Genomic DNA, 112,949 nt, shown 5'->3' on the forward strand with positions numbered 1-112,949 from the left:
GCTGCCGCGGCTGGCGAGCAGCATGGCGTATGATCAATGATCGAGGATGTATGAAAGGAGTACCTATGCGTATGCATGCGGCGGCCTTGCTTGTGGCCGCTACTTTCGGTTTATCGTTCTGGGGCGTGCCAGCGGCTGCGCAGCAGGCGGATCAGCAGCCTGTCCAGGCCGGGGCTGCGGAGGGCAACGGCGCTGCCACGGCGGCTCAGGCGCAGTCCGACAAAACTGCGTCCTCACATGCCGACGCCCTCAAGGGTGCTGTGGACGCCGCACAGCCGGGCGCCGCGAAGCCGGAGCAAGCTGGCGATGCGCGGGCCGCACCCGCCCAATCCGCACAGTCAGGTCAGGCTGTGCCCTCGGGCATCTCTGTACCCGAGCGCGCCGCGCCGGCACAGGCAGACAGCCAGGTGGCGTTGGACGGCGTCAAGAAAGCATTCGAGAAGCGTTTTCCAGAAGTGGACGTGGGCGGTGTCGCCGGGACGCCGTTCGCTGGCCTGTATGAAATCCGGCTGGGTAATGATCTGGTCTACGTCGACCGTGATGTCAACTACATTATGCAGGGCACACTTATCGACGCCCAGCGTCGCCTCGACCTGACGGCCGAACGGCTTGAGGCGCTGTCCAAGGTGCCTTTCGCGTCGCTGCCTTTTGAGCTTGCAGTCAAAATTGTGAAGGGCGACGGATCGCGCAAGATGGCGATTTTCGAGGACCCGAACTGCCCCTACTGCAAGCGCCTGCACGAGACGCTGAAGGGCGTGGACAACATTACGATCTATTCTTTCATGTTCCCGATTCTGTCGCCGGATTCGACGGAGAAGGTGCGCAATGTATGGTGCGCGAAGGATAAGGCCGGTACGTGGATGGCGTGGATGGTGGATGGCAAGGTGCCGGCCAAGGCTGAGTGCGATGCACCTATCGAGCAGATGCTGGCGCTGGGGCGCAAGCTGATGGTGCAGGGCACGCCAGCGATTTTCTTCAGTGACGGTTCGCGGATTAATGGTGCCGTGCCACTAGAGACGCTCACCAAGAAGCTGGATGCGCAGAAGGGTTGAACTGCGGTTTATGTTGTAGACGCGGGGCTGGCTAGCCCCGCGCAGCATTCCGTGTGACGGGAGCCCCTATGGGGCGAGCGATCGAAGCAACCAGCTTGCCTCACCACGGCCTTCGGCTAAAAAACCCAAACTACCGTCAAGCCATGCCTTGACGGTCAGATTAATGACTGTGGCGGAAACAGGCCATCGAGCAGTTTGCGCACCGGCGCGGGCAAGGCGACCTCGGGGAGCTGGGCAATCGGGATCCACGATTGGCGGATACCGGGTGACATCACCATCAACGGCGCATCGCTGTGCAGATACCAGGGCTCGATATGCAGCCGGAAGTGTGTGAACACGTGCGTAAACGCCGCCATGCGGCAAGGCTGATCGTGCTCGAAGCCGAGCAGCGCGCAGTCTGCCTGCAGGGCCGGAGCGTCGTCATAGCGCGGCAGGCTCCATAGGCCGCCCCAGATGCCAGGCGAGCGCTGCTGCTCCAGCAGGATGCGGCCCTGGTGGTTCAGCACCAGCATCGCACAGGTGCGCTCGGGCACGGCCTTTCTCTCGCGCGGCGTGGGGAGCTCGTGCTGCCGGTTGTGCAGGCGAGCGTGGCAGCCCACCTGCAGTGGACAGGCATCGCAGCAGGGCCGCGAGCGCGTGCAGCGCTGTGCGCCCAGGTCCATCAAGCCTTGCGTGTAGGCAGTCATGTCCAGCGTGGCGGGAGCCGCCGCGACCATTTCCTCGGCCAGCGCCCACAGGCGGTTTTCTACCGCGCGTTCATTGGTTTGACCCTCGACGCCGAAACACCGTGCGAACACGCGCCTTACGTTGCCGTCCATGATGGGGCTGCGTTCGCCGTAGGCGAATGCAGCAATGGCGGCGGCGGTGGAGCGGCCTATACCTGGCAGTGTGGCGATTTGCGCAGCCGTGGGCGGAAACTTGCCGCCCCATTCGGCGCAGACGACCTGCGCGCAGCGGTGCAGATTGCGGGCGCGGGCATAGTAGCCCAAGCCCGCCCAGTATGGCATCACATCTTCCTGGGCGGCGGCCGCCAGCGACTGCACATCTGGAAAACGCTGCAGAAAGCGCTCGTAGTAGCCGATGACGGTCGCCACCTGTGTCTGCTGCAGCATGATCTCGGACAGCCAGATGCGGTATGGGTCGCGCGTATGCTGCCAGGGCAGGCTGTTGCGCCCGTGCGCCTTTTGCCACGCCGTGACCGCATGTGCGAACCGCATTGGCGCGCCGTCGAAAACAGGGGCGGTGGTGCGGCTGTTGTCAGCGCCTGTCGCCTGGGCGGGCGTGCTATCCATCACATCCATAAACAGAGGCAAAGAAAAAGGTGTGCCGGGCACTTGCCCGGCGTACGACCGGAAGAGCATATCCATTGCATCCAGTGCGCAATCAGAAGCGAGTGGTGCGATTGACTGACCAGCGCGCCGACAGCGCGCCCAGGATGGCCACCAGAATCGTGGCCAGCAATAGGCTGGCGGGATCGGGTAGGCGCACCGCGAACTCGGCGCCATAGCTGCTGGCCAACCGGGCCAGCGCCGTGTTCAGCGGCGCCAGCGCCAACGCAGCCAGCCCAATGGCAATAAGGCTCGCGATTATGCCACTGATGGCGCCCAGGTAGAGAAAAGGCCGGCGCACGAAGGATTCGGTTGCGCCCACCAGGCGCGCCACGCCGATCTCTTCGCGTTGGGTAAGCGCCTGCAGGCGCACGGTATTGAACACGGTGGCCAGCACCATGAGGGCGACAGCCCCGGCCAGCAAAGCCAGCCCGATGCGGGCAAAGCCCAGCAGCGCCTCTAGACGGCGCACCCAGTCGCTGTCCAGTTGCACCGCATCGACGTTGTCCAACTTGCGCCATTGCTGGGCGAGCTCGGCCGCCACCCCTGACGAGTCAGCGGTGTCGGCCAGCGTGACGACGACCGCGTCCGGCAAAGGGTTGCCGGGCAGCACCGCCAGGGCATCCCGCCATGCGGGGTTGTCCTTGAGCCTGCCCAACGCCTGCGCGCGCGTGACTACGCGGGCACTGCCCACCACGCTGGCATGATCGGTGCGCAATTGGGCGGCAAGCTTATCAGCCTGGCTGGCGGGTGCCTGTGGATCCAGGAACAGCGTGATCTCGGGATTGACCGGGATGGCGCGCGCCAGCGGCTCGACGGAAATGAGCACTGACGCCGCCAGGATAGGGATGGCCAGCGCCAAGCTGATGACCATGATATTGGACAACGATGAGAACGGCTGCGCCAGAAGCCGGCGCAGTGCCACCCGGATCGCGTATCGATGCTGCCTTACCCAGCGCTTCATGCGACCCCCTTGATGTCCGAGAATCGCCCCGCATCGATATGCAGCGTGCGCGAAGCGTAGTTGGTCATGAGCTCGGTGTCGTGCGAAGCGATCAGCGTGGTGACGCCCACGCGGTTGAAATCGCGGAATACTTCCATGATGCGTCGGCCTGTTTCATGGTCGAGATTGGCTGTGGGCTCGTCGGCAATCAGGATGGCGGGACGATTGACAATGGCACGAGCGATGGCCAGGCGCTGCTGCTCGCCGCCGGACAGCTCGACCGGGGTGAGGTCTTCTTTGCCTGCCAGGCCGACTTTTTCCATGGCTGCCCGTACACGGGTGACTGCCTGGCCGGCGCCCAGCCCGATGACATCGAGCGGCAGCATGACGTTGTCGAGCGCGCTGCGATCATACAGCAGGTGGGTATCCTGCAGGATCACACCCACCGCGCGACGCAGGTAGGGCCGCGCCCGCTGCGGCATGCGATCGATGCGGTTGCCGTTGACGTGCACCGAACCGCGGCTGGGCGGCTCCAGGCCACTGATCAATTTGAGCAGCGTGGATTTGCCCGCACCCGATGGGCCCGATACGAACACGAACTCGCCGGGCTCGATGCGGAAGTTGAGATCGGCCAGGATATTGCGCCCGCGTCCGTATGATTTGAAAACGTGCTGGAATTCGATCATGGTTCGAAAAAGATTAAGCCGTAATCATAAACGGCCCGCAAGGGATATCCCTCATGTTTTTGGCCTTGGGCTGCGGCTACGATGAAAATTGTTACGACAGGGGCTCCGGCGACGGCACTATACGCCCATCGCTGGCGCACAAAGTTCGATTCCGGACATCATACTTAGTCAGCACAGGAACTCCATATGAAACTAATAAAAGTTGCAGCATTGGGCGCATCCTTGTTATTTCTGGCGGGTGCCGCGCATGCGGGTGAAACATTTGATGCGGTCAAGAAGAAAGGTTTTGTGCAGTGTGGTGTGCACACGGGCCTGCCAGGGTTTTCCATTGCCGACAGCAAGGGGCAATGGACAGGCATCGACGTGGATGTGTGCCGGGGTATCGCCGCCATGGTGTTCGGCGACGCCACCAAGCACAAAATGACACCGGTTACCACGCAGCAGCGCTTTACCGCCCTGCAGTCTGGCGAGATCGATGTGCTGACGCGCAACACCACGGCCACCATGACGCGTGGTACGACGCTGGGCCTGATGAGCACCAACATCAATTACTACGACAGCCAAGGCGTGATGGTGCCCAAGTCGCTGGGCGTCAAGAGTGCCAAAGAACTGGGCGGCGCGGCCATCTGCGTGCAGCCAGGCACGACGACGGAGTTGAACCTTGCCGACTGGTTCCGTACCAACAAGCTCGAGTTCAAGCCAGTGGTGATCAACAGCCCTGACGAAGCCATGCGTTCATACGCCGCAGGCCGTTGCGACGCCTACACCACCGACAAATCCGGCTTGGCAACCATCCGCACCACGCTCGCCAACCCCGACGATCACGTCATTCTGCCCGAAGACTTCTCCAAAGAACCGCTGGGCCCGATGGTGCGCCAGGGCGACGACCCGTGGTTCATGGTGGTGCGCTGGGTGCTCAACACTATGCTCGAGGCTGAAGAGTACGGCATCACCTCCAAGAACGTCGATGAAATGCTCAAGAGTCCCAACCCCAACGTGCAACGCATCCTGGGCGTGACAGGCGAGATGGGCAAAGGCTTGGGCCTGGACAAGAAATGGGGCTATAACCTCATCAAACAGGTGGGCAACTACGGTGAATCGTTCGCCCGCAACCTTGGCCCCAACTCGCCCATGAAGCTAGAACGCGGTCTGAACGCTCAGTGGCGTGATGGCGGGCTGATGTACGGTTGGCCGGTACGCTGACCTCAATACGTGCCTGCAGTGCGCCCGTCGCCGGCTCCCCGCCCGGCGCGGGGGCCTGCGCGGGCGCGTGACGCTTATCCGGCCAGTTGGTGGTATCTATGGCAAACAGACTTCCCCAGGCGCGTCCCAAGCGGCAGCTTTCCTGGAACGACCCTGGCGTACGCGCTTTTATATACCAAGTGCTGGTTCTCGGCATTGTGGGTTTCATCGTCTGGTATCTGGTTTCCAACACGCTGCACAATCTACAGATACGCAACATCTCGACCGGCTTCGCTTTCCTTGACCGCGAAGCCGGCTTTGCGATTGGCGAAAGCGTGATTGAGTATTCGCCGGCCGACACCTATGGGCGAGCAATCTGGGTGGGTATTCTCAACACCCTGCGGGTATCGATCATCGGCATCGTCGCCGCCACGCTTTTCGGCACGCTGCTGGGCATTGCCAGGCTGTCCAAAAACTGGCTTATCTCCAGTGTCGCCACCGTCTATATCGAGGTGATGCGCAACATACCCCTGCTGCTGCAGTTGTTCTTCTGGTATGCCGTCATCACCGAAATCATGCCCAGCCCCAGGCAGGCGCTGCATCCCCTGCCGGGTGTATTCATTTCCAACCGCGGGCTAAAGCTGCCGACACTGGCCGGAGATGGGGTCGACTGGATACTGGGCGGGCTGTTGCTGGCTATCGTGGCGATTGTGCTGTTGGCCCATTGGGGCAAAAAACGTCAGGAAGCCACCGGAAAGATTTTTCCGCTCGGCCGGACAGGCGCGGCAATGATTGTGCTGTTTCCTGTGGCGGGCTGGCTGCTGGGCGGTGCGCCCATCGAACTGAACATGCCCCAACTCACGGGGTTCAACTTCAGCGGCGGGCTGTCGTTGTCGCCCGAATTCGCCGCCTTGCTGGCCGGGCTGGTCATTTATACGTCTGCCTTCGTGGCCGAGGTGGTGCGTTCGGGTATCCAGGCGGTCAACAAAGGCCAATGGGAGGCTGCCGACGCGCTCGGGCTGCGGCCTGCCCGTGTACTGCGGTTGGTCATTCTGCCTCAGGCACTGCGGGTGATCGTGCCGCCCATGACCAGTCAGTATCTCAACCTCACCAAGAACAGCTCTCTGGCGGTGGCCATCGGCTACCCTGATGTGGTGTCCGTGGTCAACACGACGCTCAACCAGACGGGCCAGGCAATCGAGGGCATCCTGATCATCATGGCCGCCTACCTCACGGTAAGTCTGTCGATCTCTGTATTCATGAACTGGTATAACAAGCGCATCGCGCTGGTGGAGCGATGATGGCCGATCCGCTTACCGCTGTTGCGCCGGACGGCCCGCCGCCGAGCCGCGAAACGCTGCTGGGCAAACTGCGCAGCGGCCTGTTCTCGTCGCCGCTCAGTGCCGTGCTCACCATTCTGATCGTATGGCTGCTGGCGATGGGCATACCCGCGCTCATCGACTGGCTGTTCATCAAACCCGATTTCGGTGCCACAACGTCGCAAGCATGCCGTGCCGCTGGCGGCGCCTGCTGGGCCTTCATTGCCGAAAAGCACCGCCTCATTCTTTTCGGCGTCTACCCTTACGACGAGCAATGGCGGCCGCTCGTGGCCAGTATTATTCTGGTGGCGATCGTGGCCTGCAGCTGCATGCGGCGCTTTTGGCGCCCTTGGCTCGCTGCGTTGTGGCTGTTGGCGCTGGCAGCGGTGGCCGTTCTGATGTGGGGCGGGGTGTTCGGCCTGCGCTACGTTGAGAACGAACGATGGGGCGGGTTGCCGCTCACACTCATTCTGTCCACATTCGGCATCGGCTTTGCTTTTCCCTTCGGGCTGCTGCTGGCGCTCGGGCGGCGTTCCGACATGCCGGCAGTCAAGGCCATCTGCGTGGTGTATATCGAGCTGATTCGAGGCGTGCCGTTGATCAGCCTGCTGTTCATGTCATCGGTGATGCTGCCCTTGTTTCTGCCCGAGGGCTTCAGCATCGACAAACTGCTTCGCGCGCAGATCGCAATCATCCTGTTCGCGGCTGCATATATTGCGGAAACCGTGCGCGGCGGGCTGCAGTCCATCCCCAAAGGGCAGTACGAAGGCGCCGACTCGTTGGGCCTGAGCTACTGGCAACAGATGCGCAAGATCATATTGCCGCAGGCGCTCAAGGTGGTGATTCCGCCGCTGGTGGGTATTTTCATTTCACTGTTCAAGGACACGTCGCTGGTTGTCATTATCGGGATTTTCGACCTGACGCTTGCGGCCAAGACGGCGGTGTCCGATGCGGCCTGGCGCGGCTACAGCACCGAAGCCTACTTGTTCATCGGTGTCATCTACTTTGTTTTCTGCTATTCCATTTCTCGCTACAGCCGGCATCTCGAACGCCAGCTGAAGACGGGGTATGAGCGTTGACCGCCAGTCATGGCAAGGAGTACTCGCATGGCCGATGCCATTATCCGCATGCAGCATGTCAATAAGTGGTACGGGCAATTCCATGTGCTGCGCGACATCAATCTTGATGTGGCGCGCGGAGAGCGCATCGTGATCTGTGGGCCGTCGGGGTCGGGCAAATCCACCCTGATTCGCTGCATCAACCGGCTCGAAGAGCACCAGCAGGGCGAGATCTTTGTCGATGGCACTGAGCTTACCAACAATCTCAAGCAGATCGAAGCCATCCGTCGCGACGTGGGGATGGTGTTCCAGCACTTCAACCTGTTTCCGCACCTCACCGTGCTTGAAAACCTCACCTTGGGCCCGATGTGGGTGCTCAAGTTGCCCAAGGCGCAGGCCGAGGCCGCGGCTATGAAGTATCTGGAGCGGGTCCGTATTCCAGACCAGGCCGCCAAGTATCCGGGCCAGTTGTCCGGCGGACAGCAGCAACGCGTAGCCATTGCACGTTCGCTGTGCATGAGCCCCAAGATCATGTTGTTCGACGAGCCAACCTCCGCGCTCGATCCCGAGATGGTAAAGGAGGTGCTGGACGTGATGGTGGGCCTGGCCGAGGAAAGCGGCATGACTATGCTGTGCGTCACGCACGAAATGGGGTTTGCGCGCAAAGTGGCCGACCGAGTCATTTTCATGGACCAGGGCGAAATCATTGAGCAGAACACGCCCGACGAATTCTTCGACCACCCGCAAAACGAGCGTACTCGCTTGTTCCTCAGCCAGATTCTGCACTGAGTGACTGTATGGCGATGCCGCTGTGGTGCAGCTGCTATGCCTGCAAACCCATAGGTGGCGGGCGTGTGCAAAAAACAGCATGGGCTCGTAGCGCGTGTTGACGCTGGCGTGGTTTGTGCCCCAGGTTGGATTTGGTGTAGCGTTATACCTTTGCAATTTTCAATTACATACAAGGCATTACATATGTTTTCCCGTTTGAAGCCCTTTGCCGTGGCGGCCATCATGACGGCCGCTGTACTTGCCCCTTCACTGTCGTCTGCGCAAAATGACGCGGCCAGCTACCCGTCCAAACCGATACAGTTCATCGTGCCTTATGCCGCAGGCGGCCCGCTGGACGGTATGGCGCGGTTGCTGGCCGAAAAGGTCAAGGCAGATCTGGGCACCGTCATTGTGGAAAACAAACCCGGCGCGGGTGGCAATATCGGCGCCGCCTACGTGGCCAAAACTGCGCCCGACGGCTACACGCTCATGATGGGGGCTGTCGCTATCAACGCGATCAACCCCTGGCTCTACGAGAAGCCGGGCTTTGATCCTGTCAAAAGCTTCGCGCCCGTGGCGTTGGTGGCATCGGTGCCCAACGTGCTGATCGTGAATAAAGAGTTCGCGGCAAAGAATGGCATCGATAGCGTCAAAGCGCTGATTGATTATGCCGGCAAGCACAAGGGCGAACTGAACTTTGCGTCGGGCGGAAACGGCAGCGCGGGCCATTTGGCGGGTGAACTGCTGAACCGCCGCGCCGGCATCAGCACGGTGCACGTCCCCTACGCGGGCGCGGCGCCAGCCAAGTTAGCGCTGCTGGCCGGGCAGGTCAGTTTTATGTTCGACAACCTTGCATCGGCGTCGGGCCTGATCAAGGATGGCAAGGTGCTGGCGCTGGCTGTCACCACCAAAGAGCGTTCGTCTATCTACCCCGACCTGCCCACTATGGAGCAGGCAGGCGTGCAGAAGTTCGATTTGGGTACCTGGTTCGGCGTGTTCGCCACGGGTGGCACCCCGCCCGCTATCATCGCCAAACTGAATGCTGCCTATGTCAAGGCGCTGAAAGATGCCGACGTGCGCAAGAACCTGCTGACGATGGGCTCCACCGCCGAGCCGGGCACGCCTGAACAGTTGGCCGAACTGGTGAAGGACGACTTGGCCAAATACAAGGAAATCGTGGAGGTGTCGGGCGCGAAGCTGTATTGATGGCGGCTGACCGATGATTTTCGCGATGGGGTGGCGCGTGCGGCACCCCATTTTTTTTTGGGCCTTGCATCGCTTCATGCGCACCCCCGTTGCAACGATCGTCAATGAACGTAAACAAATTGCCCAATGGAATAACAATGTAACAGTGTGGCGGCATACAGCTTGCTAGGATTGCTCTTGGGCAGACGTCTGTCTGGCCGTTTGAGAAAAAGGAGAATTACATGAAAGTATCCATGCGAGCAGGTCGCATAGCCACTGGCATTTGCGCGGTTGCCCTGATGGCCGGTTGTGCCCAGATGAACGAAATGGGCACGGGCGGAAAAACGGCGGTAGGTGCCGGCGCTGGCGCAGCGGTAGGCGCCGGGCTGGGCGCGCTCATCGGTGACAGCAGCAAGGCGGCCATGATTGGCGCCGGCATCGGCGCCGTGGCGGGCGGCATCGCCGGCTACAACTGGTCCAAGGTCAAGAACGACGTGGAACAGTCAGGTGCGAGGAACCTGGGCGTCGATGTCACCGAAATGCCCGACGGTACGCTCCGCGTCAACATTCCCAGCAATGTCTCCTTCGATACCGGCAAATACCAGCTCAAGCCTGCCCTGCTGCCGGTACTCGACAGTGTGGCCCGTGCTCTGGTGCAAAATCCCGAGCTGCGCGCGAAATCCATTGGCTATACCGACAGCACGGGTAGCGCGGCAACAAACCAGACACTGTCCGTTAACCGCGCGACGGCGGTCACCAATTACATCGCGGCACAGGGTGTAACCCAGGGGCGCCTGACGGCGGAGGGTCGCGGCCCCAGCAACCCGGTTGGCGACAACGCCACAGCGGAAGGTCGTGCACTGAATCGCCGCGTCGAGCTGTATCTGTACGCTGTGCAGCAGCCTGCCAAGTAATTACTTTCACGCAGCAAACTTCCAGGCGGCCTTCAGGCCGCCTTTTTGTTGCATTTTTGCCCCTGTCAGATGATGCAGGCTGTTAATTCACCAAGGCCAGCAGCCTGTAAAGACGTCCGGGCGAGTATCGTGGCGGACGATAACTGCCTATTTGCGTCGAAACGAGCGCAGCAGGCTCAGTACCGTGTCTTCAATAACTGCGCGCTCTTGCGGCGCAAGGGTTGTGAAATCGTGCGGCGAAATACGCGGAAACGGCCAGTATGCGCCAACGGCCGAATCCGCCAGCGTATGTGCTTGGGCCGCGCCCGGTGGCGGCGGCAACACATTGACGGGGCGCTCCATGGGGCCGGCGCCCGTCGCAAGCCAGGTGGGGTTTACGCGCAATGCATCAGCCAGTTCGAATATGTCCTGGGCTTTGCGCCTGCTGCCGCTTTCATAGTTCGAAATCGCGCCTTGCGATAGCCTGCAGGCCCGCGCCAGCGCCGATTGACTCATACCGCGTAATTGGCGGGCGTGTTTGAGACGTTCAGAAAAGAGTTTCACGTTTGTGATTGGACGCCGACTAACAATCACAGTGGTAATATTGAAATCACAAACGTAATGTTTTATTGTTAACTAAAGTAAAAAAAGTAATCATAAAAATACGTCATTTCTTGTTGCGGTCGTCCTATCCGGCGCCGTTGTCCGTGTCCGCGCCTTATCGGGTGCCGGCATCGTTTTGAGTAGAGGCCAGCTTGATCATCACAGCCCATTACCCCGCTATGGCAGCACTACCCGCCATCCTGCTTTTTTCTCCGCCCACCACAGCCCAGAATCGCGAAGCATGGCGTCGCCGCCTGACTGAACTCGAATCGCAGGGTCTGAAAATCTCCCATTGCACCGATCTGCCCCAACTCTATGGGTCCGTACGGCGGCATGCCGAAACCGGCGCAAGCGTGGCGGCGGTGCTGGCGTCGGCCTGCGCTGATAACTGCGCCGCGGCCGCGCATCTCAGGGCGCTATACCCGGGTCTGGGCATCGTCATGCTCACTGAAACCAGCACAGAAAGCATGGCGCTCCAGGCACTGCAAAGCGGCGTTGATACCTATTGCCCGATCGAGGCTTCGCCGCAGTTGCTGGCTGCTATCCTGTTTCGCTTGTTATGGCGCCTGGATGTCACAGCGGCGGCCCGCGCAGCCGCCGCACCCCGGCTGGTCTGGGTGCTGGCCGAGCAGGCTTGGATACTTTGCAGTCCGTGCGGCAAACGCATCCCGCTCACCACGGCAGAGCGCGCCTTTCTTATGGCACTGGTCAACGCGCCCAACCAGCGCGCCGCGCATGCCGATCTCATCCAGGCTGTCGGCCAGGCACATGCGCTCGATACCGTGGTTGGCCAGCAGGGGCGGCTGAGCGTGCTGGTCAGCCGCCTGCGGCGCAAATGCACCGAGCAAGACGTGGCATTGCCGCTCAAGTCGGTGCACAACTGGGGGTATATGTTTACCGGTGCGCTTTAGCGCCTTGCTGCATATACGCCGCGGCAGTGTGCAACGAGTACCGCGTCGTGGCGGTGCGCGGTGGGCAGCACCGCCGCGTTCAGGCTCCGTAGCGGCTGATGCCCAGGTCGTCGTGGCGAATCGCCGGGGGTTGGCCTGAAACAATATCGGCCAGCAATTGCCCGCTGCCGCAAGCCATGGTCCAGCCCAAGGTGCCATGCCCAGTGTTCAGATACAGCTTGGGTACGGGCGTGGCGCCGATAACAGGGGTGCTGTCCGGCGTCTTGGGGCGCAGGCCAGTCCAGAACTCAACCTGGCCATGCCGCCGCGCACCCGGAAAGAGATCATCCACCACCATCTCAAGCGTGGCCTGGCGCCGTGGGTTCAGGCTTTTGTCGAAACCCTTGATTTCTGCCATGCCACCCACGCGTATGCGCCGGTCGAAGCGGGTGACAGCGATCTTGTATGTTTCGTCGAGCAGGGTAGAAACCGGTGCGCATCGGTCATCCGCAATGGGCACAGTGATGGAATAGCCCTTCATCGGATATACCGGCAGGCGCATGAAAGGTTCAAGCAGGCGGGTAGACCAAGCGCCGAATGCAACCACATAAGCGTCTCCCGACAAGATGTGCTCGCCGCATCGTATGCCGGATACACCGCTGCTGTTGGCCAGTATCGCGTCCACTGCCACGCCGTATCGAAACTTCACCCCCAGTGCCTGCGCCATGGCGGCAAGGCGCTGGGTAAACAAGTGGCAGTCGCCGGTTTCATCGTCTGGCAGCCGTAATCCGCCCGTCAGCTTGTGTGCGGTGTCGGCCAAGCCCGGTTCCGCATCCGACAACTGATCCCGCGTAAGCAGCTCGTAGTTGATACCAGCGTCGCGGAGCACGGCAATGTCTTTGCCCACCTGGTCGAGTTGGGCCTGCGTGCGAAATACCTGCAGGGTGCCGCGTTGGCGGCCTTCGTACTGTATGCCTGTATCGTTGCGCAGGGCGGCCAGACAGGTGCGGCTGTACTCGGCGATCCGGATCATCCGTTCTTTGTTGACGGCGTAGCGGGCAGCACTGCAGTTGCGCCACATCTGAAACATCCAGCGTAGCTGGAACAATGTGCCATCGGGCCGGAAGGATAGCGGCGGGTGCTCGGCAAACAGCCATTTGATGGCCTTGAGCGGGATGCCTGGCGCGGCCCAGGGCGATGAATACCCGAACGATACCTGGCCCGCATTGGCGTAGCTGGTTTCGAGTGCCGGGCCCGCCAGCGTATCGAGCACGGTGACGTCATGCCCCGCCTTGGCCAGATAATAGGCGCTGGTCACACCAATGACCCCGGCGCCCAGAACGATGACTTTCATGTTGTCTGCGCAGTGATGGATATGTCTTTTCTGGATGATAGGCCAGTTGAGCGATAAAATTCTGCTGAAAAATCGTGCTTTTCAGTAAATTCGCCTACCAATGCGGCTTCAAGGCGCCGGCAGCGCATATCGCTGTGTATGCGGCATGCCCGGCCTGTCGCAGGGCGTCATCTACCACCACAAGGAACTGTCTTGCGCATACAACGCAGCCCGGTCGCGACGCTGGACAAGCTCGACCGGCACATTCTTGACGTGCTCCAGCGCGATGGCCGTATTTCGATGACAGACCTTGCCGATCAGGTGGGGCTTACTGTCACGCCCTGTATCGACCGCGTCCGGCGTATGGAGCGCGAGGGCATTATCCTGGGCTATCACGCACGGGTGTCCCCGGCGGCGCTCGATGCCGGCCTGCTGGTATTTGTGGAGATCTCGATCACCAGCAAGTCTGATCGCAGCTTTGAGGATTTCCGGCGTGAAGTGCTGGGTATCCCGTACGTGCTCGAATGCCATTTGGTGTCTGGCGATTTCGATTACATGGTGAAGGCGCGCATCAAAGAAATTGGCCAATACCGCACCTTGCTGGGTGACATCCTGTTGCGCCTGCCGGGGGTAACGCAAACGAAGAGCTGCATCGTTATGGAAGAGCTCAAGGAAACGATGTTCATCCCTGCTCGGATGTGAGCGGCTTGCGTGTGAACACCATGTTGTCCCGGTGCATGAGCTCGGGATCGGTCATGGTGCCCAGCAGGTCGGCGATATCTGCGCTGGCGTGGCCCATGATGCGGCGCGTATCGCCGGCAGAGTAGTTGATCAGGCCGCGGCCGTATTCAACGCCGTCCGGGCCGACGCAGGCGACCACATCGCCGCGTTCGAAGTCACCGTCCACACCGGTGACGCCGACCGCCAGCAGGCTTTTGTGCCCTTGCAGCAAGGCGCGCACGGCGCCGGCGTCCAGGCGTACGCGCCCTCGCAGGCGCAACTGGTTGACCAGCCAACGCTGCCGCGCAGAGCGCTTGGGCAGCAGGGCGCGCAGCTCGGTGCCGATGGCCTCGCCCGCGGCCAAACGCAGCAAGACATCGGGCTCGCGGCCCGAGGCAATGACCGTGTGGCCGCCGCTGTTGGCGGCGCGCTTGGCGGCGAGGATCTTGGTGAGCATGCCGCCGGTGCCGATATTGGTGCCGGAGCCGCCTGCCATCGCCTCGAGCGCCGGGTCACCGGCGGTGGCAGTAGACACAAAGCGTGCATGTGGGTTCTTGCGTGGATCGGCCTCGTACAGGCCAGTCTGGTCTGTCAGGATGATCAACGCGTCGGCTTCGATCAGATTGGTGACCAGAGCGCCCAATGTGTCGTTGTCGCCGAGGCGGATTTCATCGGTGACGACGGTGTCGTTTTCGTTGACGATGGGCACAACGCCCAAGCCGAGCAGTGTATAGAGCGTGCTGCGGGCATTAAGGTAACGGCGTCGGTCGGAAAGATCTTCGTGTGTGAGCAGAATTTGCGCCGTCCGCACGCCATGGCGGGCGAAGGCGACTTCATATGCCTGCACCAGGCCCATCTGGCCCACCGCGGCTGCCGCCTGCAGTTCGTGCATGGCGCTGGGGCGGCGCGGCCACCCCAGACGCGCCATCCCCTCTGCAATGGCGCCGCTGGATACCAGCACCATCTGCCTGCCGCGTGCATGCAGGTCGGCGATCTGGGCGGCCCACTGCTCGACGGCACGCAAGTCCAGGCCGCGGCCATCGTTTGTGACCAGTGATGAACCTACTTTGACAACCAGCCGGCCGGCCTGGGACACGGCGGACGATTCAGATGCAGCCATGGGAAGCGAGTGAGTGTATGTGTGTGTATGAAAAAAGTGGAGCGGAAGCGACAAGCGTTGAGCGGGCGGTGCACAAGGCACCGCCCTCTGGCGTGTCAGTCGGGGCGGCCCGGCGGGGTGTCGGGCGTATCCGGGGTGTGCAGGCCGGCATCGGCCGGCTCGGTGGTGGCGCGATGGGGCGTTGGTGGCAAGTCGCCGCGCGTTTCGTCGAAACGCGGGTCTTCCGCCAGATAGGTGCCCGCAGCTTTGTCTTGCGCCACGTTGGCCCGCTCGCGCTCCGCGTCAAGCCACGCTTGCAGTTTGAGAACCAGCTCTTGCGTGCCCTCGCCGGTCAGGGCGGAAATCGCGAAGACCGGACCCGTCCAGCCCAGCGCGTCGACCAGGCGCCGCCGTACGCTTTGCGGATCGGCCACCATGTCGAGCTTGTTGAGCACCAGCCAGCGCGGTTTTTCGTACAGGCCCTGATCGTACAGGCGCAGCTCTTCGACGATGGCGCGCGCGTCTTGCGCGGCCTGCTCGACCGGGTCGATATCGGGGTCGGGTGAGGAGACATCAACCAGGTGCAGCAGCACCCGGGTGCGCGACAGGTGGCGCAGGAACAGATGGCCCAGGCCCGCGCCCTCTGAGGCGCCTTCTATCAGGCCCGGGATGTCGGCAATGACGAAGCTGTGGGAAGCGGACGTGCGCACCACACCCAAGTTGGGGTGCAGCGTGGTGAAGGGATAGTCGGCCACCTTGGGACGTGCGTTGGACACTTTGCTGATCAGTGTGGACTTGCCCGCGTTGGGCAGGCCCAGCAACCCGACATCGGCGAGTACCTTGAGTTCGAGCCTGAGCTTGCGGTGCTCGCCTTCTTTGCCATAGGTGAATTGGCGCGGCGCGCGGTTGACGCTGGACTTGAAGTGCAGGTTACCCATGCCGCCTTCGCCGCCCGCCGCCAAGGTAACCTTTTGGTTGTGGCGATCGAGGTCGAAAAGCTGTTCGTTGGTCTCGGCGTCGAAAATCGTGGTGCCGACAGGAACGCGCAGGGTGATGTCGGGGGCGCCGGCACCGTACTGGTCGGAGCCTCGGCCGTTTTCGCCGTTTTTGGCGCGGTGCATGCGGGAAAAACGGAAGTCGACCAAGGTGTTGATATTGCGGTCGGCGACTGCATAAATGCTGCCGCCGCGCCCGCCATCGCCGCCGTCAGGGCCGCCCTTGGGGATGAATTTTTCGCGGCGAAAGCTCGCCACGCCATTGCCGCCCTTGCCCGCAATGACTTCGATGGTTGCTTCGTCTACGAATTTCATGGGTATCTGCTTGAAAAGCCGGTGCGCCGCATGTGGCGCCGCCGATGGCTGGAAACCGCGCTACGCGGGCCTGAGCCGGTTTGCACGCGGGCGTACGTCTTGCACCGCCGGTGTGCTGCGTACGAAGAAGTGATTATTCTAAAACACAAAAAGCCCTGCCGGGCTCGGCAGGGCTTTTGCAGTGAAGCGCCGTGGATTACTCGGCGGCGATCACCGAGACGGTGCGCTTGTTGAGCGCGCCCTTGATCTGGAACTTGACGGTGCCGTCGACCAGCGAGAACAGCGTGTGGTCTTTGCCGATGCCGACATTGACGCCCGGATGGAACTGGGTGCCACGCTGGCGAACGATGATGGAACCGGCCGGGATCATCTGGCCGCCGAAGGCCTTGACGCCAAGTCGTTTCGATTCTGAGTCGCGGCCGTTCCGTGTAGAGCCGCCGCCCTTTTTCTGTGCCATGTTTAGCTCCTGCTATGCAATACCGTTAACCGATCAGGCCGAGATGGCTTCGATGCGGACTTCGGTGTAATTTTGACGATGGCCCTGGCGCTTCTGGTAGTGCTTGCGACGGCGCATCTTGAAAATCTTTACCTTGTCGTGGCGGCCTTGCGCAAGAACGGTTGCCTTGACCACGGCGCCGGAGACCAAAGGCGCGCCGATCTGGATCTGGTCGCCTTCGCCCACCGACAAAACCTGGTCGAGCGTGATTTCTTGCCCAATGTCTGCCGGTATCTGTTCTATCTTCAGTTTTTGACCAGGGGCAACGCGATACTGCTTGCCGCCGGTTTTTATGACCGCGTACATGTGGGATCCTAAATAAAAAAACCTTGGCACAAACGCCAAGCTCTCAATTCTACTGTGGATTCAAGGAGATAGTCAACCTGGTATAGGCCGGAGCGCAGGCCCGCGCCAGGTTGCGGTGAGCTGCGCAAGGCACTTGCCGGCTCGGTTGCGACGGGGTTGCACTGGCCCGCCGCGTGCTGCTATTGCGATCACGAACGGTAATCGGCGTTGATGCTCACGTATTCGTGCGAGAAGTCGCAGGTATAGACAGTTTCGGATATGTCGCCGCGACCCAGCGCCACGCGCACCAGGATTTCGGGTTCTTTCATGACGCGCTGGCCGTCCGCCTCGAGGTAGGCGGGATGGCGCTCACCTTGGCTGGCCACGAGGACATCGCCCAGCCATAAGCGGGTGCCGCGCACGTCGAGGTCGTCGATACCGGCATAACCGACGGCGCACAGGATGCGGCCCAGGTTGGGATCGGAGGCAAAGAAGGCGGTTTTGACCAAGGGTGATTGGGCGATGGCGTACGCGACTTTAAGGGCTTCTTCCTGGGAGGCCGCTTCTTCGACGCGCACGGTAATGAATTTGGTGGCGCCTTCAGCGTCGCGTACGATCTTTTGGGCGAGTTCACATGCGGCGTCGGCCAGGGCCTGGAACAACTGGGTGTAGCGTGGATCGGCCATCGATTCGATGGGAGTGCCGCTGCGGCCGGTGGCAATGATGATGAAGGAATCATTGGTGGAGGTATCGCCATCCACCGTGATGCGATTGAAGGACAAGTCGGCAATGGCGCGCACCATGTCTTTGAGCAGGCCGGGGGCGATCCCGGCGTCAGTGGCGAGAAAGCCCAGCATGGTCGCCATATTGGGCCGTATCATGCCCGCACCCTTGCTGATGCCGGTGATGGTGACCGCTTTGCCGTCGAGTGTGATGCGGCGCGACACCAACTTGGGCTGGGTGTCGGTGGTCATGATGCTGTGGGCGGCGTTGAACCAGTTGCCGTCGGCCAGATCGGCCACGGCTGCGGGCAGCGCGGCCACCAGGCGTTCGACCGGCAAGGGTTCGAGGATGACGCCAGTGGAGAAGGGCAGCACCTGCTGCGGCTTGATGTTCAGCGCTTTGGCCACGGCCAGGCAGGTTTGGCGGGCGGCGTCCAGGCCGCTTTCGCCTGTGCCGGCGTTGGCATTGCCGGTATTAATGACCAGCGCCTCAATGTCCATGCCGCCGGTGAGCAGGTGATCTTCGCAAACCTGCACGGGTGCGGCGCGGAAGCGGTTGCGGGTGAACACGCCGGCGACACTGGCGCCCTTGGACAGGCGAAATACGGTGAGGTCGCGGCGGCCCGCTTTGCGGATGCCGGCTTCGGCGATGCCGATTTGCACCCCCGGCACGGGAAGAATGTCGGATTCTGGCGGGATGATGAGGTTGACAGCCATGGCGCGATCCAGAAAGAAGTGGCGAAAGCCCTGATTTTAGCCCAGGGCATCGCCTGCGCGGCAGCGCCGCCCGCGCCGCGGCGGCTGCTGCGCACCCCGCGCGCGTGGTGCATAGGGCTTGATGACGTAGCCGGCAAAGTCCACGCCTCCTGCGCACCCCGTGCGCGGGGTGCATAGGGGCAACGCCGCGTTTCACGCGCGGGCCGCTTTGGCCCCCACCGCCATGGTTATTGCAGTGGCGTGCCTTCGCGCAGCGCGGACATGCGGCGCAGCATCTTGAGCTCACCCAACGTCTTGAACAGGCTCTCGCGGCTGCTGTCGCTCATGCCGGCGAACATGGACTGGATCCATTGCTCATGTGCCTGTGCCATCTTGGTGAACACGCGCTTGCCCTTGACGGTCAGCTTGATCAGCGAGCTGCGGCGGTCGTTCGCATTGCGGATGCGTTGCACCAAGCCTTCTTTTTCGAGCTGGTCGGTGATGCCAGTGATGTTGCCGTTGGTGACCATCATGTGGCGCGAAAGCTCGCTCATTTTCATGCCTTCGGGCTCGCGCAGCAGTTGAGCCATCAGATCGAAACGCGGCAGCGTGGTGTCGAACTCGGTGCGCAACCGGCTACGGATTTCGCCTTCGATCAGGTTGCAGCAAGTAAGTAGGCGCAACCACAGGCGCAGGTCCTGGTGATCTTCGGGCACCGTTCTGCTTTCCAGATCGGGAACGTCGGGCAACACGGCGCGTGAAGATAGATCACTCATGGCGGGATATCGGTCAGTATGGAGGCCCATATATTTTAATCTTCAAATAGATTGACGGGTATAACGTGGCGCGGCGCCACAGCCTCGGGCAAACCCAGCAAGGCCGCCTTCGAGGTAATGATGCGGCCGGGAACTTGGTCTGTCCTTGATCTATGCATAATTCATCCATAAAAAATCTGGAGAAATGCACAAACATTTGCGTTACTTCAAACTTTCAGTCCGGAAGTTGTAGCCGTGTCGCGCCTGCTCCAGCCCTCCATCCCGGGTTTGATCAAGGACACGCCGGCCTTGTGGCGCCATAATGGCCAGCCGCCCGCGCACGATTTTTGCCGTGTGCCTGCGCAGGCGTGGCCTGCGACGAGCGGTGCATGAGGCATCTTGCACATCGCGCGCCGCGTAGCCCGCCCCATTGCTTCTTGAGGCATCAGGAGATATAGTTGAAGCCTAAAATAAATAGAATGGATTGTGTTGAACGCCAAGGCGCGTTGCAACCCGGAGGCAGGCCATGAACATCGTGTGCATAGGCGGCGGCCCGGCAGGCCTGTATTTTGGCCTGCTGATGAAATTGGCTGATCCGGGCAACAACGTCACCATCATCGAGCGCAACCGGCCATACGATACCTTCGGCTGGGGCGTGGTGTTTTCAGATGCCACGCTCGCAAACCTGCGCCAGGCCGACCCGGTCTCAGCCGCCCGGATCATAGAGGCCTTCAACCACTGGGACGATATCGATATCCATTTCAAGGGCCGTACGCTGCGCAGCGGCGGCCATGGTTTTATCGGCATTGGTCGCAAGAAACTGCTCAATATTTTGCAGGAGCGCTGTGAAGCGCTGGGGGTGGCGCTGGTATTCAATACTGAGGTTGTGGACGATCAGGACGTAGCCCGTGCCTATGCGGCAGACCTCGTCGTCGCGTCGGACGGCCTGAACAGTCGTGTACGCAAGCGCTATGCGGATACCTTCCGGCCGGATATTGACGTGCGCGCGTGCCGCTATGTATGGCTGGGGACGGCACAAACCTTCGACGCCTTCACCTTTGCCTTTGTGCAGACTGCCCATGGCTGGTTCCAGGCCCATGCGTATCAGTTTGAACCGGGCCTGTCGGCTTTTATCGTGGAAACCCGCGACGAAACCTGGCGGGCAGCGGGGCTGGACGCCATGACGCAGGAGGAAGGCATCGCTTATTGCGAACGCTTGTTTGCGCATTGGCTGGGCGGCAAGCCGCTGCGTTCCAATGCCAGACATTTGAGCGGCGCCGCCATCTGGCAGCGTTTTCCGCGTGTGATCTGCGAGACCTGGATCCATTGGCCGTCGGCAGATCAACAACATGCCGCTCCCGTGGTGCTGATGGGCGACGCCGCCCATACTGCGCATTTTTCGGTCGGCTCCGGCACCAAACTCGCGCTGGAAGACGCCATTGGGCTGCACCACGCGTTGCGCGCGCATCCGGAAGATATGAAAGCGGCTCTGAGTGACTACCAGGCGGCGCGCAGCCTCGAAGTGCTCAAGATACAGAATGCGGCGCGCAATTCCACGGAATGGTTCGAGCATGTGGATCGCTACGCGGGTTTTGAGCCGGAACAGTTCGCTTATTCCTTGCTGACACGCTCGCAGCGCATTTCACACGAGAACCTGCGCGTGCGCGATGCGGCGTGGCTGGCCGGATATGAGCGTTGGCTGGCGCAGCGTGCGGGCGTGGCCGCGTCGGAAGGGACAGCGCCGCCGCCGATGCTTACTCCCTTTCATGTGCGCGGCCTGACGCTCAAGAATCGCGTGGTGGTGTCGCCCATGGCGATGTATTCCTGTGTGGATGGGGTGCCTGGGGATTTCCATCTGGTTCATTTGGGCGGGCGGGCGCTGGGTGGCGCGGGCCTGGTGATGGTGGAAATGACGTGCGTATCGCCTGAAGCGCGCATCACGCCCGGCTGCCCAGGGCTCTGGAACGATGCGCAGCAGTTGGCCTTCGCCCGCATCGTCGACTTTGTGCACGAGAATACCGACGCCATGATTGGCATTCAACTGGGGCACGCGGGCCGCAAGGGTTCTACGTGCGTGCCCTGGGAGGGCGCCGACCAGCCCTTGCCGCAGGGCAATTGGCCGTTGATGTCAGCGTCTGCATTGCCTTATTTGCAGGGTATATCCGCAGTGCCGCAGGCCATGACGCGGGCGCAAATGGAAATGGTGTGCGGACAGTTCGCCGCAGCGGCGCAACGGGCGGCACTGGCCGGCTTTGACTGGTTGGAGCTGCATTGCGCGCATGGCTACTTGCTTTCCAGCTTTATTTCCCCGCTGACCAATCAGCGTGATGACGCGTACGGCGGTTCGCTGGCGAATCGGCTGCGCTATCCGCTGGAGGTATTCTGTGCGGTGCGCGAGGCTTGGCCCGATGCTCGGCCGATGTCGGTGCGGATTTCCGCCCACGATTGGGTGGACGGCGGCATTACGCCCGACGACGCAGTGCGTATCGCGGCAGCCTTCAAGGCAGCGGGGGCCGATGTGGTGGATTGCTCGTCGGGCCAGGTAAGCGCGGATCAGGACCCGGTGTACGGGCGCATGTACCAGACGCCATTCTCGGATCGTGTGCGCAATGAGGCGGGTGTGCCGACCATCGCTGTGGGCGCCATCTTCGAGGCGGATCATGTAAACAGCATTATTGCGTCGGGGCGCGCCGACTTGTGTGCGCTGGCCCGCCCCCATCTGGCCGATGCCGCCTGGACCTTGCGCGAATCAGCCCGCATCGGATTTGCGGACATTGCCTGGCCGCGCCAGTACTTGGCGGGCAAGCGTCAGCTTGAAACCAATTTTGCACGCGCCGCGGCGTATGCCCAGGGGGTAGATCCATGACAGCCATGGAACATCTTGCATTGCAGGGCCGGCATGCCTTGGTCACGGGCGGTTCGCGCGGCATAGGGTGGGCGGTGGCGGCGCGGCTATTGGCTTGCGGTGCGCGCGTCACGCTGATGGGGCGCGACGCGGCCGCCTTGCGCGAGGCGGCTGAGCGGCTGATGCGAGAGCGGGCCGCGCAGCCGGATCATGTCGCCTGGGTGGCCGGTGATGTGGCTCGCCGTGGCAGCGTCGAGGCCGCATTCGACCAGGCCCGCAGCCGCGCCGGTGGCATCAATATACTGGTCAACAATGCTGGGCAGGCCGTCAGTGAGCGTTTCGACCGGCTCGATGAGGCGGGGTGGCAGCGCATGCTGGAGGTCAATCTGTCGGGAGTGTTTCACTGCACGCAGGCGGCGCTGCCGCATATGCAGGCGGCAGGCTGGGGGCGCATTGTGAATGTGGCCAGTACAGCTGGCCTGATGGGCTATGCCTATGCAAGCGCCTATTGTGCTGCCAAACATGGCGTAATTGGCCTGACGCGTGCGCTGGCGCTGGAGTTGGCGGGTAAAGGGATCACCGTCAATGCGGTGTGCCCAGGGTATACAGAAACCGCCATTGTGCAGGACGCGATCCGGAACATCAGCGGGAAGACAGGTGTCGATGCCGTACAGGCGCGCGCCATGCTCACCGCGCGCAATCCGCAGCGGCGATTGGTGCTGCCCGAAGAAGTTGCCGAGGCGGTGACCTGGCTGTGCCTGCCGGCGTCCTCGTCCGTCAACGGCCAGGCCATTGCCGTGGATGGCGGGGAAACGGCGGGCTGAAGCCATGCGCGGTCGCGCCCCGAAGGGCAGGGTTGGTCGGGCGCGCAGATGACTATGCAGGCGTATCGGGCCGGGGAAAACGCGATGTGTGTAGGGCTAAAGCCGCTCAGGGTGCAGTAATTGTCCGTGGCGGCAAGCTGCATAAGGCAAACGTAAGTATGGAGAGTGAGAGGTGTGGCAATGAATACAGACAACGAGGCAGCCGCCAACGGCGCGATGGAAGGGCAGGCGAACCTGGCGCAGGGGGCAATGGCCCACCACAAGCGCCCCTTTGCCAACGATGCGGCCACGCATTTCCGCTGGGCAGTCTCGCCTGACAGCAAGGTGGCCACCATTACTCTGAACCGGCCCGAGCGCAAGAATCCGCTCACTTTCGATTCTTATGCCGAACTGCGCGACTTGTTTCGCGGTTTGGTGTACGCCAGCGACGTAAAGGCCGTGGTGATTACCGGCGAGGGTGAAAATTTCTGTTCGGGTGGCGATGTGCACGAAATCATCGGCCCGCTCACGCGCATGAGCATGCCGCAGTTGCTGGACTTCACGCGCATGACGGGGGATTTGGTCAAGGCGATGCGGGCGTGCCCCCAACCCATTGTGGCCGCGGTCGATGGCATCTGCGCGGGCGCGGGTGCAATGATTGCGCTGGCGTCCGACATGCGGCTGGGCACGGACCGCGCCAGGACGGCCTTTCTGTTTACACGGGTAGGCTTGGCAGGTGCTGACATGGGCGCGTGTGCGCTGCTGCCGCGCATGATCGGCCATGGCCGCGCGTCGGAGCTGCTGTACACGGGGCGTGCCATGACGGCGCGGGAAGGGCTGGCTTGGGGTTTCTTCAACAGCCTGCACGAGCCGCAGGATGTACTGGCTGCCGCTGCGGCCCTGGCACATAGCTTGGCCGACGGCCCGACATTTGCGCATGGGATGACCAAGAAGCTGCTGCACGAAGAATGGAGCATGAGCCTGGACCAAGCCATCGACGCCGAGGCGCATGCCCAGGCCATTTGCATGCAGACGGGCGACTTCCGCAGGGCATATGAAGCCTTCGCGGCTCGCCGCAGTCCGGCCTTCGAAGGGGATTGAGCGTATGTCATCGACTCGCGGCGCCACAGACAGCATCAAGGCGCACACCGCACGAATACTCAGGAGTTGACCATGGAACCCTCAGCCTATGTTGACAGCTTTGCGCGCGACCATCTGCCGCCGCCGCAGGCCTGGCCCGATCTGCTGCTGGACGGCAACCCCGACGTCGCCTACCCGCGGCGCCTGAACTGCGCGGTGGCGCTGGTGGACGAGGCCGTGCGTGCAGGGCGAGGCGAGCGTATCGCCCTGCGCTGGCGCGCCGCGGATGGCTTGCACGCCATGAGCTATCGCGAACTCATGGCCTTGACCAACCGCATCGCGCATGTGCTGGCTGAGGACTTGGGCCTGAAACCCGGCAACCGTGTGCTGCTGCGCGGCCCCAACAATGTCATGATGGCGGCATCGTGGTTGGCGGCCATGAAGGCTGGCCTGGTTACTGTGCCCACCATGCCGTTGCTGCGGGCGGGCGAACTGAAAAAGGTGCTCGACAAGGCGAAGGTAGGCGCCGTGATCTGCGACCATCGCCTGGCCGAGGAAATCGCATATTGCATGGACCCGGCCCATGCCGCATACAGCTCCGCGCTGGCACAGGCTTGCCATTACGGCGACGGCAGCCCCCAAAGCCTGGAAGCGCGTGCTGCGGGCAAGCCGGACACCTTTGATGCCGTGGACACGGCAGTGGACGACATCTGCCTGATTGCGTTCACCAGCGGCACCACGGGCAAGCCCAAGGGCTGCATGCATTTTCACCGCGACGTGCTGGCCATGTGCGACACCTTTTCACGTCATATCCTGCGTATGTCTGAAGACGACGTGACCTGCGGCACGCCACCGCTAGCCTTTACCTTTGGGCTGGGTGGCCTGCTGTGCTTTCCACTCAGGGTGGGCGCGGCGGCCGTGCTGTCGGAGAAACTCTCGCCCGATGGCATGCTGGCCGAGATCCAGGACTTTCATGCCACGATTACCTTCACCTCGCCTACGTTCTATCGGCAGATGGCGGCACTGGTGGGCAAGTACAACCTATTGTCGCTGCGCGCCTGCGTGTCGGCGGGCGAGGCGCTTCCAGACCCAACCCGCCAGCTCTGGAAGGCCGCGACTGGTATAGAAATGATCGATGGCATAGGCGGGACCGAACTGATACACGTATATGTATCCTGCCTGCCCGAAGCGGTGCGGCGAGGAGCCATCGGAAAGGCCGTGCCCGGTTATGTGGCGCGGGTAGTGGACGACAACCTCCGCGAAGTAGCGCCGGGCGTGCCCGGCCGGCTGGCAGTGAAGGGGCCGACAGGCTGCCGCTACCTCGACGACGAACGCCAGTACGAGTTCGTGCAACAGGGGTGGAACTTGCCGGGCGACACTTTCATCATGGACGCGGACGGCTACTTCTTTTACCAGGCGCGCAACGACGACATGATTATCTCGCGCGGCTACAGCATTGCGGGGCCGGAGGTGGAGGCGGCGCTGTTGAGCCACGAGGCGGTGGCCGAATGCGGGGTGGTCGGCAAGGCCGACCAGGATGGTGGCACCGTCATCAAGGCCTTTGTGGTGCTTAAGCCGGGGTTCGAGGGCGACGCGGCCATGGTACAAGCGCTGCAGGCGCATGTGAAGGCCACCATTGCCCCGTATAAATACCCGCGTGAAATTTGCTTCGCCAACAGCCTGCCCCATACCGAGACCGGAAAGCTGCAGCGATTCGTGCTGCGCCGGATGGCGGCTGGGCAATGAGGGCGGAGGCGCATATGAAAATACTGCAACCCCCGTTTTGGCCGGCGCCGCGTGGTTATGCCAATGGCATCATGGCGGAGATGGCCCCCGGTAGCCGTTTGCTGTTTATTGGCGGGCAAGTGGGCTGGAACGCTCGGCAGCAGTTCGAGTCTGATAATTTTGCCGAGCAAGTGGGCCAGGCGCTGCGTAATGTGCTTGCTGTACTTAATGAGGGTGGCGCGGGGCCCGAGCATATCACCCGCATGACGTGGTATGTATGCGACAAGGATGAGTACCTGGGCAGCCTGCAGGACGTGGGCCGCCATTATCGCGATGTCATCGGCCGCCACTACCCGCCGATGACGGCGATCGCGGTGGGGGCGTTGATGGAAGACCGGGCGCGGGTGGAGATAGAAGTGACAGCCGTTGTGCCGCCCCTGGAAGTGGGTGCCGGCGCTTGATCAGGTGCGTCATGAGCGGGCGCGCCGTGCCGCATCCGAGGCGCCATGCAAGCCTTGCCGCCGGCGCCAGATTTATGTCGCAATAAGGCGCCGGCCAACGGCGATGCGCCGGTGGCCTGCGCCCATGGATCAGTGCTTGGCGAACACTTCTTCGGCGGCATCCAGGGTGGCCTGGATGACGGCATCGTCGTGCGCGCCGGACACAAAGCCCGCCTCGAACGCGGACGGAGCGAAATATACGCCACGGATCAGCATGCCGTGGAAGAATTTCTTGAAGCGTTCGACATCGCAGCGCTGCATGTCTTCGAACGTGGTAGGGATGCTGTCGGTGAAGTACAGGCCGAACATGCCGCCCACGGCATCGGCTGTCATGGCCACGCCGGCCGCGCGTGCGCGTTCGGCCAGGCCATCGGCCAGCTTGCGGGTTTGGGCGCCAAGGCGTTCGTAGAAGCCCGGTTCGGCCAGCAGTTTCAGGGTGACCAGGCCTGCGGCCACAGCCACCGGATTACCCGACAGGGTGCCGGCCTGATATACCGGCCCCAGTGGTGCAATGTGTTCCATGATGTCGGCGCGGCCGCCGAAGGCACCCACCGGCATGCCGCCGCCGATCACCTTGGCCAGCGTGGTGAGGTCGGGCGTGATGCCCGTAAGGCCCTGCACGCCCTGCGGGCCGGCCCGAAAGCCCGTCATGACCTCGTCGAAGATCAGCAGCGCACCGTGCTGCGTGCATAGCGCCCGCAGGCCTTCGAGAAAGCCCGGGACGGGCTTGACCAGATTCATGTTGCCGGCGATGGGTTCGACAATCACGCAGGCAATGTCTTTGCCGTATTTCTTGAAAGCTTCCTCGACCGCCTCGATGCGGTTGTAGTCGAGCACCAGCGTGTGCTGGATGAATTCGGCCGGAACGCCAGCGGAGGTGGGATTGCCAAAGGTGAGCATGCCCGAGCCGGCCTTGACCAGCAGGCTGTCGGCGTGCCCGTGGTAGCAGCCTTCGAACTTGATGATCTTGTTGCGGCCGGTGGCGCCGCGCGCCAAGCGGATGGCCGACATGGTGGCTTCGGTGCCTGAACTGACCAGCCGCACTTTTTCGATGGATGGGATGCGTGCCGAAATGGCTTCTGCGATTTCGATTTCGGCCTCGGTGGGGGCGCCAAACGAGAGCCCGCCCTCGGCGGCCTGCTGGACCGCCTTGATGACCTCCGGGTGGGCGTGGCCGAGGATGGCCGGGCCCCACGAGCCGACGTAATCGATGTAGCGGGTGTCGTCCGCATCCCATACATAGGGGCCTTGGGCGCGGCGGATGAAACGGGGCGCGCCGCCCACTGAGCGAAAGGCCCTGACGGGCGAGTTGACGCCGCCGGGTATGGTCTGGCAGGCGCGTTCGAACAACTGGGCGTTGCGGGACATGACGGGTGGCTCCATGGAAGACGATATTGGGAAAGGCCCAAGGATAGCAGTTTGCGGCCCGCTGGGCTTACTGGAACAGGGCGCTGATACGCTCGGCCTCGGCGCGGATGTTGGCCGCGCCGAACAGGGCAGTGATAACGGCCACACTGTCGGCGCCAGCGTGGATGACGGGGGCGGCATTATCGGCTGTGATGCCGCCGATGGCGACCACGGCTGGGCGCGGCTGGGCGCTGACGCTTTCGACCATCATGCGGCCTTGCTCCACATGTTCGAGCGTGGCGTGTACGGCATCGGGCTTGACGGATGATGGGTAGAGTGCACCGAAGGCAATGTAGTCGGCCCCGGCATCCAGTGCCTGTGCGGCCAGTGTGGGCAGGTTGTAGCACGAACGGCCGATGAGCTTGTCGTCGCCCAGCGCCGTCCGGGCCTCGTCCATATTGCCGTCGTCACGACCCAGGTGCACGCCATCGGCGTCGACCAAGGCGGCCAAGCGCCAGTCATCGTTGATAATGCTGACCACGCCCAGTGCGCGGCACCGGGCCACCACCTCGCGAGCCTGGGCAATGCGCGCGGGCTCCGGGATGGTTTTGCGCCGCCATTGCAGCGCGGTCATGCCGCCTGCGGCGGCCTGGGTGATGGCTTCCAGCAGACGGTCAGTGTTGTCCCATTCGGGGGTGATGCCGTAAAGGCCGCGCGGAAAGCGCAGAGCAGTCTTCATGGTGCGCACCGGTTGATGAGGCGCTGGCCCATGCCAGGCCGAAATTGGCGGGAGGTAATCGATACGGCGGCCTCGGCGGCCGCGCGCACCGCGTCGGGCACTTGCAGACCGCGCGCGAGGCCAGTGGTGATGGCGCAGGCTAGCGGGCCGTCGGCATCGGTGGGCCGGGCGGGCAAGGCGGGCCATTGCAAGCTGACGGTTTCGCCCTGTTGGCCCTGTAGCAGCAGCCCATTTTGGCCAGAATGATGTGTGATGCCGGTGGCGAGTGTCCAGCCAGCGCCGTACTCCAGCAGGGCCTGGATTGGGTCTGCGGCATCGCTGGCGGCGAGCAGGCCCTGCGAGTGCCATTGTTCGAGCAGGAGCCGGTCGACCATGACGATGTCTGTTTGGGGCAGCAACAACTCGAAGGTGGCCAGCAGCAGGTCTTCTGTGTCAGTGTCTTCGAGCAGGGTTTCGTCGGGTAGACGGGTAAGGTGCAGCAATAGCGGAACGTGGCTGTAATCGGCCGCTATTTGGGCCAGTACGCTGATCGCTTCCGTGGTATACAGTGTGCCGGCCTTGATGGCCTGCACAGTCATGTCTTCGAGCACGCAGCGCGCCTGGTCGTCGATGAGCTCGGGCGATACCGGCTGGATGCTTTCTGTTGTGGCTGTATCGCGCACTTGCAGCCCGGTGACGGCTGACAGCGCGTGGCAGCCCAGTTGGGCGCAGGTAACCACGTCGGCCGGCAGGCTGCTCGAGCCGCTAGGATCAAAAGGCCCGAAAATCAGGGCAAGGGGCGGGGGTGATGCGTGCACGATATGAGGTGTAACGAAGAAACCGGCAACTTTTGGTTAACATTGAGGGGAAGGTGTTGGGTTTATGCCCACTGACCCCATTCTAATTGATGCACGGGTGTCCCGTTGGAGCCCGTGGACTGGTAAATTTCAGAGAGTAAGGAAACATGCGTACGTGGATGTGTTTGATCTGTGGCTGGATCTATGATGAAGAGGCCGGTCTGCCTGAAGAGGGTATCCCTCCAGGTACGCGCTGGGAGGACGTGCCTCCCAACTGGGTTTGCCCCGAATGCGGCGCCCGCAAGGAAGACTTCGAGCTGATCGAGGTATGAGCCTGGCGGTATCCGCACCCTCATTACTCAAGGAGGACAAGTCATGACGACAACGACAAAGCGGGCCGAATCCGTCGCAGCGAACTTGTCCCGGCAACTGCTGGTGGCCATGCCCGGGCGGGTATCGGGCGAGCTGGCCAATACAGTGATCTATGTCTGTGAACACACGGGCGACGGTGCATTGGGCCTGGTCATCAATCGACCCACAGACATCACCGTGGAAGATCTGCTCAAGCGCATAGACCTCGACGTTTCCAGCGAGCACACCACTGCGCAGAGCGCGCCGGTGTTCTTTGGCGGCCCGGTGCAGACAGACCGCGGCTTCGTGCTTCACGCGCCGCCGGGGGGCTACAGCTCAAGCATCCAGCTCGGCGATATCGCTCTCACCACTTCGCGTGATGTGCTGCAGGATGTCGCCCAGGGCAAGGGCCCCGAGCGGGTGTTGGTAACGCTGGGCTATGCAGGTTGGGGCGCCGGCCAGCTCGAAAACGAGATGTCCCAGAACGCCTGGATTAACGTCGATTCCAGTCCCGAGATTCTGTTCGACACGCCTGCCGAGCAGCGCTACGAGCTGGCCTTGGCAAAACTAGGCATCAACCCCATCATGCTGGCTGGTGACGCGGGGCATGCCTGACGCAGCCGAGCAGACACTGCTGGCCTTCGATTACGGCCTGCGCAAGATTGGTGTCGCCATCGGCAACACGCTCACCCGGCAGGCCAGGCCGCTGGAGATCCTCGAGCCTGTCACGCGGGTGCGCCGCTTCGCTGAAATCGAACGCCTGCTCCGCGAATGGCAGCCCGACCGCGTCGTGGTGGGCCTGCCGCTCACCACAGAAGGCGGCGAGCAGTACGCCAGCCTGCGCAGCCGGCGGTTTGCCAACCAACTGCACGGCCGCTATGGCGTGGACGTGGTGCTGGTCGACGAGCGCGGCTCCAGCATCGAGGCCCAGCAGATTCTGGGCACCCATGCGCCCGATGATGCCGTGGCCGCCGCAGTCATCCTGCAGCGATATTTCGATGCGTTGCCTCCTGCCGCCTGATCCACGCAGTGATGGCGTAGTGCACAATAGCGAGTTGCGTCGCAGTGTGCGCTACCGCAAGGTGCCGCGCAGCGGGGCCGTGAACAATAGCATCATGCACAAAAACGTGTTGCGCTCTACGCGACACGGCCACAACAATCATTAGGTATCAATCCTTGGCTCTGCTGCTTTTTCCGCCGCGATTTCTGTTGGTGTCCGTCTGGATTGCGCTGGGTCTGGTCAGCGTGATCGCCATCTTCCCGTTTATTGGCCCACGCGCGCGCGCCTGCATGAACTGGCGCTGGTCCCGCGTGCTTATGGCTTTGTGCGGCGTGCGCACGCACATCAAGGGCGAGCCCCGGCTCGACGGCCCGGTGATGTGGGTGGCCAACCATGTGTCATGGGTCGATATCTTCGTGCTCAATTGTGTGCGTCCGACAGCCTTTGTGGCCAAGAGCGAGATTCGAGCCTGGCCGATCATAGGCTGGCTGGTGGCTGGCGCTGGTACGGTGTTCATCGAACGCGGCAGGCGTCATGCGGTGCGGGCCGTCAGCGAACAAATGGAGGCGCGCTTCAGGCATGGCGAGGCGGTTGGCTTGTTCCCCGAGGGCACGACATCGCCGGGCGACGATGTACGGCCGTTCCACTCCAGCCTTTTCGAGGCTGCACTGCACCTGGGCGTGGATATCCAGCCCGTGGCGCTGCGCTTCTTTCATCGTGGGAAGCGCAGCGATTATTTCGCCTTTGTGGGCGAACAAAATTTGGTACAGAACCTATGGTATCTGCTGGGCACCACCGGCGCCTGTGTGGAGTTGGTGTTTCTACCGGTATTGCCCGGCGAACAATGCCGCGAAGATGGCCGCGCCCGCGTAGCCGCCCATGCGCACCGCGTAGTGCGCCATGCGGTGATTGCCCAGGCGTGAAAACGTCAGCCGTTGTCGCCGGGCCTGCGAGTTTGCGCGCAATGCACCTGTGCCAGGGCGCGATCGGCGATCCGCATAGCAGTAAGGTGGCGGCCCCAAATGCAGCCCGTATCCAGGCAGACCACATCGGGGCGCATCAGCAGGCCCAGCGTGGACCAGTGGCCGAACACCACCGTGTCGCCGCCTGAGGCGCGCCCGGGCAGGTCGAACCACGGCATCAACCCTTCTGGCGCTTCGTCTGGTGGGCCTTTATGTGAGAAATCCAGCCGCCCGTCGGGGTGGCACATGCGTATGCGCGTCAGGATATTGATAATGGCGCGCAGGCGATCGCTGCCAGCGAGGCGGTCGTCCCACTGATCGGGTTTGTTGCCGTACATTTGCGCCAGGTTTGTGCGCCAGTCGGGTGCGCGCAGCGCGGCATGCACTTCGCTCGCCAAGGCCATGGTCTTGCGTACGTCCCATTGCGGGTGGATGCCCGCATGCACCAGCAAATGGCCGTGCTCGTAATGTGCCACCGGACGATGGCGCAGCCAGTCGATCAGCTCGGTTGCGTCAGGGGCCTCTAGTACGCTGGCAACCGTATCGCCCTTTTTGACCTTGCCGATACCGGCGGCGACGGCAAGCAGGTGCAGGTCGTGATTGCCCAGCACCATGATTGCGCGTTCGCCCAAGGCCATGACGCGCCGCAATGCGCCGAGCGAGTCGGGGCCACGGTTGACAATATCGCCCGCAAACCAGAAACGTGCCTCTGGGCTGCCGGCGATCCGAGGGTCGTCGAACAGAGTATCCAACGGCGCACTGCAGCCTTGCAGGTCACCGACGATCCAAGTGTCTGGCACGGGCGGTGTCATGGGGAGGAGGGGCTCCAGGGGAATTCCGCGCGGCTGATGCGGCGCACGTGATGCTGGTTCTCCATGAGTGTGAGCGCCGTCAGGCTGATTGCGAGCGCGATCAGGCTGGGCAGCAGCGCTGTGACCCACGGCGCCCATTTGCTTAGCATGCCAACGTTTAGGGCAAGCTGGTTGAGCATGAAGAAACCAACCCCCAGCAGAATGCCGATGAATACCTTGCTGCCCACGCCGCCGCGCCGCGTTTGCATGAAGCCGATGGGGGCGGCGATGGTGATCATGACCAGCAGCGTGAAGGGATACGCCATCTTGCGCCACAGCGCCACCACCTGCCGGTCGGTTTGCAGATGGTTGGCGTGCAGGTAGGAAATGTAGTCGGTGAGGTCGAGCAGTGACATGCGCTCGGGTGTAAGAATGCGTGCGATCAGACGCTCAGGTGTTAGTGTGGTGGGTAGCACTCGCTGAGGCAGCGATGTGACCCGCGTAATGGGCTCTGTGGGGCGCTTGCCGTCGTTCAGGGCGGAGACGGCGCTCGCGTCGATAGTGGTTTGCTTGACGTCGTGCAGTTCGAGTGTGCCCTTGCCAAACCGGCCGCTGGCCGCTTGCGAGAATGCGGCCAGGCGCTGCCCGGCCGCGAATTCGTACAGCGTGACGCCTTCTACGCCGCCGGCTGCGCCCAGCCCCGCAATATTGATGATGCGTGTACCGCCGTCTTCGCTGGATTCTTTGAACCAATAGCCGCTGGCCAGCCTGCCACCGTCGCTGTCGCCCGTGATCGCCAGGCGCGTTTCGCTGGCCTTGATTTCAGCGGCGGGTGTGACGACCTCGGACAGGAAAAAGGCCATGACAACCAGTGGTACGGTGACCAGCCACAGCATGCCCAGCAGCTTCATGCCGCTGACGCCCGAGACGCGCAGGATGACCAGTTCGTTGCGTTGTGCCAGCCCGGCCAGCGCCAGAATGGCGCCGATCAACAAGCCGATGGGCAGCAGGTCGTACAGCCGAGTGGGCAACTCGAGTGCCTGGATGTAGAAAAGGTTGAGCAGCGAGATCTTGGTGCCCACGTCATCCAAAGCGTCGATCAGCGCAAAAAACGTGAACAGGCCCAGCAGTGCAACCAGCACGACGGCGCTGGAACGGTAGATTTCGCGGGCGAGATAACGGCGGGCGGTACGCATGGGGGTGATCAGGTTGCGGCAAAGTCGGGGCAGCCCCCGAAAGTGCAAGGTTACCATTGTTGCCCCGGGCCGGGACCACGCGGGACAGCGCCTGTGTCAGGGTATGTCTACCAGACGCATGCGGCGCTGGATGATGGCGGTGCGCCGGGCAAGATACGCGCTGCCGCGGTGGGTGTCGTAGTAGGCCGGGTTGGGCAGCATTGAGGCCAGCCGGGCGGCCTGAGCCGCCCCAAGGCGTGCGGCGGACGTCTTGTAATAATGTTCAGCCGCCGCCTGTGCGCCAAAGACGTTGCCACCCCATTGCGCCACGTTCAGGTACAGCTCGAGAATGCGCTTTTTGCTCATCACCAGTTCGATCATATAGGTCAGGATCAGCTCCTGGCCTTTGCGCAGATAGCTGCGCTCGCTGGACAGAAACATGTTCTTCGCAAGCTGCTGCGTAATGGTGGAACCGCCGCGCCGCTTGCTCTTGCCGAGGCTGGCCTGCCGGCGGTTGTACTCCCAGGCCTTGCGGATATTGTCCCATTCCACGCCGTCGTGATCCGTGAATTGCGCATCTTCAGACGCTATCACCGCTCGCTTGAGCTGGTCGCTGATCCGGTCGTAGGGCATCCATTCGTGGCGGATCGCGGCGTCGGGATTTTTGGCGCGCAGCTCAGTGAGTGTCTGGTTCATGAATGCGCTGCTCGAAGGGTTGCGCACGCTCAGCCACAACACCATCAGGAACAGGCCGAACTGGTACAGCAGCAGCGCCGCGAACGCCAGCAGCAGGGCCGCCAGCGCCACTTTGCCCTTGTTGATGCGACGCGCAGCCATGCGCTTCAGGCGCCGCCAAGCTGGCTGCGCAGGGCGGCCAGGACGGGCGCTACATCGGGGGTGACGCCGTGCCAGATCGTGAAGCTGGCGGCCGCCTGGCCTACTAACATACCCAGCCCGTCCGCCGTGTGCGCTGCGCCGTCGGCGTTCGCTTGCACCATGAAGGGGGTGGGTTGTGCCCCGTAGACCATGTCGTAGGCCAGCGCGCCCGGCGCGTACAGGCCCGCGGGCAAGGCCGGCGCCTGGCCGGAGAGGCCAGTGGAGGTGGCATTGATCACTACATCCCATTGGGACTCGGCATCTTCCAGCCCGCCAGCGTCGAGCCGGGCCGCTTGGGCTGGCAGTTGACTGTTCAGATGAGCGAGCAGTTGATGCGCGCGTTCCGCATTTCGGTTGACGATGCGCAGCTGCGCACAGCCGGCTTGCAGCAGCGGCAGCACGACGCCGCGCGCGGCACCGCCGGCGCCCACCAGCAGGATGCGCCGCCCTTCTGGAGCGTGACCCAGGCGGATCAGGTCGTCGAGCAGCCCCACACCGTCAGTATTACAGCCGTATAGGACGCCCTCGCGCAGCCACAGCGTATTGACCGCGCCCGCGATGCGGGCGCGATCGCTGAGGTGGCCGGCCGCTAGCGCAAAGGCTTCTTCCTTGAAGGGGACAGTGACATTGAGCCCGCCGCCATTCTGCTCGAAGAAGCCGCGCACGGTGTCGGCAAAGCCGTCCAGCGGGGCCAGGATACGTTCGTACGTCAGATGTATACCCGTCTGGCGGGCGAACTGTTCGTGGATGAAAGGCGAACGGCTGTGGGCAATCGGGTTGCCAATTACGCCGTAGCGAGCGGGGGCGTCCGCAGCAGTGGCTTGTATGGCGGCGTTCGGAGTATACGTTGCGGTCACGGCGCGTCGGTTTCCAGTTGCTGATGGGTGAAATGCCAGGTACGGGTAATGGCAAGAATATCGGTTTCTCGGGCGATGGCGGGCGGCAGGGGGGCAAAAGGGGCGGCCAATTGCACGATGCGCAGCGCCGCCTGGTTCAACACTGCCTCGCTGGAGGGCTGGTTGATTTCGGCGTGCTCCAGGGAGCCGTCGCGCCGGATATGCACCGTAAGCTGCAGGCTGCCATAGACTTTGCCGCGCGCCTGCGGCGGGTAGTGCTGTGTGCCCAGCAGTTCGATTTTCTTGCGCCATGCCTCGACATATTCGGCGTACTCGGCGCGCTGCGCCGATGGCCCCGTGAAATGCCGGCGAGGTTGTTGATTGTAGCGGTCGATGCGCTCTTTGATGGCGCTGATCTGGGCGTTGAGCACCAGGCTTTCCTGCTCGCGCGTGTCTTCGCCCGGGTCGGTGGACTGCTCGAACAGATCGGGCTGTTTACGTTCCGGCAATACCTTCTGCGTGGCCACCAGCGCGGTGAACAGACGCTGTTGTTCAGCTTCGAGCTCAGCCTGACGTCGACGCAGCGCTTCGAGCACAATCTGGTCGGGCGACTGGGCGGCAGTGCGCGGCAAGGGGGATGACGCATAGACGTCTGCCTGCGATTCGCCGCCGCCGTCCAGCGCGTGCTGCGCGAGCACCTGGGGCTTGAGAGGCGTGGTATCCCCGCGAGTGTTCAGGAGGGTGACGGACAGCGAGCGTGGCGTCGGTGCGGGAGGCGCCTCGGGTGCGGCGAAACGCCAGGCCAGCAGCGCGCCATGTACGGCCAGCGAGAGTGCGATCCCGATCGCAAGGTAATCATTGCGCGCGACGCGAGCCCCGGGCAAGGACGCAAAGCGAAGGTTGGCAGCCATGGTCGCGCCCAGGTCGCGGCCTCAGGCCGGCAGAGGCAGGGTTTCGCGCAGCCGGCAATCCACGTCCAGCGCCAGCTCGTCAAAACCGAGAATATCCAGCACAACTGGCTGGCCGCGTTCGAGTAGGGGCAGCGCGGGCACGCGCACAACCATGGGCACGTCGTCCAACCGGACGAGGTCGTCGCGGATCACCGCGCCCTGGACTGTATGCATATTGTGCTGCTGCAGCCAGCGCAGGCACCAGTAGCGCTCGATGGCTGATTGGAAATCGCCCCACGCGGCGTATTGCGCATCGAAGGCGCCAATGATGGCGTACATGTCAGCGTCCTTGGGCTTGAACGGCGCCACCAGCCGGGCCGATACGCCATGCTGCGCGGTGGCGATGATCTGCTGCTGGTTGATCAGGTCGACATAGCGGCGCAGCGGCGAGGTGGCCCAGGCGTACTGTGGCACCCCAATGGCCTCGTGCGGCAGGGCGTGGGTGGACATGCGCACCCTGCCGGCCTGCTGGGACCGGTAGATGCCCGGCACGCCATGTTGCGCCAGCAGCCCGCCCCACAGGTTGTTGGTGAGGATCATGTATTCGGCCACTAGTCGGTCCAGCGGCGCATTGCGACGGCGCGGGATCAGCCGCACCGGCGTTTCCGGGTCGTCGTAGGGGCCGGTAAGCTCGAAGCTGTATTCCACCCGCGTGTTGTTCTCGGGTTTGCCGCGTATTTGCTCGCGCTGCGCCAGCAGGTGCTTGGCAAAGCGCCACAGTGGCCGCAGCCAGTCGCCGTACGGTAGTTCTGCGGTGGGGTCCTCCAGCGCGGCTTCGGTGACGAATTCATCCAGGTAGTTGTGGCGCAGGTTTTCGGCCACCTGTATGCATTCGATGCGGGTTTCGGATCCAAGAATTTCGCCTGTGGCCAGGTTGGCGTGCACATACAGCGAGACGGCGGGGCGCGGTACACCGGCATCGAGTGAGAACTGGTTGATGATCTCTGCCGGCAGCATGGGTATTTTCAGGCCGGGAATATACACCGTGGACATGCGCGAACGCGCCAGCTTGTCGATCTCGTTGCCGCGCATCACGGCCAGTCCCGGTGCGGCGATGTGGATACCGATCCGGGCGTGGTCGTCGTCGAGCAGGGTGACTGACAATGCATCGTCCACCTCGATGGTGCTGCTGTCGTCCACCGAATACGCGACCACGTCGGCCATAGGCAGCTCGCCCTGCAATGGCACCGCATCGATGGCGGGCAGTTGCGTGCCCTTGGGGAAATGCGTGCGCATGAAGCGATGCAGGTGCAGCGCCAGCGGGTTGGGTAGCGCACCGCACGAGAGCAGCAGCCGCTCGGGTGTGGTTTGCAGTTGCTGCACGGCGGCGTCGAATGCCTTCCATTCGAGCGAGTTCTTGTCGGGTTTGGTGAGCAGGGTGTCGGCTACTGCTGCAATTTCATCCGGCAGTTGGCCGGCCACCAGCGCGTCGGCCCAGGCCTGCTGCTGCTCGGCCTGCTTGCGCTTCTTTTCGATGGCGGCCAGCGCGGCGGTCAGGATATCCGGTGGCGCCGGACGGTAGCGGCCCTTGCCGCGGCGGTGAAAATACGCGGGGGCGCTGTTCAACGCGAAAATCAGGGCTGCCCGCTCGACCGCGCTGGGCGGATGGCCGAAATACTCCTCGGCGAACTCGGACGCTTCGAACTCTTCCTGTGGCGTGCACTCCCACAGGAAGTCGATCTCGAAAGTGGCGGCCAGGGCCTGGGCCTGTTCCATGAGCGCGGCCGGCGCGGGCTGCTCGAAGTTGAACAGGACGTTGGCCTTTTTGATTTTGCTGCGCTTGCCCGTGGCGGATTCGACCTGTAGGGTCGAGTCGCTTTCGGAGAAGATTTTCTCTGCTTTGAAGGTGCCGCTGTCTTCGTAAAGAACGTACATGAAAGTTCCGGTGTGATGCGTCGGGTGCTGCAGGAGGGGTCAGGGATACGGGCGCAGGGCGAAGTCGAGTACTTCGGGCAGCCAGTGGCTGAAGTCCGACAAGCCGTGGTCGCCGCCTTCGATGATGTGGCCATGGCTGCCGGCGTACCAATCGGCCATTTCGCGCCAGTCTAGTACTTCGTCGCCTTTGGCGGCCAGCAGGTAATAAAGGCCAGGGTGCGCCGGACGCGTGAACGCCAGTTCCGCTAGTTCATCGACGTATTCGGGCAAGAATTCGAACGGTGCGCCGTCGTGGTACATGGTGTGCTTGCCGACTTGCGTGGCCAGATCGCGCGCCGCGTAAATGACGGGGTTGAGCAGGACGGCGCGGCATTTCCAGTGTTCGGCCAGGTGGCCGGCATAGTAGCCGCCCAGCGATGAGCCAATCACCACGAGGTCGGTGGCTGGTTCCATGCCGTGCTCGTCACGCGCTTGTTCGATCAGCCGTTCGCACAGTGCCATGGCCTGCGCCGGGCTGGCGGGCAACTGCGGGCACAGCCACTGGCCGGCCAGGCCGCGTTCGCGCATGGCCTGCGCCAGCAGCGTGGCCTTGGAAGACTGCGGCGATGAACGAAACCCGTGTAGATAGAGGATCATGATAAGCCTGGGAGGTGCATGCGGCGGCGCATTATTGGCCGCTGGCCGCGGCGCGGTCGCGCGCTAGCGCGTCGAGGAGCTTCTGGTGCACGCCGCCGAAGCTGCCGTTGCTCATGATGACGATGGCATCGCCGGTTTGCGCCACGCTGCGAATCGCATCCACCATTTTATCCAGATCGGTCCAAGCCGTGGCGCGTTTGCCAAGCGGCGCCAGTATTTGCGCAGGGTCCCAGCCCAGGGCGTGCTTGCCCTGCGTTTCGCCGTAGCAGAAGACCAAGTCGGCGGTGTCCAACGCGCCGGGCAGGCGGGCGGCCATGGCGCCCAGCTTCATGGTGTTGGACCGCGGCTCGAGTACGGCGATGATGCGGCGCCCGGCGCCGTCCCGCGCGCGCAGTCCGCGCAGGGTGGTGTCGATGGCGGTGGGGTGGTGGGCGAAGTCGTCGTAGACCATGATGCCGTCGACCGTTCCGCGCACTTCCATGCGGCGTTTCACGCCGCTGAAGCTGGACAGGGCCTCGATTGCCAGTGCGGCGGGCACCCCTGCATGCACGGCGGCCGCCACGGCGGCCAGGCCGTTCATGCGGTTGTGTTCGCCGGTGAGCTGCCAGCGCACCGTGCCCAGTGTTGTGGCCGGTGCTTTGTTTGTGTCGGTTGCTTTTGGGGCGACAGGGGCATGCGGTGTATCACTGTTGGCCCGCAATACCTCGAAATGGTCTCCTGTCGCGCTGCGCATGCGCCAGTCGCCGTCGTCGCCAAAGGTTTGCACGGGTGTCCAGCACCCGCGTGCCAATACGCGATCCAGTGCCTCGCATTGGCTGGGGCGCAGCACCAGGCCCGATGCGGGGACGGTGCGCACCAGGTGGTGGAATTGGGTTTCGATGGCGGCCAAGTCGGGGAATATGTCGGCGTGGTCGTATTCGAGGTTGTTGAGAATGGCGGTACGCGGGCGGTAATGGACGAACTTGGAGCGTTTGTCGAAGAAGGCTGTGTCGTATTCGTCGGCCTCGATCACGAAGAGTTTGCTGGCAGGTGTGTAGCGTGCTGATACTTTCAGGCCGGGCGCAACGCCGCCGATCAAGAAGTTTGGCGCGTGGCCGGCGTAGTCGAGGATCCATGCCAGCATCGAGCTGGTGGTGGTTTTGCCATGGGTGCCGGCGACGGCGAGCACGTGCTGGCCGCGCAGGACTTGTTCGCCCAGCCATTGGGGGCCGGATACGTATGGCAGGCCTTGGTCCAGGATGGCTTCCATGAGTGGGTTGCCGCGGGTAACGACGTTGCCGATGATGAACAGGTCGGGCTTGAGGGCAAGCTGGTCGGCGCCGTAGCCTTCGACAAGGCGTATGCCTTGTTCTTCGAGCTGTGTACTCATCGGGGGGTAGACGCCTGCGTCGCAGCCGGTGACGGTGTGGCCCGCGGAGCGGGCGATCAGCGCCAGGCCACCCATGAAGGTGCCGCAGATGCCAAGTATATGTAGGTGCATGGTGATCCTCCGGTCAACATTTTAGCCAGACTCGCTGAGGCTGCCGCAGCGGCGGGCTCAAGGCGCGCCCAACCTGCCCCGCCACAGCATCCCTGACGTGGAATGCTGCTGGTGGAACGGAGCTCACGCAGGCGCTGTGAGCGGTTTTAGGTTCTTTAGCCGGCGCGCCGTGGCGGGACAGGCTGGTCGCTTCGATCGCTCGCCCCTTCGGGGTTCCCGTCAAATTCACGCGCTTTCAGCGGCGTGTGCGAACTCGCCCTTTTGCCCCTGCGGGGCAACGGAGCTCAAACAGGCGCTCACGCTTTTTCGCTGAAAGCACGCGAATTTGACGGCGAGCTCAAGGCGCGCCCAACCTGCCCCGCCACAGCGCCCCTCACATGGAATGCTGTTGTTAGCCAGTCTACCTGTTACGTAGCTGCCCATGGATATTGCTGCTGGAGCCTGCACCAGAGTCTGGTGATTCGTATGTTGTGTCTGCGGCGGATTAAGTAGCGGGATTCTTGGCGGTGCTATGATGAGTGTTTATCGCCAAACAGTTCTAAGCTATTGTTTTGACTACACTTCCCATGAATCGGCGACATTTCCTGCAGCACAGCGCCGCCGCCGCGGCTGTCTTGATTGTGCCCGCCACGGGCCTCATGGTGGCGTCACGACCGGCGCGGGCTGCTGCCCCGCATCCTTTTTATGGCCGTGCGTTTGCCAATCTTGCCGACAAGCAGGTACCGATTACTGAATACTTGGGCAAGCCCCTGGTGCTTAACTTCTGGGCCACCTGGTGCCCGCCCTGTGTCAAAGAAATGCCCGATCTCGATACCCTGCACAGCAAATATCCCGGTGTTAACATCGTCGGCTTGGCGGTCGACACTGCGGCCAATGTGCGTAAGTTTGGCGACAAGGTGCAGGTCAGCTACCCCTTGCTCATCGCCGGCCATGGCGGTATCGCTATCATGCGCGAGCTGGGCAACAGCAAAGGCGGGCTGCCGTTTACAGTGGTATTCGATGCACAGGGGCAGCCGGCCAAAGAATATCTTGGGCAGGTCAAGCCCGAAGTGCTCGACGCATTGTTGGCCGGCATGGTCTGAGGGCCAGTTTCCGTGCGTGCATCACTGTTTTTGCGTACGTGGATTTTGTAACCAGATTAAATATTTTTCATTCTGTGCAATGCGGTGAACCGCTTTTATGGACAAATACGGTCATTTAGCGTAAAAAGGCGGTCTGTCTTCATAACACGTTCGCAATGGCGCAACACATCCTGGTCTTGCACGGCCCCAACCTCAATCTGCTCGGTACTCGCGAACCGGGCATTTATGGCAGCCAGACACTGGCCGACATCAATGCTCGCTTGCAGGCGCTGGCCCAAGATTCCGGGGCTCACTGCGAGGCGTTCCAGAGCAACCACGAAGGTGCTCTGGTCGATCGCATCCAAGCCGCGGGCCGCGATGGCACCGATTTCATCATCATCAACGCCGCCGCCTATACGCACACCAGCGTGGCCATTGCCGACGCGCTGTCAGCAGTCGATATTCCCTTTATCGAAGTTCATCTCTCTAACGTCTACAAGCGGGAAACCTTCCGTCATCACTCCTTCCTGTCCGCCAAGGCACAGGGTGTGGTGGCGGGGCTGGGCGGCTACGGCTACGAAGCCGCCCTGCGTTACGTCCTGGCCACGTAAGGCCGGCCTTACTTCGACACCCGCATTTTTTACGATCAACCCCCTGCGCCGCGAAGACGCCGCGTTGCAGTACATGGGAAGCTGGTATGGACCTACGAAAACTCAAAACCCTGATTGATCTTGTTGCCGATTCCGGCATCGCCGAGCTTGAAATCACCGAAGGCGACGGCAAGGTACGCATCGTCAAATTTTCGCAAGTGGCGCAACCTGTCGCCTATGCGGCAGACCCGGCACCTGTGGCTGTCCAGGCGCCTGCGTCGGCCGCCGCACCTGCCGCCGCGGCGGCTGAGCCGGCCAAGCCAGCTGGCCATGTCATCAAGTCGCCCATGGTCGGCACGTTCTACCGCGCGCCCAACCCCGGCGCGGCGCCCTTTGTCGAAGTGGGCCAGTCGGTCAAAGAAGGCGACGCACTGTGTATCATCGAAGCCATGAAGCTGCTCAATGAGATTGAAGCTGACAAGGGCGGCGTCATCAAGGAAATCCTGGTCGAGAACGGCGAGCCCGTCGAATACGGCCAACCCCTGTTTGTGATCGGCTAAACCATGTTCGAGAAAATTCTCATAGCCAACCGGGGCGAGATCGCGCTGCGCGTGCAGCGTGCCTGCCGCGAAATGGGCATCAAGACAGTGGTTGTGCACTCCGAGGCCGATCGCGATGCCAAGTACGTACGCCTGGCCGATGAGTCGGTATGTATCGGGCCTGCGCCGGCACGCGATAGCTACCTGAACATGCCCGCTATTATTTCCGCCGCCGAAGTCACCGACGCCGAAGCCATACATCCGGGCTACGGCTTCCTGGCTGAAAACGCCGACTTCGCCGAACGCGTCGAGAAAAGCGGTTTTGTGTTCATCGGGCCACGCCCGGAATCCATCCGCGTCATGGGCGATAAGGTCAGTGCCAAGCACGCCATGATAGAGGCAGGCGTGCCGGTTGTGCCGGGCTCCGAAGGTGCGCTGCCTGAGGATCCTCAGGAAGTCCTGCGCATTGCCCGCGAAGTCGGTTATCCGGTGATCATCAAGGCGGCAGGCGGCGGCGGCGGGCGCGGCATGCGTGTGGTGTACACCGAAGCAGCATTGATTACCGCCGTTGCCATGACACGCAACGAGGCTGGCGCGGCATTCAACAACCCCGAGGTCTACCTCGAAAAATTCCTCGAAAACCCGCGCCACATCGAGATACAGATATTGGCCGATGGCGGGCGCAACGCGATTTGGCTGGGTGAGCGCGACTGCTCCATGCAGCGCCGTCACCAGAAAGTGATCGAAGAGGCACCGGCGCCGGGCATCCCGCGCCGCCTGATCGAGCGTATTGGCGAACGCTGTGCCGAGGCCTGCCGCAAAATGCAGTACCGGGGTGCCGGCACGTTCGAGTTCCTGTATGAAAACGGTGAGTTCTTTTTCATTGAAATGAACACCCGCATTCAGGTCGAACATACCATCACCGAAATGATCACGGGCATCGACCTGGTGCAACAGCAGATTCTGGTTGCCGCCGGCGAAAAGTTCACACTGCGTCAGCGCGATATCGAACTGCACGGCCATTCGATCGAATGCCGCATCAACGCCGAAGACCCGTTCAATTTTATGCCCAGCCCGGGGCGCATCACCAACTGGCACACCCCCGGCGGCCCAGGGGTGCGGGTCGAGTCCCATGTGTTCACCGGCTATACCGTGCCGCCCAACTACGACTCGATGATCGCCAAGGTAATCACCTACGGCGATACGCGTCAGCAGGCCATTGCCCGCATGGACATCGCCTTGTCCGAAATGGTCGTCGAGGGTGTCAAGACGAACATTCCGCTGCACCGCGAACTGCTGCAGGATGCGCGCTTTGTCGAAGGCGGCACAAGCATTCATTACCTCGAGCACAAGCTGTCGCAACGCCCCAGTTAAGGTGCGCGGCAGCCCGCGCCGCACGCGGGAGGGGGGCAGCCCCCCACAAAAAAGGGGGCCTGGCCCCCTTTGTTTTCTTGATGGAGCCACCATGCGCGAACTCGTGCTGATTTGTCCCGAAGCCGATGCCGAGGCGTTGTCCGACGCCTTGATGGACGCGGGCGCCCTGTCTGTGTCGGTTGAAGATGCAGACAGTGACACGGATGCCGAGCAGGCCTTGTTCGGCGAGCCCGGCCTGGAACCGGAAGTGCACGCGTGGCAGAACAACCGCGTCGTGGCGCTGCTGCCCGATGGGCAAGATCCCGCCCAACTGATCGAACTGGTATGTGCCAGTGGTTTCAGCGCCTACGGCAGTGGCAACTGGTTGGTGCGTGAAGTGCCTGACGCCGATTGGGTGCGCCTGACGCAGTCGCAGTTTCAGCCTATCAAGATCGGGCAGCGTATCTGGATTGTGCCCAGCTGGCACCGCGATAATCCTGATGTGCCACCGATACATGATGCCGGCGCTGGGCAATTGCGGATTGAGCTTGATCCGGGCCTTGCCTTCGGCACCGGCAGCCATCCCACGACACATCTTTGCCTGGAGTGGCTTGAGCAGAACCTGGGCGACGCTGAAACCGTGCTCGACTATGGCTGTGGCTCGGGCATTCTGGCAATCGCAGCCAGCCTGCTTGGCGCGGGCGATACCCAGGCTGTGGATATCGACGAACAAGCGGTGTTGTCTACCCGTTACAATGCAGAGGTAAATCGGGCCCGGGTACAGGCTATGCTGCCGGATCAACTGACCGACGGGCAGTTCCAGGTCGTGGTGGCAAATATTCTTTCCAACCCGCTGAAGGTGTTGGCACCGATGCTTTCGAACCGCGTTGCGCCTGGTGGCCGCCTGGTATTGTCGGGCGTACTGGAGCGCCAGGCGCACGAAGTTGCGCAGGCGTACGCGCCCTGGCTAGCCCTTGAAGTCTGGCAGGCCCGCGATGGTTGGGTGTGCCTGCACGGCCGGCGGGGGTGAGGCCCTGTAACTGCTGAACACTATGGATCTGACTACGCGCTGCCCCAATTGCGGCACAACGTTTCCCGCAAGCCTTGAGCAGCTTCAATTGCGCAAAGGCTATATTCGATGCATAAACTGTGCATCGATTTTCGACGGCTATGAATCCGTAGTGTCAGGGGAAGATGGCAGCGATGCGGCACCCGACGCACCCACCTCCGGTGGTCGGGAGCCGGCTGCTTGGCAGGAAGCGGCGGCACCGGGCTTCACCGCCGACGGGCCTTCGCCCCGTGTCGTGCGCCAGCGCAGCCGGGGCGAAGGCGGCCCATTTGTCAGCATTCCGTCCGAGCCTGCGGCGCCCATGGACGAACCGGATTTCCATGTTGGCAGCCCAATTCATGCGCGACCCGAACCCGTATTCAGCGCGGCCCCTGTGTCCGGCGAGCGGGGGTTTTACATGGAACCCAAGGCGCCCGACGTCAACGCGGGGTTCGATACTCCGCATTACCGCCGCTCCAGTGGCCTGATGCAGCTTGTATGGCAACTGTTGGTGCTGCTTGCCGCGCTGCTGCTTGCCGCGCAGTTGGTGTATGTATATCGCGCGCAGTTGGCCAATAGCGTGCCCATGCTGCGGCCCACACTCGAACGGGCCTGCGACGCGCTGTCATGCGCCGTGCCATACAGCCGCGACATCACGGCCATCTCGATCACCAGCTCTTCACTGCGCGCCGGTTTGGTCGACGGCACTGTGCCCCAGGCCGGTGAAGCCGCCCCAGGCGGCGACATGTTGCTGACGTTCACGTTGCGCAATACGCTGCGCAAACCACAAGAGTGGCCCACTATTGTGCTGACGCTCACCGATGCGGCGGGTGCCATGGTTGTGCGCAAGAACCTGGCATCCGATGCCTATTTGCCGCCAGAGATGCAGGATCAGCCTTTCGGCGCATCCAGCGAGATCACTGTGCGGCTGCCGCTGCTACTCAACGGCCGCAAGGTCAATGGCTATCAGCTCGAAAAATTCTTCCAGTAGACGCGGGCCAGGCAAGCTTGCTTGCCGGCGCGGCCGGCTACGTTTCTTGTTTCAGGACAATCACTCCAAGGGATGACATGACAGACCGGGTTCTGATTTGCGGCTCTATTGCCTTCGACACCATTGCCGTCTTCGAAGGGCGCTTCAAGGAGCATTTCCTTCCCGACAGCATACAGTCGCTCAGCGTGTCGTTTTTTGTGCCCACGCTGCGCAAAGAATATGGCGGCTGCGCAGGCAACATTGCCTACAACCTGCGGTTGCTGGGCGGGAACCCAGTGCCGGTTGGCATGGTGGGCGCCGATGCGGCCGACTACCTGGAGCGTATGCGCAGCATGGGGATAGACACCAGCATGGTGCGTATGCTGGACGACATGTATACGCCTCAATGCTTCATCACGACGGACCTGGACGACAACCAGATCGCCTCATTTCACCCAGGTGCCATGATACGGTCGGCCGAAAATGATCTGACGGGACAGAAGGCCGTATGGGGCATTGTGGCGCCCGACGCCAAGGACGGTATGTTTGCGCATGCGCGGCGGCTCAAGGCCCAGGGAATCCCGTTTGTCTTTGATCTGGGGCAGGCCATGCCTTTGTTCAACGGCGATGAGCTGAATGAAATGCTGGGTATGGCGGACGTATTCACGGCCAACAACTACGAAGCCAGCGTGGTCGAGAAACGCACGGGTCGATCCATCCAGCAGATCGCTGACACGCTGCGCGCGGCGGTTGTGACGCAGGGGGCCAAGGGTGCTACGCTGTACGCGCACGGCAAGGTCACCCATGTGCCTCCGGTGTTGCCCGAGCAGGTGCTGGACCCTACCGGTTGCGGCGATGCCCATCGCGCGGGGCTGCTGTATGGCCTCACGCAGAACTGGAGTATGCTGGACGCATGCCGCTTGGCGAACCTGATGGGCAGTTTTAAAATCGCCGCGAAAGGGCCGCAGAACCACAATCCTTCGCGCGCAGACATCAACACCGCACTGCAGCAGCATTACGGCATCAGTCTTGCCGGGTTTTAAGGAGTCACACATGAGCACCACTTATTCGCGTCTACCTGGCAGCCGTGTGGGCAGGGCAATGGCGCTGGCCGCCTTGGCCTCAACGCTCGTCATCATGGCGGGCTGCGCCAATCAAAGCGCATCGTCATCCGTGTATTCATTCGACCAGGCGCAGCGCGAGCAGATCGTGCGTCAGGGTACGGTGGAATCCGTGCGGCCTGTCACCATCCAGAATGACAAACCGAGTGGCTTCGGCGGGCTCGCGGGTGGCGCTCTGGGCGGTGTGGCCGGCAGCTATATTGGCAGCGGCCGTGGCAGTGTGTTGGGCGCTATCGGCGGCAGCGTTTTGGGCGCGGTAGCTGGCAACGCAGTCGAAAACCGCACAGGCCAACGGCAAGGGCTTGAAATCACCGTGCGCCTCGACAACGGTGAAACCCGCGTTGTTGCCCAAGAGGCTGATGTGCAGATTGCGCCCGGCCAGCGCGTGCGTTTGGTTAGCGGTAACGGCCCTACGCGTGTCGTGCCAATGTAAACCTTGTCCGCATCAGCCCATAGCAAAAGCAGCCCGGTAACGGGCTGCTTTTTTTTGCGGATGATCTACTCAGAAGGCCACCAGCGAATACGTTATGCGCTGCAGTACCATCATGGCCACCTGCGCCAGCACCAGTAGCACCAATGGCGAAAGGTCGATGCCACCGAGGTTGGGCATGATGCGGCGTATGGGGTCGAGCAGCGGGGCGGTAAGCGTATGCAGCACAGGCATTACCGGCGCCAGTGGGTTTACCCACGACAGCACTGCCTGGATCAGCACCACCCACAGCAGCACATTGAAGGCCCATTTGGCCATGGTAACCAGGGCGGCGATGCTCGTGGGCAACAACAGATGGAGGGCTGCCGGTGGCCCGAATACCAATGCGGCCTCGATCAGCAATGAGAGCAACGCCACAAGCCAACAGCACACCAGGCTGGGCCAATCTATTTTGTTGCTGGTGGGGATGACGCGGCGCGCGGGTTGCACGATCCAGTCGGTGATGCGAAGCACTGTTTGCGAATACGGATTGAACGGATGCAGGCGTATGGCATACAGCCAGGCACGCAGGATCAGCGCGATACCGAACAGTGAAAAAATGATCTGGGTGAGAAATTGCGTGACGTCTCGGAACATGGCAAGGCGTGGAGAGTGTCTAACGGATCATTGTCGCATGCATGGCCCGACAGAGAAATCGGCGGCGACAATAAAAATGCCCGGCGTTGGGCCGGGCAAGCGGGTGCTGCGCGATGCGGCGTGTGACAAGGCGCGCGACATGCAGGTTGCGCGCCTTGTGTTTCGGCCGATCAGGGGCGGCCACCTGTAGGGAAGGGCCACGATGCAGCGGGGTTGATGGTTTGCTTGGCTTCGGGCGCGGGCGTTGCTTCTTTGCTGGCCTGGGCTGCTGCCTTGACGCTTGCCTTCTTTGGCGCACGCTTGGCGGGTGCTTTCTTGGCTGCCGATGCTGCCTTGGCCGGCGCCTTTGTGGCTACCGCTTTCTTTGCGGCGGCCTTTTTGGCCGGTGCCTTCTTGGCGACTGCCTTCTTGGCAGCAGCTTTCTTGGCCGGTGCTTTCTTGGCGACTGCCTTCTTTGCTGGCGCCTTCTTGGCTACGGCTTTTTTGGCGACCGTTTTCTTGGCGGCTGCTGCCTTGGTAGCGGTTTTCTTGACTGCCACTTTCTTGGCCGGTGCCTTCTTTGCTACCGCTTTTTTTGCAACTGCCTTCTTGGCGACTGCTTTCTTTGCGACGGCTTTTTTGGCGACTGCTTTTTTGGCGACAGCTTTCTTGGCAGCGACTTTCTTGACCGTTGCCTTCTTGGCTACGGCTGCTTTCTTGGCGGGAGATTTGGTCGCGGTGGTTTTCTTGGCGGCCGCTTTCTTCGCTACTGCTGTCGTTTTCTTTGCGGGTGCTGCCTTCTTGGCGGCTACGGTTTTTTTGACGACGGCTTTTTTGGCGGGTGTTGCTTTCTTGGCGGTTGCAGCTTTCTTGGTTGCCGCTTTCTTCACGGCCTTCTTGGCTGTTGCCATAGTAATGCTCCTTGAGATCGAGTCGAAGAGTACGTCCACCCATTTGATATGGCCCCCACTACAGGATGCGACCCATCTCAAATGGCGCAAGGCGTGCAACGCACTTGCTGTGCGTTGCACGCCTAGAGTCTAACGTAGCTTCGCTTGTCAACCAAGCATTATTCCCAGCTAAGTGCCCCACCGGTCTGATATTCGATGACGCGTGTCTCAAAAAAGTTGCGTTCTTTCTTCAGATCGATCATCTCAGCCATCCATGGGAATGGATTTTCTTCTTGGCCGAAGAGCGGTTCAATGCCGATTTGTTGGCAACGGCGATTGGCGATGAAGCGCAGATAAGACTTGAACATCGACGCGTTCAAACCGAGCACGCCGCGCGGCATGGTGTCTTCAGCGTAAGCATATTCAAGGTCTACAGCGGTTTTGAAGAGCGCGCGGATCTCTTCGCGGAACGCTGGCGTCCATAGATGCGGGTTCTCCAGTTTGATCGTGTTGATGAGATCAATGCCGAAATTGCAGTGCATGGATTCATCGCGCAGGATATACATGTACTGCTCGGCGGCACCCGTCATTTTGTTCTGTCGGCCCAGCGCAAGGATTTGCGTAAAACCAACATAGAAGAACAAACCTTCCATCAGGCATGCGAAAACAATCAGCGAACGCAGCAATGCCTGGTCGGCTTCCAGCGTGCCTGTCTTGAATTCCGGGTCGGCGATGGCATCGATGAACGGGATCAGGAATTCATCCTTGGCGCGGATGGACGGGACCTCGTTGTAGGCGTTGAAGATCTCGCCTTCGTCGAGGTCGAGACTCTCGACGATGTATTGATAGGCGTGTGTATGGATGGCCTCTTCGAACGCCTGCCGCAACAGGAACTGGCGCGCTTCGGGGGCGGTGATGTGGCGGTACGTGCCGAGCACGATGTTGTTGGCGGCCAGCGAATCGGCCGTCACGAAGAAGCCGAGGTTGCGCTTGACGATGCGGCGCTCGTCTTCGGTGAGCCCGTTGGGGTTCTTCCATAGCGCGATGTCGCGCGACATGTTGATCTCTTGCGGCATCCAGTGGTTGGCGCACGTGGCGAGATATTTTTCCCAGGCCCATTTGTACTTGAACGGTACGAGTTGGTTGACGTCGGTCGTGCCGTTGATGATGCGCTTGTCGGCGGCGCGGACGCGGCTGGGCTTGTCTGCGCCAGCGGTGTTATCGGACTCGTGCGAGGAGGGCGCGGCAATGGCTGTATCCAGGCCGGGCAGGCCGCCTTGGCTGGCCGCGGGTGCGGCGGGTTGGGTGGCGGGGGTGTCGTCCCAATTCAACATAATTCTTTCCTGTGGCAATGAGGCCGCGCGCCTTGCGGCACGCGGTGTGCTGGCATGATGAGCACTGTGCGCTGGCTGGCCTGCGTCGTGCTCTTATTAAGAGCTGTTTGCTGGCCGGCCGGTTTCGCACGATGTCTGTACGCGACTTATTGGCAGGCCTCGCATTCTTCGAAGCCTTCGTCGCCGGGGCGCATGGTGCACACTGCGCCAACGACTTCAGGTTCGGGCAGCGTAGGCGCGAGCGCAGCACCGGCGGCAAAGCCGGCGGCGCCGTTGCCGGTGGGCACGGCATTGAGTTCGCCGCCGCGGCCTGTGGACTTCTCGGCATTGGTGGCGCCCATTGAGCGCAGGTAGTAAGTGGTTTTGAGGCCGCGCACCCACGCCAGTTTGTAGATGTCGTCCAGCTTCTTGCCCGATACGCCGGCCATGAAGATGTTGAGCGATTGTGCCTGGTCGATCCACTTGGAGCGGCGAGCGGCGCACTCGACCACCCAGGTCGGGTCGATCTCGAAGGCCGTTGCATACAGACGGCGCAGGTCTTCGGGGATACGGTCGATGCGGGCCAGGCTGCCGTCGAAGTACTTCAGGTCGGCGACCATGACTTCATCCCAGAGATTGCGGGCCTTGAGATCGCGTACCAGGTAGTCGTTGACGACGGTGAATTCGCCCGACAGGTTGGACTTGACGTATAGGTTGCGGTAGTTGGGCTCGATGCAAGGCGCCACCCCGATGATGTTCGAGATGGTGGCCGTGGGCGCGATGGCTACGCAGTTGGAGTTGCGCATGCCGTGCTGGGCGATGTGGGCGCGCAGGGCGTCCCAGTCCATCGTGCTGCTGCTGTCAACGTCCAGATAGCCGCCGCGCGCTTCGCGCACCATGGCCAAGGTGTCTTGCGGAAGGATGCCGCGATCCCACAGCGAACCCTTGAAGCTTTCGTAGGTGCCGCGCTCGGCCGCGAGCTTGCTGGAGGCCAGATAGGCGTAATAGCACAGCGCTTCCATCGAGGTGTCGGAGAACGCGACCGCCTCTTGGGAGGCAAACGGAACACGCATCATCAGCAGGCAATCCTGGAAGCCCATGACGCCCATGCCGACGGGGCGGTGGCGCATATTGGCGTTGCGGGCTTTCTCGACGGCGTAGTAGTTGATGTCGATCACGTTATCGAGCATGCGCATGGCTGTGGAAACCGTGCGCTCGAGCTTGGCGTGATCCAGTTCGTAGCTGCCGTCCGCGTTCTGCTTCAGGTGCGCCGCCAGGTTGACCGAACCCAGGTTGCACACCGCGATCTCGGACTCGTTCGTGTTCAGCGTGATCTCGGTGCAGAGGTTGGAGCTGTGCACCACGCCCACGTGCTGTTGTGGAGAGCGGATGTTGCAGGCGTCCTTGAACGTGATCCAGGGGTGGCCGGTTTCGAACAGCATGGACAGCATCTTGCGCCACAACTGGATGGCGGGGAGCCTCTTGAACAGAGTGAGTTCGCCGCTGGCGACCTTGGCTTCGTAGCCGGTGTAGGCCTCTTCGAAAGCCTTGCCGTATTTGTCGTGCAGGTCGGGGCAGTCGGACGGCGAGAACAGCGTCCACTCGCCGTTTTCCATGACGCGTTTCATGAACAGGTCGGGAATCCAGTTGGCGGTGTTCATGTCGTGCGTGCGGCGGCGCTCGTCGCCGGTATTTTTGCGCAGCTCGAGAAACTCTTCGATGTCCAGGTGCCAGGTTTCGAGGTAGGCGCAGACGGCGCCTTTGCGCTTGCCGCCCTGGTTCACCGCCACGGCAGTGTCGTTCACCACCTTGAGGAAAGGCACGACGCCCTGGCTTTCGCCGTTGGTGCCCTTGATGTGGCTGCGCAGTGCGCGAACGGGTGTCCAGTCGTTGCCCAGGCCGCCGGCATATTTGGCCAGCAGTGCGTTTTCTTTGATGGCGTCGTAGATGCCGGCCAGGTCGTCGGAAACCGTGGTGAGGTAGCACGACGACAGTTGCGAATGCAGGGTGCCAGAGTTGAACAGCGTGGGCGTGGAGCTCATGAAGTCGAACGAGGACAGGATCTCGTAGAACTCGATGGCACGCGCTTCGCGGTCGGTTTCATTCAGCGCCAGGCCCATGGCCACGCGCATGAAGAACACTTGCGGCAGCTCGATGCGGCGGCCCCGCACATGCAGGAAATAGCGGTCGTACAGGGTTTGCAGGCCTAGGTAATTGAACTGCTGGTCGCGGTCGGCCTTCAGGGCGGCGCCGAGGCGGGCCAGGTCGAAGTCGGCCAGCTTGCTGTCGAGCAGTTCGTTCTCGATGCCGGTCTGGATGAAGACAGGGAAGTATTCTGCGTAGCGGGTAGTCATCTGCGACTGCTCGACTTCCTCGCCCAGCACTTCTTTGCGGATCGTGTGCAGCAGCAGGCGCGCGGTGACCTGACTGTAGGATGGGTCAGTCTCGACCAGTGCGCGGGCGGCCAGAATGGCCGACTTGAACACCTCTTCGGCCGGAACGCCGTCGTACAGGTTCTTGATGGTTTCGTCCATGATGCCCTGGACGTCGATGTCGTGGGGCAGATTGGCTGCCGCTTCGGTGACCGTGGTGCGCAGGCGGCCAAGGTCGAGCGGGCGGCGCACGCCGTTTTCGACGACATTGAGCGTGGGGTGAGGCTCGGCGGGCTGGGTTGCGGGGGCGGCGGCCGCGCGCTCCTGGGAGCGCTTTTCGCGGTACAGCACATAGGCGCGCGCCACGTCGTGCTCACCCGAGCGCATCAGAGCCAGTTCGACTTGATCCTGCACGTCTTCGATATGGAAGGTGCCGCCGCCGGGCCGGTTGCGCACCAGCGCGTTGACGACCTGCGCCGTCAGCGATTCGACGAGTTCGCGCACACGCGCGGAGGCTGCGCCCTGGCCGCCGTTGACGGCGAGAAAGGCTTTAGTTACGGCCACGGTGATTTTGCCGGGAGCAAAGCCGACCACGGCGCCGTTGCGGCGGATGATATTGAAATTGGCCCACTGATTGCCGGTGGCCGCGGAGGGACCGCCGTTGGCGGACGATACGGGCGCGGACTGAGGCAGGATCTCGGTCGAGGTGGTTTGCATGCAGGCTCCTGGAGCGATCGGTGGCGCGCGGGGCGCCGGGAGTTTCTGGTTGGCGGAATCAGGCAGAATGCGTACTGCTGACTGGGTGATAGACGTAGAACTGCTTGCCTACACCACTATATATTGTGGTTTTTGTGGTTTTGAACACTAATTGTAGTGACAGGATTGAGGTCAGGCAAGTGCATTTCAGGCTTGATTTTTTCACGTGTCTATGGCCTGGGTTTGAATAAAAAAGCGGCCTCCCACCGGGAAGCCGCTTGTGCCAAGCATCCGCGCCCATTCGTGCAAGGATGAGCCGAGAGGCTGGCGTTGAATTGCCTAATTGTAAATTATTGTTACGTCATTGCCGCGCTTATTACGTTTCTCTACCATCATCCCCTCACGCCGTGCAGGCCGCTCGGGCAGCCCGCACAACCGGCGCCCGCCAAGGGCTGCGCAACTCACAAGGTTGTTCCGGTCTGCCGCACCGTTGTCAGCGCTTGTTCGATCTCCCGGCCGGCTTGCAGAATGCGGGCATCGGCCATGGCCGGCCCAGCCACCATCAGGCCCACAGGCGCTTCGTCGGAGGCGTGGCAGGGCAGCGACAGGGCACAGCCGTCCAGGAAGTTGATCAGCGTGGGGTTGCGCAATATCAGGCCATTGGCGGCGAAATAGGCTTCGTCGGTTGCCTTCAGCGTGGCGATGGCGGGCGCCACCACGGGCACAGTGGGCAGCAGCATTGCATCAAAGCGGGTCAGCCGGTGGGCAACGCTGGCTGCCCAGCGGGGGCGCACCTGCATCACTTCGATGTAGTCGGCGGCGGTCATGTCGCGCCCACGCAGGATGCGCGAGGCCACACGCGGATCGTATTCGCCTTCCGCGCGTGCCAGCAGCCTCTGGTGCCAGGCCCATGCTTCGGCGCAAACCAGGCCGCCTTTGCGGTTGATGTCGGCAAGTTCATCGAACTCCGGGATGGTGACGTATTCGATCTGCGCACCGTGGTCGCGCAATACCTGCAGCGCCCGGTCGAAGGCGGCACGGACGGCGTCATCAGCCCCGTCGAGCACGACATTCTTGGGCACGGCCAGGCGCAGCCCGCCGGCCCCGGGGGATTCGACTGCAGGCGCGGTGGAGCCCGGCCATGGCTGGCCCGCCAGAATGGCATCGGTGATGGCGCAGCAGTCTACCGATGCACCCAGTGGGCCAATGGAATCCAGCGAGAACGACAGCGGCACCGCGCCTTGTGACGGCACCCGGCGAGCCGTCGGCTTGAAGCCGGTCAGGCCGCAAAAGGCCGACGGGATGCGCACTGAGCCGCCCGTGTCGGTGCCGATAGACACGACAGACATGCCGTCAGCCACCGCGACGCCCGCGCCTGAGGATGAGCCGCCGGGTATGCGCCCGGTGGCGCGGTCCCAGGGCGAGCTGGGCGTGCCATAGTGCGGGTTAATGCCCAGGCCGGAGAAAGCGAACTCCGTCATGTTGGTCTTGCCCACAACGATGGCGCCGGCCGCGAGCAGGCGCTGCACGATGGGGGCGTTGCTGGCGGCGGGTGCTGACCCGCGCAGCACGGTGGAGCCCGACCAGGTTTCCTGGCCCGCGACGTCAAAGAGGTCTTTCACCGAGACGGGCAACCCTTCCAGCGGCGATCGCGCCAAGCCGGCCGCGCGCAGCGTATCGGAGGCGCGTGCGGCAGCCAGCGCCTGTTCGCGATACACCTGGGTAAAGGCGCGGGCGCCTTCGCCAGCCGTGTCTTCGATACGCCTCAGGGCTGACTCGGTGAGGGTGGTGGCGCTTGTTTCGCCATTGTTCAGCGATGTTTGCAGGGCTTGGATCGTGGGAAGCATAAGAACTGGCTCTCCGGTTGGTTGTCGGATTCGTTCGGATACGGTGAGCGGGCCGGACTCGGCCCGCTCACTCTATATAGAAGACACGCGTTCGGCGCGGCAGTGTTGCATGGTCCCGCCTTGCGACCTTGGGCGACAGGGCGCGTGATCACCAGGGGCGCGATACGACCCGATAGGCTCATGCAATTTCGGGCAGGATTTCCTGTGTGTAGCGATGGCGGATGCTGCGGCCCAGAACGGGGTCGTGCAGTTCCATCGTGAAGACCGCCGCAGGACGGATGCCGCCTTGCACGGTGACAGTGCCGCACGTCATGCCGTGGCCCTCGGGCAGGACGTCGCTGCCAAAGCGGGCGCGGATCAGCTCCAGAGGAGGGCGCAACTGCGACATCGGCCCTTCCTGGTACAGCACCTGTTTGCCACCTTCTTCGATCCACGCGCGCAGGATAAGTTGGTCCCAATGGTCGGCAACGCTGTCCAGCGTCCAGGCTTCGGTTGCCACGGGCTTGATGCACAACTGCTTGGACAGCGCCACACTGTGCGCTTCGAGTTTGCGATCTGTATGGTCGGACGCAAGGCTCACATACATATGCCCGCTATGGGTAAATACAAATGCCTCGGCCTCGCCAGAGGACTCGGCGCCCACCACCTGTACCTGTTCGCTCTGGATGAGCTGATTGGCAGCCACCTGGTAGAACAGGGGCACTGCGCTGGGGCGCGGCACGCCCAGTTCGGCCAGTTCCTGGATGTGGTGTTCGATGGCATCCCGGTCGCGGCCGGCCCAGCCTGCGATGATCAGGGTATCGATGTCGACATTGATCGTACTGGCGGCCGCGTCGTTGGCGGGCACCTGAAACTGCAGTTTCATCTTAAAGACTCCAAAAAGACGGCGCCGCGCGGTGCGTCACGCGGCCGGAAAACAGAATGCCTCGGTTACAGCGTCACCACGGTGGGCAGCCACAGCGCCAAGCCGGGAACGAGTGCCAAAATCAGCACCATCAGCAGCATCATCACTACAAAAGGCAGGGCGCCTTTCATGACGGCGTTCATGCTGCCGCTGGTGCGCAGGCTCTGCACCACGAACAGGTTCAGGCCCACGGGCGGGGTGATCAGCGCTGCCTCGACCATGATGATGATGACAATCCCCAGCCAGATGGGATCGAACCCCAGGGCCACCATGATCGGGGTAACGATGGGGATGGTGGTGATCATCATCGACAGCGTTTCCATGAAGCAGCCGAGCACCAGGTAGAACACCACCATGATGAGCAGCATAGTCATGGGCGAGACGTTCAGCCCGGTGATCGAGTTGGTGATCGCTGTGGTCAGGCCGGTGGCGGACATGATGAAGTTCAGGAAGGCCGCGCCGATCACGATCAACATAATCATGGCAGTGGCTTTCATCGTACCTTCGAATACCTCGCGCAGCATGCGCAGCGTGAGGCGCCGGGCAAAGGCGGCCAGGATCAGCGCACCAGACACGCCCAGTGCGGCCGCTTCGGTCGGCGTTGCGAGGCCGGCGTAGATCGACCCCACTACCAGCAGAAAAATAAACAACGGTGGCAAGAGGTGCACCAGGCTGGCGATGCGTTCGCCCCAGCTTGCGCGGGTGCGTTCGCCGCCCCATGCGGGCTTGGCGACGCAGGCGATGGCGATGGCGGCCATGAATAGCGCTGCCATGAGCAGGCCGGGGATAATCCCTGCCAGATAGAGCCGCGGTACCGAGGTGTTGGTGAGTACGCCGTAGATGATGAGGTTGATCGAAGGCGGAATAAGTATGCCCAGCGTGCCGCCAGCGGCCAGGCTGCCCAGGAAGAGCGATTCGTTATAGCCCTTCTTCTGGATTTGCGGGATGGCCACCGTACCGACTGTTGCGGCAGTGGCCACGCTGGAGCCCGACGTGGCGGCGAACAGTGCGCTGGCACCGATGTTGGCATGCATCAGCCCACCGGGCAGCCACGACAGCCACAGGCTCATGGCCCCGTACATACGCTCGGCGAGCCCGGAGCGCAGCAGGATTTCGCCCAGCATGACGAACAGCGGAATCGACACCAGGAGGAACTCATTGCTGGTGGACCACGACACTTCGCCAATAGCCCGCGTGAGCGGCAGCATGGAGTAGAGCGGATCCATGATCAGGCCCAGCACGCCCAGCGCGGCACCGACCGGGATACTGGCGCCCAGCAGCACCAGCAGCAGGATGAGGGAGGTTGCGATCATGATGCATCCCCTCGAACCATGCGGGCGCCCGCTTCGGCTTCTTCCTTGGCCTCTTCTTCAATCGAACGCATCCCGGCAACGGCGCGCACGGTGGCGATATCGCCGCGCACCATCGCAATCGATGCGCGCAGCAACATCAGGGCCAGCACAATGCACAGCCAGATCAACCCCGCGACCCAGATGAATTGGGGTATCCACAGCGGTGTGGCCAGTATGGTGTTGGCGGCGGCGTTATTGTCCCACGAGAGCATCGCCACACCGCTTGCGTAACGTGTGACGTAGGCAATGAACACTGCCAGCCCGACCAGAGCCAGCCAGTCGAGGATGGCGCAGATGCGGGTGGGAAGGTGCTGATACAGCGCATCAATGCGGATGTTGGCGCGATCGAGGGTGGCGAAGGACAGCGCCCAGGAAATGCTGATGGCGAAGGCGTAGCCGGACAGTTCGTCCGAACCGCCCAGCCCATAGGGGGAAAACTTGCGCAGCAGGACATCCACCGTGATGTAGAGCGCGCTGACCAGTGTCAGTGCGCCGGCGGCCCAGATGGCCGCGCGCGACAGCGAGGTGGCCGCCGCCAGCAGGCGGCCCAGCACGCCGGGATCAGAAAAACTTGCGTTCACGATAGACCTCGCTATCAAGGTTAAATGGGCGCGTTCAGGGGCGTTATAGGGGCGCCCCCACGGACATGGGGGCGCCCGCAGGGGGGCGCGCTCCCTGGCGCCGCCCGTGACCCCGCTGTTTACTTGGATGCCGTAACGTTCAGTACTTTGCCAACGGTGGCATTCCACTCTTTCACGCAATCGGCGGAGCATCGCGCCGCCCACTGCGGCACGATGGTGTCGGCCGTGATTTTCTTCAGCAATTCACGGTCCGCATCCGAGGGTTCGACCAGCGTCATCTTGCCTTTCACGGGCAGCGTGCAGGCTGCGGCGCCGGTATTGCAGTCATAGCCCTGCTGGGTTTCCTGCGCGGCCGCATCCCAGATCTTGTCGATCATGACACCGATGTTCTTCTGCAGAAAATCCTGCACCTTGGGATCCAGCTTGTTCCAATAGCCCATATTGGCGGCGTGAATCTGCTGGTTCCAGTTGATGGGCAGCTTGACGAGGTGGGTACTGACCTCGTACCACTTTGCCGAGTAGCCCGACATGGAGCCGGTGATGGCACAGTTAACGACGCCGTTCTGCAGCGCGGGGACGACTTCGCCAAAGGGCAGCGTGACGCTGGTGCCGCCCAGTGCCTGAATGAACTCCGCCTGGGTACGACTGCTAGTGCGCACCTTTTTGCCCTTGAGGTCGTTCAGGCTGGCGATCTTGGCATTGCAGAACAGCACCTGGGCAGGATAGGGTGAAAAGCCAAGCACTTTGACGTTGTTGCCCGCATAGTATTTGGCAAACACGGGTTCGAAGGCTTCGGTGATCTTGCGCGCAACCTTAACGTCGGGCGCGATACCGGCCAGGTCGATGGCCTCGTTCATGGGGTTGTCGGTGGCAAAGTACGACATCGTGGCCGTGCCGATAGGCACCACGCCCTGGCCGATGAGGCGCAGGATCTCGGGCCCTTTCAGGCCCATTTCATTGAAACCCTTGATCGTCGCGGTGACCTGGCCGTTGGAGAGTTCCGGCACCGTCTTGGTCCAGAACGGCTGCTCGAAATTCTGGTAGGCGGTCAGGTTGCTCAACCCGCCCACAACCTGAAGCTGGGTCTTGGGCAGCCCGTCAACCTTTTCCTGGGCGTATGCGCCCGCGGACAGGATCAATGCGCCGGCGGCAAAGGTGGTCATGAACGAGCGTTTCATTGTGTTCTCCTGAAGGGGCTGCGATGCCCACGTAGATGTTGTTGGAGGTATGTCACTGCTTGGAGTACCGCCAGGCTATGCCCGGCTGGGGATTAGAAGGTGGCCAGACGGCTGTTGCTCATGTCGGTGATCAGCATATGGCCGGGCGCATGGGTGATGCTGAATGCGGGCCTGACCTGACTGATCACTGCCTGCGGCGTCACACCGCAAGCCCAGAAAACGGGGATTTCGCCGGCGCGGATCTGGACCGCGTCGCCGTAGTCGGGCTTGTTGATGTCGGCAATGCCAATCAAGGCCGGGTCGCCGATATGCACGGGCGCGCCATGTACGGACGGAAAGCGGCTGGTGATCTGGATGGCGCGTATCGCGTCGGCCGCCTTGAACGGGCGCATGGAGACCACCAGCGGGCCGCTCAGCGCCGGCGTGGATGCCGTGGGAATATTGGTGCGATACATGGGCACATTGCAGCCCTGGCTGATATGGCGTACATCGATGCCATCGGCCAACAACGCTTCTTCGAACGAAAATGAACAACCGATCAGGAAGGATACCAAGTCGTCGCGCCAGACAGCGCGCAGGTCGGTGGGTTCGTTGGCGAGTTCGCCGTTGTGCCACACCCGGTAGCGCGGGATGTCGGTGCGGATATCGATATCGGCGCCAAGCGTGGGCAGATGCGGATCGCCCGGGGCGGACACAGCAAGCAGGGGACAGGGTTTGGGATTGCGCTGACAGAACAGCAGAAATTCATCTGCCAGCGCTTTGGGCAAAATCATGAGGTTGGCTTGCACGCATCCTGGTGCTAGGCCGGCGGTTGGACCGGTGTAGTCGCCGCGCCGTATGGCGGCACGGGCCTGGGCTGCATGCGCAGCGAGCGCATGCAGGGGGTTGGCCTGGGGGGATGTGGCTGGCATAGCGTCACCTCGCAAAGTGCACAGCACTGATTGTGGCAGGTGCGATCGCGCTGATCTGCCGGCTAAGCGGTGTTGGCGATCAGTGGACCAGCATGTGTGATCAGTGCATGGAATCTAGTGTGATTCCATCGCATCCCGCCATGCTTGTCCAATTGTAAGTTCTCATGTGGGGTGATAGGGTTGGCTTATATCCGTGTTAACCCTTGTTGCTCGCCATCTTGCGGGCAATGCGCTGCGCCACCATGGCAACGGTGCGTACCGTCCGGCTATCGGGCGTGTCTACCCAACAGGCATAAAAGCCCAGCGGCGCCGGCGTGCGGTCCACGTCCAGCACGCAGAGCTTGCCTTCCTCGATGAGCTCTTCTACCACTGCCGGGGCAATCACGCTGGGCCCAATGCCGCGTCGTGTCATGTACACAATGGTGCTCAGCGATGCCGTGCCATACAACCGGGGCGATTTCACCCCTGCCTCCAGCAGCAGCGCCTTCGCCGACTGATAGGGAAGGCTGACGGACGGATAGGTGATGATGGGGTATTTGCCCAGTTCCGACACCCGGACGCGCCGGCCATGCATCTTCAGGCCCGGGCTGGCGACCCAGGCCAGCGCATAGTCGCACAGGTGCAGGTCGCGTTCGCGTGGATCCTGTGTCGGGCCAACAATAAAGGCCAAGTCGATCTGATGCGATGCGAGCTGGTTGCGCAGCGCGTGCGTGGTGTCCACTTGCAGGTCTACGGTGAGCGCCGGGTACTTATGGTGCAACGCGTCGATAAAATGCGGCAGCCAGGTATGCACCAGCGTTTCTGAGCTGCCCAGCCGCAGGGTGCCGCGCACTGTGTCGCGCGTTTGTGCCACTTTCAGCATTTCATTGCGCAGCTCCAGCATGCGCTGGGCATGCGACAACAGTTCCTGGCCCTTTTCAGTGAGCTTTATCCCACGCGCACTGCGTTCAAACAGGCGCACCCCCATTTCGGTTTCGAGCCCCGCGATGCGCTGTGAGATCGTAGGCTGCGTCGTATGCAGCTTCTCGGCGGCGGCACGGAAGCTACCTAATTCCGCAACCCATACAAAGGCGTATATCTGTTTGAAATCCATGTGGCCTTGGCGCCTCATGGGCGCCTGATCATCGCCAGCCAGTGCCGACGGTACAGCGATGGTAGCGCCCCCGGCCTTGGGCCGCCAGCCGGGCAGGCGGCAAATGTGTGATCGCGGGCTGGCGATCACGCTGCGATCGTGCATCGGATGATCGCAGGCGCCGCGCGCCTCACGCGTGCCGCAGATGTTCTCGAGCCCGTCCCGCAGCGCCGCCCTGCGCTTGCGCGGCGGCTTGCAGTCGCGCCAGACAGGCGCGCGCGGCGCCTTCCTTGATGTGCCCGAAGCCGCGCACACCCTGGGGCAGCGATGCCAGATCCAGCGCCTCGGCATAGCTGGCCTGATTCAGGTTGGCAAGCGTGGCTTGCATGGCGGCCTGGTAGTCCCGGATCAACTGCCGTTCCAGTCGCCGTTCGTCGGTATGGCCGAAGGGATCAAACCACGTGCCGCGCAGCGCTTTGCAGCGCGCCAACAGGCGGAATACCGCTTCCGTAGCCGGGCCTAGGGTGATCTTGCGCGGGTGCCCGGTGTGTGGGTCGCGGCGGGCCAGCAGCGGCGGCGCCAGGTGAAAGCGCAAGGTGTAGTCGCCCTCGAAAGCTTCGGCCAGTGCACGGCGAAAGCTGCCATCGGTATAGAGCCTGGCGACTTCGTATTCATCTTTGTACGCCATCAGTTTGTACAGCGAGTGCGCAACGGCCAGCGCCAGACGGGGGCGTGCGCCAGGGTATATCGACTGTTCGGCACGCTGGGCCTGGTCGACAAACGCCGTGTATGCATGCGCATAGGCGGCATTCTGGTACGCGGTCAATGCTTGGGCATAGCGGCTAGTAACCGTCGCAAGCGATTCGGGCCGATGCACGACGATGGTTTGCTCGCGCACTGGCGCCGCTTGGCCCAACGCATCGGGCCGTGCTGCCGCCAGGCGTCCCAACTCGAACGCTTTCAGGTTGGCGTCGACCGCCGTGCCATTGAGGGTAATCGCCCGCCTCAGCGCGGCGCGGCCAACGGGCAGCGCACCGCGCTGCCAGGCGTGGCCCAGCATCATCATATTGGCCAGAATGGCGTCGCCCAGCAAGTGGGTGGCGAGCGTATGTGCGTCGAGCAAGGCATCGTCGCCGCATCCCGTAACCGCGCGCAAGGTATCGATCAATCCTTGCGGGCTTTGCGGCGCCTGAGGGTCATGCAGAAACTCGGCGGTGGGGGCCAGCCAAGTGTTGAGCGCCACTTGGGTACCGGAAGGCCTGAGCGCCCGTAGTGCGTCAGGCCGGCAGGCGGCGACGGGGTCGCACAATATGGCCACATCTGCCTGGCCGGCACCGATGCGTACCGCCCCAGGTGCGCGCGCGCCAGTGCCGATGCGCACATGGCTAATGACGGTGCCGCCTTTTTGCGCCAGCCCTGTGATATCGAGCAACGATACGGCGCAACCTTCCAGGTGTGCTGCCATGGCCAGGATTGCACTGATCGTGGTGACGCCTGTGCCGCCTATGCCCGCGATCAGTACATTGCAGACGCGATCGCGGGCATGCCGCGCCGGCTCGGGCAGCGCGTGTGCCCAGGCCTGCAGCTGCGTCATATCGGTTTCGAGATCGCGTGCGGTATGGCGCGGCGTGCCGCCGATCACGGACACGAAGCTGGGACAGAAACCCTTCACACAGGAGTAGTCTTTATTGCAGCTGGATTGGTCGATGGCGCGCTTGCGGCCGAAAGGTGTTTCGACCGGCACCAGCGACAGGCAGTTCGATTGCGTGCCGCAGTCGCCGCAGCCTTCGCACACCGCCGTGTTGATGAACAGCCGCCGCGGGGGTTCGGCCATTGTTTTCTTCTTGCGGCGCCGTCTTTTCTCGGCCGCACAGACTTGGTCATGGATGAGAATGGTCACCCCATCTTCCTCGCGCAGCGCCCGCTGCAACTCGTCCAGTGCTTCGCGCGGATGCACGGTGACGCCGGCTGGTAGCGCCATGTGGCGATAGCGCGCTGTATCGTCGGTGGTGATCACGACGCGCTTCACGCCTTCGCCGAGAAGTTGTTGGCAGATGCCGGGCACCGAGATGGGGCCATCGACCGGTTGGCCGCCTGTCATTGCCACCGCATCATTGAAGAGTATCTTATAAGTGATGCGGGCTCGGGCCGCGACGGCCTGGCGGATTGCCAGGTAGCCGGAATGAAAATAGGTTCCTTCGCCCATATTCTGGAATACGTGCGGCATGCGGGTATAGCCCGAAAGCCCGATCCAGTCCGCGCCCTCGCCGCCCATCTGCGTCAGGCCGGCGGTATTGCGATCCATCCAGGTGGCCATGTAATGGCAACCCACGCCGGCGAGCGCCTGGCTGCCTTCGGGCACCCGTGTGGAGGTGCTGTGCGGACAGCCGGAACAGAAATAGGGGCGGCGCGTCAGGTTTGCACCAGCCAAGGCGAGCGCGGAGGGTGTGTCGCGCGGCTCGGCGGCAGGCGTAGCGCGAACTGGCTTCAGGCCTACGGGCATGGGGCGTTGGCGGCCCGCCCACTCTGTCTTCATCGCTGCCGGCATCATGTCAGCGACAGGCTGCAGCGCAGCCAGGGCAGCGGTCATGGCCGGATCAACACTGGCCAGCCAGCGTGCCAAGGCATCGCCCACCAGGTCTGGGTTCAGTTGCCCCGTGCGCGGCAGCAGCGGCGCGCGCTCCAGTCCGTATTCGCCGCAAACGGTGGGGCGGTGCGTGGTGTTGTACAGGATGTCCTTGATCTGGCTTTCGATCACCGTCCCTTTTTCTTCAACGACGAGGATGTGTTTCAAGTCCTGTGCAAAGGCCAGCAGGCCTTCTTGTTCCAGCGGCCAACTCAAGCCTACTTTGTAGTGGCGCAGCGTGGGTAGGGCGACGTCAGGGTGGCGCGCCCGCCATGTGTCCAGCGCGTCCTCGACGTCAAGAAAGGCCTTGCCGGTGGACACAATCCCCAGCGTCGCGTGTGGCGCCGGCCGCGCCAAGCGATCCAGGCTGTGGTGGCGCGCAAATGTGTGCACTGCCTCGATGCGCCGCGCCATGCGCAGTTCAATTTCCGGTGTCAGGAACTCGCGGGCGCTGTAGGGGGTGGCCCCGCGATAGGGGTCGTCCCCGGGGACGCTGAAGTCAGGGATTGGCCGCAGTTCAAAGGCACGTCCGCTTTCCACGGTTTCGGTGATGGCTTTGAAGGCAACCCAGGCGCCGCTGTAGCGAGACAGCGCCCAGCCCCAGCGGCCGAACAGCTCGTATTCTTCAACCGATGCGGGGTTGACGATAGGGATGCGCCAACCGATCAGTGACGCTTCACTGGCATGCGGGATGGAGGATGAGGCCGCCGTATGATCATCGCCGACCACCATCAGAACGCCGCCTTGCGCGGACGCCCCGGCAGCATTGCCGTGGTGGACTGCGTCGCCCGAGCGGTCCAGGCCAGGCCCCTTGCCGTACCAGAGCGCAAAGACGCCATCGACACTGCGCTGTGTGTGCGTGCCGGCCTGCTGCGTGCCCATGACCATGGTAGCGCCCAGATCTTCGTTGATCGCAGGCAAGAAGCGGATATCGTGCGCTTGCAGCAGATGCTGCGCGTGCCACATCGCTAAGTCCACTCCGCCCAGCGGAGAACCGCGATAGCCGGTGATGAAACCAGCAGTATTCAACCCGGCGGCGCGATCCGCCTCGCGCTGGGTCAGCAGCATGCGCACCAGCGCTTGTATGCCGGTCAGGAAGATCCTGCCTTGGCGGGCCGTGAGGTTTTCCTGCAGAGTGTAGTCCGCGGGCAGCCGTTCAGCTTCCACCGAATGGGGGATGAGCGCCGGCCGCTGATCTGCCTGCTTTTGTGTCAGGATCATAGCTGCCTCCATGCTTCACTTCCATGATAGACAGCCGCAACTCATGTTTTGTTGCTTTTGGCAGGCGTAGAATCCCTAGTTAACGAAAAGGATATTTCGTCAGGAGACAAGCCATGGATAGAACAGATATAAAAATCCTGGAATATCTGCAACAAGATGGGCGCGCATCGGCGCAGCAGGTATCAGAGCAGGTCGGGCTCTCCACCGCGCCGGTGTGGCGGCGCATCAAGGCATTGGAATCGGCCGGCGTAATACAGGGCTACTACGCCCACGTCGACCGTCGCAAGGCTGGCCTGCGCGGCTGTATGTTCACGCAGATCAGCCTCGAGCGGCATTCGTCCGAAGTAGTCGAGAATTTCGAGCGCACGGTGCGCGATGCGCCTGAAATTCTTGAATGCTACGCCGTCACAGGCGATGCGGATTACCTGCTGAAAGTTCTGGTACCCGATGCCGAAGCGTACGACCGCTTTCTGCATCGGTTCCTCTTCAACCTGCCGGGCGTGCGCCAGACGCGCACCATCGTCGCGCTACGCGAGATCAAGCACGAAGTTCGGCTTCCTTTCCCGGCCTGAACAACAGGTGTAAGCGTGTGACACATGCCGCCTGGGGGCGTTCTCGGCGCGGGGTCACGAAGCGGTCTATGTCTATTGCGAGGGCCGTGTGTCGCTGTATTGCGGCGGGCGCCAGTGGTACGATTATTGCGCGGGCAGTGCCGTGCGCGGCCCGCATGATCGCGAGGACTACTCATGCAACCAAAAGTATTGCGCCAGCACACGATGCTGGCAGGCGTGGTTATGGCGGGCCTGTTGGCTGCCTGCACCGCGCCCATCAAAGAAAAGCCCAAAGAAGAGCCACCGGCCAAGCCTACGTGCGAGGCAGTGGCGCCGGGCGACCCGGCCGTCGGCAACTGGCTCAGTGTACGCCGCGAGAAAGGCGTACGCGGTGAGCTGCGCACCTTGTTTACCCTAAACGCCGACGGCACCATGGCCTACACCGAGCAAATCAAACGCAGCAACAACCCCTCGCACGGCTTGGCCGAAACAGGGTGCTGGCGGCATGATGCCAACACGATCGTGCTGCGCACACTCGAGTCTAATGGCGCGGCGGTAGACCTCAACGACCCAATTTATACCAATCGATACGTCCTGGTGTCAGCCACATCAGAAAAGCTAGAGCTGCGTGCCAGCGACGGTGTCAGGATTATGGCGCGCAAAATGTCGTCGGGCTATCGCCTGCCATTTTGAGCGCATTCGCGAGCAGCGTGATCATACAAGGTGGGCGTTTCGCGCCCACCCCTAAAGGCGTCAGGCTTTCGCCAGGCGCTCCAGCACGCGTTCGCGGCCCAGCAGGCTCAGCACGGCCCCAATGGCCGGTGTTTGTTTGCGGCCCGTGGCCAGTACACGGAGCGGGATCGCCAGTTTGGGCATCTTTACGCCGTGATCGGCCAGCATTTGTTTGATCAGGGCGTCGAGCGCGGGCGCGGACCAATCCGGCAGGGCTTGCGCCCGTTGGCTGAAGTCGGCCAGCAGCACGTGCGCGGCATCATCCAGGGTTTCTGCCCGCAGCGCCTCGTCGGCTGGCTCATACGGGCCACAGAAGAGCATGGCACCCTCGGCAAGTTGGTTAAGTGTTTCGGCGCGGTCTTTCAGCAGCGCCATGACAGCCGGCAAGTCTGCTGCGTCGGGGTCGCCGCCCAGCGTGCGGATGCGGGGCGCCACGCGAGCTGCCAAGTCATTGTCGCTGCTGTGCTTGATATAGTGGGCATTGACCCAATTGAGTTTTTTCGGATCCCACTGCGCCGCCGATTTTGTGAGGTTGCGCGTATCGAACCATTGCACCAACTGCTCGCGCGTGAACAATTCGTCGTTGCCGTGGCTCCACCCCAGGCGGGCCAGGTAGTTGATCATGGCCTCGGGTAGATAGCCCTCGGTGTCATATTCCATCACGCTTACCGCGCCATGGCGCTTTGACAGCTTCTCGCCATCGGGGCCCAGGATCATGGGCAGATGGCCGTATTCGGGCAGTTCGGCGCCCAGGGCGCGCAGGATATTGATTTGCCGGGGAGTGTTGTTGACGTGGTCGTCACCGCGCAGCACATGGGTGATGCGCATATCCCAGTCGTCGACCACCACACAGAAGTTGTAGGTAGGGGTGCCGTCGGGGCGCGCAATAATCAGGTCATCGAGTTCGCTGTTATCAAAACTGATGGGGCCCTTGATCATGTCGTTCCATGATGCGACGCCATCTTGCGGGTTGCGGAAACGCACCACAGGTTGGCGACCTTCGGGCACGGGGGGCAGCGTTTTGCCGGGTTCGGGCCGCCAGGTGCCGTCGTAGCGTGGTTTCAGGCCAGCCGCGCGCGCCTTCTCGCGCATGGCGTCTACTTCTTCGGGAGAGCTGTAGCAGTGGTAGGCGGTGCCGTCCCGCAACATGCCAGCAATCACCTCGCGGTAGCGGTCCATCCGCTGCATCTGGTAAAACGGGCCTTCATCGGGCTGCATGCCCAGCCATTGCATGCCATCGAGTATGGCCTGGACGGCTTCGGGCGTGGAGCGCGCCAGATCGGTGTCTTCGATGCGCAGCACGAAGGTGCCCTTGTGGTGGCGGGCAAACGCCCACGAAAACAGCGCCGTGCGGGCGCCGCCAAGGTGCAGGTAGCCGGTGGGCGACGGCGCGAAGCGCGTGCGGACCGGTGAATGTGTCGACGTAGTCATAATTACTTGTATGGCTTAAGCAAGGCTATATTTTAGAGTACGCATAAATTCCCACAGGAGGCGGCTTCATGTTGCATCATCGCTTGGCCGCATTGTTCGAGCCGCGCAATATTCTTGTCGTGTCAGACAGCCCGCTGCCATTGCAGGGCGCAATGCCTCGGTGGCTAACGGGCGCCTGCGCACAGGTCGACGTACGTCAGGGCAGGCCCATTGTATTGCCTGGCAGCGTGCCGGGTCTGCCGTCGGGGCAGCGCCTGGATCAGGCATTGGTCTGCGTGCCGCCTGCGCGCCTGCCCGAGGTGCTCGAGGCGCTCAAGCCGTTGCGCCCGCGCGCGGTTACCCTGCTGCTGCACAGCGAGCCGTCGCGCGATCCCATCGAAGACATGGTTTACTGCCGTTCCTGGGCCGCGCTGAATGACGCGGTGGTGCTGGGGCCGCGCAGCTTCGGCCTGCAGCGTCCGCACCGAGGCGTGAACCTCAGTCAGGATCCGGATACCGCGCGGGCCGGCAAGGTGGCGCTGGTGGTGCAGTCGCGCTCTATCGCCACTGCCGTGCTCGATTGGGCAGATGACATCAGTCTGGGCTTCTCCGCTGTCATCTCGCTGGGCGATGAAGCGGCGCTCGACGTGGCCGAGGTGGTGGAATATTTATCCATGGACGCCCGCACAGACAGCATTGCACTGTATCTGGAAGAGGCATCGTCGTCGCGTCGTTTCAGCAGCGCGCTGCGGGCGGCCGCCAGCGTCAAGCCGGTTGTCGTGCTCAAGGTGGGGCGTGCCAGCATAAACGGCGCCGAAGATGCCGTGTTCAACGCGCTGCTGCGGCGTGCGGGTGCGGTGCGCATCCGTTATTTTATCCAGCTGTTTTCGGCACTCAAGGTTCTGGTGCATACACGCCGGCCGCGCGGGCACAATATCGCGCTGTTCTCCAACGGCGGGGGGCCGTCTCAACTTGCGCTCGATGTCATGGACGAGAGTGGTCCGGTGGTGGCCGCTGAGCTTGCCGGCGCAACAGTCAAGGCACTGGGCGGCATGCTCGAGGTGGGTGCGCGTGTCAGCAACCCGGTCGTCACGTATTCCCGTCTTACGCCGGAAAGTGTGCAGAAAGTCATGGATACGCTGATCGCCGATAACGGCGTGGATGGCATCCTGGTGCTGCTTGCGCCCGACCCGCTGTCCGATCTGGAGGCAGTTGCCAGGCAATTGGCCGCTATGGCGCCCAGCGCGCGTAAACCCATCATTACCTGTTTCATGGGCGACGCGGCGATGCGCCCATTGCGGCATATTCTCGATGCAGCCGGCACGCCGGCCTTCCGCACACCCGAAGCGGCCGCCAATGCCTTCGGCATACTGGGTGCGTACCACTACAACCAGACTCTGGCGCAGCAGACACTGCCGCCTGAGCCGCTGGGCCAGCAGCCTCGTCTCGAAGAAGCACGGCTTCTAGTGCGTATTGCCCAGCAGGAAGGCAGGCCGGCGCTTCTCGACGCCGCTTGCGCACAATTGCTCGAATGCTTTCATGTGCCGTTGCGCTTCATGCCGTCCGATCAGGCACGCGCCGCGAGTGTGGATGAAGACGACCTTCCCATGGCCATCCGCGTTCGTTGGGATGAGAAGTTCGGCCCATACATTACCTTCGGCTCGGGCGGGCAGGATGCCCTCATCTCGGTGGCCAACGAATCGCTGGAACTGCCGCCGCTCAACCGTTACCTGGCGCGCCAGTTGATTGAGCGCAGTACGCTGTGGCGGCGCGTGCTGTCGCGCAGCATGGTGCCGGCTGTGCTTGAACAACTGATCGAATCGCTGGAGCGCATCTCCAGGCTGGTGAGTGAACTGCCCAACGTGGTGGGCCTAACCATCGACCCCTTGCTCGCTGCGGGTTCGCAGTTGGTGGCGCTGGGCATGCGGATCGAGTTGTCCGCATCGCCCGTCAAGGTCCTGCCGGAGCAGTCAGGCTATCGCCACATGGCGATACATCCATATCCGCATCGGTTGGTGCAGGCCAAGGTGTTCGACGACGGGCAGCCCTGGATGTTGCGCCCCATTCGGCCTGAAGACGCGCAGCCGCTGCAGGAGTTCGTACGCGGGCTGTCGGATCAATCCCGCTACATGCGCTTTGTGTCCATGCTGCGCGAGCTCACGCCCCGCATGCTGGCGCGCTATACGCGCATCGATTACGACCGCGAGCTCGCGCTGGTGGCCACTGTGCTCACGCCGAACCCCGAGCATCGCGGTCATCCGCGCGAACAGATCATTGGCTTTGCCCATTATCTGCGCAACGCGGACGGCCGTGGCGCCGAGTACGCACTGGTAATTGCCGATGCGTGGCAGCGTCGCAGACTGGGTTCCCAACTGATGGGGGCGCTGATCGATGCGGCCAAGGAGCAGCGGCTGACATACATAGATGGCTTGGTGCTGGCCACCAATCGGCCCATGCTTGCGCTGATGACGCATCTGGGTTTCAGGAACGACGTCGATGAGGAAGACCCGACCATGCGCCGGGTCTGGCTGGACCTGGGCGAAACGCAGCGCACCTAGGCGCCTCGCTTGTTCATGTTCAGGGCCAGAATCGATCTTTTCTGAAACACGGCGTATCGAGGCGCCGCGCATTTTAAGCAGACGCGGCGCGGCTCGGGGCAGCCCGTGCTCTCTTTAGGCAAGCGCCTTGCGCAAGTAGGCGGCGATATCGTTGACCTCGTCCAGGCACAGCGAATGCGGCATGGGGTAGGTGTGCCACTGCACCGGGTAGCCCAGGCTTACCAACTGCTCGTGTGAGGCTTGCGCGCGCGACAGTACGATGACTGGGTCCATGGTGCCGTGCGCCATGTAGATGGGGGTGTCCCGGTTGGCCGGGCTGCCTTCCTGGGCGATGGTGTGCGCCAGGGGCAGAAAGCCCGACAGGCACATCATGCCCGCCAGTTTTTCTGGTTGACGCAGCCCCGTCTGCAGCGTCATGGCGCCCCCTTGCGAGAAACCAGCCAGCACGATGCGGCTGGTAGGGATGCCGCGCTCGTTCTCGCGCTTGATCAGGGCTTCCACGGCCAACTGCGAGGCGCGCAAGCCAGCGTCGTCTTCGCGGCGCACCGGGCCGGGCATGAATATATCGAACCAGGCGCGCATCGCCATGCCTTGGTTGATGGTGACAGGCCGCACCGGCGCGTGGGGAAATACAAAGCGGATCGCGGGCATGTCGCCCAGCTTGAGCTCGGGGATAATAGGCGCGAAGTCATTGCCGTCGGCACCCAGGCCATGCATCCATATCACTGCGCGCTGCGGATTGGGGCCGGTTTCGATTTCTATACAGTCGAGCAGGGGTGTCGTGCTCATTGGTGCTCCGTGGGTTGAAGGCGGGCCGCGTACGGCCACAGGGGCGGGCGGCTCAGGCCTGCTCCGCCAGTGTCTTGAGGGCCTGGAAGAGCGCCCGGTAATGCTTGCGCTGGGGCTCCTGCCCCGGCTGCAGGCGCTCATTGCCTTGCGCTTCTTTGCGGCCGGCGCGAATCAGCGTGCGCAGCTGTTGCGGGTCTGCCTGGGGGTGTTCGTTCAGCAGTTCGGTGAGGGCATCGTCGTCGCGCAGCAGTAGGTCGCGCAGCGCCTCGAGGCGGTGCATTTCGCGGGTTTGCTCGCGCGAGCCATTTTTCCAGATGTCAAGTTGGGTACGGATCGTGTCGGCGTCGGCGTCACGCATCAGCTTGCCCACATAGTGCACTTGGCGTCGCCGGCCCTCGCGCGCTGTGGTACGCTGGGCCAGCATGATGGCGTCGTAAAGCTTTTCGGAAAGTGGCAGCTGCTTGAGCTGCGCCACGGGCAGGTCGACAAGCTCTTTGCCCAGCTCGTGCAAGGCAAGCATGTCGCGCTTGACCTTCGATTTGCTTGGGCGGTCGTAGCCGTGCTCGTCGAATTCGCCGCGCTGGCGCGGCTTGACGCGCTGGCCGGCGGCCTCGTCAGGAGAGCCGGCGTCCGGGGTGCCATCTTCCGGGAAAATATCAGACATGATGAACATAAAATTAGTGCCTAATTGGCTATGATACCCGTCTAACCCTGAAGAGCATCATGAGCGACAACTCCACCTCCTCCCTGCCCATTGCCCAAAACCAGGCCTTGTTCCGCCAACTCGTGGCCGATGCCTTGGCCCATGCGCGTACGCTGGGCGCCTCCGACGCCGCCGCCGAGGTCTCCGAGAGCCGCGGCCTGTCGGTTTCCGTGCGCAAGGCCGATATTGAAACGGTCGAGCAAACGCGCGACCGCTCGCTCGACCTCACCGTCTTTGCCGGCACGCGCCGTGGCTCGGCATCCACGTCCGATTTCTCCGCCCAAGCCATACGCGAAACCGTCGAAGCTGCCTGGCATATTGCCCGTTACACCGCTGAAGACCCCGCCGCCGGCCTGCCCGAGGCTGCCGATCTGGCCACCGACATCCTCGAGCTCGACTTGCACCACCCCTGGTCCATCACGGCTGAAGAAGCGGCCGCGCTGGCGATCCGGGGCGAGCAGGCTGCTGCGCGGGTCAGTCCACTGATCACCAACACCGATGGCGCCTCTGTCGATACCTACGAAGGCCATTTCGTGCTGGGCAACACCCGCGGCTTCATGGGTGGGTATCCATACTCGCGCCATTCGTTGTCGGTGGCGCCCATTGCCGGGCGCGGCGCCGGCATGCAGCGCGATTACTGGTACACCGCCGCGCGCAATGCCAACGACCTCGCCACGCCTGAGGCGGTCGGCGAATACGCCGCCCAGCGCACGTTGTCGCGTCTGTCCGCACGCCGGCTCAAGACAGGGCGCTATCCGGTGTTGTACGAAGCCCCGCTGGCCATCGGCCTGATGGGCGCCCTGGTACAGGCATGCAGCGGCGGCGCGCTGTACCGCAAGGCCAGCTTTTTGGTTGATGCCTTGGGCAAGCCCGTCTTGGCCGATCACCTCGACGTCAGCGAAGACCCGCTCGTACGCGGCGCCATGGGCAGCTCGTCGTTCGACAGTGAAGGGGTGCGCACCCAGGCGCGCGAGGTTGTTGCCGGTGGTGTGCTGCAAGGCTACTTCCTGTCTACCTATACCGCGCGCAAGCTGGGCCTGCACACCACGGGGAACGCGGGGGGCTCGCACAACCTGCGCTTGGCCTCGCGCCTTACCCGGCCCGACGACGACCTGCCAGCTATGCTGCGCAAGCTGGGCACGGGCCTCCTGGTCACCGAGCTCATTGGCCAGGGCGTCAACTACGTAACCGGCGACTATTCCCGGGGCGCGTTTGGCTATTGGGTCGAAGGCGGCGAAATTCAGCACGCCGTGCAAGAGTTCACCATAGCCGGCAACCTCGCCGATATGTTCCGCCAGATTGTCGCGGTGGGCGCTGATAGCATCACACGCGGCGCCAAGACGACCGGCTCGGTGCTGATAGAGCAGATGTCGGTGGCTGGGCAGCAGTAATTACAGTAACCGCCTGTGGCGGCGGCGTCGCGCTTGGCGCGCCCGCCGTTTGCTCGCGCCTGTCGCCTGTACTCGCCTACGCCGATGAGGCGGGATGCCGTCATCAACGTCCCGGCGTAAGCGGCACAACGGCAAGAAGCGCAACGGTAAGCGGCAGGCAGGCTCAGTCTGGCGGCATGTCGCCCGCACTTCTTGGTAATGAGTTGTTGCAAATCCGTTACAAAAGCCGCTGCGTCGGTGTAATATCGCCCGGTGGCCAGAAAGCATACTTTCAACACGCTTTCAATACGCCAGATCATTCGAATTCCCAAAGGACAAAGGAGAACGTTCAATGCAGCGTCGTTCATTTCTAAAGAAGGCCGGCCTGGGCGCCGTCGCCGGCGCGGCCGTCGCGGCCCCCGCATTTGCCCAGAGCACTCCCAAGGTCAGCTGGAAGATGACATCCACATACGGCCCGTCGCTTCCGCCGCTGTTTTCCACGGCGCAAATGTTCTGCAAGATGGTCGAAGAGGCCTCCGACGGCAACTTCTCCATCCGTCTGTATCCAGCGGGCGAAATTGTGCCGGGCTTCGGTGTCATGGACGCCGTCGGCAACCGCACGGTCGAGTGCGGCCAGACCGCCTCCTACTACTTCTACGGCAAGGATCCATCCTTCTGCTTCGATACCGCCGTGCCCTTTGGCCTGAACGCGCGCCAAATGAACGCCTGGATGTACGAAGGCGATGGCATGAAATTGATGCGCGAACTCTTCGCGCCGCGCCACATCATCAACTTCCCGCTGGGCAACACCGGTACGCAGATGGGTGGCTGGTATCGCAAAGAGATCAAAACCGTGGCCGACCTGCAGGGCCTGAAGATGCGCACTGCTGGCTTTGCCGGCGAAGTGCTGTCGCGCATGGGCGTGGTGCCGCAGCAGGTGCCGCCCGGCGATATCTACCCTTCGCTCGAAAAGGGCACGCTGGATGCCGTCGAATTTGTCGGCCCTGTTGATGACGAAAAACTGGGCTTCCAGAAGGTCGCCAAGTACTACTATTACCCAGGCTGGTGGGAAGGCGGTGCCCAGGTGTCGTTGTATGTCAACGACGCCGCCTACAACGAACTGCCGAAGGCTTACCAGTCGCTGATCGACATGGCTTCGCGTGCCGCCGGTTCGCGCATGGTGGCCAATTACGACGCCAACAACCCGGCCGCCCTGCGCCGTCTTATCGCCAGCGGCGCCGTGCTCAAGGCCTTTCCTCGCGACGTAATGGACGCCTCGTTCAAGGCCTCGCAGGAAGTCTATAAAGAGTTCTCCGACAAAGACCCCATGTTCAAGAAGATTTACGACAACTACATGGGCTTCCGCGATAGCGTGGTGCCCTGGTTCCGTGTGGCCGAAGGCTCCTACGACAACTACTTGGGCATTGCCTTGGCCGGCCAGAAGAAATAGGCCGGCCCTGGTCACAGGCTACGCCCAGCCGGGTAATACCCGGTGCGCCTGGCCCCGATCCGGCAAACGCGCTCTTTCAGAGCGCGTTTTTTTTACAGGAGCGGCGCGCCACCGCCACCGCCACCGCCACCGCCACCGCCACCGCCACCGCCACCGCCACCGCCACCGCCACCGCCAGCGCGCAAGGGGCAGAATGGCCTGCCGGTTGTGGACAACTTTTCGAAGTGTGCTATTATGTTGGACTTTTCTGGCCGTTTGTACGGGCAAACAACAATGCCTTGACAGCGCAGTAGCGGCAGAAAATTTCCTAAAATTTTAAGGACCTATCATGAAGACCTTTGTGGCAAAGCCGCATGAAGTCAAGCGTGACTGGTACGTGATTGACGCCAAGGGCAAAGTCCTCGGTCGTGTGGCCAGCGAAGTCGCACGCCGTCTGCGCGGCAAACACAAGCCCGAATTCACGCCCCACGTTGACACCGGCGACTATATCGTCATCATCAACGCGGCTGACATCGTCGTTACCGGCAACAAATCGGAAGACAAGAAGTACTACCGTCACTCCACGTATCCGGGCGGTATCACCGAAACCAACTTCCGCAAGATGCAAGAGCGCTTCCCCGGCCGCGCACTCCAGAAAGCCGTCAAGGGCATGCTCCCCAAGGGCCCCCTTGGCTACGCCATGGCCAAGAAGCTCAAGGTTTACGCCGGCGCAGAGCATCCGCACTCGGCACAGCAGCCCAAGCCGCTGGATTTCTAAGGATAGGTCATGATCGGTAACTGGAACTATGGCACTGGCCGCCGCAAGACGTCGGTCGCCCGCGTATTCCTGAAAAAAGGCACGGGCAAGATCATCATCAACGGCAAGCCGGTAGATGAATACTTTGCGCGCGAAACCGGCCGCATGGTCGTTCGTCAGCCGCTCGCACTCACCAACAACCTCGAGTCGTTCGATTTTCACATCAACGTCAACGGTGGTGGCGAGAGCGGTCAGGCTGGTGCGGTGCGTCACGGCATCACGCGCGCCCTGATCGACTACGACGAAACGCTCAAGTCGTCGCTCAAGCAGGCTGGCTTCGTCACGCGCGACGCCCGCGAAGTCGAACGTAAAAAGGTCGGCTTCCACAAGGCACGCCGCCGCAAGCAATTCAGCAAGCGCTAATTGCGTCGCAAGGCCCAAGGGCCTTATGCAGTACACAACCCCCGGCGCGCCCGGGGGTTTTGCTTTGGGTTTCTGGGCGCTGGTCCCGGATTCCTGTATGCGGCATCCGCAATTGTTTGCATTTTTGCTTCAAAAGCGTATCGCTGCGGCACCAGGGGGCTGGTGCACTTACGCAGTGGCTGCCAGCTATTGCATAATGCATGTACACACTTTTTTTCGATAAACGGGAACAGCTATGACTTCAGCGGCAACTCAGCGCATCAAGGTAGGGATCGTGGGCGGCACCGGGTATACCGGCGTCGAGCTGCTGCGATTACTGTCCCAGCACCCCAATGTCGAGTTGGTAGCCATTACCTCGCGCAAAGAAGACGGCATGCCGGTGGCCGATATGTTCCCCAACCTGCGTGGCCGGGTGAGCATTGCGTTCAGCACACCCGAAAACGCGCCGCTGGAAGCCTGTGATGTCGTGTTTTTTGCCACCCCGCACGGTGTGGCCATGGCGCAAGCCGAATCCTTGCTGGCCAAGGGTGTACGCATCATCGACCTGGCGGCCGATTTTCGCCTTCAGGATACCGCCACGTTCGAGCGCTGGTACAAAATGCCGCATACCTGCCCCGAGATTCTGCGCGAATCCGTCTATGGGTTGGTCGAGCTCAATCGTGCGCGCATTGCAAACGCGCGGGTTATCGGCAACCCCGGGTGTTACCCCACGACGGTACTGCTGGGCCTGGCGCCGTTGTTCGGCGCGGGCCGCAAATTGGTGGACGCCTCCCGCATCATCGCCGACTGCAAGTCTGGTGTATCGGGTGCGGGCCGCAAGGCGGAAGTCAGCACGCTGTTTTCCGAAGCCAGCGACAATTTCAAGGCGTACGGTGTCGCGGCCGGTCATCGCCATCATCCTGAAATCGTAGAGCAACTGCGCGAAATGGCGGGCGAGACGGTCGATCTTACTTTTGTACCCCATCTGGTACCGATGATTCGCGGCATGTTCTCGACCCTGTATGTTGATATCCTTCCCGAAGCAATGGATACCGATTTCCAGGCGTTGTACGAAGCGCGCTATGCCGATGAGCCCTTTGTAGATGTGATGCCAAAGGGCAGCATGCCCGAAACGCGTTCGGTGCGTGCCTCGAACCAGCTTCGCATCGCGGTTCATCGCCCCAACAACGGCAATCAGCTCATCATCCTGGTCATACAAGACAACCTGGTAAAGGGCGCGTCAGGCCAGGCAGTGCAGAACATGAACCTCATGTTCGGCTTGCCCGAAGACGCCGGCTTGGGCCACGTGGCCGTGTTGCCCTGACGCGACCTCGTGGTGCCCGTAACGCACTGTAGCGGGCGCCGTAGCGGGGCGGGAACTGTTCGGTGCCTGGAGGGTCTCTGTCACCATGGCAAACAACACACCCGAAGTCCCGCACGGGGCGCAGCGAAGCGTCACTGATCATGCCTCGCCGGCCGGGGCGCAGCGCACATCGCCCGCATATGCTAAGGGGGCATCGACGGCCGGCGCAGCAGGGTCGGGCCCGCAGGATTCATCCGCATCGGGCAGTGATGTCGCCCGCGCATCGCGTCCACACCGTGGTTGGCTGGTCGTGGCATTGTGTGTGGGCTTGGTCGTAGGCGGGTTGGCGGGGCGTTACGCCTTCGAAGCGCAGGCCACACGCGATTATGATGCCCTCAAGCAGCGACTGGAGGGCGAGCTGCTGGCGGTGCGCGCGCAATTGGTCGAGTCTCAGGCGAAGGCGGACGCGCTCTCGGGCAGCCTGCTGGTCGAAGAAAGCACGCGCAAGGGCTTGGCGGCCTCGCTCGAAGCCTCACAGGCCGAGCTTGGCCGCACTCGCGAACAGCTGGCATTTTTCAACCAGCTTTTCCCACCAGGGCCCAAAGGGGCGATCAGTGTGCGCGCATTTGATGCCGAATTGCGGGGCAACACCCTGCATTACCGAGCGCTGTTCATGCGTAATGCCTCTGGTGGAGAGCCCTTCGAGGGCCGCCTGCAGTTCGTCGCCCAAGGGCGCCAGGACGGCAAGGCAGTGAAGCTTACATTGGCGCCGGCACGGGGCAGGGTGCCCGATCCCGATGCCGCAACAGGCTCAGACCCCGGGCTGGCGTCCGATCCCGCGTTGGACAAGATGAACGCTGGCGAACTCGACCTGCGCTTTGCCGAGTTCCAGCGAAGTATCGGCCTGTTGAATGTGCCCGATGGCTTTGTGCCCGAGCGCCTGACCCTGGAGGTGCTGGAGGGCGATGCGGTGCGTGCCCGGCGCACCATCAATATTAGTGCCGGCGATTGAGCTGCAGTGGTATAGTAGGTTTATGAAAGAATGCGCCGCCAGGCTTGGCGGCCCCGGAGTCCATGTCAATGAATACATTAGTACAAGCCACCGATCTGCAGGCGCCGCCGTCGCCGCTGATCTTCACCGATGCGGCGGCCTCGAAGGTAAAAGAACTTCTTGCCGAAGAGGGCAACCCCGAACTCAAGCTGCGCGTGTTTGTGCAGGGTGGGGGCTGTTCTGGTTTCCAGTACGGGTTCACCTTTGACGAAACCGTCAACGACGACGACACCACGATCGACAAAGAGGGGGTGCAACTGCTGGTTGACCCGATGAGTTTCCAATACCTGGTAGGCGCCGAGATCGACTATAAAGACGACCTCGATGGCGCCCAGTTCGTCATCCGCAATCCTAACGCCACGTCCACCTGCGGCTGCGGCTCGTCGTTCCAGCCGTAATGCTTACACCCCGGCCAGTCGCATGCGGCTGGCCGGGCCAATGCCCGCCATCATGGCGGGCGGCGCGGGTGATACCGCGCTAGGCGGGGTAGCGGCAACCCAGCAGGCTGGGGTGTCGTGCGCCCGTTACCTCGGGAAGCCCCGCCGCCAGATTTTGTTCGTGGGCCCATGCCAGCCACGCGAACGCCAGCGCCTCTACCTGCTGCACAGGTACGCCGGCATCCGAAGTTGGCGCCACCGCGCAACCCAACGCAGATTCAAGGGCGGCCACCAACACAGGGTTGCACGCGCCGCCGCCACATACCAGTACCTCAGACAGCCCCGGTGCTTGTGCCAGGATGGCACGCGCCGCGCTATGCGCCGTCAGTTGCACTAGCGTTGCCTGTATATCGGCAGCGGACAGCCCCTTGCCGCCCACATCGTACGCTGCAAGCCTATGATCCAACCAGGCAAGATTGAAGAGATCGCGCCCTGTGGATTTGGGCGGCGGAAGGCGAAACCATGGCTCGCTGTCGAGAAGATGCGCAAGCAGGGCGGTGTCTGCTGTGCCCGTGGCGGCCCATGCGCCGGACGCATCATAGGGCTGGCCGATATGTTGCTGTGCCCAAGCATCCAGCAGCACGTTGGCGGGGCCGGTGTCATAGCCACGCACGGGTACTGCCGAGTTAGCGGGCGCCAGCAGCGTCACATTGGCGATGCCGCCCAGATTGAGCACCGCGCGGGGCGCGGGGCCGGTAAATATCGCGCGATGAAAGGCGGGTACCAGCGGCGCCCCCTGGCCGCCCGCGGCGATATCGCGGGTGCGGAAATCGGCTATGACTGCAATGCCAGTGCGTTCGGCCAGCAACGCGGGCGCATTGATCTGTAGGGTATAGCCTTGGGCGGGATTGTGTCGCACTGTTTGGCCGTGAGTGCCGATGGCCTGTACTTCTGAGGGCGCGAGCCCGGTTTCTTCGAGTAATTGCAGGCAGGCCCGCGCATAAAGCTCGGCCAGGGCATTGCCTGCTATCGCCGCGCGCGCGAGTTCGTTGTGGCCGGGGGCGTTGAGCGCCAGAAATGCCTGCCTCAGGGCGGGCGGCATGGGCAGCGCAACCGCCCCGAGCACCCGCGGATTGCTTGGCTCGGCAAAATCCGCCAGCACCGCATCGATGCCGTCGGTGCTGGTGCCCGACATTAAGCCAATATAGTGTGTGCCGGCCATGCTCGCTTAGCGGCTTGCCACGGTTTGCGCGCCTTCGACCGGGTCGCGCGAGACAATGTTGATATGGTCGCGGTACTGGGCGACGGTGGCGTTGAAGGCAAGCTGCTGGTCTTTGTCGAGCGGGCGGGAAACAGGCAGGTCGGCCGCCAGGGGGTCGACTGCCTTGTTGGCAATACGGAATTCGTAGTGCAGGTGCGGCCCGGTAGCCCAGCCGGTGGAGCCCACGTAACCGATCAGATCACCCTGGCTGACTTTGTCGCCCTTTTTGAGGCCCGCCGCGAAACGGCTTTGATGCGCATAGAGGGTGGTGTAGTTGCCGTAGTGCTTGAGAATGATGGTGTTGCCATAACCGCTTTGCTGGCCGATGAAGCTGACTTCGCCGTCGGCTGTGGCATGGATTGGCGTGCCAGAGGGCGCCGCGTAATCGACCCCATTGTGGGCGCGCCAGTTGCCGTGGACGGGGTGCCTGCGGTTTCCGAAGGTCGAGCTGACCCGTGAGAACTTGAGCGCGTTGCGAAGGAAAGCGCCCTTGAGGCTGCGGCCGCTGAAATCGTAGTATGCGCCCGAGCCGTCGCTGGGCTGGAACCACACTGCTGCGTAAAGGTCGTCTTTGTTCTGGAACTCGAGGGCCAGGATGCGCCCGCCGCCGATGTCTTCGCCGTTGTGAGTATGGTTCTCGTATACCACGCGGAAGCGGTCGCCCTGGCGCAGGTCGCGCAGGAAGTCGATCTTGCTGCTTAGGATGTCTGTCATTTGCATGGTGACATCGTCGGGGATGCCGGCCTGATCGGTGGCGCCGAACAACGAGCTGTTGATTTCGCCCTCGGCGACGCGGATGCCTGTGTCGGCGGCCTGGCTGTTTTCGTGGGCCTGGAAATCGCCTTTGCCATCGGGCCGTACCTCGAGCCAGCGGGCAACCATTTTGCCAGACTCGCGCGCGCTGGGGGTATGGTTGTAGCGCAGCCAGACCAGGTCGCCGTCGTTGTTGAGCGCGGCCTGGACGGTGCGGCCTGGGTAGAGCTTATAGATGCTGCGCGCCGATGTGTCGTGGGTAAGGAATTTTTGCAGCCCTGGCTCATTGATGCGCAGGCGTTGCAGCAGCGCGGCCAGGGTGTCCCCCCGGCGTATCTGGGTTTCGCTGATGAAGGGGGCGCTGGCGTGGGAGGGGGAAAGGGTGGTGATGGCGGGGAGGTCAAGCACCTGACGGGCCTGGAAAATGGCCGGCGGTTCAGGAGGCTTGACGACCGCCAGCGCGCCAGCGCCGGCGAACAGGCCCATGGCGACCAGCACCAGACCGTTGCGGAAAAAATGATGCTTGCGATGTTTGCGAAGCGTTGTGCGGTAAGACAAATCCGAGGGAGTGCCCGTATTCCCTTTTATGAACATAAAGACGAAAACCTGGTGTTGGCGCTGCGTGATTGTACGGATGGGGTAGGGCGGCTGAAAGGGCTGGCGTACCACTAAGGGGAAGACCCCGAGCCCATGTGTGAAAGCCTGGCGCTCTGATAAGATGGCGTTGCGGCCATGCTTGTAACAATTGACCCCCGTGCAGGGTTCGCGCTTGCACGCTATGCTAGCGCATTAAGCCTGATTTTTCGAGCATTTTTTCACAGTTTTTTCTTACAATTTCATGTCAACCGAAGCCCCGATTACCCCCGAAGTCCAGGAAGCCCTGCGTATCGTAAAGCGCGGCTGCGACGAGCTACTGGTCGAATCCGAGTTCGCGCGCAAATTGGCACGCAGCCAGGCCAGCGGCACGCCCTTGCGCATCAAGCTCGGGCTGGATCCAACGGCACCGGACATCCATATCGGGCATACGGTTGTCCTGAACAAAATGCGCCAATTGCAAGACCTTGGCCATAACGTCATTTTCTTGATCGGCGACTTCACCTCCATGATTGGCGATCCCAGCGGCCGCAACGCCACCCGCCCGCCGCTCACACCCGAACAAATACACGCCAACGCCAAAACCTACTATGCCCAGGCCAGCCTGGTGCTTGATCCGGCCCGCACCGAGATCCGCTACAACTCCGAATGGTGCGACAAACTCGGCGCCCGCGGCATGATTCAACTGGCGTCGCGCTATACCGTCGCGCGCATGATGGAACGCGACGACTTTACCAAGCGCTATAAAAACGGCATCCCCATCTCCGTGCACGAATTCCTTTACCCGCTCATGCAGGGTTACGATTCCGTCGCACTGAAGGCTGATCTGGAGTTGGGCGGCACCGACCAGAAGTTCAACTTGTTGGTTGGCCGCGAGCTGCAGAAAGAATACGGTCAGGAGCCGCAGTGCGTGCTGACCATGCCCCTGCTCGAGGGCACCGACGGCGTCGAGAAGATGTCCAAGTCGAAAGGCAATTACATTGGCATCACCGAAACGCCCGATTCCATGTTCGGCAAGCTGATGTCTATCTCCGACACGCTGATGTGGAAGTACTACGAGCTGCTTTCCTTCCGCACGCTGGACGATATCTCCCACTTGCGCCGGCAGGTAGAGGCAGGCCTGAATCCGCGCGAGGCCAAGGTGCAGCTCGCGCAGGAAATCGTTGCGCGTTTCCACGACCGCAAGGCCGCCGAGGCCGCGCTGGCGTCATTCGAAGCCCGCTTCCGCGACGGCGCCATCCCCGACGAGATGCCCGAGATCACGCTCTCCGGCGCACCCTTGGGTATCCTCAAGGTGCTGCGCGAGGCCGGTCTGGTCTCATCGGGCTCCGAGGCCCAGCGCAACGTCGAGCAAGGCGGCGTGCGGATTGACGGAGGCCGTGTCGAAGACAAATCGCTGCAATTGCAGGCCGGCACCTATGTCATGCAGGTCGGCAAGCGCAAATTCGCCAGGGTCACGGTAGCGCCCTAGCCCTGTTGGGAGCATCAGGCGCCTCGCCGTTCGTCCCTTTGTCCGCAACCTCTATCTCAGGAGTACGTTATGCAGGTAACCAGCAAGTCTTTCAAAGATAACGGGGGCATCCCCGAGCGCTATGCGTTCGGCAAGCAGGACGGGCAGAACTACATCGCGCTGGCGGGCAACGTCAATCCGCATCTGGCGTGGTCTGATGTGCCTGCGGGTACGCAGTCTTTCGTTGTCATCTGCCATGACCCTGACGTGCCCAGCCGCCCCGATGACGTCAACCAGGAAGGTCGGGAGATCCCAGGCGATTTGCCGCGTGTGGATTTCTTTCATTGGGTGCTGGTGGATCTTCCAGCCACCGCGCGCGAGGTTGCCGAAGGCGCCTATTCGGATGGCATCACGCCGCGCGGCAAGGCCGGCCCGCTGGCCCTCGATGACACGCGCCAAGGCATCAACGACTACACCAACTGGTTTGCCGCCGACCGTGATATGAATGGTGATTATTTCGGCTACGATGGCCCTTGCCCGCCCTGGAATGACACCATTGCGCACCGGTATGTGTTCACCGTTTATGCGCTCGATATCCCTGAACTGCCCTTCGAGGGCCGGTTCACCGGCGCAGACGCGCTCAATGCCATGCAGGGCCATATTCTGGCGCAGGCTTCCATCACCGGGCTGTACAGCCTGAACCCCCGCGTTCGCGCAGGGGGGTGATCAGCTGCCGCAGCCCTGCCGGTCATCCGTGGCAGGGCGCGGCGCCGCCCAAGGGCCCGCGCCGGTCTATCGGGGATGCGGCGCATCGTCGCCGGCAGACAACTTGAAAATGGCTCATGTTGATCATGCGCCATTTTTTCGTTCAGCCTGCGTTCGTCCGGCTATCGGGCGTTTTCGGCCGATTTGGCGTTGGTTGTCCGCGGCTAGGGCCATATTCGGGCTAAAATGACAACCGTTTGTCTACGGACCTGCCTCACCTCTACCAGGACTTCCCTCCATGTTCGACCGTACCCGTACCCTTGATCAAGTCGATGCCGACGTCTGGGCCGCTATCCAAAAAGAAAACGTGCGCCAGGAACAGCACATCGAGCTGATCGCCTCCGAAAACTACACCAGCCCGGCTGTCATGCAGGCCCAGGGCACGCAGCTTACCAATAAGTATGCTGAGGGCTACCCGGGCAAGCGGTATTACGGTGGTTGCGAATACGTCGACATCGTTGAGCAGTTGGCCATCGATCGCCTGAAGCAGATCTTCGGCGCGGAGGCCGCCAACGTTCAACCCAATTCGGGGTCGCAGGCCAACCAGGGCGTTTACATGGCCGTGCTGCAGCCGGGCGACACTGTGCTGGGCATGAGCCTGGCAGAAGGCGGGCACCTTACGCACGGCTCGCCCGTCAATGCCTCGGGCAAGCTGTATAACTTCGTTTCCTATGGCCTCGATGCCAACGAAGAGCTCGACTACAACCAGCTCGAAAACCTCACCAAGAAGCATAAGCCCAAGCTGGTCGTGGGCGGGGCATCGGCCTACGCACTGCGTATCGACTTCGAGCGTATGGCGCGCATTGCACACGACAACGGCGCGCTGTTCATGGTCGATATCGCGCACTATGCGGGCCTGGTGGCGGGCGGCGCTTACCCCAACCCCTTTCCTCATGCCGATTTCGTCACGTCCACCACGCACAAATCGCTGCGCGGCCCGCGCGGCGGCGTCATCATGATGAAGGCGCAATACGAAAAAATCATCAATTCGGCCATTTTCCCCGGCATCCAGGGCGGCCCGCTGATGCATGTCATCGCCGCCAAGGCCGTTGCCTTCAAAGAGGCGCTTGCACCCGAGTTCAAAGATTACGCCGCCCAGGTGGTCAAGAACGCCGATGTCATGGCGCGCACTCTGGTGCAGCGCGGCTTGCGCATCGTGTCTGGCCGCACCGAAAGCCACGTCATGCTGGTTGACCTTCGTGCCAAGGGCATCACGGGCAAGGCGGCCGAAGCCGCGCTGGGCCAGGCGCACATTACGGTCAACAAAAACGCCATCCCCAACGATCCCGAAAAACCCTTCGTCACCAGTGGCATCCGCCTGGGTACGCCTGCCATGACAACGCGCGGCTTCAAAGAAGCCGAGGCCGAGCTTACCGCCAACCTCATCGCCGATGTACTCGACAACCCCACCGACGAAGCCAATATCGCCGCTGTGCGCGAGAAGGTCAACGCGCTTACCGCGCGCCTGCCGGTCTATCGCTGATATCCGACACCCCGCCCATGGGCGGGGCCTGCCGCCATGAAATGCCCGTTCTGCAGCAGCTTCGATACGCAAGTCATCGACTCCCGTGTTTCCGAAGAAGGCGACACCATCCGGCGTCGCCGCCGCTGCACGGCCTGTGACCGTCGCTTTACCACTTATGAGCGCGCAGAGCTCGTCATGCCGGCAGTGGTCAAGCGCAACGGCACGCGGGTCGAGTTCAACGCCGACAAGCTTCGCGCAAGTCTCAGCCTGGCGCTGCGCAAGCGGCCGGTCAGTACCGACGCGGTCGATGCCGCTGTTGCGCGCATCGAAGAAACCTTGCTGGTAAGCGGGCAGCGCGAGGTGCCGTCCGGCTACATCGGCGAACTGGTCATGGCCGAGCTCAAAAAGCTGGATCAGGTTGCCTTCGTGCGCTTTGCGTCGGTATATAAAAGCTTTGAAGACATCGGCGAGTTCGTCAAAGCCATCGACGAAATGCAGGTCAAGACCAAGCCTTGAATTCCATGGACAACGTGGCCGGCTCTGCGCTTCCTGATCCCCAAGATCCCGACATTCACTGGATGCGGCAGGCGCTGGCGCTTGCCGAGCGTGTGCTTTACCTGACTGCGCCCAATCCCCGGGTTGGATGCGTGATTGTGCGCGACGGCCAGTTGCTGGCCTCGGGTGCCACGCAGCGTGCGGGCGGCCCGCACGCCGAAGTCATGGCCTTGCGCCAAGCGGCCGAACACGGCCGCGAGGTGAAGGGCGCCACGGTTTATGTTTCGCTGGAGCCATGCAGCCACTACGGCCGCACGCCGCCTTGCGTCGACGCACTGATCAAGGCGCAGCCAGCTCGTGTCGTGGTGGCCATGCGCGATCCTAACCCCTTGGTTGCGGGGCGAGGCCTGGCCAAGCTGCGTGCGGCGGGCATCGACGTGCGTGTGGGCGTCTGCGCCGATGAAGCGCTGGCGCTCAACCCTGGCTTTGTTTCGCGCATGACGCGTGGCATACCCTGGCTGTGGTTGAAGTTGGCCGGCACGCTGGACGGCCGCATTGCCCTGCCTAACGGCGCCTCGCAGTGGATTACCGGAGAAGCCGCCCGCGCCGACGGGCACCACTGGCGCGCCCGTAGTTGTGTGGTGCTCACGGGTTCCGGTACTGTGCTGGCCGACAACCCACGCATGAACGTGCGTCATGTCCACACCCAGCGCCCACCCATCAAGGCTGTGGTCGATACGCGTTTCGAGATCGACGAACAGGCGCGCCTGTTCGATGGCTCGCGTGTGTGGATCTTCACCTGCCGTCCCGATGTCGCCAAGGCCGAACGCATGCGTGCCCGCAATACTGAAGTCATTGAAATGCCTTGCCTGAATGGCCGCGTAGACCTGGCTGCCATGATGCGCTGGATGGGCGAACACGATATCAACGAGGTGCATGCCGAAGCCGGTGCGCGCCTGAGCGGCGCCCTGCTTCAGGCAGGTTGCGTGGACGAGCTGTTGATCTACATGGCACCCATGCTGATCGGCCCCGGCCTGGGCCTGGTGCGCCTGCCCGAGCTCGAAGACCTTGCCCAGGCACACCGATTCGCGTTCACCGAGGTTACCCCACTGGGTGAAGACCTGCGCATCCGCGCCCGTATCCAACCCTTGTCCCCAGACGCGGTAAACGCAGCGGAGCAAAAATAATTCTGCTAGAATAGCGGACTTGCCCATAGCTGCGAGCTATGGAAAAAGCAGGACAGGTGGCCGAGCGGTTGAAGGCGCACGCCTGGAAAGCGTGTATACGTGAATAGCGTATCGGGGGTTCGAATCCCCCTCTGTCCGCCAGGGATTCAATAAACAAGCGCCTTTCGGGGCGCTTTGTTGTTTCTACCCACCACTTTACGGCTCTACCCCGTTTCGCTCTTCCCCATTTTCGGGGGATCAGCGCATTCATCAGACACGGTTAATCGGCTCTTCCCCATTTTCGGGGAGGGCAGCGCATTCATAAGGCACAGTCGGTGTGGAAGCAACGGCCCGCTGATGCTGGCTGCCCGAGTCTGGTATAAAAAGAGCTATTAAAACTATTCGGGGCAGGGGAATGTCGATCCAATCGTTTAGCCGGTGGGGCGTGGCGTTGTTTGCGGTTGCGCTGGTGTCGGGGTGTTCGCTGTTTGGCGGTGGCAAGAAAGGCGAACAGCACACCGAGGGAAAGGCGGCAACGCAAGCTTCCGTCCGTAGCGACGAGTGTCGCGGCAATCGTCGCAAATGCATTTATGAAGGCAACTACGAGGCGGGCGAGGAAGCCTACGCGGAGCAGGAGGCGCGACGCCTGAACCAGGCGCAATTGGCCAAACTGCGGCGCCGCGCCGGCAGGTAGCCAGGCCCGCCGCGGCAGCGGCTTTCAATGATGTCAAACGCGATGGGCGCTGTTGTGTGTCCGGCCGGCGCGGGCCAATAGCTCCCCGGTGTGATGATGGGGGCCGTCGTGCTCAGGGTAGTGATGTGTTAGCTCTGCCGGCGGCTGTCTGGTTTGAATTGCCAGCGTCACATGCCTGCGTGGGAGGCAGGATGCCCCAGCTTATCTTGATCATGGGGCTGCGCTCAGACGACCAGCGCACCGATAGCTCGCCTTTTTCGGTTGTGCGCGCGTACAGTTGCTCCAGCTGTGGCGACAGATAACCCCGGGGTTCGGTGCTGTAGGCAACCAGGGCGCCGCAATGCAAGGCGCTCGCGGGGTTGAGCCAGGGGGCGTGCTGGTAGTCGGCGTCAAGAAATACATCCACGTCGCGCCCTGCATGTACGGCAATATTGCCGCCCAACCACATGTCGGATGCCACGATTTGCAAGGGTACGCCTGGTTCGTGCTGTTGCCACACAGCCTGCATGGCCCGCGATACAGCGAGCCCAGGGTAGGTGGAACGCGAGGGTTTGCCCAGGTGCCATGCGATAGGGCCGCGCGCCAGGCCATAGCCCACCGCGATACAGACCTGCAATACGATGACTGTAATCAACGTGGCGCGCAGCACGGCGCCGTCTTCGCCCCGCAGCCACCAAAAAGCATAAAAACCGAAAAGAATGAAAAAGGTGGTCGCCCACGATGCCTCGAGGTTGGTGCCAAGGATGATCGAGATGACCACGGTGGACAGCAGCGGCGCCAGCCCTACCCACAGCACAAATGAACGATCCCATGTGGACAGGGCGCTGGCCCAGGTAGGTTGCGCGCCCACCGTTGCGGAGGTTACGGGGTGGGCCTTGCGGCGTACGTGCCGCGCCAGAATTGCCACTGCGATAACCATGGGTGCCAGGCGCAGCAGTTGGTCGATCAGGAAATTACCGATGCTCTTCAGCGCGCTCAGGCGCGAGACTGAGACAATCGATTCATCGGCGTACAGGATGGGTGCGAAATCGTGCTGCGCCAGCCAGTACAGATGCGGCGAGAAGACCAGCAGGCCGATGAGGGTAGCGATGGCGACGCCTTGGATCGTTGCGCTGCTCACCTCCCGGCGCCGGTGCAGCAGGAATATCGCAAAGGCCGCGAATTGGATCACTGCACTGTATTTGGTGAGTAGTGCCAAGCCTGACACCAGGCCCAGCGCCATCCACGCTCGGGTGCGGCCGGTACGCAATGCACGGTGAAACAGCCACGCTGCGGCCGCCAAGGGCGCCAATTGCACGGTGTTGTGGTTGAAAATGGTGCCGCGCATGCCGAAATAGGCGATTGTCGATAGCAACAGCACGGCGCTCAGCGAGCGTGGCGGCGTTGTGAATTCACAGCCTAGCTTCCAGATGAACCACAGGGCCAGCGCCGAACACAACTGGCCTACGAAAAACGGCAGCCAGATTGGGCGGCCGAATATCTGCGTGGCCGCATACATGATCCAAGAGGGCAGCGGCGGGTGCTTGCTGTAGCCCAGTTCAAGGCTGGACGCCCAGATCAGCTCCTCCATACCGTCGCGGTCGGGCGCCGAGTGGCTCAGGCCTACCGCCAGCGTCCAGAGGGTAACCATGCCCAGCAGCAGGAGCAACACGGTGGCGTTGCCCACCCCTTGGGGCGTGAACAGCCCGTGCGGCAAACGAGGGTGCGCGTCAGTGGTGGTGGATGAGGACGACATGCTGCGGTTGCAACCCCGGAACGAAAAGCCCAGTCTTTCTGTATGTACGCTGCGCCTCTGGAAAGACCTTCACAGAAACTGGCGGCGCAAACACGCGATACGGCCGTCGCCACCTGTGTGCGGCTGGCCGGTGTGTGTATTGGCAGTTCGTGAGTTTACGCGATGCGGCTTGTCGTGAGTGAGTATGCAGGGGCGTCTTATCAGACGTATTTACGCGGGCAGTGTTGCGCCCTTGGCCGGCATGTTGCGCGCCATGACGTTCGGCACCAGTCCCGTATGCACATCGCCTGACTGAAACGCGTCGGATTCCAGCAGAATACGCAGCGCATCCAAATTGGTTTTTACACCTTCGATTTCGAACGTATTCACTGCGTCGAGCAGCCGGGTGATCGCGTCTGCGCGGCTGGTGCCGTGGGCGATTAGCTTGGCAAGCATGGGATCGTAGTAAGGGGTCACCTGCTGCCCTTGCGCATAGCCGGTTTCGACGCGGATATGCTGAGGCGGACGGAATAGCTTGAGCGTACCCGAGGAAGGCAGGAACCGGCGCGAATCTTCCGCATAAACACGGGCCTCGATAGCGTGGCCTGCCGCCGTGATGTCTTTCGGCAGGATGTCGTCAAGCGCCATGCCCGCTGCGCTGCGTATTTGGGCATGCACGAGATCCACGCCGGTGATGGCTTCGGTCACGCCATGCTCAACCTGCAGGCGCGTGTTCATCTCCAGAAAATGAAAATCGCCGCCCGGGCTCATCAAGGTTTCAACAGTGCCGATATTGTCGTAGCCTAGCCCGGCGAACGTGGCGGCCAAGTGCGTGGCTAGCGCATCAACCTTGCTGTGGTCGGCCATCGGGGCGCGGGCTTCTTCGATGATCTTCTGGTGACGGCGCTGCAGCGAGCAGTCGCGGTCGAACAGATGGCGCACGTTGCCATGACGGTCGCCAAGCAGTTGGAACTCGATGTGGCGTGGCCGTTGAAGATAATGCTCGAGATAGATCTCTGCGTTTGAAAAGCCACGCATCGCCAGCGAACTGGCTTTCTCCGCCATGGCTTCCAGTTCGCCCGCATTGCTGGCTACCAGCATCCCGATGCCGCCCCCACCTGCCGCTGGTTTAATCAGCACGGGGTAGCCGATTTCTTCAGCATAGGCTCTCATCAAGGCCGGATCCCCATTCAGGATCGGCGACCCTTTGCCGACTGGTAGGCCATGCTTGCGCGCCAGTTCGCGCGCTCGGGTTTTGTGGCCCATGGCATCGATCCAGGTTGCGGAGGGGCCAATGAATACGGCACCGGCGGCGCTTACCCGCCGCGCAAAGTTTGCGTTCTCTGATAGAAAGCCGTAGCCGGGATGCAGGCCGTCAGCCCCGGTGCGCTTGATCAGATCGACAAGCGTATCCTGGTTCAGGTAACTGTCTCTAGCCGCGGCGGGACCAATGGCGTAGGCTTCATCCGCCTGCTCAAGATACGGAGCGCCAATGTCAGCCTCTGAGTATACGGCTACCGACCGGATGCCCAGCTCACGCAGGGCTCGGATCACGCGGCTGGCGATCGCCCCGCGGTTGGCGATGATTATTTTATGGAACATGTATCTTCCCTTGGTTGACGCTTTGGCGATGTACTAACTGGCGGTGACGGCGCCCGCCGGGTTTGCGGCGTTGGACGTCTCACGTATGGCTCCACTCTCGAGCAGTGCGTCGATATCCGCGTTGGAGTAGCCTGCGACACTGGCCAGTATCTGTCGCGTGTCGCGGCCGATGGGGCCGCCGGCACACCGCAGTGCACCGGGCGTGTCGGAAAGTTTCGGTACAACGCCAGCGACTTTCACGGTGCCCAGTTTCTCGTGGGGCACATCGACGAGCATGTCTCGCGCCTTGAAGTGGGCGTCGCCAAAAATGTCTTTCATGGTGAATATGCGGGTTGCGGGCACAGCGGCTGTGGATAGCGCAGCTTCCAGCTGCTCCAATGTGTGCGAGGTAGTCCAGTTTGAAATCAGGGCGTCCAGCGCAGCCTCGTTGGCGGCTCGCCCACGAGCATCGCCAAATCTGGGGTCGTCGGCGAGTTCGGGTGTGCCCATGGCGCCGAGCAGTCGTTGGAAGACGGCATCAGCCATGGCGGTGATGTGTATGAAATCGCCGTCGCCGGTGGGGTACAAGTTGTTGGGTGTGCTATCAGGAAGCCTGGACCCCGCCCGACCGGCGATCACACCCAGCTTGTCGAATGCGGGGACATGCGGCTCCATCATGCTGAAGGCGCATTCGTATAACGCGGCATCGATATATTGGCCCTTGCCGGTGGTTTGCCGGGCAAGGACTGCCATGAGGACGCCAAATGCGGCATACAGGCCGGTGAGGCAGTCGGTGAGGGAAACTGCCGCGCGGCTGGGTGGGCGATCCGGGTCGCCGGTTACGTGGCGCAGGCCGCTGACCGCTTCACCGATCACCCCATAGCCGGGGCGCTGGCTGTACGGGCCGTTCTGGCCGAACCCGCTTATGCGCGCCATGATGATGCGTGGGTTGAGCGCCGAGAGCGCGTCATAGCCAAGATTCCATTTTTCAAGCCCGCCTGGTCGGAAGTTTTCGATTACAACGTCGCACTCTTTCACAAGCCTGCGGACGATATTCTGCCCCGCGTCAGTCCGCAGATCGACAGCAATGAGAGATTTGTTTCGCAGGATGCTGGCGGCGTAAAGAGACTGGTTTTCGTGCTGCTTGCCCATGGTGCGAACAGGGTCGCCGGTGAGCGGCTCGATCTTGATGACCTCTGCACCGAAGTCGGCCAACAGACGCCCGCAGAACGGGCCTGCCACCGTGGATCCCAGTTCGAGTACGCGATAGCCGCTCAACGGGCCGTTGTGCAGGGGATGGGGGTTTTGAACGTCTGTCATGGCTCACTCACGGTAATAAATAATCGTGTTTGCGCACGAGATTTATGCTTTACAGAACTATAAACAATAGTTGACTATTTAGGCAACTATAAACACGATAAGCCACGGAGATGGCTTGGTGAGTGATCTGATGAACACGGTAATCACTAGATATAGCGATGATTTTTGCGATGCGGCGCGCACAGGAGTTTCATAGGGAAAGATGGCTTCGTGTCTGTTTTAAGTATAGATTTTCAATCTCTATATAAACCATCTAAATGGTCAACTAAAAAGTTGAGTTTATGATTGAGGTGGGATACTATGGCCAAACATCAACATAAGGAGACAACCATGATCTCGCGCGCTATCGTCGCTGCTGCGGCATTGGCATGCTGTTGGGCCACACCGTCACTCGCAAAGGGCTATCCCAGCGAGCCCATCAAAATGTACGTCGGGTTTTCCGCTGGCAGTGCTACCGATATCGTGGCGCGGGTCGTTGCAGACCACTTGGGCAAGCGCCTGGGTCAGCCTATCGTTGTCGAGAACAAGGTTGGCGCTGGCGGATCGATCGCCGCACAAGATACCGCCAGGGCCAAGCCCAATGGCTATACGTTGCTTACAGTTTCCAGCGCCATTGCGGTCAACCCCGCCGTGTACAAGAGCGCGGCGGAAGTGGCCGGGCAGTTGCAGCCCATTGCACTTGTCGGCTATCTGCCTACGGTGCTCATGGTGTCCAACAAGGCAGGGATCGGCAGCATGGGCGACTTGATCAAGTTCGCACATCAGCATCCCGGCAAAGTCAATTTCGGCAGCTCGGGTATCGGCGGCTCCACGCATATGGCGATGGAGGCATTCAGTGTCACCACCGGCTCAAAGATGACGCACGTTCCCTACAAAGGTAATGGGCAGGCAAGCACCGCTGTCATGGCGGGCGAGATCGATGTGTTGATGGACACATTGCTGCTTGCGGCGCCTGTTATTGGCAGCAAGCGCGCTGTGGGCTTGGCGGTAACTGGCGAACAGCGGTCCGACCTGATCCCGGATGTCCCCACGTTCGCCGAAGCGGGTGTTCCTGGCTACAACCGCAGCCTGTTTTTTGGTGTGATGGGCCCTGCCGGGATGCCTGCGGACGTCGTTGAGAAGCTGAATCATGAAATCAACGAAACACTGAAGAATCCCGAGGTTAAGACCAAACTGGCACGTAGCGGCGGCTTGACGCTCGCCAATCTGTCAGTCAAAGAGTTCGAAAAAATCTTCAAAGAGGAAGTCGAGACCTGGAAGAAGGTAGGCGCCTCGGCCAACATCAAACCACAGTGAGTGCGTTGTTCAGCGCTGCGTTTACATGCTGCAAGGAAATGCCATGAGTATTGAGGTCAAGTCTGAAGTTGTAGGGTCCGTCTGGAAAATCCAGTGCAAAGTCGGCCAGCGTGTCAGTGAAGGTGAGGAGCTGGTTATTCTCGAATCCATGAAAATGGAAATTCCGCTTGAGGCCGAAGCGTCAGGCGTGATCGACGCCATTCACGTGCAGGAAGGCCAGTCGGTGGAGGAGGGGCAGCTTGTCGTCACGATTGTGGGAGACAACTGATGAACGCACCAAAAGATGGGGTTGTGCCGGGCATTCAAGAGCTGGAGTTTCGCCGCGAGCTTGCCCTGCATATGGGAGGCGAGGCCGCAGTGGCGCGCCATCATGAGGCTGGCAAGCTGACTGTGCGCGAACGTATAGCGAGCCTTTGCGATGACGGCAGCTTTCGGGAAGTCGGGGGCTTGACGGGTACCGGCCAATACGACGAAGCAGGCCGTTTGCAGGGCGTGACGCCCGCGCCGTATGTCATGGGCTTGGCGGAAATCGACGGCAGGCCGGTTGCTGTGGGCGGTGAAGACTATACCGTGCGCGGAGGGGCCAGCTGGAGTGGCGACCGCAAGAAGGGCGGGCAAGGCGGTTTTGTGGAAGACTTTGCCCTGAACTACAAGATCCCGCTCATCAATTTGTGCGATGGCGTGGGGGGCAGTGTTACCTCAGCCCAGAAACGGGGGCATACGGTGTTTCCGGGCGTGCATGGCTTTGAAACGTCCATGGCGCTGCTTGGGCAAGTACCAGTCGTATGCGCTGTGATGGGTACGGCGGCGGGCGGGCCGGCTGGGCGCGCCATCCTTGCCCATTGGTCTCTGATGGTCAAGGGCAACAGCCAAGTATTCGCGGCGGGGCCGCCAGTCGTCAAGCGGTCGCTTGGCCAGCAGATAGACAAGGAAGAGCTGGGCGGCAGCAAAGTGGCCGTTGACGTCGCCGGGACTATTCATGACGCCTTTGCCGACGAAGCGGAATGCTTCAGGCAGATACGCCGTTTCCTATCGTATATGCCCCAAAACGTATGGGAGCTGCCGCCCTACAAGAATACCGACGACCCCGCCGGCCGCCGAGAGGAAGCCCTTGCAACTGTCGTCCCCGAGGACCGTCGCAAAGCCTACAACATGCGCCGGGTCATCAACATGATCTTCGATACGGACTCCGTGTTCGAGATGCAGCCCACTTATGGCAAGGCCATCATCACCTCGCTGGCGCGCCTGGATGGTCACGTGGTGGGCGTCGTGGCTAACAACCCCATGTTCTACGGTGGCGCCATCGACGCAGCTGGTGCGCGCAAGCAGACACACTTCATTGAGATGTGCGACACCTTCCACATCCCGCTTATCTTCTTGGTGGACGTGCCGGGCTTTATGGTCGGGCGGGACGCCGAAGCGCAGGGGACGTTGCGCGACGGCATGCGCAGCGTGTTTGTCAGCCTGCAGGCCACAGTGCCCATGGCAACTGTCGTGGTGCGCAAATGTTATGGCATGGCTGGTATGGCCGCCACCGACAAAATGGGCATTGGCTTGAAGCTGGCCTGGCCTACGGCTGAGTGGGGATCGCTGCCGGTGGAGGGCGGCGTGGCTGCCGCGTTCCGTCGCGAAATCGAAGCTGCCGACGATCCCAAGGCAAAAGAGGCCGAGATCGAGGAACGCTTGCGCCGGCTCAGTTCGCCCTTCCGTACGGCTGAAGCTTTTGGCGTGGAAGATGTCATCGACCCCCGCGAAACTCGCGGCTACCTGGCGCGTTTCATCAAAGCAGCCCAAGGCTCATTGCGCATAAACCTTGGGCCAAAACTGAAAATGGGGGTTCGGCCCTGACGTGACACCCTGCTGGCCAGGGGTGGTTGGGCCAGTGAGCGAAAATGCTGCGTGCATACCATGGGGGCGCCCGCTCAATGGGGCCGGGCCCAATATGCACGGGTCGCCACGTGTTGACGGGGTCATGCATGAGTCAATACACTTTCCCCGAGTCAACTCTTTTGCAGGCCATTATGGCTACCAATTCGCCAACCCGTAAGCGCGGGGCAGTCCAACCAGAAAGCACCGAGGCGCCCGCGCGCAAGGGGCGCCGCTCCGCCGCGCAGGATCTTACTTTGCTATTGCGTGAGCGCATCGCCAATGGTGATTTGCCGCCGGGGTCCAAGCTGAACGAGTACGATCTGGCCGCTGAGTTCAGCATCCCGCGCACCCGAGTACGCGACGCCTTCATCGAACTCGAACAGCGGGGGCTCATAGAACGCACACCCAACAGGGGTGCGATGGTGGCTAAGCTGGGGCCCGACCAAGTGTTTCGCATCTACGATATTCGAGAGGTGCTTGAAGGGTTATGTGTGCGTCTGGCTACGCAGAATACGCAGCCCGAAGCGTGGAAGCCTTTTTACGACGCGTTTCGCGGGCCCGTGACCGATGCGGTCAAGGCGGGAAATTTTGAGCTCTATACCGAACGGGTCAGCGAATTCCGGGCGCGTTGCATAGAGGCCGCCGGCAATCCCGAACTGACCCGCATGCTGGACAGTATCCATGAGAAAACCCAAGTGCTGATTCGCCGCATTGTCATCCTGCCCGGCAGGGCTGAAACCGGCGTGCGCCAGCAATGCGACATCCTTCGTGCCATGTGCGAAGGCAATGCCGAGTTGGCCGAGGAAATGCGCCGAAACAATATCCGCGATGCGAAGGCATGCCTGCAGCAGTATTTGAAGTACATCCTATAAGCCTTCAATAGGCATTACAGCATCATGCGCACCGCAGTGCCAGCCAGCGGTGCGGGCCGCCCCCGCGCCTTGGGCGCGGAAGGTGGGGCGGCAAATGCGCAATCCAGATCTTATACCCGAGGCGGCTCATTGAAGCGCGAGTGCGCGTTTCGCGGTGTCCGCAATGGTCGCTGCGTCTACGCCGAAGAACGCCCGCAATTCCGCACGGGTATCGCTGCGGCCGAAACCGTCGGTGCCCAGGGTGAGGTAGCGACGGCCGGCGGGGAGGTAGGCGCGGATGGATTCAGGCACCAGGCGTACGTAGTCGCTCGCGGCGATGATGGGGCCGGCGCTGTCCTGAAGCAAACGAGTAATGTGGGGGGCATCGGCCACTTCGCCGCGCAGGGCTTGTGCTTCGCAGCGATGGCCGTCGCGGGCCAGCTCGCTCCAACTGGTGATACTGAGGACATCGCAACGTATGCCTTCCGCGGCCAGTGCTTCCGCGGCCTTGATGACTTCGGTGAGGATGGCGCCTGAGCCAAGCAGCGTGACTTTGGCAGCCGACCCGGTCGCACGCTGGTCGCCGTTGGCGTTGTATTGCCTGTACACATATGCGCCCCGCAGTATCTGCGCATATGCGTCTTCCGGTATATCCGCTTGTACATACCGTTCGTTCATGACAGTCAGGTAATAGAACACGTCCTTTTGCTCGACCATCATTTCTCGCATGCCGGCATCGATGATGACAGCCAGCTCGCCCGCGAAGGCGGGGTCGTAGGCTTTGCAGTTGGGGATGGTGGCGGCCACGAGATGGCTGCTGCCATCCTGGTGTTGCAGGCCTTCGCCAGCGAGGGTGGTTCGGCCCGAGGTGGCGCCGACCAGGAAGCCGCGCGGGCGTTGGTCCGCTGCGGCCCAGATCAGGTCGCCGACGCGCTGGAACCCGAACATGGAGTAATAGATGTAGAACGGCAGCATGGCCAGGCCATGGGTGCTGTAGCTGGTGGCGGCGGCCACCCAGCTTGATATGGCGCCGGCCTCGCTAATGCCTTCTTCCAGGATCTGGCCGTCCAGTGCCTCGCGGTAGGTGAGCATGGAGCCGATATCTTCGGGCTCGTAGCGTTGGCCGACACTGGAATAGATGCCGACTTGCCGGAATAGATTCGCCATGCCGAAGGTGCGTGCTTCATCGGCCACGATGGGTACGATGCGCGGGCCCAGCGTGGTATCGCGCAGCAGGCTGGCCATCATCCGGACAAATGCCGTGGTCGTGGACATGTCGCGCCCTGCGGGCGCCAGCGCGAAGCGCGCGTAGCCGGCGAGCTCGGGTACCGGTACCTGGTCAGCATCGGTGCGGCGGGCGGGCAGGAAGCCGCCCAGCCGCTGGCGGCGTTCCTGCAGATAACGCATCTCTGGGCTGTCGTCGGCGGGCTTGTAAAAGGCCCGGCTCAACACCTGGGTGTCGGTAAGCGGCAGGTTGAAGCGATCGCGGAAGCCCAGCAGATCGTCGTCGTCCAGTTTCTTTTGCGAATGGGTGGTCATGCGGCCCTGCCCGGCGCTGCCCATGCCGAAGCCTTTCTTGGTATGGGCCAAAATCACCGTTGGTTGGCCGGTATGCCGGGCGGCGGCCGCATAGGCGGCATGGATTTTCACTAAATCGTGGCCGCCGCGGCGCAGCATGTCGATCTGTTCATCGGTCAGGCCCTGTACCAGTCGCGTCAGCGCTTCGCTCTGTCCGAAGAAGTGGTCGCGGTTGTAGCGGCCATCCTTGGCTGCGAAGGTCTGCATTTGGCCATCCACGGTCTGCGACAGCGTGCGCACCAGCGCACCGCTCAGGTCGCGCGCGAACAGGCCATCCCAGTCGCTGCCCCAGACTACCTTGATCACATTCCAGCCCGCGCCAGTAAAAAGTTTTTCCAGCTCGCTGATGATGCAGCCATTGCCGCGCACCGGCCCGTCCAGGCGCTGCAGATTGCAGTTGACGATCCAGACCAGGTTGTCCAAGTGTTCGCGCGCGGCGAGCGTCAGTGCGCTCATGGATTCGGGTTCGTCCATTTCGCCGTCGCCGAACACCCCCCACACTTTGCGCCCGCTGCAATCAAGCAGGCCGCGGTGGGTGAGATAGCGCATGAAGCGTGCCTGATAGATGGCGCTGATTGGGCCGATGCCCATGGAGCCCGTTGGAAACTGCCAGAAGTCTGGCATGAGGTAGGGATGGGGGTAGCTGGACAGGCCGGTGGCGCCGTTGCGCGGCCCGCGCAGTTCCTGGCGGTAATGAGCCAGATCGTTCTCGGACAGGCGGCCCTCCAGATAGGCGCGGGCATAGACCCCCGGCGCACTGTGTGGCTGGAAGAACACCAGGTCGCCGCGATGCTCGGCGGCATCGTTGCGCGCGTGAAAGAAGTGATTGAACCCGACTTCGAACAGATCCGCTGCGCTTGCATAACTCGCAATATGCCCGCCCAGTTCGCCATAGGCGGCGTTGGCGCGCACCACCATGGCCAGCGCGTTCCAGCGCATCAGTGCGCACAGGCGCTGTTCAATGTCCAGGTCGCCGGGGAAGTCGGGCTGGTCTTCGGCCGAGATGGTGTTTATGTGCGGGGTTCCGCCGCCATGACGCCAACTGACCTGGGCATCACCGGCCATGCGCGTCAGCTCTTCAAGCATGAAGGCGGCGCGCTGCGGGCCGCCGGCCGCCAGGAGCGACTGGAAGGCGTCCCGCCATTCGACGGTTTCTTCAGGGTCGGTGTCAATGGTGGGGCGGCTGGAGCCGGAGAGGTTCATCAACATGGCGTGGCACCTGAGGCGAGAGGGTAAGCGTCACGCTTATTGTCCGCCTGAATGAAGCGCAGATGCTTTCAAAAATATGGTCATGCAAAGCATATTTCAGCATAAAATGCTGTCGATGATAGGAAGAGAGGCATATGAAGCTGGACGCAACCGACAGGCGCATACTGGCCGAACTGCAGCGCGATGCATCGCTCAGCAACGTAGAGCTGGCGCGGCGCATCCATTTGTCGCCGTCTCCCTGCCTGGCGCGCGTCAAGGCGCTCGAGGCAGCGGGCATTATCAGCCGCTATGTGGCGCTGGTGGACGCGCCCGCACTTGGCCTGGGGCTGAATGTGTTCATTTCTATCAGCCTGAAGTCGCAGGACAAGCAGGCGCTCGCCGACTTTGAGCGTCGCATCACGGCCCATGACGAGGTGATGGAGTGCTACCTGATGACGGGCAACGCTGATTACCTGATCCGCGTGGCGGTGGCGGATATCGCCGCGCTCGAGCATTTCATCCTCGAGCACCTGACATCCATCCCCGGCATTGACAAGATCCGCTCCAGCTTCGCACTCAAGCAGGTGTCATACAAGACGGCCTTGCCGCTGGGTTGAGGCGGCAGCCATGGCTGTGCGGCGATAAAAGTGGTACCTGCACGCTGCGCTCAGTCGGCCAAGCGTTCGCGCGGCAACGCGGTCATGTCGCGCTCCCACTGCGACAGCGGCAGGGGCGGCGATTGGCGCCAGATGCGGCGCATGATACGGGGCAGTTCCTCGGTGCCGCGCCGGCGCGGCCAGTACTCGGGCGTTACCGTTTGCCAGGCGTTATCCGGCCCGATGCGGCGGCCCACGACGAAACGGAACGTATACATGCCGGTGCTCACGCCCATGCGCAGGTCGGTAACCACCAGCCAGCCCCGCACGTCGTCGTAGCGCAGCCAGTTGCCCGTGAACCATTGCAACCCCGCCAGGCGCGGGTCGTTGACGTCTTTGGCCAATGCGCTATTGAGAGGCAGCCGGATCTGCTCGCCCGGCCCCTCGTCCAGCACACTGACGATGGATTCGATGTAGTGATCATCCGTGGTGCGTGCGGCCACGCGCCATAGCAGGATGTTGAAAGGTTCGGGCACGGAAAACAGGCTGGCCACGGCAGCGCCTTGCTGTGCCAGCGCCGCACGGGTGCGGCTTTCAATCAGGGTTTTGGCCCCAAGCGACAGTGCCAGATACAGTGCGCACCAGGCCAGGCACCACGACAGGGCGCGCACCATGCCTGGCCGAGGGCCAGCAATGCTGGCGGCCACGACCGCCAGTGTGAGTGGCAGTGTGAAGAAGGGGTCGATAATGAAGATGCTCGACCATGCTGTTGGCGTGGGGCGCAGCGGCCACCAGAGCTGGGTGCCGTAGGATGTGAAGGCATCGAGCAGAGGGTGTGTGCCAAGCACCAGCCATAGCGTCAGGAACAGCCAGCCCGCGCTGTACTCGCGCCTGGGCCGCCAGTAGCGGTATAGCACCGCGAGCAGCGCCGCAAAGGCGGTGAGCACAAACAATGAGTGCGAGAACCCGCGATGGTGGATCATCCCCGAGATCGGGTCGCCGTAATCGATGAAAACGTCGAGATCGGGCAGGGTAGCCAACAGCGCGCCGGCGGCGAGCGCCTTGCGGCCGTGAAAGCGGCCGAGCATGGCACCCTGGATGCCGGCGCCAAGCACGGCCTGGGTTAGTGAATCCATGGTTGAGGTAGCGGTTACCTTGCGAGACGCGTACCCCGCCCTAGCTGCAGTTGACGCTGATTACAATATCTTGATCGTCCACGCGCAGGTTCAAGCGTTGCGGATCATACTCCAGCGTCATGACGTCTCGGGGGCGCAGCATACGAGCCTTCTTGGCGTTGGCGGCCTTGCGGAATTGCTCGACCAGGTTGCCGTCAGCTTTTTTGCCGACGGCAGCCTGGGCGAGGTCGGCGTTGCACACTTCGCGGCTCGTCTCGGTGGCGGCCGGGGTGTTGTTGGCAGCGGCGCCAGTACTCGAGCTAGTGCTCGCGCAGCCGGCCAACAGCGCCAAAGCAGCAAGGGCGCTTGTAATCAGTTTCCAGGTCATGGGCGGTTTCCTTCGAAAACAGATAGCGGTTCAATGATACTGGAAAGCCGGGCAGCGGAAGCGCCGACGGCAGGCAAGGATGCAGCCCGGTTGTGGCATGATACCTACAGGAAGACAAAGGCGGGCCAGACCCCGTGGCCGGCAGGCGAAACCGCGAGCCTAGTATAGGATGAAGCGCATGCGTCCCCCAGGCAGCGTTTCTGGATCGAACGAAGCAGGGCAGGCGTGCAAGGGCGCTAAAATCAAACTTTGTGGTTTCCGACGCTGCGGGAGCCCTTGCCGCGTCCAGGCCCTGGGGCTGTATTGCACTTGACGGGCTACCTGTCACTGCGGCACAGCGCCGCAGCATTGCAGGTACCGCTGTGTCGCTGTGCTGATATGCCCCAGCACTGCTGTGTCGCCGCGTCAAGGCGCTGCGCTTCAACACCCTCTGGGTATTTCACCTTTATTGTCGCTTATGTCCCGCTATCTCGTTGCCGCCCTGTATAAGTTTGTCGAGCTGGGTGATTTTGTTGATCTGCAGGCCCCCTTGCGCGAATTTTGCGAGGCGCGCGGCGTTACCGGCACCTTGCTGCTGGCACGCGAGGGCATCAACGGCACCATCGCGGGCCCCGAGGCGGGCCTGCGCGAAGTGCTGGCTCATTTGCGAGCGGATCCGCGCCTGGCCAACCTGGAGCATAAAGAGGCATGGGCCGAGACCATGCCGTTCTACCGCCTGAAGGTTAAGCTCAAGCGCGAAATCGTTACCATGGGGGTGCCGGATATCGAGCCAACTACCATGGCAGGCACCTATGTGCCGCCCGAGGAATGGAACGCGTTGATTGCTGCGCCGGACGTAGTCGTGGTGGACGTGCGCAACGATTACGAGGTCTCGATTGGCTCCTTTCGGGGGGCGGTCAACCCGCATACCGCGAGCTTTACTGAGTTTCCACAGTGGGTAAAAGAGCAGTCCGCCGAAGGCGGTTTGCTGGCCGATGGTGCCCGCGTCGCTATGTTCTGTACCGGCGGCATCCGCTGCGAAAAATCCACGGCCTATCTCAAGTCACAAGGCTTCGGCCAGGTTTTCCACCTGCAGGGCGGCATACTTAAGTATCTTGAAACCATCCCCGAGGCTGAAAGCTTGTGGGATGGCCAGTGTTTTGTCTTCGACGAGCGGGTGTCGGTAGGCCACGGGCTGGAACCCGGTGAGTATGAGTTGTGCCGCGCCTGCCGGGTGCCGCTCGGCCCACAAGACAAGGCAACGCCGCAGTACGAGGAAGGCGTAAGCTGCCCACATTGCCACGGCACGCATACCCCTGAGCAGATCGGCCGCTTTCGCGAGCGGCAGAAGCAGGTTGAGCTGGCCCGCAAGCGTCACCAGCGGCACATCGGTGCCCGTATGGAAAAGCAAGGTGAGGAGGAGCATGCTGTGACGGAACGCCGCGCAATGGGGCCCGTGTGATGCAGGCCAAAGCGGCATGGGTGCGAATCGGCAGGCAGCGACCGCGGGGTTTGTGCCGCTCGGGTCCATATGCTGTGTCGCAATCGGGCCAAACACTGCGTGCAGCGTACGGTACCTAGGTATGGCGGCGCTGCCCATCCTTTATTCGTTCCGCCGCTGCCCCTATGCCATGCGGGCCAGGCTGGCGTTGGCCGCGAGCGGGGTTGCCTGCGAACTGCGAGAAGTCGTGCTGCGCAACAAGCCGCGTGCCATGCTGCAAGCCTCGCCCAAGGGCACGGTGCCTGTGCTGGTGTTGTCTGCGCCCGGGCAGCCGGAGGTTATCGACGAAAGCCTGGATATCATGCGCTGGGCGCTGGCGCAGGCCGATCCGCTGGGCTGGCTTACACCCGAACAAGAAGACGTTTCCGCTATGCTGACCCTGATTGCGCAATGCGACGGCCCCTTCAAGCACCATCTCGACCGCTACAAGTATCCTGATCGGTACCTTGCGTCAGCCCGAGATGCGGTCCTCAGTCCGCCCGGCAGCGCGGAGCCGGGCGTGGCAATGCCGGCGCCGAATGGCGCGGCAGAGTGCAGATTGGGGGACGATACCGCAGCCGGTCGCTGCGATGTCGCGGCTGCTGACGCCCCGCGCAGCAACGCCCGGGAAGACCTGTTGGAATATTCTGCACGACACCGCGATGCTGCGGCGTTGTGGCTGGACGCGCTGGGTCGCCGGCTTGATGCGGGCTATCTGTTCGGCAGCCGGCCGGCGCTGGCCGACATGGCCATTTTGCCCTTCGTGCGGCAGTTCGCGCACGTCGACGACGCCTGGTTTGCAGGGCGCGTACCCGCAAACGTGCTGCGTTGGCTTGAAGGATGGGAAAACGGCCCGCTGTTCGCGGCTGTGATGCCGAAATTCGCACCTTGGTGCGAAGGCGAGGTAGGCGTAGCCTTCCCCTGAAGCATGTCTGCGGGAGCCAGCCACGAACATGCTTGGCGGCAAGAATGCCGTGTGCACCTGCTGCGCGGGCGTTTAGTCGTCGTGTTGAGTACCAAGCGCGTGGCCGGGCGAAAAAATCAATGCCGAGTCTCGCCGCACAGTCCAGCCGCCTTGTGGGGCTGGACTGCAGGCCAAGGTTATTCCATGCCGGGGACAACCGCCGAGAAACCGCCATCCACGTGTGTGATCTCGCCCGTGATGCCAGCGGCCAGGTCGGACATCAGGAAAGCGGCGACATTGCCGACATCTTCGATCGTGACGTTGCGACGCAGTGGCGCATGGGTTTCGACGAACTTCAGGATGACCGAGAAATCCTTGATGCCACTGGCTGCCAGCGTCTTGATCGGGCCGGCCGAAATGCCGTTGGCACGGATGCCGTGGGGGCCCAGGGATGACGCCAGATAGCGTACGCTGGCTTCGAGCGAAGCCTTGGCCAGCCCCATGGTGTTGTAGTTGGGGATGGCTTTTTCAGCGCCCAGGTAGGTGAGCGTCAGGACTGAACTGTTACGGCCCTTGAGCAATGGCAGCGCGGCTTTGGTAAGCGCGGGAAAGCTATAGGCTGATATATCATGTGCGATACGAAAAGCTTCGCGCGTCATACCTTCGAGGAAATCGCCGGCAATCGACTCGCGCGGCGCAAAGCCGATGGAATGCACCAGCCCGTCCAGGCCGTCCCAGCGCTCGCCCAGTTGGGCAAAGGCGTCATTGATCTGGTCGTCTTCGCTGACGTCACAGGGGATGACGATGTCGGTTCCGAGCTCGGCGGCGTATTCGGTGACGCGATCCTTGAAGCGCTCACCCACGTAGGTGAGCGCCAGCTCGGCACCTTGCTGCTTGCAGGCACTGGCAATGCCCCAGGCGATTGAGCGGTTGGAGATGACCCCGGTAACCAGAATGCGTTTGCCTTCCAGGAAGCCCATGTATTGATCCTTGATTGTGTAGCGGTGTGATGTTGTGAAGTATGTGGCGGGCAAGGCGCGGCCACAAATGCCGCGCCCCGCGCGTTAGCCCCGTATGTCTGTGCCCGGCACCCTGATTTTGTTGCCTTTTACGAGATTGTTGCTGTGCAGGTTATTGAGCTTGCGCAGTTCGGACACTGATGTGTTGTAACGCTTGGCCAGGGCGAATAGAGTGTCGCCTGGTTTGACGGTGTGTGTGCGCACATTGGCCGTGCGGCGCAATACCTTGACGTCGCCCTTGTTCTGGCGCTGTGCATGGGGCGTCTGCCGCGCCTGGGTAAGGATGTCGGGCCCAGGCTGCTCGAGCGACGCGAGCATGACACCGCCCTCGGGCGCCAGGCCACCGGCGGCCGGCACCAGCAGCGACTGCTCGCCAGCACGCTTGTGCTGGTCGCTGATGCCATTGACAGCCAACAGGGTTTTTTCGCTGATGCCATGGCGCTGGGCGATCGCTGCAAAGCTTTCGCCCCGGCTGCTTTTGTACATGCGCCAGGAGCTGAGGCGGCCTTGATAGGCGGAAAGATTGTTGTTGAAGATATTTACGCGGTTGGTGGGCAAGAGCAGCGGAGTGTCGTGCTCTGCCAGCATGATGGGCCGGTTGAACGAGGCATTGAGCGACTTGAACTCGTCCAGCGGCATCTCGGCAAGGCGGGCGGCCACCTCGATGTCCATGTCGCGATCCTTCTGGATGATCGCGAAATAAGGCTGATTGCCAACGTCGGGCAGGCTGATGCCATAGCGGGACGGGTTGGCGATGATGTTCTTGATGGCTTGAAGCTTTGGAACGTAATTGCGGGTTTCGTCTGGCATCGCCAGCGAGAGGTAATCAGTGCCCAGGCCTGCCCGGGCGTTTTTTTCCATGGCGCGCCGCACCGCGCCTTCGCCCCAGTTGTATGACGCCAATGCAAGATACCAGTCGCCCTGGAAGTCGTACAGGTAGGCCAGATAATCGAGCGCGGCCTGGGTAGAAGCGATAGGGTCGCGGCGCTCGTCGCGCCACCAGTCTTGCTCGAGCTTATAGTGCCTGCCCGTGCTGGGGATGAACTGCCACAGGCCCGACGCCTTCGAGCGGGACAGCGCGGTGGGATCGTAGGCGCTTTCAACGAAGGGTAGCAATGCGAGCTCGGTAGGCAGGCCGCGGCGGTTTAGTTCTTCGACGATGAAATACAGGTATTTGCCAGCCCTTTCGCTCATGCGCTTCACCGACTCGGGGTGCTGGGCATAGTACGACGTCCATTGATTGGCCAGGTCGGTGTGCAGATTGGGGATGGCGAAGCCGCGGCGTACGCGATCCCACATATCGCGGGGGGGATGAGTGAGATCAATGGTGCGGGAAGTGTCTGCGGCGGAGTAACTCTTTTTTGCGGGGGCGTACGGGTTGTTGGGCGTTTGGGTCGCGCAGCCGGCGAGGACTGCTACGATCAGCAAAAGGAAGAGGCGCAGACGGATCATGGGTATTATTAAAAAGTGTTCTTCCACTCTCGCAGGCTGGCAAAGACCTCGGCTTGGGTATCGAGCCTGGCCCCGGCATGGCGGGAGGCGGCTTGGATGATGTCAGCGTGCATGGTTCGGATAAACGGATTGATGTTGCGTTCGGTCTCTATCGTTGACGGCAGGGTGGGCTTGCCTTGGGCGCGTAGGCCGGATGCTGCCTCCCATCGTTGCTGCAAAGCCTGGTTGCCTGGGTCGACGGTGCGTGCCCAGCGCAGGTTGGACAGGGTGTATTCATGCGCGCAGCACACCAGCGTATCGGCCGGTAAAGCGCTAAGTTTACCCAGAGAATCAACCATTTGGGCAGCCGTTCCCTCAAAAAGGCGGCCACAGCCGCCTGAAAACAGGGTATCGCCACAGAACAGCACCGGAGGATGGCCGTTGAACTTCCCGAAATACGCAATATGCCCCGCAGTATGGCCAGGGACATCCAGCACCCGAAGCCGCAGGCCCGCGCGGGGCAATTGTACCGTATCGTCTTCGCCCAGCCGGACGTCACAGGCCGGCAGGCGCTCGCCAGCGGGGCCGTATACAGGTGCGCCGGTTTCCTGGATGATTTCGAGCACGCCGCCGACGTGGTCGCCGTGATGATGCGTGAGTAAAATGGCGTCCAGCGTCAGGCCCAGGCGGTTTAGTGTGTCAAGTACAGGCTGCGCCTGTCCAGGGTCGACCACCACAGCGTGAGCACCCTTGCGCGCCATCCATATATAGTTGTCGGTGAAGGCGGGTATGGGCAGCAGTTCGGTATCGTCGTGTGGGCTGGCGGCGGTAGTTACATCGGTATTCATCTGACCAGGAGCGAGAGTGTCCGCAGACCAACCCCTTATCATGGAGCTGGCCGAGTGGCTGGAAACGCCGCCCGGCCGGTATGTGCGCGGGTGGGAGCAGACGCAGGTGGATGCCATGGTGGGCAATGTCTTTGGCTATCATGCCATACAAGTGGGCCTGTCGCATTGGGATTTACTACAAGCCAATCGCATCCCGTACAAGGGCCGCACCCACATCGAAGCGGCCCAGGCCGCCGAACTGGGCGCAATTCTGGTCACTGAGCCCGAAGCGTTGCCCTTCGATTCACAAAGCATCGATCTGCTGGTCATGCCGCATGTGCTCGAGTGTTCTTCCGATCCCCACCAAGTGCTGCGCGAAGCTGAACGGGTACTGATGCCCGAGGGCCGGGTCGTGATTACCGGTTTCAACCCCTGGAGCATCTGGGGGGTGAGCGACCGCGTACCCGGGTTGGATCCCCTGCTGCCCGTGCCCGCGCATCTTCAGGTTTCGCTCCCTCGCCTGAAAGACTGGTTCAAGCTGCTTACCTTCGACGTCGACCAGGCCCGCTTCGGGTGCTATCGTCCCGCCTGCAGTGATCAGGTTTGGCTCGACCGCTGGGCGTTCCTGGATGGTGCGGGCCAGCGCTGGTGGCCCGTATGCGGGGCGGTTTATGCCGTTACCGCCATTAAGCGGGTGGCCGGCATGCGGCTGGTGGGCCCCGCCTGGAAAACCGCCAAAAAGCGTGTGCGGCGGCAGGCAGTGGTCACCGGGCGCCATCACGTCACAAGAAGCCGGTAGGCAATTTTCTTATTCCCCTTTACGCATCATATTCATGACCATCAATCGCAGCCAGGTAGAAATCTGGACGGACGGCGCCTGCAAGGGCAACCCCGGCGTGGGCGGCTGGGGCGCACTGCTGCGCCAGGGCCGTCACGAAAAATCCCTATATGGCGGCGAGGCTGCCACTACCAATAACCGCATGGAACTCATGGCAGTCATCCAGGCACTGCGGGCACTCAAGCGGCGCTGCGACGTCGTGGTGCATACCGACTCGCAGTATGTGCAAAAGGGCATGAACGAGTGGCTGGTCAACTGGAAGCGGCGGGGCTGGCTGACGGCAGAAAAGAAACCCGTCAAGAATGCCGACTTATGGCGTGAGCTGGATGAGCTGGTCGCCGAGCATGTCGTGAGCTGGCGCTGGGTGCGCGGGCATGCCGGCGACCCGGGCAACGAGCGTGCCGATGAGCTGGCCAATATGGGGGTTGAACTCATGCGTGACGAGCAACGCAATAAGGTCATGTAATATTTTGAAATCTAATGCTAAAGTCACGGTTTCACGCTCATTTCGGCGCGTCCCGCCTGCTTTCGCCATGAACCCCACTCGATCCGGGGCGCCCGTCCGCCCGCCGCGAAACTTTGGCCGCAGCGCAGGCAGCCCATGTGTGGGGCAGCGCTCATGAGTGGCCGTACTGTGGTTGCGCTTGTGGCCTTGGCGGTCGGCCTCGCCCTAGGGGCAGCAGGCATGCGCTTGGCCGATCGCACGTGGCCGGCCAAGCCTGCCGATACGGGCGCTGCCGTCGTTGCACCGGCGCAGGGCGGCGGGGCAGGCAAGAAAGGCAACCCCCGCGTCGAGGTCGTTCCGGTGGAGCAACAAGCCGTGCCGCGGGGCATATCGGCGGTGGGCAGCCTGCGCTCAGAGGATGCGGTTGTGCTGCGGGCCGAGGTCGCGGGGCGTATCACCGACATCAATTTCAAAGAAGGCGGGCACGTTGCCAAGGGCCAAGTGCTGGTGCGCCTGGACGATAGCGTGGCTCGCGCAGAACTCAAGCAGGCACAGGCCAACCTGCGCCTGGCGTCCAGCCAGTACCAACGTGCGCGGCAGTTGGCAGAGCAGGGCTTCATCAGCAAGCAGGCGCGCGACGAGGCGGCGAGCCAGTTCGGGGTACAGGAAGCTGCCGTGGCACTGGCCCGGGCGCGCCTGGAAAAAACCGTCATCATCGCGCCCTTTGACGGGCTGATCGGCCTGCGCAACGTCTCCGTCGGCGATTACATCAACGCGGGCAGCGATTTGGCGCCGCTCGAATCGGTGGATCCGCTCAAGGTCGACTTTCGCATTCCAGAGCAATATTTTGCCGATGTGCGTGTCGGCCAGAAGCTGAACCTGAGTTTCGACGCCTTGCCGGGCCAGGCACGAGAAGGCGTGGTAGGTGCCATCAGCCCATTGGTGGACGTAGGCGGGCGCTCGTTGTTGCTGCGGGCCACCGTGCCCAACACCGACGGAGCGTTGCGTCCGGGCATGTTCGCGCGTGTGCAGCTTGAGTTCAGCGACAGCCTGGCGCTGGTGGTGCCCGAAACCGCGCTGTCGCCATCGGGCGAATCGCAGTATGTCTACCGCGTTGCCGACGGGCGTGCCGAGCGCATTGAGGTGCGCGTGGGCAGCCGTCGTCAAGGCAAAGTGGAAATTATCGGCAGAATCAAGGCTGGCGACAAGGTGGTCGTGTCGGGCCTGCAGAAGATCGTCGATGGCCGCGAGGTCGATATTGCCACGCCGGCGGCGTCCGCCCCGGCATCCTGACGGGGCCGTCCATGATTCTGTCCGAAGTCTGTATCAAGCGGCCGGTATTTGCCACGGTGCTGTCGCTGGTCATCGTGCTGGTGGGGCTTATTTCCTATCAGCGGCTCACGGTGCGCGAGTACCCAAACATCGACGAACCCGTGGTGTCCGTGCGCACCGAATACAAAGGCGCTTCGCCCGAGGTGATCGAGTCCCAGGTCACCAAGCCGCTCGAAGATCAGTTGTCGGGCATCGAGGGCGTGGATGTCATGACGTCACGCAGCCGCTCCGAAGTCAGCTTCATTAATATCAAGTTCAATCTTTCGCGCGACGCGGACTCGGCAGCTGCCGATGTGCGTGACAAGGTGGCGCGTGCGCGCCGTTTCCTGCCTGATGAGGTCGACGAGCCGGTTATCAGCAAGGTCGAGGCCGATACCACGCCGGTGCTGTTCCTGGGTGTAGAAACGGGCGGAATGTCGGCCATCGAAGCATCCGACTACATCAATCGCTACATCAAGACGCGACTGTCGGTATTGCCGGGGGCGGCTGAAGTACGTGTGTATGGCGAGCGGCTGCCGTCCATGCGCGTATATGTGGATCGCGTGCGCCTGGGCGCCTACAGCCTGACGGTGCAAGATGTGGAGAGCGCCTTGCGAGCACAGAACGTGCTGATCCCCGCAGGGCGCATTGAATCCATCGCCCGGGAGTTCACGGTAATGTCCACCACCGATCTGCAGACGGTGCGGCAGTTTCAGGATGTGATTGTGGCGACGGTGCAAGGCTACCCCGTCAAGCTGAGCGATGTGGCGGATGTGGGCATTGGCGCCCGCGATGACCGCATCCTGGCGCGCCTGAACGGCCAGCCTGCGCTTACCATCGGCATTACCAAGCAGTCCACAGCCAACCCGCTGGACTTGTCGCGCTACGTGCGGGCCGAGCTTGATGCCATCAACGAGAACCTTCCGCAGGGTATGAAGCTCAGCGTCACCTACGATACCTCGGTCTTCATCGAGGAGTCGATCAAAGCCGTTTATAAAACAGTGGGTGAAGCCATCCTGCTGGTGGTGTTGGTGATTTTCTTCTTCTTGCGCAACGTGCGGGCCAGCCTCATACCGATTGTCACGATACCGGTTTCGCTGATTGGTGCGTTCGGCATCATGTACTTTTTCGGATTCTCGATCAATACACTGACGCTGCTGGCCATGGTGCTGGCCATCGGGTTGGTCGTGGATGATGCCATCGTGGTGCTGGAGAATATTTTCCGCCACATTGAAGAAGGCAAGACGCGCAGGGAGGCAGCATTCCTGGGTGCGCGCGAGATCGGCTTTGCCGTGATAGCCATGACGCTGACGCTGGTCACGGTGTACGCGCCGCTGGCTTTTGCCACTGGTCGCACTGGCCGGCTGTTCATCGAGTTTGCGCTGACGCTTGCCGGTGCCGTGCTGGTTTCGGGCTTTATTGCGCTGACGCTGACGCCCATGATGTGCTCGCTGATGCTGCGCCACCAAGCGGGGCACGGCAAGCTTTATACGATGATCGAGCACATGCTGGGGTGGTTGAATGAACGCTACCGCAACGGGCTGGCACGCGCGCTGCGCCACCGTCTCCTCGTGCTGTTGGTGGGGTTGGTTGTGGCGCTGGGCAGTGTGGTGCTGTTCAACGTCGTCAAGAGCGAACTTTCGCCGGTGGAAGACCGCGGGGTGATCTATGGCATGCTCAGTGGCCCGGAGGGCGCCACCATCGACTACATGCTGCAGAGCATCGAGAAGGTGGAGCGTATCTACAGCGACATTCCCGAGGCCGCCGCTTACCAGTCCATCATCGGCTTTCCCACAGTCACGGATGGCCTGGCCATCCTGCGTCTCAAGCCCTGGAGCGAACGGAACCGAAAGCAGCAGGAAATTGCCGAGTCGCTGCGGCCGCGCTTCAATGCGCTGCCGGGCGTACGCGCCTTTCCCACCAACCCGCCCTCGCTGGGCCAGCGCGCCACGTCCAAGCCCGTCAACTTCATGATCATGAGCCAGGCGTCTTATCCGGAGATGTCGAAAATGGTCGACACGTTCGTGGACCGCCTGCGCGACTATCCCGGCCTGCAGAACCTTGACACCGACCTGCGCCTGAATACGCCTGAACTGCGCGTCATCGTGCAGCGCGACAAGCTGGCGGACGTGGGCGTGAGTGTCGAAGCCGTCGGGCGCACACTGGAGTCCATGCTCGGGGGGCGGCAGGTCACTCGCTTTCGCGACAGCGGCGAGCAGTACGACGTGATCGTGCAGGTCAAGAAACAGGATCGTGCCGACCCGGCTGATATCTCGGATATCTACGTGCGCACCCGTGATGGCGGCATGGTCCAGCTGTCCAATTTCGTGACCGTGGCCGAAAGTGTCTCACCGCAGTCGCTTAACCATTTCAACCGCCTGCGTGCAGTCAAGGTCGAGGCTGCGGTGGCGCCTGGTTACGCGCTGGGCGAAGTATTGGCGCATATGGACGCCGTCGCGCGGGACGTGCTGCCGCATACGGTGCAAACTGATCTGGACGGCCAGTCGCGCGAGTTCCGTGATGCCTCGGGCGGCTTGTACCTGGTGTTCGCCATGGCTCTGGCGTTCATCTATCTGGTGCTCGCGGCCCAGTTCGAAAGCTGGCGCAACCCGCTGATCATCATGTTTTCGGTGCCGCTGTCGATGACGGGTGCGCTGCTGGCCCTGTATCTCTCGGGTGGCACGTTGTCCATCTACAGTCAGATTGGGCTCATCACCCTGGTGGGCTTGATTACCAAGCACGGCATCCTGATCTGCGAGTTCGCCAATCAGTTGCGCGCCGACGGCATGGCCATGCGTGAAGCCGTCATCGAGGCCTGCGTGCTGCGGCTGCGGCCTATTTTGATGACGACCGGCGCCATGGCGCTGGGTGTGCTGCCGCTGGCCTATGCCACTGGCGCCGGAGCCGAATCACGCCAGCAGATCGGCTGGGTGCTTGTGGGAGGCTTGACCTTCGGCACTGTGTTGACGCTGTTTGTGGTGCCGGTGGCCTACAGTCTGATCGCCAGCCGCGCACGGCCCAAATCCAGCATTTCAGACGCCTGATTCCGGCGTGCCCGGCCGGCTTTATACTGTGAACCTGATTCAACAAGGTAGCGTGAGGGAGCGGGCAGTGACGACAACACCCGGCAACAACAGATGCATCGTGCTCGATACGGAAACCACCGGGCTTGACCCTGCCCAGGGGCATCGCATCGTCGAAATGGCTTGCGTGGAAATCGAAAACCGCATGATCACGGGGCGCAACCTGCACTTGTACCTCAACCCCGACCGCGACAGCGACCCCGAAGCCTTGGCTGTGCATGGCCTGACCACCGACTTCCTTTCAGGTCATCCTCGCTTCGAAGAAGTAGCCCAGCAACTCATCGACTTCGTCGACGGCGCCGAGGTCATCATCCACAACGCGGCGTTCGACACCAAGTTTCTCAATGCGGAACTGCGCCGCTGCGGCCGGCCCGCCTTCGAAACTTTGTGCGGCAGCATCACCGACTCGCTGCTGCGCGCGCGCGAAATGCACCCCGGCAAGCGTAATTCGCTTGACGCGCTGTGCGAGCGCTATGGCATCTCCAACGCCCATCGCACGCTGCACGGCGCCTTGCTCGACTCTGAACTGCTGGCGGATGTCTGGCTGGCCATGACGCGCGGGCAGGACGCCCTGCTGATGGATTTTGCGGAAGAAGGGCAGGGTGGCGCGGATGGGCTGCCCGGCCATAAAGTGGATGCTGCGGCGTTGCGCGTGATTCTTGCCGATGCCAGCGAACTGGCCGAGCACGCGGCTTACCTGGAGGCGCTGGACAAAGCCGCGGGCAAGCCGTGTGTGTGGCGCGGCGAGCAGGCAGCTCAGCCGGCTTGATGGCGGCTTGCGCCGCGCCCAGACGCGGCCAGGAAATTAAGCGGCTTGTTGCCCTCGAAGCCATGGCGGGCGTCATCTTGCCGGCTGCCTTGGCGGACCAGCTCGATGAGCAGCTCCGCCAGCAGTGTTGCGCTGGGGGTAAGTGTCCGGCCTTTGATCTTCACCAGCGCCCATTCGCCGAACCTGTTGCGAGACATCGGCACATGCAGCTTTATGATATTGGCGTTCGGAAACCGGGTTTCCATCATCAGGTTGCTGGTGACGAGAATGATATCGGAGCCAGGGATGATCCGGTTGAGCAAGGCCATATCATCGCATTCGATGCTGACCTGGAAGTTATCGTTGGGGCCCAGCCCCATGCTTTGCTTCAATGACAGAAACATCTGCGGAGGCAGGCTCACCGACGCGAACGCATACTTCAGCAGCTCGGTGGCCTGTACCGTGCGGGACGGATCGCTGGCGATCAAGGGATGATCGCGGCTGCAGCACAGCGTAACCGTCAGGCCACCAATTGGCGTGATGTCCAGCGTGG

General features: G+C 62.1%; 104 protein-coding genes and 1 tRNA gene (2 of these 105 only partly in view). 56 read left to right on the plus strand and 49 right to left on the minus strand.

All coding sequences use genetic code 11. The features are described from left to right. Together LOL23_RS08430 and LOL23_RS08435 are read left to right on the plus strand one after the other, a co-directional pair. A protein-coding gene (locus LOL23_RS08430; protein WP_160980387.1) for an FAD-dependent monooxygenase crosses the window boundary here: on the plus strand, window positions 1-33 show its 3' end. The gene continues 1,152 nt to the left of window position 1, outside the view; 33 of the gene's 1,185 nt are visible here — the last part of the coding sequence; the start codon falls outside the window, past its left edge; its stop codon occupies window positions 31-33. A gap of 32 nt (window positions 34-65) precedes the next feature. After that, window positions 66-1,052 carry a DsbC family protein gene (locus LOL23_RS08435; protein WP_237173468.1) on the plus strand — a complete coding sequence of 329 codons (987 nt, stop codon included), beginning with the start codon at window positions 66-68 and terminating at the stop codon, window positions 1,050-1,052. A 155-nt stretch (window positions 1,053-1,207) separates the two neighbouring features. On the opposite strand, the gene mutY is transcribed toward LOL23_RS08435, so the two are convergent. From mutY to LOL23_RS08450, 3 genes are all read right to left on the minus strand, one after another. After that, window positions 1,208-2,269 (minus strand): A/G-specific adenine glycosylase, encoded by a 1,062-nt coding sequence (gene mutY / locus LOL23_RS08440; protein WP_160980657.1) that lies wholly within the window; start codon window positions 2,267-2,269, stop codon window positions 1,208-1,210. A 166-nt stretch (window positions 2,270-2,435) separates the two neighbouring features. Then, a complete protein-coding gene (locus tag LOL23_RS08445; protein WP_160980389.1) occupies window positions 2,436-3,344 on the minus strand; it encodes a cell division protein FtsX in 909 nt (302 codons plus the stop codon). Further along, window positions 3,341-4,009 (minus strand): cell division ATP-binding protein FtsE, encoded by a 669-nt coding sequence (locus LOL23_RS08450; protein ID WP_160980391.1) that lies wholly within the window; start codon window positions 4,007-4,009, stop codon window positions 3,341-3,343. The genes LOL23_RS08445 and LOL23_RS08450 overlap by 4 nt, the downstream gene beginning before the upstream one ends. Window positions 4,010-4,195: 186 nt before the next feature. Between LOL23_RS08450 and LOL23_RS08455 the strand changes: the two genes are divergently transcribed. From LOL23_RS08455 to LOL23_RS08480, 6 genes are all read left to right on the plus strand, one after another. Then, entirely contained in the window at window positions 4,196-5,212 is a 1,017-nt protein-coding gene (locus LOL23_RS08455; RefSeq protein ID WP_237173469.1) for an amino acid ABC transporter substrate-binding protein, read from the plus strand. A gap of 98 nt (window positions 5,213-5,310) precedes the next feature. Next, on the plus strand, window positions 5,311-6,492 hold the full coding sequence (locus LOL23_RS08460) for an amino acid ABC transporter permease (RefSeq protein ID WP_237173470.1): 1,182 nt from the start codon (window positions 5,311-5,313) through the stop codon (window positions 6,490-6,492). Beyond that, window positions 6,492-7,589: an amino acid ABC transporter permease gene (locus LOL23_RS08465; protein WP_439652077.1), complete on the plus strand. Its 1,098-nt coding sequence runs from the start codon at window positions 6,492-6,494 to the stop codon at window positions 7,587-7,589. The genes LOL23_RS08460 and LOL23_RS08465 overlap by 1 nt, the downstream gene beginning before the upstream one ends. 27 nt (window positions 7,590-7,616) lie before the next feature. Beyond that, on the plus strand, window positions 7,617-8,357 hold the full coding sequence (locus LOL23_RS08470; protein ID WP_160980399.1) for an amino acid ABC transporter ATP-binding protein: 741 nt from the start codon (window positions 7,617-7,619) through the stop codon (window positions 8,355-8,357). A gap of 183 nt (window positions 8,358-8,540) precedes the next feature. Then, a complete protein-coding gene (locus tag LOL23_RS08475; RefSeq protein WP_160980401.1) occupies window positions 8,541-9,542 on the plus strand; it encodes a Bug family tripartite tricarboxylate transporter substrate binding protein in 1,002 nt (333 codons plus the stop codon). Between the two features lie 221 nt (window positions 9,543-9,763). Next, window positions 9,764-10,435, plus strand: a complete 672-nt coding sequence (locus LOL23_RS08480; RefSeq protein WP_160980403.1) for a YiaD family glycine zipper/OmpA-like lipoprotein — start codon at window positions 9,764-9,766, stop codon at window positions 10,433-10,435. Window positions 10,436-10,582: 147 nt separating this feature from the next. Here the strand turns inward: LOL23_RS08480 and LOL23_RS08485 are convergent, their stop codons facing one another. Further along, window positions 10,583-10,978 (minus strand): helix-turn-helix domain-containing protein, encoded by a 396-nt coding sequence (locus LOL23_RS08485; protein WP_160980405.1) that lies wholly within the window; start codon window positions 10,976-10,978, stop codon window positions 10,583-10,585. 191 nt (window positions 10,979-11,169) lie between these two features. On the opposite strand from LOL23_RS08485, the gene LOL23_RS08490 reads away from it, so the two are divergent. Beyond that, window positions 11,170-11,928 carry a winged helix-turn-helix domain-containing protein gene (locus tag LOL23_RS08490; RefSeq protein WP_160980407.1) on the plus strand — a complete coding sequence of 253 codons (759 nt, stop codon included), beginning with the start codon at window positions 11,170-11,172 and terminating at the stop codon, window positions 11,926-11,928. Between the two features lie 79 nt (window positions 11,929-12,007). Here LOL23_RS08490 and LOL23_RS08495 read toward each other — a convergent pair whose 3' ends face one another. Next, the gene (locus LOL23_RS08495) at window positions 12,008-13,261 is read right to left on the minus strand and encodes a D-amino acid dehydrogenase (RefSeq protein WP_160980409.1); all 1,254 of its coding nucleotides are present in this window, start codon (window positions 13,259-13,261) and stop codon (window positions 12,008-12,010) included. A gap of 192 nt (window positions 13,262-13,453) precedes the next feature. On the opposite strand from LOL23_RS08495, the gene LOL23_RS08500 reads away from it, so the two are divergent. Next, window positions 13,454-13,942 carry an Lrp/AsnC ligand binding domain-containing protein gene (locus LOL23_RS08500; RefSeq protein ID WP_160980411.1) on the plus strand — a complete coding sequence of 163 codons (489 nt, stop codon included), beginning with the start codon at window positions 13,454-13,456 and terminating at the stop codon, window positions 13,940-13,942. Here the strand turns inward: LOL23_RS08500 and proB are convergent. The 6 genes from proB to LOL23_RS08530 form a co-directional block, all read right to left on the minus strand. Beyond that, window positions 13,923-15,080 (minus strand): glutamate 5-kinase, encoded by a 1,158-nt coding sequence (gene proB / locus LOL23_RS08505; RefSeq protein ID WP_160980413.1) that lies wholly within the window; start codon window positions 15,078-15,080, stop codon window positions 13,923-13,925. The two genes, LOL23_RS08500 and proB, sit on opposite strands and share 20 nt — an antisense overlap. A gap of 95 nt (window positions 15,081-15,175) precedes the next feature. Further along, a complete protein-coding gene (obgE, locus tag LOL23_RS08510) occupies window positions 15,176-16,369 on the minus strand; it encodes a GTPase ObgE (RefSeq protein ID WP_237173471.1) in 1,194 nt (397 codons plus the stop codon). A 196-nt stretch (window positions 16,370-16,565) separates the two neighbouring features. Then, window positions 16,566-16,826, minus strand: coding sequence for a 50S ribosomal protein L27 (gene rpmA, locus LOL23_RS08515; protein ID WP_160980417.1), 261 nt, complete (start codon window positions 16,824-16,826; stop codon window positions 16,566-16,568). 33 nt (window positions 16,827-16,859) lie between these two features. Continuing rightward, window positions 16,860-17,171, minus strand: coding sequence for a 50S ribosomal protein L21 (gene rplU / locus LOL23_RS08520; RefSeq protein ID WP_160980419.1), 312 nt, complete (start codon window positions 17,169-17,171; stop codon window positions 16,860-16,862). Between the two features lie 188 nt (window positions 17,172-17,359). Beyond that, entirely contained in the window at window positions 17,360-18,589 is a 1,230-nt protein-coding gene (gene argJ / locus LOL23_RS08525; RefSeq protein ID WP_160980421.1) for a bifunctional glutamate N-acetyltransferase/amino-acid acetyltransferase ArgJ, read from the minus strand. 227 nt (window positions 18,590-18,816) lie between these two features. After that, window positions 18,817-19,317 carry a MarR family winged helix-turn-helix transcriptional regulator gene (locus tag LOL23_RS08530; RefSeq protein WP_160980659.1) on the minus strand — a complete coding sequence of 167 codons (501 nt, stop codon included), beginning with the start codon at window positions 19,315-19,317 and terminating at the stop codon, window positions 18,817-18,819. A 532-nt stretch (window positions 19,318-19,849) separates the two neighbouring features. On the opposite strand from LOL23_RS08530, the gene LOL23_RS08535 reads away from it, so the two are divergent. The 5 genes from LOL23_RS08535 to LOL23_RS08555 all read left to right on the plus strand — a co-directional run bounded on the left by LOL23_RS08535 (window position 19,850) and on the right by LOL23_RS08555 (window position 26,237). Then, window positions 19,850-22,189, plus strand: coding sequence for a bifunctional salicylyl-CoA 5-hydroxylase/oxidoreductase (locus tag LOL23_RS08535; protein ID WP_160980423.1), 2,340 nt, complete (start codon window positions 19,850-19,852; stop codon window positions 22,187-22,189). Next, window positions 22,186-22,992, plus strand: coding sequence for an SDR family NAD(P)-dependent oxidoreductase (locus LOL23_RS08540; protein ID WP_160980425.1), 807 nt, complete (start codon window positions 22,186-22,188; stop codon window positions 22,990-22,992). Before LOL23_RS08535 ends, LOL23_RS08540 begins: the two co-directional genes overlap by 4 nt. A gap of 249 nt (window positions 22,993-23,241) precedes the next feature. Continuing rightward, window positions 23,242-24,072, plus strand: coding sequence for an enoyl-CoA hydratase family protein (locus LOL23_RS08545; RefSeq protein ID WP_237173500.1), 831 nt, complete (start codon window positions 23,242-23,244; stop codon window positions 24,070-24,072). 72 nt (window positions 24,073-24,144) lie between these two features. After that, the gene (locus tag LOL23_RS08550) at window positions 24,145-25,797 is read left to right on the plus strand and encodes an AMP-binding protein (protein WP_160980427.1); all 1,653 of its coding nucleotides are present in this window, start codon (window positions 24,145-24,147) and stop codon (window positions 25,795-25,797) included. A gap of 14 nt (window positions 25,798-25,811) precedes the next feature. Next, window positions 25,812-26,237, plus strand: a complete 426-nt coding sequence (locus tag LOL23_RS08555; RefSeq protein ID WP_160980429.1) for a RidA family protein — start codon at window positions 25,812-25,814, stop codon at window positions 26,235-26,237. A 129-nt stretch (window positions 26,238-26,366) separates the two neighbouring features. Here the strand turns inward: LOL23_RS08555 and hemL are convergent, their stop codons facing one another. The 3 genes from hemL to thiD form a co-directional block, all read right to left on the minus strand. After that, window positions 26,367-27,644, minus strand: a complete 1,278-nt coding sequence (gene hemL / locus LOL23_RS08560) for a glutamate-1-semialdehyde 2,1-aminomutase (RefSeq protein WP_160980431.1) — start codon at window positions 27,642-27,644, stop codon at window positions 26,367-26,369. 67 nt (window positions 27,645-27,711) lie between these two features. Beyond that, complete coding sequence (gene thiE / locus LOL23_RS08565) at window positions 27,712-28,362, minus strand: thiamine phosphate synthase (RefSeq protein WP_237173472.1); 651 nt, start codon at window positions 28,360-28,362, stop codon at window positions 27,712-27,714. After that, entirely contained in the window at window positions 28,359-29,159 is an 801-nt protein-coding gene (thiD, locus tag LOL23_RS08570; protein WP_237173473.1) for a bifunctional hydroxymethylpyrimidine kinase/phosphomethylpyrimidine kinase, read from the minus strand. Before thiD ends, thiE begins: the two co-directional genes overlap by 4 nt. 146 nt (window positions 29,160-29,305) lie before the next feature. Between thiD and LOL23_RS08575 the strand changes: the two genes are divergently transcribed. From LOL23_RS08575 to LOL23_RS08590, 4 genes are all read left to right on the plus strand, one after another. After that, a complete protein-coding gene (locus tag LOL23_RS08575; protein ID WP_130008064.1) occupies window positions 29,306-29,470 on the plus strand; it encodes a rubredoxin in 165 nt (54 codons plus the stop codon). Between the two features lie 43 nt (window positions 29,471-29,513). Continuing rightward, a complete protein-coding gene (locus LOL23_RS08580; RefSeq protein ID WP_160980435.1) occupies window positions 29,514-30,104 on the plus strand; it encodes a YqgE/AlgH family protein in 591 nt (196 codons plus the stop codon). Then, window positions 30,097-30,510 (plus strand): Holliday junction resolvase RuvX, encoded by a 414-nt coding sequence (gene ruvX / locus LOL23_RS08585; protein WP_160980437.1) that lies wholly within the window; start codon window positions 30,097-30,099, stop codon window positions 30,508-30,510. The genes LOL23_RS08580 and ruvX overlap by 8 nt, the downstream gene beginning before the upstream one ends. 155 nt (window positions 30,511-30,665) lie before the next feature. Continuing rightward, window positions 30,666-31,412, plus strand: a complete 747-nt coding sequence (locus LOL23_RS08590) for a lysophospholipid acyltransferase family protein (protein WP_237173474.1) — start codon at window positions 30,666-30,668, stop codon at window positions 31,410-31,412. Between the two features lie 5 nt (window positions 31,413-31,417). Here LOL23_RS08590 and LOL23_RS08595 read toward each other — a convergent pair whose 3' ends face one another. The 8 genes from LOL23_RS08595 to mpl form a co-directional block, all read right to left on the minus strand. Beyond that, the gene (locus tag LOL23_RS08595) at window positions 31,418-32,263 is read right to left on the minus strand and encodes a symmetrical bis(5'-nucleosyl)-tetraphosphatase (protein ID WP_160980439.1); all 846 of its coding nucleotides are present in this window, start codon (window positions 32,261-32,263) and stop codon (window positions 31,418-31,420) included. Continuing rightward, the gene (gene lptG / locus LOL23_RS08600; protein ID WP_160980441.1) at window positions 32,260-33,438 is read right to left on the minus strand and encodes an LPS export ABC transporter permease LptG; all 1,179 of its coding nucleotides are present in this window, start codon (window positions 33,436-33,438) and stop codon (window positions 32,260-32,262) included. Before lptG ends, LOL23_RS08595 begins: the two co-directional genes overlap by 4 nt. A 96-nt stretch (window positions 33,439-33,534) precedes the next feature. Next, window positions 33,535-34,254: a monofunctional biosynthetic peptidoglycan transglycosylase gene (gene mtgA, locus LOL23_RS08605; RefSeq protein ID WP_160980443.1), complete on the minus strand. Its 720-nt coding sequence runs from the start codon at window positions 34,252-34,254 to the stop codon at window positions 33,535-33,537. A gap of 5 nt (window positions 34,255-34,259) precedes the next feature. After that, window positions 34,260-35,150 (minus strand): shikimate dehydrogenase, encoded by an 891-nt coding sequence (gene aroE / locus LOL23_RS08610; RefSeq protein WP_237173475.1) that lies wholly within the window; start codon window positions 35,148-35,150, stop codon window positions 34,260-34,262. After that, on the minus strand, window positions 35,147-36,040 hold the full coding sequence (locus tag LOL23_RS08615; RefSeq protein ID WP_160980445.1) for an energy transducer TonB: 894 nt from the start codon (window positions 36,038-36,040) through the stop codon (window positions 35,147-35,149). Before LOL23_RS08615 ends, aroE begins: the two co-directional genes overlap by 4 nt. 21 nt (window positions 36,041-36,061) lie before the next feature. Next, window positions 36,062-37,954 (minus strand): ribonuclease catalytic domain-containing protein, encoded by a 1,893-nt coding sequence (locus LOL23_RS08620; protein ID WP_160980447.1) that lies wholly within the window; start codon window positions 37,952-37,954, stop codon window positions 36,062-36,064. A 39-nt stretch (window positions 37,955-37,993) separates the two neighbouring features. Then, entirely contained in the window at window positions 37,994-38,590 is a 597-nt protein-coding gene (locus tag LOL23_RS08625; RefSeq protein ID WP_160980449.1) for a YqiA/YcfP family alpha/beta fold hydrolase, read from the minus strand. A 31-nt stretch (window positions 38,591-38,621) separates the two neighbouring features. Next, window positions 38,622-40,070 carry a UDP-N-acetylmuramate:L-alanyl-gamma-D-glutamyl-meso-diaminopimelate ligase gene (gene mpl, locus LOL23_RS08630; RefSeq protein ID WP_237173476.1) on the minus strand — a complete coding sequence of 483 codons (1,449 nt, stop codon included), beginning with the start codon at window positions 40,068-40,070 and terminating at the stop codon, window positions 38,622-38,624. Between the two features lie 551 nt (window positions 40,071-40,621). Here mpl and LOL23_RS08635 point away from each other — a divergent pair. The 8 genes from LOL23_RS08635 (at window position 40,622) to LOL23_RS08670 (ending at window position 47,185) form a co-directional block, all read left to right on the plus strand. Further along, complete coding sequence (locus LOL23_RS08635) at window positions 40,622-41,152, plus strand: TlpA family protein disulfide reductase (RefSeq protein ID WP_369414108.1); 531 nt, start codon at window positions 40,622-40,624, stop codon at window positions 41,150-41,152. Window positions 41,153-41,307: 155 nt separating this feature from the next. Then, window positions 41,308-41,742: a type II 3-dehydroquinate dehydratase gene (gene aroQ, locus LOL23_RS08640; protein WP_160980453.1), complete on the plus strand. Its 435-nt coding sequence runs from the start codon at window positions 41,308-41,310 to the stop codon at window positions 41,740-41,742. Between the two features lie 86 nt (window positions 41,743-41,828). Next, the gene (gene accB, locus LOL23_RS08645; RefSeq protein WP_160980455.1) at window positions 41,829-42,281 is read left to right on the plus strand and encodes an acetyl-CoA carboxylase biotin carboxyl carrier protein; all 453 of its coding nucleotides are present in this window, start codon (window positions 41,829-41,831) and stop codon (window positions 42,279-42,281) included. Between the two features lie 3 nt (window positions 42,282-42,284). Continuing rightward, window positions 42,285-43,634, plus strand: a complete 1,350-nt coding sequence (accC, locus tag LOL23_RS08650; protein WP_237173477.1) for an acetyl-CoA carboxylase biotin carboxylase subunit — start codon at window positions 42,285-42,287, stop codon at window positions 43,632-43,634. A gap of 91 nt (window positions 43,635-43,725) precedes the next feature. Next, a complete protein-coding gene (prmA, locus tag LOL23_RS08655; RefSeq protein WP_160980459.1) occupies window positions 43,726-44,643 on the plus strand; it encodes a 50S ribosomal protein L11 methyltransferase in 918 nt (305 codons plus the stop codon). A 22-nt stretch (window positions 44,644-44,665) separates the two neighbouring features. Next, on the plus strand, window positions 44,666-45,652 hold the full coding sequence (locus LOL23_RS08660; protein ID WP_160980670.1) for a zinc-ribbon and DUF3426 domain-containing protein: 987 nt from the start codon (window positions 44,666-44,668) through the stop codon (window positions 45,650-45,652). Window positions 45,653-45,729: 77 nt separating this feature from the next. After that, window positions 45,730-46,674, plus strand: coding sequence for a carbohydrate kinase family protein (locus LOL23_RS08665; protein ID WP_160980461.1), 945 nt, complete (start codon window positions 45,730-45,732; stop codon window positions 46,672-46,674). Between the two features lie 10 nt (window positions 46,675-46,684). Then, the gene (locus LOL23_RS08670) at window positions 46,685-47,185 is read left to right on the plus strand and encodes an outer membrane lipoprotein (RefSeq protein ID WP_160980463.1); all 501 of its coding nucleotides are present in this window, start codon (window positions 46,685-46,687) and stop codon (window positions 47,183-47,185) included. Between the two features lie 69 nt (window positions 47,186-47,254). Here the strand turns inward: LOL23_RS08670 and LOL23_RS08675 are convergent, their stop codons facing one another. The 12 genes from LOL23_RS08675 to LOL23_RS08730 form a co-directional block, all read right to left on the minus strand. Beyond that, window positions 47,255-47,818 (minus strand): YggT family protein, encoded by a 564-nt coding sequence (locus tag LOL23_RS08675; RefSeq protein ID WP_160980465.1) that lies wholly within the window; start codon window positions 47,816-47,818, stop codon window positions 47,255-47,257. Between the two features lie 170 nt (window positions 47,819-47,988). Then, the gene (locus LOL23_RS08680; RefSeq protein WP_237173478.1) at window positions 47,989-48,708 is read right to left on the minus strand and encodes a histone H1-like DNA-binding protein; all 720 of its coding nucleotides are present in this window, start codon (window positions 48,706-48,708) and stop codon (window positions 47,989-47,991) included. Window positions 48,709-48,866: 158 nt separating this feature from the next. After that, window positions 48,867-50,021, minus strand: a complete 1,155-nt coding sequence (locus tag LOL23_RS08685) for a ribonucleotide-diphosphate reductase subunit beta (RefSeq protein WP_160980469.1) — start codon at window positions 50,019-50,021, stop codon at window positions 48,867-48,869. Window positions 50,022-50,167: 146 nt separating this feature from the next. Next, the gene (locus LOL23_RS08690) at window positions 50,168-53,089 is read right to left on the minus strand and encodes a ribonucleoside-diphosphate reductase subunit alpha (RefSeq protein WP_237173479.1); all 2,922 of its coding nucleotides are present in this window, start codon (window positions 53,087-53,089) and stop codon (window positions 50,168-50,170) included. Between the two features lie 440 nt (window positions 53,090-53,529). Then, window positions 53,530-54,915 (minus strand): amidase, encoded by a 1,386-nt coding sequence (locus LOL23_RS08695; protein WP_160980473.1) that lies wholly within the window; start codon window positions 54,913-54,915, stop codon window positions 53,530-53,532. 178 nt (window positions 54,916-55,093) lie between these two features. Then, entirely contained in the window at window positions 55,094-55,780 is a 687-nt protein-coding gene (locus tag LOL23_RS08700) for a DUF2848 domain-containing protein (RefSeq protein ID WP_160980475.1), read from the minus strand. Window positions 55,781-55,845: 65 nt separating this feature from the next. Beyond that, complete coding sequence (locus LOL23_RS08705; protein WP_160980476.1) at window positions 55,846-57,132, minus strand: TRAP transporter large permease; 1,287 nt, start codon at window positions 57,130-57,132, stop codon at window positions 55,846-55,848. After that, window positions 57,129-57,752 (minus strand): TRAP transporter small permease subunit, encoded by a 624-nt coding sequence (locus tag LOL23_RS08710; RefSeq protein ID WP_237173480.1) that lies wholly within the window; start codon window positions 57,750-57,752, stop codon window positions 57,129-57,131. The genes LOL23_RS08705 and LOL23_RS08710 overlap by 4 nt, the downstream gene beginning before the upstream one ends. A gap of 119 nt (window positions 57,753-57,871) precedes the next feature. Next, a complete protein-coding gene (locus LOL23_RS08715; RefSeq protein WP_160980478.1) occupies window positions 57,872-58,930 on the minus strand; it encodes a TRAP transporter substrate-binding protein in 1,059 nt (352 codons plus the stop codon). A gap of 92 nt (window positions 58,931-59,022) precedes the next feature. Beyond that, window positions 59,023-59,841, minus strand: coding sequence for a putative hydro-lyase (locus LOL23_RS08720; protein ID WP_160980479.1), 819 nt, complete (start codon window positions 59,839-59,841; stop codon window positions 59,023-59,025). 196 nt (window positions 59,842-60,037) lie between these two features. Further along, window positions 60,038-60,934: a LysR family transcriptional regulator gene (locus LOL23_RS08725; RefSeq protein ID WP_160980480.1), complete on the minus strand. Its 897-nt coding sequence runs from the start codon at window positions 60,932-60,934 to the stop codon at window positions 60,038-60,040. 169 nt (window positions 60,935-61,103) lie between these two features. Then, complete coding sequence (locus tag LOL23_RS08730) at window positions 61,104-64,760, minus strand: indolepyruvate ferredoxin oxidoreductase family protein (protein ID WP_160980481.1); 3,657 nt, start codon at window positions 64,758-64,760, stop codon at window positions 61,104-61,106. A gap of 113 nt (window positions 64,761-64,873) precedes the next feature. On the opposite strand from LOL23_RS08730, the gene LOL23_RS08735 reads away from it, so the two are divergent. Both LOL23_RS08735 and LOL23_RS08740 read left to right on the plus strand, forming a co-directional pair. Then, window positions 64,874-65,332: an Lrp/AsnC family transcriptional regulator gene (locus LOL23_RS08735; protein WP_160980482.1), complete on the plus strand. Its 459-nt coding sequence runs from the start codon at window positions 64,874-64,876 to the stop codon at window positions 65,330-65,332. A 174-nt stretch (window positions 65,333-65,506) separates the two neighbouring features. Beyond that, window positions 65,507-66,004: a hypothetical protein gene (locus LOL23_RS08740; protein ID WP_160980483.1), complete on the plus strand. Its 498-nt coding sequence runs from the start codon at window positions 65,507-65,509 to the stop codon at window positions 66,002-66,004. Between the two features lie 60 nt (window positions 66,005-66,064). Here LOL23_RS08740 and gltX read toward each other — a convergent pair whose 3' ends face one another. After that, window positions 66,065-67,474, minus strand: coding sequence for a glutamate--tRNA ligase (gltX, locus tag LOL23_RS08745; protein WP_160980484.1), 1,410 nt, complete (start codon window positions 67,472-67,474; stop codon window positions 66,065-66,067). Between the two features lie 68 nt (window positions 67,475-67,542). Between gltX and LOL23_RS08750 the strand changes: the two genes are divergently transcribed. Continuing rightward, window positions 67,543-70,011, plus strand: a complete 2,469-nt coding sequence (locus LOL23_RS08750; RefSeq protein WP_160980485.1) for a bifunctional acetate--CoA ligase family protein/GNAT family N-acetyltransferase — start codon at window positions 67,543-67,545, stop codon at window positions 70,009-70,011. Between the two features lie 114 nt (window positions 70,012-70,125). On the opposite strand, the gene LOL23_RS08755 is transcribed toward LOL23_RS08750, so the two are convergent. Together LOL23_RS08755 and yjgA are read right to left on the minus strand one after the other, a co-directional pair. Continuing rightward, window positions 70,126-70,800 (minus strand): alpha/beta hydrolase, encoded by a 675-nt coding sequence (locus LOL23_RS08755; protein ID WP_160980486.1) that lies wholly within the window; start codon window positions 70,798-70,800, stop codon window positions 70,126-70,128. A 52-nt stretch (window positions 70,801-70,852) separates the two neighbouring features. Continuing rightward, complete coding sequence (yjgA, locus tag LOL23_RS08760; RefSeq protein WP_237173481.1) at window positions 70,853-71,473, minus strand: ribosome biogenesis factor YjgA; 621 nt, start codon at window positions 71,471-71,473, stop codon at window positions 70,853-70,855. Between the two features lie 50 nt (window positions 71,474-71,523). On the opposite strand from yjgA, the gene pmbA reads away from it, so the two are divergent. From pmbA to erpA, 7 genes are all read left to right on the plus strand, one after another. Continuing rightward, window positions 71,524-72,894, plus strand: a complete 1,371-nt coding sequence (gene pmbA / locus LOL23_RS08765; protein WP_160980487.1) for a metalloprotease PmbA — start codon at window positions 71,524-71,526, stop codon at window positions 72,892-72,894. A gap of 331 nt (window positions 72,895-73,225) precedes the next feature. Next, window positions 73,226-74,323, plus strand: coding sequence for a TRAP transporter substrate-binding protein (locus LOL23_RS08770; RefSeq protein ID WP_160980488.1), 1,098 nt, complete (start codon window positions 73,226-73,228; stop codon window positions 74,321-74,323). A gap of 328 nt (window positions 74,324-74,651) precedes the next feature. Beyond that, complete coding sequence (rplM, locus tag LOL23_RS08775) at window positions 74,652-75,080, plus strand: 50S ribosomal protein L13 (protein WP_160980489.1); 429 nt, start codon at window positions 74,652-74,654, stop codon at window positions 75,078-75,080. Between the two features lie 9 nt (window positions 75,081-75,089). After that, window positions 75,090-75,482: a 30S ribosomal protein S9 gene (gene rpsI, locus LOL23_RS08780; protein ID WP_160980490.1), complete on the plus strand. Its 393-nt coding sequence runs from the start codon at window positions 75,090-75,092 to the stop codon at window positions 75,480-75,482. Window positions 75,483-75,717: 235 nt separating this feature from the next. Further along, a complete protein-coding gene (gene argC / locus LOL23_RS08785; protein WP_160980492.1) occupies window positions 75,718-76,785 on the plus strand; it encodes an N-acetyl-gamma-glutamyl-phosphate reductase in 1,068 nt (355 codons plus the stop codon). A gap of 85 nt (window positions 76,786-76,870) precedes the next feature. Continuing rightward, window positions 76,871-77,776, plus strand: coding sequence for a DUF6776 family protein (locus LOL23_RS08790; protein ID WP_160980495.1), 906 nt, complete (start codon window positions 76,871-76,873; stop codon window positions 77,774-77,776). Window positions 77,777-77,844: 68 nt separating this feature from the next. Beyond that, on the plus strand, window positions 77,845-78,213 hold the full coding sequence (erpA, locus tag LOL23_RS08795) for an iron-sulfur cluster insertion protein ErpA (protein ID WP_160980497.1): 369 nt from the start codon (window positions 77,845-77,847) through the stop codon (window positions 78,211-78,213). Between the two features lie 79 nt (window positions 78,214-78,292). Here the strand turns inward: erpA and LOL23_RS08800 are convergent, their stop codons facing one another. Together LOL23_RS08800 and LOL23_RS08805 are read right to left on the minus strand one after the other, a co-directional pair. After that, complete coding sequence (locus LOL23_RS08800; RefSeq protein ID WP_237173482.1) at window positions 78,293-79,414, minus strand: anhydro-N-acetylmuramic acid kinase; 1,122 nt, start codon at window positions 79,412-79,414, stop codon at window positions 78,293-78,295. 6 nt (window positions 79,415-79,420) lie between these two features. Beyond that, window positions 79,421-80,800: a M23 family metallopeptidase gene (locus tag LOL23_RS08805; RefSeq protein WP_160980501.1), complete on the minus strand. Its 1,380-nt coding sequence runs from the start codon at window positions 80,798-80,800 to the stop codon at window positions 79,421-79,423. Between the two features lie 244 nt (window positions 80,801-81,044). Between LOL23_RS08805 and tyrS the strand changes: the two genes are divergently transcribed. The 7 genes from tyrS to LOL23_RS08840 all read left to right on the plus strand — a co-directional run bounded on the left by tyrS (window position 81,045) and on the right by LOL23_RS08840 (window position 86,835). After that, on the plus strand, window positions 81,045-82,271 hold the full coding sequence (gene tyrS / locus LOL23_RS08810) for a tyrosine--tRNA ligase (protein WP_160980503.1): 1,227 nt from the start codon (window positions 81,045-81,047) through the stop codon (window positions 82,269-82,271). Window positions 82,272-82,340: 69 nt separating this feature from the next. Further along, window positions 82,341-82,976: a YbhB/YbcL family Raf kinase inhibitor-like protein gene (locus LOL23_RS08815; RefSeq protein WP_237173483.1), complete on the plus strand. Its 636-nt coding sequence runs from the start codon at window positions 82,341-82,343 to the stop codon at window positions 82,974-82,976. A 277-nt stretch (window positions 82,977-83,253) separates the two neighbouring features. Then, the gene (gene glyA / locus LOL23_RS08820; RefSeq protein ID WP_160980507.1) at window positions 83,254-84,498 is read left to right on the plus strand and encodes a serine hydroxymethyltransferase; all 1,245 of its coding nucleotides are present in this window, start codon (window positions 83,254-83,256) and stop codon (window positions 84,496-84,498) included. 36 nt (window positions 84,499-84,534) lie between these two features. Continuing rightward, window positions 84,535-84,996, plus strand: a complete 462-nt coding sequence (gene nrdR, locus LOL23_RS08825; protein WP_160980509.1) for a transcriptional regulator NrdR — start codon at window positions 84,535-84,537, stop codon at window positions 84,994-84,996. A 5-nt stretch (window positions 84,997-85,001) separates the two neighbouring features. Beyond that, window positions 85,002-86,162: a bifunctional diaminohydroxyphosphoribosylaminopyrimidine deaminase/5-amino-6-(5-phosphoribosylamino)uracil reductase RibD gene (gene ribD / locus LOL23_RS08830; protein ID WP_237173502.1), complete on the plus strand. Its 1,161-nt coding sequence runs from the start codon at window positions 85,002-85,004 to the stop codon at window positions 86,160-86,162. Window positions 86,163-86,212: 50 nt separating this feature from the next. Next, window positions 86,213-86,303, plus strand: a tRNA-Ser gene (locus LOL23_RS08835). 253 nt (window positions 86,304-86,556) lie between these two features. Continuing rightward, a complete protein-coding gene (locus LOL23_RS08840) occupies window positions 86,557-86,835 on the plus strand; it encodes a hypothetical protein (RefSeq protein ID WP_237173484.1) in 279 nt (92 codons plus the stop codon). A 112-nt stretch (window positions 86,836-86,947) separates the two neighbouring features. On the opposite strand, the gene LOL23_RS08845 is transcribed toward LOL23_RS08840, so the two are convergent. From LOL23_RS08845 to LOL23_RS08855, 3 genes are all read right to left on the minus strand, one after another. Then, entirely contained in the window at window positions 86,948-88,570 is a 1,623-nt protein-coding gene (locus LOL23_RS08845; RefSeq protein WP_160980511.1) for a glycosyltransferase family 39 protein, read from the minus strand. Window positions 88,571-88,780: 210 nt separating this feature from the next. Beyond that, on the minus strand, window positions 88,781-90,151 hold the full coding sequence (locus LOL23_RS08850) for an acetyl-CoA carboxylase biotin carboxylase subunit (protein ID WP_160980513.1): 1,371 nt from the start codon (window positions 90,149-90,151) through the stop codon (window positions 88,781-88,783). A 33-nt stretch (window positions 90,152-90,184) separates the two neighbouring features. Continuing rightward, window positions 90,185-91,450, minus strand: coding sequence for a CaiB/BaiF CoA transferase family protein (locus LOL23_RS08855; protein ID WP_160980515.1), 1,266 nt, complete (start codon window positions 91,448-91,450; stop codon window positions 90,185-90,187). Between the two features lie 330 nt (window positions 91,451-91,780). Here LOL23_RS08855 and LOL23_RS08860 point away from each other — a divergent pair, with 330 nt between their 5' ends. From LOL23_RS08860 to LOL23_RS08875, 4 genes are all read left to right on the plus strand, one after another. Continuing rightward, window positions 91,781-92,746, plus strand: coding sequence for a Bug family tripartite tricarboxylate transporter substrate binding protein (locus LOL23_RS08860; RefSeq protein WP_160980517.1), 966 nt, complete (start codon window positions 91,781-91,783; stop codon window positions 92,744-92,746). 43 nt (window positions 92,747-92,789) lie between these two features. Further along, entirely contained in the window at window positions 92,790-93,014 is a 225-nt protein-coding gene (locus tag LOL23_RS08865; RefSeq protein ID WP_160980519.1) for a biotin/lipoyl-binding carrier protein, read from the plus strand. Beyond that, window positions 93,014-94,594, plus strand: a complete 1,581-nt coding sequence (locus tag LOL23_RS08870) for an acyl-CoA carboxylase subunit beta (protein ID WP_160980521.1) — start codon at window positions 93,014-93,016, stop codon at window positions 94,592-94,594. Before LOL23_RS08865 ends, LOL23_RS08870 begins: the two co-directional genes overlap by 1 nt. A 128-nt stretch (window positions 94,595-94,722) precedes the next feature. Next, complete coding sequence (locus LOL23_RS08875) at window positions 94,723-95,487, plus strand: GntR family transcriptional regulator (RefSeq protein ID WP_237173485.1); 765 nt, start codon at window positions 94,723-94,725, stop codon at window positions 95,485-95,487. A 126-nt stretch (window positions 95,488-95,613) separates the two neighbouring features. On the opposite strand, the gene mdeB is transcribed toward LOL23_RS08875, so the two are convergent. Then, the gene (mdeB, locus tag LOL23_RS08880; protein WP_237173486.1) at window positions 95,614-98,253 is read right to left on the minus strand and encodes an alpha-ketoglutarate dehydrogenase; all 2,640 of its coding nucleotides are present in this window, start codon (window positions 98,251-98,253) and stop codon (window positions 95,614-95,616) included. 134 nt (window positions 98,254-98,387) lie between these two features. Here mdeB and LOL23_RS08885 point away from each other — a divergent pair, with 134 nt between their 5' ends. Continuing rightward, complete coding sequence (locus tag LOL23_RS08885) at window positions 98,388-98,849, plus strand: Lrp/AsnC family transcriptional regulator (RefSeq protein WP_160980523.1); 462 nt, start codon at window positions 98,388-98,390, stop codon at window positions 98,847-98,849. A gap of 50 nt (window positions 98,850-98,899) precedes the next feature. Here the strand turns inward: LOL23_RS08885 and LOL23_RS08890 are convergent, their stop codons facing one another. Both LOL23_RS08890 and LOL23_RS08895 read right to left on the minus strand, forming a co-directional pair. Further along, window positions 98,900-99,964 carry a metal-dependent hydrolase gene (locus LOL23_RS08890; RefSeq protein ID WP_160980525.1) on the minus strand — a complete coding sequence of 355 codons (1,065 nt, stop codon included), beginning with the start codon at window positions 99,962-99,964 and terminating at the stop codon, window positions 98,900-98,902. Between the two features lie 40 nt (window positions 99,965-100,004). Next, complete coding sequence (locus LOL23_RS08895) at window positions 100,005-100,331, minus strand: I78 family peptidase inhibitor (protein ID WP_160980527.1); 327 nt, start codon at window positions 100,329-100,331, stop codon at window positions 100,005-100,007. Between the two features lie 457 nt (window positions 100,332-100,788). Between LOL23_RS08895 and trhO the strand changes: the two genes are divergently transcribed. Together trhO and LOL23_RS08905 are read left to right on the plus strand one after the other, a co-directional pair. Further along, window positions 100,789-101,772: an oxygen-dependent tRNA uridine(34) hydroxylase TrhO gene (gene trhO, locus LOL23_RS08900; RefSeq protein ID WP_160980529.1), complete on the plus strand. Its 984-nt coding sequence runs from the start codon at window positions 100,789-100,791 to the stop codon at window positions 101,770-101,772. A 121-nt stretch (window positions 101,773-101,893) separates the two neighbouring features. Next, the gene (locus LOL23_RS08905) at window positions 101,894-102,715 is read left to right on the plus strand and encodes a glutathione S-transferase N-terminal domain-containing protein (protein ID WP_237173487.1); all 822 of its coding nucleotides are present in this window, start codon (window positions 101,894-101,896) and stop codon (window positions 102,713-102,715) included. A 176-nt stretch (window positions 102,716-102,891) separates the two neighbouring features. Here LOL23_RS08905 and fabI read toward each other — a convergent pair whose 3' ends face one another. The 3 genes from fabI to gloB all read right to left on the minus strand — a co-directional run bounded on the left by fabI (window position 102,892) and on the right by gloB (window position 105,992). Then, window positions 102,892-103,674, minus strand: a complete 783-nt coding sequence (gene fabI / locus LOL23_RS08910; RefSeq protein ID WP_160980533.1) for an enoyl-ACP reductase FabI — start codon at window positions 103,672-103,674, stop codon at window positions 102,892-102,894. Window positions 103,675-103,758: 84 nt separating this feature from the next. After that, entirely contained in the window at window positions 103,759-105,165 is a 1,407-nt protein-coding gene (locus LOL23_RS08915) for a transglycosylase SLT domain-containing protein (protein WP_160980535.1), read from the minus strand. Window positions 105,166-105,173: 8 nt separating this feature from the next. Further along, window positions 105,174-105,992 carry a hydroxyacylglutathione hydrolase gene (gene gloB, locus LOL23_RS08920; RefSeq protein ID WP_160980537.1) on the minus strand — a complete coding sequence of 273 codons (819 nt, stop codon included), beginning with the start codon at window positions 105,990-105,992 and terminating at the stop codon, window positions 105,174-105,176. 16 nt (window positions 105,993-106,008) lie between these two features. Between gloB and LOL23_RS08925 the strand changes: the two genes are divergently transcribed. The 5 genes from LOL23_RS08925 to dnaQ all read left to right on the plus strand — a co-directional run bounded on the left by LOL23_RS08925 (window position 106,009) and on the right by dnaQ (window position 112,417). Further along, window positions 106,009-106,770 (plus strand): methyltransferase domain-containing protein, encoded by a 762-nt coding sequence (locus LOL23_RS08925; RefSeq protein WP_160980539.1) that lies wholly within the window; start codon window positions 106,009-106,011, stop codon window positions 106,768-106,770. 34 nt (window positions 106,771-106,804) lie between these two features. Continuing rightward, a complete protein-coding gene (gene rnhA / locus LOL23_RS08930) occupies window positions 106,805-107,275 on the plus strand; it encodes a ribonuclease HI (RefSeq protein ID WP_160980541.1) in 471 nt (156 codons plus the stop codon). Between the two features lie 153 nt (window positions 107,276-107,428). Continuing rightward, window positions 107,429-108,547 (plus strand): efflux RND transporter periplasmic adaptor subunit, encoded by a 1,119-nt coding sequence (locus LOL23_RS08935; protein WP_160980543.1) that lies wholly within the window; start codon window positions 107,429-107,431, stop codon window positions 108,545-108,547. Between the two features lie 11 nt (window positions 108,548-108,558). Then, window positions 108,559-111,609 (plus strand): efflux RND transporter permease subunit, encoded by a 3,051-nt coding sequence (locus tag LOL23_RS08940; RefSeq protein ID WP_237173488.1) that lies wholly within the window; start codon window positions 108,559-108,561, stop codon window positions 111,607-111,609. A 67-nt stretch (window positions 111,610-111,676) separates the two neighbouring features. Then, window positions 111,677-112,417, plus strand: coding sequence for a DNA polymerase III subunit epsilon (gene dnaQ, locus LOL23_RS08945; protein ID WP_237173489.1), 741 nt, complete (start codon window positions 111,677-111,679; stop codon window positions 112,415-112,417). On the opposite strand, the gene LOL23_RS08950 is transcribed toward dnaQ, so the two are convergent. Continuing rightward, on the minus strand, window positions 112,405-112,949 hold the 3' portion of the coding sequence (locus LOL23_RS08950) for a LysR family transcriptional regulator (protein WP_160980547.1). The gene runs 463 nt beyond the window's last position; the window shows 545 of its 1,008 coding nt (coding positions 464-1,008); its start codon lies beyond the right edge, outside the window; it ends in the stop codon at window positions 112,405-112,407. The two genes, dnaQ and LOL23_RS08950, sit on opposite strands and share 13 nt — an antisense overlap.

The sequence above is a fragment of the Paracandidimonas lactea genome (assembly GCF_021653995.1).
In the GTDB taxonomy this organism is placed as follows: Bacteria; Pseudomonadota; Gammaproteobacteria; order Burkholderiales; family Burkholderiaceae_B; genus Allopusillimonas; species Allopusillimonas lactea.

Excerpts from the sequence above, each read along its gene's own strand:
- LOL23_RS08495 (WP_160980409.1), bottom strand. The coding sequence starts at position 13,261 with ATGAAAGTCATCGTTCTGGGCGCCGGGGTCATTGGTGTGACCAGCGCC.
- LOL23_RS08665 (WP_160980461.1), top strand. The coding sequence starts at position 45,730 with ATGACAGACCGGGTTCTGATTTGCGGCTCTATTGCCTTCGACACCATT.
- LOL23_RS08595 (WP_160980439.1), bottom strand. The coding sequence starts at position 32,263 with ATGACACCGCCCGTGCCAGACACTTGGATCGTCGGTGACCTGCAAGGC.
- LOL23_RS08700 (WP_160980475.1), bottom strand. The coding sequence starts at position 55,780 with ATGAAACTGCAGTTTCAGGTGCCCGCCAACGACGCGGCCGCCAGTACG.
- accC (WP_237173477.1), top strand. The coding sequence starts at position 42,285 with ATGTTCGAGAAAATTCTCATAGCCAACCGGGGCGAGATCGCGCTGCGC.
- LOL23_RS08445 (WP_160980389.1), bottom strand. The coding sequence starts at position 3,344 with ATGAAGCGCTGGGTAAGGCAGCATCGATACGCGATCCGGGTGGCACTG.
- LOL23_RS08435 (WP_237173468.1), top strand. The coding sequence starts at position 66 with ATGCGTATGCATGCGGCGGCCTTGCTTGTGGCCGCTACTTTCGGTTTA.
- argJ (WP_160980421.1), bottom strand. The coding sequence starts at position 18,589 with ATGGCTGTCAACCTCATCATCCCGCCAGAATCCGACATTCTTCCCGTG.
- proB (WP_160980413.1), bottom strand. The coding sequence starts at position 15,080 with ATGGCTGCATCTGAATCGTCCGCCGTGTCCCAGGCCGGCCGGCTGGTT.
- lptG (WP_160980441.1), bottom strand. The coding sequence starts at position 33,438 with ATGCGTACCGCCCGCCGTTATCTCGCCCGCGAAATCTACCGTTCCAGC.
- LOL23_RS08770 (WP_160980488.1), top strand. The coding sequence starts at position 73,226 with ATGCAGCGTCGTTCATTTCTAAAGAAGGCCGGCCTGGGCGCCGTCGCC.
- gltX (WP_160980484.1), bottom strand. The coding sequence starts at position 67,474 with ATGACTACGTCGACACATTCACCGGTCCGCACGCGCTTCGCGCCGTCG.
- LOL23_RS08535 (WP_160980423.1), top strand. The coding sequence starts at position 19,850 with ATGAACATCGTGTGCATAGGCGGCGGCCCGGCAGGCCTGTATTTTGGC.
- LOL23_RS08615 (WP_160980445.1), bottom strand. The coding sequence starts at position 36,040 with ATGGCTGCCAACCTTCGCTTTGCGTCCTTGCCCGGGGCTCGCGTCGCG.
- LOL23_RS08915 (WP_160980535.1), bottom strand. The coding sequence starts at position 105,165 with ATGATCCGTCTGCGCCTCTTCCTTTTGCTGATCGTAGCAGTCCTCGCC.
- LOL23_RS08540 (WP_160980425.1), top strand. The coding sequence starts at position 22,186 with ATGACAGCCATGGAACATCTTGCATTGCAGGGCCGGCATGCCTTGGTC.
- LOL23_RS08670 (WP_160980463.1), top strand. The coding sequence starts at position 46,685 with ATGAGCACCACTTATTCGCGTCTACCTGGCAGCCGTGTGGGCAGGGCA.
- LOL23_RS08735 (WP_160980482.1), top strand. The coding sequence starts at position 64,874 with ATGGATAGAACAGATATAAAAATCCTGGAATATCTGCAACAAGATGGG.
- argC (WP_160980492.1), top strand. The coding sequence starts at position 75,718 with ATGACTTCAGCGGCAACTCAGCGCATCAAGGTAGGGATCGTGGGCGGC.
- LOL23_RS08895 (WP_160980527.1), bottom strand. The coding sequence starts at position 100,331 with ATGACCTGGAAACTGATTACAAGCGCCCTTGCTGCTTTGGCGCTGTTG.
- LOL23_RS08740 (WP_160980483.1), top strand. The coding sequence starts at position 65,507 with ATGCAACCAAAAGTATTGCGCCAGCACACGATGCTGGCAGGCGTGGTT.
- LOL23_RS08680 (WP_237173478.1), bottom strand. The coding sequence starts at position 48,708 with ATGGCAACAGCCAAGAAGGCCGTGAAGAAAGCGGCAACCAAGAAAGCT.
- hemL (WP_160980431.1), bottom strand. The coding sequence starts at position 27,644 with ATGTCCCGCAACGCCCAGTTGTTCGAACGCGCCTGCCAGACCATACCC.
- aroQ (WP_160980453.1), top strand. The coding sequence starts at position 41,308 with ATGGCGCAACACATCCTGGTCTTGCACGGCCCCAACCTCAATCTGCTC.
- LOL23_RS08555 (WP_160980429.1), top strand. The coding sequence starts at position 25,812 with ATGAAAATACTGCAACCCCCGTTTTGGCCGGCGCCGCGTGGTTATGCC.
- trhO (WP_160980529.1), top strand. The coding sequence starts at position 100,789 with ATGTCCCGCTATCTCGTTGCCGCCCTGTATAAGTTTGTCGAGCTGGGT.
- LOL23_RS08465 (WP_439652077.1), top strand. The coding sequence starts at position 6,492 with ATGGCCGATCCGCTTACCGCTGTTGCGCCGGACGGCCCGCCGCCGAGC.
- nrdR (WP_160980509.1), top strand. The coding sequence starts at position 84,535 with ATGAAATGCCCGTTCTGCAGCAGCTTCGATACGCAAGTCATCGACTCC.
- LOL23_RS08455 (WP_237173469.1), top strand. The coding sequence starts at position 4,196 with ATGAAACTAATAAAAGTTGCAGCATTGGGCGCATCCTTGTTATTTCTG.
- LOL23_RS08480 (WP_160980403.1), top strand. The coding sequence starts at position 9,764 with ATGAAAGTATCCATGCGAGCAGGTCGCATAGCCACTGGCATTTGCGCG.
- LOL23_RS08890 (WP_160980525.1), bottom strand. The coding sequence starts at position 99,964 with ATGGATTCACTAACCCAGGCCGTGCTTGGCGCCGGCATCCAGGGTGCC.
- LOL23_RS08715 (WP_160980478.1), bottom strand. The coding sequence starts at position 58,930 with ATGAAACGCTCGTTCATGACCACCTTTGCCGCCGGCGCATTGATCCTG.
- LOL23_RS08575 (WP_130008064.1), top strand. The coding sequence starts at position 29,306 with ATGCGTACGTGGATGTGTTTGATCTGTGGCTGGATCTATGATGAAGAG.
- rplU (WP_160980419.1), bottom strand. The coding sequence starts at position 17,171 with ATGTACGCGGTCATAAAAACCGGCGGCAAGCAGTATCGCGTTGCCCCT.
- gloB (WP_160980537.1), bottom strand. The coding sequence starts at position 105,992 with ATGAATACCGATGTAACTACCGCCGCCAGCCCACACGACGATACCGAA.
- LOL23_RS08840 (WP_237173484.1), top strand. The coding sequence starts at position 86,557 with ATGTCGATCCAATCGTTTAGCCGGTGGGGCGTGGCGTTGTTTGCGGTT.
- LOL23_RS08730 (WP_160980481.1), bottom strand. The coding sequence starts at position 64,760 with ATGATCCTGACACAAAAGCAGGCAGATCAGCGGCCGGCGCTCATCCCC.
- LOL23_RS08580 (WP_160980435.1), top strand. The coding sequence starts at position 29,514 with ATGACGACAACGACAAAGCGGGCCGAATCCGTCGCAGCGAACTTGTCC.
- LOL23_RS08855 (WP_160980515.1), bottom strand. The coding sequence starts at position 91,450 with ATGACAGACGTTCAAAACCCCCATCCCCTGCACAACGGCCCGTTGAGC.
- rpsI (WP_160980490.1), top strand. The coding sequence starts at position 75,090 with ATGATCGGTAACTGGAACTATGGCACTGGCCGCCGCAAGACGTCGGTC.
- mdeB (WP_237173486.1), bottom strand. The coding sequence starts at position 98,253 with ATGTTGATGAACCTCTCCGGCTCCAGCCGCCCCACCATTGACACCGAC.
- LOL23_RS08750 (WP_160980485.1), top strand. The coding sequence starts at position 67,543 with ATGTTGCATCATCGCTTGGCCGCATTGTTCGAGCCGCGCAATATTCTT.
- LOL23_RS08885 (WP_160980523.1), top strand. The coding sequence starts at position 98,388 with ATGAAGCTGGACGCAACCGACAGGCGCATACTGGCCGAACTGCAGCGC.
- LOL23_RS08690 (WP_237173479.1), bottom strand. The coding sequence starts at position 53,089 with ATGCAAACCACCTCGACCGAGATCCTGCCTCAGTCCGCGCCCGTATCG.
- LOL23_RS08865 (WP_160980519.1), top strand. The coding sequence starts at position 92,790 with ATGAGTATTGAGGTCAAGTCTGAAGTTGTAGGGTCCGTCTGGAAAATC.
- LOL23_RS08625 (WP_160980449.1), bottom strand. The coding sequence starts at position 38,590 with ATGATCCTCTATCTACACGGGTTTCGTTCATCGCCGCAGTCTTCCAAG.
- mpl (WP_237173476.1), bottom strand. The coding sequence starts at position 40,070 with ATGCACCTACATATACTTGGCATCTGCGGCACCTTCATGGGTGGCCTG.
- obgE (WP_237173471.1), bottom strand. The coding sequence starts at position 16,369 with ATGAAATTCGTAGACGAAGCAACCATCGAAGTCATTGCGGGCAAGGGC.
- ribD (WP_237173502.1), top strand. The coding sequence starts at position 85,002 with ATGGACAACGTGGCCGGCTCTGCGCTTCCTGATCCCCAAGATCCCGAC.
- rnhA (WP_160980541.1), top strand. The coding sequence starts at position 106,805 with ATGACCATCAATCGCAGCCAGGTAGAAATCTGGACGGACGGCGCCTGC.
- thiE (WP_237173472.1), bottom strand. The coding sequence starts at position 28,362 with ATGAAGACTGCTCTGCGCTTTCCGCGCGGCCTTTACGGCATCACCCCC.
- erpA (WP_160980497.1), top strand. The coding sequence starts at position 77,845 with ATGAATACATTAGTACAAGCCACCGATCTGCAGGCGCCGCCGTCGCCG.
- ruvX (WP_160980437.1), top strand. The coding sequence starts at position 30,097 with ATGCCTGACGCAGCCGAGCAGACACTGCTGGCCTTCGATTACGGCCTG.
- LOL23_RS08755 (WP_160980486.1), bottom strand. The coding sequence starts at position 70,800 with ATGAGCACGACACCCCTGCTCGACTGTATAGAAATCGAAACCGGCCCC.
- LOL23_RS08875 (WP_237173485.1), top strand. The coding sequence starts at position 94,723 with ATGAGTCAATACACTTTCCCCGAGTCAACTCTTTTGCAGGCCATTATG.
- LOL23_RS08720 (WP_160980479.1), bottom strand. The coding sequence starts at position 59,841 with ATGCCAGCCACATCCCCCCAGGCCAACCCCCTGCATGCGCTCGCTGCG.
- LOL23_RS08550 (WP_160980427.1), top strand. The coding sequence starts at position 24,145 with ATGGAACCCTCAGCCTATGTTGACAGCTTTGCGCGCGACCATCTGCCG.
- pmbA (WP_160980487.1), top strand. The coding sequence starts at position 71,524 with ATGAGCGACAACTCCACCTCCTCCCTGCCCATTGCCCAAAACCAGGCC.
- LOL23_RS08450 (WP_160980391.1), bottom strand. The coding sequence starts at position 4,009 with ATGATCGAATTCCAGCACGTTTTCAAATCATACGGACGCGGGCGCAAT.
- LOL23_RS08905 (WP_237173487.1), top strand. The coding sequence starts at position 101,894 with ATGGCGGCGCTGCCCATCCTTTATTCGTTCCGCCGCTGCCCCTATGCC.
- LOL23_RS08470 (WP_160980399.1), top strand. The coding sequence starts at position 7,617 with ATGGCCGATGCCATTATCCGCATGCAGCATGTCAATAAGTGGTACGGG.
- prmA (WP_160980459.1), top strand. The coding sequence starts at position 43,726 with ATGCGCGAACTCGTGCTGATTTGTCCCGAAGCCGATGCCGAGGCGTTG.
- LOL23_RS08460 (WP_237173470.1), top strand. The coding sequence starts at position 5,311 with ATGGCAAACAGACTTCCCCAGGCGCGTCCCAAGCGGCAGCTTTCCTGG.
- LOL23_RS08660 (WP_160980670.1), top strand. The coding sequence starts at position 44,666 with ATGGATCTGACTACGCGCTGCCCCAATTGCGGCACAACGTTTCCCGCA.
- LOL23_RS08475 (WP_160980401.1), top strand. The coding sequence starts at position 8,541 with ATGTTTTCCCGTTTGAAGCCCTTTGCCGTGGCGGCCATCATGACGGCC.
- LOL23_RS08545 (WP_237173500.1), top strand. The coding sequence starts at position 23,242 with ATGGCCCACCACAAGCGCCCCTTTGCCAACGATGCGGCCACGCATTTC.
- LOL23_RS08695 (WP_160980473.1), bottom strand. The coding sequence starts at position 54,915 with ATGCTTCCCACGATCCAAGCCCTGCAAACATCGCTGAACAATGGCGAA.
- rpmA (WP_160980417.1), bottom strand. The coding sequence starts at position 16,826 with ATGGCACAGAAAAAGGGCGGCGGCTCTACACGGAACGGCCGCGACTCA.
- LOL23_RS08940 (WP_237173488.1), top strand. The coding sequence starts at position 108,559 with ATGATTCTGTCCGAAGTCTGTATCAAGCGGCCGGTATTTGCCACGGTG.
- LOL23_RS08805 (WP_160980501.1), bottom strand. The coding sequence starts at position 80,800 with ATGTTCATAAAAGGGAATACGGGCACTCCCTCGGATTTGTCTTACCGC.
- mutY (WP_160980657.1), bottom strand. The coding sequence starts at position 2,269 with ATGCGGTTCGCACATGCGGTCACGGCGTGGCAAAAGGCGCACGGGCGC.
- LOL23_RS08800 (WP_237173482.1), bottom strand. The coding sequence starts at position 79,414 with ATGGCCGGCACACACTATATTGGCTTAATGTCGGGCACCAGCACCGAC.
- LOL23_RS08935 (WP_160980543.1), top strand. The coding sequence starts at position 107,429 with ATGAGTGGCCGTACTGTGGTTGCGCTTGTGGCCTTGGCGGTCGGCCTC.
- LOL23_RS08860 (WP_160980517.1), top strand. The coding sequence starts at position 91,781 with ATGATCTCGCGCGCTATCGTCGCTGCTGCGGCATTGGCATGCTGTTGG.
- fabI (WP_160980533.1), bottom strand. The coding sequence starts at position 103,674 with ATGGGCTTCCTGGAAGGCAAACGCATTCTGGTTACCGGGGTCATCTCC.
- rplM (WP_160980489.1), top strand. The coding sequence starts at position 74,652 with ATGAAGACCTTTGTGGCAAAGCCGCATGAAGTCAAGCGTGACTGGTAC.
- accB (WP_160980455.1), top strand. The coding sequence starts at position 41,829 with ATGGACCTACGAAAACTCAAAACCCTGATTGATCTTGTTGCCGATTCC.
- mtgA (WP_160980443.1), bottom strand. The coding sequence starts at position 34,254 with ATGGCTGCGCGTCGCATCAACAAGGGCAAAGTGGCGCTGGCGGCCCTG.
- LOL23_RS08620 (WP_160980447.1), bottom strand. The coding sequence starts at position 37,954 with ATGTACGTTCTTTACGAAGACAGCGGCACCTTCAAAGCAGAGAAAATC.
- LOL23_RS08850 (WP_160980513.1), bottom strand. The coding sequence starts at position 90,151 with ATGTTCCATAAAATAATCATCGCCAACCGCGGGGCGATCGCCAGCCGC.
- LOL23_RS08705 (WP_160980476.1), bottom strand. The coding sequence starts at position 57,132 with ATGATCGCAACCTCCCTCATCCTGCTGCTGGTGCTGCTGGGCGCCAGT.
- LOL23_RS08790 (WP_160980495.1), top strand. The coding sequence starts at position 76,871 with ATGGCAAACAACACACCCGAAGTCCCGCACGGGGCGCAGCGAAGCGTC.
- LOL23_RS08845 (WP_160980511.1), bottom strand. The coding sequence starts at position 88,570 with ATGTCGTCCTCATCCACCACCACTGACGCGCACCCTCGTTTGCCGCAC.
- LOL23_RS08725 (WP_160980480.1), bottom strand. The coding sequence starts at position 60,934 with ATGGATTTCAAACAGATATACGCCTTTGTATGGGTTGCGGAATTAGGT.
- yjgA (WP_237173481.1), bottom strand. The coding sequence starts at position 71,473 with ATGTTCATCATGTCTGATATTTTCCCGGAAGATGGCACCCCGGACGCC.
- LOL23_RS08685 (WP_160980469.1), bottom strand. The coding sequence starts at position 50,021 with ATGTTGAATTGGGACGACACCCCCGCCACCCAACCCGCCGCACCCGCG.
- tyrS (WP_160980503.1), top strand. The coding sequence starts at position 81,045 with ATGTCAACCGAAGCCCCGATTACCCCCGAAGTCCAGGAAGCCCTGCGT.
- LOL23_RS08870 (WP_160980521.1), top strand. The coding sequence starts at position 93,014 with ATGAACGCACCAAAAGATGGGGTTGTGCCGGGCATTCAAGAGCTGGAG.
- LOL23_RS08815 (WP_237173483.1), top strand. The coding sequence starts at position 82,341 with ATGCAGGTAACCAGCAAGTCTTTCAAAGATAACGGGGGCATCCCCGAG.
- glyA (WP_160980507.1), top strand. The coding sequence starts at position 83,254 with ATGTTCGACCGTACCCGTACCCTTGATCAAGTCGATGCCGACGTCTGG.
- LOL23_RS08675 (WP_160980465.1), bottom strand. The coding sequence starts at position 47,818 with ATGTTCCGAGACGTCACGCAATTTCTCACCCAGATCATTTTTTCACTG.